This window comes from Shewanella sp. SM55 (genome assembly GCF_025654025.1).
GTDB lineage: Bacteria > Pseudomonadota > Gammaproteobacteria > Enterobacterales > Shewanellaceae > Shewanella > Shewanella oncorhynchi.
Window position 1 is genome coordinate 1 of the sequence record NZ_JAKKRS010000017.1, and the last position, 115343, is coordinate 115343.

A 115343-nucleotide genomic window follows, 5' to 3' on the forward strand; every position below is an offset into this window, starting at 1 on the left:
TCAGTCCCAGTGTGGCTGATCATCCTCTCAGAACAGCTAGGGATCGTCGCCTTGGTGAGCCATTACCTCACCAACTAGCTAATCCCACCTAGGTTCATCCAATCGCGGAAGGCCCGAAGGTCCCCTCCTTTCCCCCGTAGGGCGTATGCGGTATTAGCAGTCGTTTCCAACTGTTATCCCCCTCGACTGGGCAGATCCCTAGGCATTACTCACCCGTCCGCCGCTCGCCACCTCAGAAGTAAACTCCCTCGTGCTGCCGCTCGACTTGCATGTGTTAGGCCTGCCGCCAGCGTTCAATCTGAGCCATGATCAAACTCTTCAATTAAAGTTTTGTTGCTTCCGTCTTGCGACTTCAGCTGCTCAATGAATTCTGTCATTTGTTTCCGCTTTTAAAAAAGCGAAATCAAAATTATGTACATATTGCTATGAACACTCATTGTTACATTGATTTAAATTTTTGACTGCCAACCCGAAGGTTAAGCAGTTTCGATTAACTCAACACCTGTGAGTGTCCACACAGATTTCTTGTTTTATCTTGTTAAAGAGCAACTCAATATTCGTAAGAGAACTTGAGTACCACACTGAGCGTCGAACGCTTCCAGTTGGCTAGGGCTGCGTATTCTACGCATTTCCCGTTTCGCGTCAAGGAGTTTTTGCAAACTTTCTTAACACTCATCAATCAATAAACTCATTGATGAACTGTCACATCAGGCTGCTTAACGCTGTCTGCCGTGTCAGTGGATGCGCATTATAGGCAGCAGAAGATTTTGTGCAAGGGCTTTTTTAACAATCTGCGCCAAGCGAATAAATAACCACCAAACTGCAGAAATATACTGCGATACTGAGCAATATCGCTGTTTGGGTTGATAAGTCTGGCAGAAGGAATAGCCTATTGCTGGAGTTTTAATAGATTGAATGGGCATAAACAGAAGTTGATAGCTATTTTTCGCTATATCTATCAGCAAACCTCTAAAAACGTTATGCCCTGTGTGATGTCTTACTCTTATTTACACCTAGCTAATGATAAGCAATGCTCAAAAGAACGAGCCCTAAGATTTATGCTCTTCTTGTTTCTCTTTCTCGAGATCTGTAACGACTTGAGTTTGTGCAGCGGCTTGGGCCGAGGGAACCGTTTCGACATTCGCCACGACATCATCTCCTATAACATGTGCGACTTTGAGTTTTCTCACAGTTCGAATCGTAATGATTGGGCCTGAAATCGCATATAAGTAAAAGCCGACACATAAGATCAAAGCAGGTTGAACAGACACCACCACAAATACACCGACGACCAGTAAGATCACGATAAAGTTAACCTTGCCACGCCAGTCAATTTCTTTAAAAGAGTGATAGCGGAAATTGCTGACCATCAATAGACCCGTTGCCGCAGTCACAAGGGCTGCAATCCAACTGATATTTTTTCCATCGAGACTGTATTGATTACCCAGCCAAATGCTGCCAGCAATAACTGCTGCAGCGGCTGGACTCGCGAGACCTTGAAAATAACGCTTATCGGCGACCCCCACTTGCGTATTAAATCGAGCGAGTCTTAATGCCGCACCTGCACAATAGATAAATGCTGCCAACCAACCAATTTTACCTAAGTCGGCTAATGCCCAATTGTAGGCGAGTAGTGCTGGTGCCATTCCGAAGGACACCATATCCGCCATACTGTCATATTCGGCACCAAAATCACTTTGGGTATTGGTCAGTCTTGCGACTCGACCATCGAGACCATCACAGATCATGGCTATAAAAATGGCTATTGCAGCAGCTTCAAAGTTAGCATTCATGGAAGCAATCACGGCATAAAAGCCAGAAAATAATCCTGCTGTCGTAAAAAGATTAGGTAGTAAATAGATACCTTTATTCTTTACTGCTTGATTTGAAGAATTTTGCATACACTTATTACGCTAGTTCAGTGAAGAGAAGTTAGCTTTCAAGATAACATATTTTATTATCATGTCGATGAGAGACCAGTTAGGGATAATTTCGATGTTAAAAGTGAACATGTTCAGAACAATACTGTATCGATGGCTCTGGCTCAGTCTTTTCATTGGCCCCGTTTCTGCGGGCGTTATCTATACTTGGGTCGATGAAAATGGGGTAACGCATTACAGTCAACAAGCACCACAACAAGAAAAAATCAAAGCAGAAAAACTCTACAGTGAAGATTTAGAGCAAGCGAAAGTCGGTTTTATCGCGCCGATAAAGAAAGCAGATCCCACTTCTGAAGCCAATGAATTAGAAAAGTCAGCGGCGCTGATTAAAGAAAAAGACGCCAAACAGGCTAAATCCATTTGTGAGAGTGCAAAACACAATTTAGAAATACTCACAACGCATACTAAGCTTATCCGTCAAACTTCAGACTCGGGTGAATCTGTCGCTATGACTGAGGAAGACCGCCAAACCTCGATTGCCCAGCAGCAGGAAAGAATCAAACTCTTCTGTGATAAGAAATAGCCATTAACGAAGAATGATTAATGCTAATGCAATAAAAAGAGCCGAGTTTTTAACTCGGCTCTTTTCGTTTAGTGCTTGAAGCGGGAGCGATACTGACTACTGGTTATTGCTCGAACACTAACTCGCCACCCGCACAGCTGACCTTGATCGGTTTACCCGGCAACAAGTCACCACGCAGTAATTTCTGCGCCAGCGGGTTTTCGACTTCTTGCTGCAATGCCCGTTTCAACGGTCTTGCACCATACACAGGATCGAAACCAATTTCCGCAATCAATGATAATGCCTCGTCGGTGATCTCCAATGTATAGTCCTTTTCAGCCAAACGTTGGCGTAAGGAAGCAATTTGTATCGAAGCAATACGCTTGATATTGGCAGCATCCAATGGATGGAACACCACAGATTCATCGATGCGGTTTAAAAACTCGGGTCTGAAACTGTGAGTCACCACATTCATTACCGCTGCTTTCATCTCTGCATAGGTCACTTGACCAAATCCTTCTTGGATAATGTCGGAGCCTAAGTTCGAGGTCATGATGATCACTGTATTTCTAAAATCGACAGTACGACCTTGACCATCGGTTAAGCGCCCATCATCAAGCACTTGCAGTAAAATGTTAAACACATCGGGATGCGCTTTCTCGACTTCGTCGAGCAATATCACTGAATAAGGTTTACGACGAACGGCTTCCGTTAAGTAACCGCCCTCTTCATAACCTACGTATCCTGGAGGCGCACCCACTAAACGCGATACTGAGTGTTTCTCCATAAACTCAGACATATCGATCCGCACTAAAGCCGATTCGGTATCAAATAAGAACCTCGCCAGTGATTTACAAAGCTCAGTTTTACCTACACCCGTTGGACCTAAGAACAGGAACGAGCCAATCGGGCGATTTGGATCCGCCAGACCCGCGCGGCTACGACGAATCGCATTCGCGACCGCATCGACGGCTTCGTTTTGACCGATCACTCGTTCATGCAGTGCCACTTCCATTTGCAGTAATTTTTCGCGCTCGCCTTCAAGCATTTTCGATACGGGTATTCCCGTCGCTTTCGACAATACTTCGGCGATTTCGAACTCAGTAACCTTGTTACGCAATAACGTCATGTCCTGCATTTCGGCTTGCGATGCCAAATCGAGCTGTTTTTCAAGTTCAGGTATACGACCGTATTGCAGCTCAGACATCCGAGTTAAATCACCCGCACGACGCGCCACTTCTAAGTCCATTCGAGCCTGTTCGAGATCGGCTTTTATGTGCTGAGTGCCCGCTAATGCGGCTTTTTCAGTACGCCAGATTTCGTTCAACTCTGAAGCTTTCGCTTCAACGTCACGTAATTCCTCTTGCAGATGGTCAAGCCTGCGACGACTCGCCTCATCATTTTCTTTGGCTAACGCCTGCTCCTCCAGTTTGAGCTGGATAGCACGACGTTCGAGCCTGTCGAGTGACTCAGGTTTTGAGTCCATTTGCATACGGATACTCGATGCCGCTTCATCGATCAAATCGATCGCTTTATCGGGTAACTTACGGTCCGACACATAGCGGTGCGACATGGTCGCTGCCGCCACAATCGCCGGATCGGTAATTTCCACATGGTGATGCAGCTCATAACGTTCTTTCAGTCCACGCAAAATGGCAATGGTGTCTTCAACGCTTGGCTCATCCACCAGCACTTTTTGGAAACGACGTTCAAGCGCCGCATCTTTTTCAATATACTGACGATACTCATCGAGCGTTGTCGCACCCACACAGTGCAAGTCACCACGTGCTAACGCAGGTTTGAGCATGTTCCCCGCATCCATTGCGCCTTCACCTTTACCGGCGCCGACCATAGTATGCAGTTCGTCGATGAAGAGGATCACTTGACCTTCTTCCTGCGCTAACTCATTCAATACCGCTTTTAAACGTTCTTCGAACTCACCGCGATATTTAGCGCCCGCAATCAATGAGCCCATATCGAGGGATAAGACACGCTTATTTTTAATTCCCTCGGGGACTTCACCATTAACGATACGCTGGGCAAGTCCTTCAACAATCGCCGTTTTACCCACACCCGGTTCACCGATAAGGACGGGGTTGTTTTTACTGCGACGTTGTAACACTTGGATCGTACGGCGAATTTCATCGTCACGGCCGATCACAGGATCTAACTTGCCTTGTTCAGCTCGCTCGGTCAGATCGATAGTAAACTTCTTCAACGCTTGGCGTTGATCTTCAGCGTTCGGATCATCCACTTTTTGGCCGCCACGCATTTGTTCAATGGTTTGCTCCATCAACTCTTTGGTCGCGCCGGCTTTTTTCAACGCTTGCGCAAGGGCATCGGCACCTTCTAACGCAGCTAATACAAATAATTCGCTAGAAATATATTTGTCTTTACGCTTTTGCGCCAATTTATCGCACAGATTTAATAAACGGATTAAACCTTGGGATAATTGCACATCGCCGCCCGTACCTTCGACTTGAGGTAAGCGTTCCAGCTCTTGACTCAAGAGCGATCGCAGCGCACTCACTCGAATGCCAGCTTGGGTCAATAAGGGATGGATTGAACCTGAATCTTGGTTCAACAATGCCATCATCAAATGCAGCGGTTCAATAAACTGATGATCACGCCCAAGTGCGAGTGACTGGGCATCAGAGATGGCAAGCTGAAATTTATTGGTCATACGATCGAGTCGCATACAGCCTCCTAACACTCATATAGTAGAGATATGCCAATCCATAAGACATCTTGCCAATTTAGTGGCTTTAAAATCAGTACCGCTAATGGAGAGATCTAAATAGGATTGGTATTACATTTCGTTAGTTAAAAGATGGGGGCTATTTAGCCAAATTCAAGAGAATAACGCGCAAATAAATACAAACTGTAGGGGAATTAGCTTAAGACTTAAGCCAGATCAATGAAGCCATGCGTCCCGTCACCTTATCGCGACGATAAGAGAAGTAATCCGTGTCGCTGACTGTGCAGATATCTGCGCTATAAATATGGTTTATACCGAGTAAACTCAAGCGTAATTTAGCCAAGCCAATAATATCGGCAAGATACTTGTTACCACTTGGAATAAAACACGCTGCCGACTGCGGATGTAAAGTACAAAAGGCTTGCTGTACTTCAACACCGACTTCAAATTTTTGTGGACCAATAGCCGGGCCGAGGTAGGCAATCAACTCATCCATAGGTGAACTAAACTGCGCCGCGGTGGCCTCAATCACGCCATCACATAAACCACGCCAACCGGCATGGGCTGCAGCCACTTCGGTTCCTGCTTGATTACACAACAACACAGGTAAACAATCGGCAGTCATTATAGCGCAAACTAGGCTCGCGGTTCGGCTGTAACAGGCATCAGCAATCTGTGTATCCACAGCAGGAGCTAAGCTCAGCGCATCTAAATTAAGCACATGAGTACCATGCACTTGCTCGAGCCAGACAGGCTCAGCGGTTAACGCTAATTGTTTGCAGAGTAATTCACGATTAGCCATCACCAGCTCTGACGCATCACCGACATGCAGTCCAAGATTCAAACTGTCATAGGGATGCACGCTCACACCGCCATGACGATTTGTCATAGCGATGCCAACATTAGCGGGAACAGGCCAATCGTGATTAAACACTTACAAATACTCGATAGGATGCTCGACTGTGTCTTGACGCAGTGCTTTCGTCAAAATCACCATGTCTTCAGGAATTGGCGCGTGCCAGCTCATGATTTCACAACTCACAGGGTGCGCTAATTCAAGACGCACAGCGTGCAGAGCTTGGCGCTTGAAGTTTTTCAGAATATCAAAAAACTCTGGGCTGGCCCATTTCGGCGGTTTTGGACGACCACCATACACAGGATCGCCCACTAATACGTGGCCTATGTATTCCATGTGCACACGAATTTGGTGAGTACGACCCGATTCAAGGCGCAATCTTAGACGAGTGTGGTTACGGAATTTTTCCGCCACACGATAATGCGTCACAGCAGGTTTACCTGAGTGATGCACCGCCATATGAGTACGTTTCGTTGGATGACGACCAATCGGCTCATCAACAGTACCGCCACCTGTCATAGTCCCCATCACAATCGCTTCGTATTCACGAGTGATTTCACGGGCCTGCAAGGCGGCAACTAAATGGGTTTGCGCTTCAACGGTTTTGGCTACAACCATTAAACCTGTAGTATCCTTGTCCAGACGGTGCACAATACCAGCACGTGGTACATGCTCAATATCGGGACAATGGTGCAATAGTGCATTCATCAAAGTGCCATCGGCATTGCCAGCACCAGGGTGAACCACGAGTCCCGCTTGCTTGTTGATCACAATAATGTCGTCATCTTCATAGACGATATCCAGATCAATGGCCTGTGCCGCTGCGTGAACTTCTTCTTCAAGAGTGGCATCTATGAGTATCTGTTGCAGCTCATAAACTTTCTCTCGGGGCTTATTAACGACAACGCCGTCAACATGAACTGCATCAGATAGGATCCATTCCTTGATGCGCGTGCGCGAGTAATCTGGGAACAACTCTGCTAGGGCCTGATCTAATCTCAGTCCAGTTTGTGTTGCCGAAATCTCGCTTTTTAGATTAATCTCTTGTGTCATAGGAACCGTATCCCCATTTAGGGGTCAAAAAATGTGTGCTATCTGTTACAATCGGATGTTTTCTATTTTATAGTGAAATGGAAAAATTCTTAACTACAACTTAAAAAGAATTGAATTCAAGTATGTATAAATTTTCCAAAGGCGTTACCTTAGTCCTATTTTCACTAGCGTTATCAGCCTGTAGCAGCAGCCCTGATGATAACGATATTGCCGCCAAAACGTCACCTGATGTACTTTATACTCAGGCAAGAACCTCTATGGAGCTTGGCAATTACTCTAAAGCTGTCCGTTCTTTGGAAGCGTTAGACTCACGCTTCCCCTTCGGACCTCACAAAACTCAAGTCCAGTTAGACCTGATATATGCTTACTATAAAATGGACGATGTCGCTTCTGGTATTGCGAACATAGACAGATTTATCCGTCTTAATCCAACTCATCCAGATGTAGACTATGTGTTCTATATGCGCGGTTTAGTGAACATGCAAGCCGACAATTACATGTTCCACGACATGCTTAATATCGACCGAACCGATCGTGACCCTAAAAATGCTCAAGATGCTTTCAAAGATTTTGATCGTCTAATCAAAACCTACCCTAACAGCAAATATGCCGCCGATGCGCAAAAACGCATGTTAGCGTTGAAGAATCGCTTAGCAAAATATTCAATTCAAGTTGCCGAGTATTATCTCAAGATGAATGCATGGAGCGCCGCAGCAATCCGAGCACAATCTGTAATGGAAACATACCCTGGCACCCCTTCAAATGAACGGGCATTAGAGATAATGATAGAAGCTTATGGCGAATTAGGTCAGAGCAAGCTGAAGCAAAACGTGCTCATGGTAATGCAAGCTAACTTCCCAAACAATGAAATCTTATCAAACTAACCGAGAATGCCCCTTTAATAGGGGCATTTTTTTGCTTGGTGACCCTAGATAAGCCATAAATAGATAACGCTAAGTTCTCAGTGTGGATAGTGGTTTGGCTATTTTTACATTCTCAATACCAACACAAATGACACTTTCGTGTAAATCTTATCCAACTGAGTCACTTTTTCCGTTATTTAGTAAAAATCTATTGACTCAAAACCCGAAAAGCCTTTAAATTGCGCCCGTCGCCCGAATAGCTCAGTCGGTAGAGCAGAGGATTGAAAATCCTCGTGTCCCTGGTTCGATTCCGGGTTCGGGCACCATCTTTAAATGGGTTGCGATAGCGACTTATTTTAGAGAACTGCGATAGGTACAGTGCAGGTGTGGTGGAATTGGTAGACACGCCAGCTTCAGGTGCTGGTGCTCGCAAGGGCGTGGAGGTTCAAGTCCTCTCACCTGTACCAAATTGCAGTTCAAAAGTTAAGATTCACAGTGTTAAGATTGTCAATTCGATGAAATATCGAATAGCCATGCAGATGTGGTGGAATTGGTAGACACGCCAGCTTCAGGTGCTGGTGCTCGCAAGGGCGTGGAGGTTCAAGTCCTCTCATCTGTACCAACATTTAAACCTCGCCAAGCGAGGTTTTTTTGTATCTAAAGCAAAATAAATTTTCTGTAACTCTCCCCTCTTTCCTCAGATTTGCTATACCTATTGTTACAGACTCATCATAGGGATAGATAGAGTTCTGCCTAAAGGACTCTTTAGTTCACTGAGGCTATCCATATGAACGGTTTACAAATAAAACAAAAAATGTTTATCGGCATTCTGGTTCCCCTTGTAATGCTAATGACGATTGGCTTTCTCGCCATTAATATGATGGGTAAAATTGAATCGGGTGTTGAACGTATCTATGGCGATAGAGTTGTGCCACTAGACGATTTAAAAGTGATTGCTGATAAATACGCGGTCGATGTTATCGATGCGGTCAATAAGGCGAACGCGGGTGGTTTCACCGCCTCTCAAGCAGCTGAAGCGCTAGACAGTGCCAAATCTACCATTACCCAGCATTGGCAAAAATACTTAGCCACTGAACTTACCTCAGAAGAATCCCGACTCGTAAAACAAGCCGAAGTGCTGTTCTCACCCGCAAATCAACAGATTGACACTCTGGTCTCACGCTTAAGAGGATTAAATGGTGATGTATCAAGCCAATTATCGGCCAATATCCTGCCGCTTTACCAAGTCATAGACCCCATCAGTAACCAAATATCTGAACTGATTGCACTGCAAATTCGCGTGGCAGGCGAAGAAAAAGATCGTGTGAATGCCATTTACCAATCTTCAATCACTATTTTTGTAGCATTAGCCTGTGCCGCCATGATTATCAGTATTGTGATTGGGCTCTGGGTCAATCGCAGCGTGATGAATCCTATTAATGACATTCTCAGTAAACTTAAGCTGATCCATCAAGACTCTGATCTTACCGTCAAATTCACTACTTTTAATCACGATGAACTAGGACAAATATCCACTAGCCTCACCCAAGTTATTGAACACTTGCGGGGCATTCTTCATTCGATTGCCGAAGCGGCAAATACCGTTAATAGTTCAGCAAATGAGTTAAGTAGCTTCACGCAGGCAACCAATAAACGTATGCAACAGCAGCAAGCCGAAACGGAGCAAACTGCAACGGCCATGAATGAGATGACGGCAACGGTCGCAGAAGTCGCCCAAAGCGCATCTGCAGCGGCAGATTCAGCCAAAGATGCCGATACCTATGCCGCCAATGGCAATAATATTGTGATGCAATCGATTAGCAGTATGTCGCAATTATCTGATCAAATTCAAAAAACGGCACAAGTCATTGGATTTCTGTCTAATGAAAGCCAAAATATCGGCCGCGTACTCGATGTGATAAAAAGCATTGCCGAGCAAACCAATCTATTGGCATTAAATGCCGCCATTGAAGCGGCCCGCGCGGGGGAACAAGGCCGCGGCTTTGCAGTCGTTGCGGATGAAGTGCGGACCCTTGCGCAGCGCACCCAAAAGTCTACCCAAGAAATTGAGGCCATGATTGCCACACTACAACAAGGCGTTAAAGAAGCAGTTAACGCTATGGAAATAGGTATAAATCAAGTAGATGATGCTAATGATAAAGCGAATCAAGCAGGCCAAGCACTGAAAGAAATCGTCTCCTCAGTAGATAGCATCACAGAACTTAATACTCATATTGCGACCGCTGCCGAAGAACAAAGTAGCGTTGCCGAAAGCATTAATCGCAGTATTATTGCCATCAGCGATATTGCCGAACATTCCACCGCATCGGCGGCTGAATTAAGTGAATCTGTGGTTAATTTAACTAAACTCGCCAACAGTATGCGCAATCAAGTGAGTGCATTTAAACTCTAAGTCAAAAAACCACACTATGACTGCAATAAGCTTTGCTGTTGCAGTTAACCTCCCTTAAACCATCTGTAATGTATTGAAATAATACGTTTATTTACCACCCCCTATCTCGTACCCGCTTTGATAAAGCACTTCAAATGACCTTAATCACGCTTATCGGTAGCACAAATTGCGATCATCACTATTGATCCAAATCAAATAGATCTTTAAACTCATTTAACATTCATAATATTTGCACGTTAAGGATTTTCTATGTTGGACAGCCGTACAATCCAAGTTATCAAGAGCACTATCCCCTTACTCGAATCCGCAGGCCCTGCGCTGACGACCCATTTTTATGAACGTATGTTCAAACATAATCCTGAATTAAAAGATGTATTTAACTTGGCACACCAGCATTCTGGTGGCCAGCCTGTTGCCCTGTTCAACGCCGTCGCGGCTTATGCTAAAAATATTGAAAACTTAGCGGTGCTAAGTTCGACTGTCGAGCGCATTGCCCAAAAACATACAGGATTTCTGATCAAGCCTGAGCAATATGCGATCGTCGGCAGCCACTTATTAGCCACCCTTAAAGAGTTAGGCGGTGATGCAGTAACAGAAGAAGTATTAGAAGCTTGGGCGCAGGCCTATGGATTTTTAGCAGATATCTTTATTCAACGAGAAGCTCAAATTTATCAGGCACATGCAGAACAAGATGGCGGTTGGTTGGGTGAGCGTCAGTTTATCATTAGCGCGAAAAAGACTGAGTCCACAGTCATTACCTCCTTCATATTGACGCCCGAAGATGGTAAACCAGTTAAAGATTTCATTCCCGGTCAGTACTTAAGTTTGAAGCTAAAACATCCCAATTTAGCATATGAAGAAATCCGCCAATATTCCCTATCCGATGCACCGAATGGCAACAGCTACCGCATCAGTGTGAAACGTGAATTAGGTGGCCAAGTATCTAATCTGCTACACGATACCATGCATATCGGTGACAAAATTGCAGTTATGCCGCCGGCGGGAGATTTTATCTTAGAAGTTGGGGCGGACATCCCCGTAGTGCTCATTTCGGCAGGAGTGGGTCAAACACCGATGAAAAGCATGTTGAATCAATTGATCAAGTTGCAACATCCAAGTGCTATTACTTGGCTACATGCCTGTGAGCAAGGTGATGTACATGGTTTCAAACAGGCTATTCACACCAAGCGCCAGCAACATCATAATCTGAAGAGCCATGTTTGGTATCGCAAGCCGAGTTCAACCGATGTGGTGGGTACAGATTATGATTTTGAAGGACAAATGGAATTAAGCAAAGTCGCAGAGCAACTGCTTCCCCATGCACGTTACTATTTCTGCGGACCTATTGGATTCATGTCAGCCATCAAGCAACAATTACTCGTTCTGGGTGTCTCAGCTGAAAACATGCACTATGAAGTATTCGGCCCCCACGCCGATCTCTAATCCCATATCACGGGCTTGGGACACCTGATTCTCAAGTCCATTTTTATATTTAGAATACGCAGAATAATGGCTGATAAATTGAATTGCCCTATGTCTCTAAGCTACCGGTTTGCAGCGGATACAAGCCACTTCTGCGGCAGTCAGCACACGACTTTCGCCCGACGCCAGAGCTTCATCCAACACAATATCACCTATTGATAATCTATGTAGACCAACAACTGGGTTTCGAAAGCGGCCAAACATCCGCTTAATTTGATGGTACTTACCTTCCTTTAAAGTCACTTCAGCAACATGGTCAGCAATGATCACCAATTTAGCGGGCTGAGTCATTATATCTTCAAAGCTGAAATACATGCCTTCGGCAAATGCGGCTATATATTCTTCAGTTAATGGATTAGCTAAGGTGACGCGATACACTTTATCGACCTTATGCGTCGGTGACATTAGTGCATCAGACCAGCGGCTGTCATTGGTCAGTAATAACAAACCCGAAGAATTTAAATCTAGCCTACCCGCGATATGTAACTCATCACGGGCTTCGCAATCGAGCAAATCAATCACAGTTTTATGCTGAGTATCTTTAGTCGCGCTCACCACGCCAATCGGCTTATGCAACATCAAGTAAACTGGCGTGTTGGCCTGTAATATTTGCCCATCGAGTTGGATGTGAGAAAACTCATCCACTTGCCTATCCATGTCCTTCACTATCAATCCATCGACACGAACTCGGCCCAAGAGTAACAGTTCACGCACCGCTTTACGGTGAGTGTGTAACTGGGTACAAAGATAACGATCGAGTCGGCCGCGCTTAGACTGCATAACACCACAAATGACGAAATATGAATGGGATAGCCATTCTAGCAGGATGCGAGTTCAGGTCATAGCGAGCCAATACAGTAAGCATCACAGAGGTTATTTAGAGCAAAATTAGATCAAACTAAGCAAAATTTGTTAAGCTAGGCGTTCAATTCATCTTATTGTGAGTGGTTACCGCATCAAAAACTTATCTGCAAGTCCCGTTATGATACGTTCGAACCTGCTATTTTTAGCCTTGTTTTTAGTGATACTCGCGAGCTCATTCTTCACTCAAGCGAGCGATGCAGTAAATCCCCCTGAAGCGCCTCAACCTTTCGCCATCCATGATAAACCGCTGATAGAGCGCTACGTCTTCGATGAACTCAAATCTCTCAGATACGATCAACAGGATCTTGAGCGGCGCCTCACCATAGATATCACAGATCGCGAACTGGCCGTTGCCGACAAGTCGATGAATTACGCCAATGTCACTGTCACTTACTTCTTTTATATGATCGCCGGCGTCGCCTCTTTAGTCGCCTTTATCGGCTGGCAATCCCTACGGGAAATCAAGACACATACCGCCAAACTGGCCGCGAATCAGCTACAGAGTATTGCCGAACAATACGAAGAAAAGTTCAAATTACTCGAGCAAGAACTCAAGCATAAGAGTCGTACTATCACAGACAATAATCGTGAAATAGAAGTGATTAATGAAATTCATAATCTGTGGCTACGTGCCCAAAGTGCCCAGACTCCCGAACAAAAAATTGAAGTCTACGATGAAATCCTCACGATTCGACCTGGAGACTTGGAAGCGCTGACCTATAAGGCCGATGCCGCAATGGAAATGCGCGAATTTAATTGGGCACAAAGCCTATGTAATCGTGTTTTGGAAGTTGACCCAACTAACGCCCATGCTTTTTATCAAAGAGCCTGCGCCTTTGCGTGTTTAGGTGTTGAAGATAGGGCAATTTCTGATTTGGAACGCGCCATCCATAACAGCGCATCCTTCAAAGAGCTAGCGTTGGATGAAGCTGATTTCTCACAACTTAAAGGGCATCCTCGTTTCGAAACCTTATTGGCCTATCACGAACCTGATAAGCCCTAAGCTCCGAGGTTTAAGCCCAGAACGAATGCTTAATATATAGCGTTAGCTTTCAGTGACGTTTTATCCCACAGATAAAACGCCTCAAGCGAACAACTTAAGTGCACTACTAAACTATCGTCGCAACTTTAATTGCCGCAATCTTATATGCACAGCGGCGAGCACCTTCGATGATATGTTCTTCGCGGCTCACCACGGCAATATCAGCGAATAACTGCTGGAAAAGTTGCAACTCAGAGCGGCAAAAGTTCAAACACTTAGTCGCTGCAGCGCAGATTGGACAATGATTTTCGAGTAAAAAATACACGCCATCGATGTGTTCCATGGTCGCCATATAACCTTCGTTCGAGCGTAATTTCGCAAGGATGGCCAAACGTGTCGGAATATCAGTAGCACCTTCCATTGCCGCACGATATTGGACTAACGCACTTTGCTCCCTGTGACCGATAAGCTTATCCAAGCCTTGGTCGCCAAAGATCATTTTTACCGAGTCAATCAGCTGTACCGTCAATTCCTCATGGCGATCGGCAAAGTGAGTACGGCTTTGTTCAGTCAATCCCCAGTAACGTGTTGGGCGACCGCGGCCTTCAACTCGATCCTCAATATCCACATCGCCCATATCTTCCAAAGCTTGCAGATGTTGACGCACCCCCATAGTCGTTAACGCCAATTCCTCCGCTAAGGTTTTAGCAGTAAGCGGGCCATGCAACTTGAGTAATTGAATAATCTTATCAGTAGTTTTCATTGAGTCTCCCCGATTTCAGCCGAAGCATTATCTCCCAATCTCCGCTGCTTTAACAGATTAAATAAACTTTTTTATTTACTTTATCCTTTACAATATTAAATAAAGCAATTACCTTACAAATAATTTATAAACAAATAGGTTTACTTAATGAAATTACTCATCATCAGCACCAGCCAAAGACCCGATTCACAAAGTGCTAAAGTCGGTCGTTATATCGCGGAAAGCAGTTTCTCATCTCCCCACAACATGGGTTACGACACGATACATCACTTAGAACTATGCCTGTTTAATCTGCCCTTTTGGGATGGAGAAGAAGACAACAAAGGTGAACACTGGCCCGAAATAGAACACAGAGTCGATGAAGCCGATGCGCTAGTGCTGATCACCCCGGAATGGGGCGGCATGGCATCACCATTACTGAAGAACTTTTTGTTGATGTGTACTCGCGAAGAAACCGCCCATAAACCCGCCTTATTAGTTTCAATATCGGATGGTATTAGCGGTACCTACCCTATCGTTGAAGTGAAGATGAATGCCCTTAAAAACAATAAATTAGTGCCCATACCCGATCACTTAATCATCCGAAATGTCAGCCATGTACTCAATGCAATCCCTGAGAGTGCCCGCGATATCGCGCTTAGGGAAAGAGTGCAATACAGCTTATATATGCTGCATCAATACGCCCAAGCATTAGCCCCCATTCGTGAACAACATGCCAATCAAGCGTACCCAAAACAGCAGGAGTACTGTTACGGTATGTAAGCGGCTTGAGATTTTAACCACCAGCAACAGACTAAAATCATTACAAGGAACGCATTATGATTCATTTAGAGCATATCAATTTAGTGGTAGACGACATCCCCGCAGCACTGCGCTTTTATCAAGCGGCTTTCCCCCATTGGCGTGTTCGCGGTGGCGATAAAGGCACTTGGTACGGCAAACCCCGTAATTGGATTCATTTTGGTGATGATTATCAATACATTGCTTTTAGTGACAATGGTGAAGGTGAAAACCGCGATTTGGCTGGTCATCAAATTGGACTGGCGCATTTTGCCTTTGTGACCGACAACTTAGATGCTGTGATAGCAAGACTGACCCAAGCAGGTTTCCCTATTGCCAAAGATGGCATGGACGATCCCTATCGACGCAATATTTACTTCTTCGATGCCCATGGTTTTGAAGTGGAATTTGTGGAGTATTTAACTGATATTCCAACGGAACGAAATCGCTATTAGCGTAAATCGTTATTAAAAAGAAGTAGCCAAGAACCGCATGTAGTGAATAGGGTATAGGAGCCAGGTACTATTCGCTTCGCTCGGATTGTTGCTGCGCCACTATGGCCGAATCCTTATGGGCATAAAAGTGGAGTCTAAACTGAGTATCTTCGGTCAGTAGCTCCACTTTATGCCAATATTCAGGATGTGAAATGGCGGTTTCACCTGCGCGAATAATAATTTCTTTATCTAATTCGCCCCTGCTACCCGTATAGCCATAAAACTTTAAGCTGCCCGTTAACACTTGGATCTGCCCATATACGCCAGCCTTAGTATTGTGCATGTGCAGCAACATTTTAGGAACGTTGTCATGGTTGAAAACCGGCGTTGATTTGTAATTTACAAAATCTTTGGGGACTAAGGCCATGATGTTTTGCACTCCTTGTGTCAAATCACGAAAATCGAGTAATGCTTACGGCAAGACTAATATAGCCGTTGCCGTATTTCTGTCCAACTCATATCTTGACCTGTATTAACGAGCGGGTTTGAACGTCGAATTTGAAAACACCAAAGTGCTCATTCATGCTTGCAATAGCAAGGTTAGTTACTTTCATCACTGTAATCGCTACACTAGCCCGCATTAAGTGCCACCTCAATTAGATGACATGATGCCAACGCCCTATTCATATTCCACAACGTATATTTTAGATAAAGCCCATTTCGATGAATGCTATACGCAATCAGTGGTACCAGATCCCACGCTCAAACCTTACTACAAAGCCATTGGATTAACCCTGATAGGTATCGCGCTTATTTTCACCGATATTAGCCTTTATTTAGCTTACTTTTTTGTTGGGTTAGGTGTTATAGAAGCGCTAAATGTGAAGTATCACAAAGCATGGTGGTTGATGCGTCAGATGATGAGTAAAGCGGCCAGCAATGAGGTCACACTCACCATTGATGAGCAAGGGATTCACACTCAATCCATGTCTGTGACCAGCCAAATTTTATGGACCGACATTTACCGGATTAAAGAAACTGAAAAAGGCTTCTTGATCACCCACAAAGCAGGCACGAGTTATGTTTCTCTCCGTAGCTTAGATGAAGCAGCTGTGGCCTATATTAAAACTAAAATCTAGTACAGCTAAAAACACCCATAAAAAAGGCTGATCTTCATCAGCCTTTTTTACAACTCTGCATTGCTGAATCGTTACTTTTTCAATTCACCAACCGGTAAAATCGTACGGCCATACTCATTATTAAGCACCTGCGCCATCGCAAAATAAATCGCACTCGCACCGCAAAGTATCCCTTCAAAGCCCGCAATAGTGCCAATCAAGGCGCTACCCGTAAAATCACGCGCCGCCAGCAGGAAAAATAAGATAGTTAAAGAAGCAAACACAAACTGTTTGGCTCTTGGATAACGCAAAGAACCCACAAACATGAATGCCGTGAATATGCCCCAAAGCGTTAAATACCAGCCCATAAAATACGTTGGACTCGCCGCAATGCCAGCATTAGGCATTAAAATGAGGCCCACTAGCGTTAACCAAAACAAACCGTATGAGGTAAATGCCGTCGTACCGAAAGTATCGCCGCGCATGAAACACATAATCCCCACAATCACTTGACCAATGCCACCGTAAAAAATCCCCATGGCTAAGATCATAGAATCAATAGGGAAATATCCCGCATTATGAATGTTTAACAAAATTGTTGTCATACCAAAGCCCATTAAACCTAATGGCGCTGGATTAGCCAGTTTTGTAGACACAGAGTTCCCCTAGAGAAAAATCAACAATTCAATAAAAATCAATAGCATTTGCCATTAATCTTATGCACGCGCACCTGCGAGAGCGGCGCATTCTAGAGGATAGCTATAATCTTAGCAATGTAATCATCAAAAACAAACGAACACATAAAAATAAACAATAAAAACATAAAGTTAAAATAATAAACTGTAAAATAAAATTTAAACTAAAAAACACATAAAAATTAATTCTTTTTAATTCAATATTCTAGAAAAAAACGGCCTACAACATGCGTCATATCTCATTTTATATGACTTCTTATAACTACCGCATAATTCAGTTAACAGCGGCGATTAAACCTTCATTAAAAATCGACCATAAACAGTGATAATAATGCACTTTATCGCAAATAAGTCCTTAAAGTGATGTAAGCAGCATTTTTGAAAGAAATCCAAGTTCTACTGTACACACAATTAAGCGCATAAGTTAAGCACATAAGTTTATGTGCAGAGTTTCATCAATTAATTTCAAGCACAAGTTCAGAAGAGCCAACTTAGCACGCATGAGTTCAGAGGGGGGGGTGTGAACCTAACTCAAGCAGCAAAAGATGCTGAGAATGAATCAAACTAGAGCAAATAAAGTACACTCAGCCAGCCCATTTACTTGAAGCGAATCAAGGGAAAACAAGGTAAAAAACCTTAATCAAGAAAGGTAAAAATTATTTATATCTAAAACAGAATAGCAGTGATAAATTGCTGATGTTGGCACAGTGGAATTAAGAGAATGCATCTTAATCTGTGGTTAACAATACATAACTAAAGGAAATAAAATGAATAAGTTATCAGCTGTTTTTACTCTATTGGCATTAGTAAGTTTCACTTCCTTTGCTGACGACTCCTCTTTACCGCCTGCACCAGCAGCCGATCTCGCTCAGCTGAAAGAAGTGTGCCAGCAGATGGCCTCTGAAGATCAAGTCGAAAATGCTGAGCTAAAACAATATGTGCTTGATTGTGTAAACGATCAATTGACAGAAATGGGCTACAAGTCAGTTACTGAGGTCAATTAATCTTCATTCTAATCTCTGTGTTATTACCGCAAAGTAGGTTATTCGGCTTCAGTCTGTGCCATTCACACTTGCGAATGGCATTATTATTTCCAAGCAACACAGCTTTTACATCATAATTAACATCATTTCAGTTACACTCGAAACTTATAAAACACAAAATTTAACATCCACAATTAACCGTACGAAAGCTGCCAAGATAAGCTTTTAGCATGACTATCAACATATTGTGCAATCCATAAATTTATTATTTAATTGATAGCTGTATCATTTTGCATCTCCGTGAATGAAACCACTGTTGAATTGAGCATAAAATGCTAATCTGTTTTCCTGTATTGTTAACCTCAGCCCTTAATCGTTAAATCATGTATCGTATTCTTTTTGTCCTCATTACAAGTTTAAGTATTTTGCCTGCAATCGGAATGGCGAAAGAAGCCTGTGCACCAGAAAATCAATGTATTGAGATGAACAACTGGGATCTAGGCATCGCCATAGGCTGGGGACAAAAAAGCAATCCACTCAGGGATTTTGACGATATTCCATTGTTCTTTATTCCAACAGTGGCCTATTACGGCGAACACTGGTTCTTCGACAATGGTAATTTAGGTTATACCTTAGCCGAGCAAGAAAGCTTTACAATTAACTTAGTAACAAGTTATAGCTTAGATAGAGCCTACTTCTATCAATGGGACCCATCAAATATCTTTTTGAATCGTGGCACTCAAGTTGAAGCCAAAGCCATAAATAGTATGTATTTATCGACTGAGCCCGAGCCTGAGTTTAATTCCTTAGAGACTCGGAACTTCACCTTACTTGGCGGTGCCGAAGCATTCATCTATACGCGGCTCGGTATTATTAGATTGGCGTACACTCATGATATGTTTAATGTGCATCAAGGTTCAGAAGCACAAATAAAATGGACCTATGGTTGGGATTACGATCGTTTCATTTTTGAGTTTGCGCTGGTATTTGATTGGAAGAGCCAAGCCGTAGTGGATTATTATTACAGCGTTAGACCCAGTGAAAACGCCTATTGGAGCGAAAAATATCAAGCAAAATCAGGTTGGGATAAAGGTGCGGAAATGACGGCCCGTTACATATTAACTGACAATTGGGATCTACTGTTGGCAGTTCGTTACACTCTAATTGCCGATGAGATTGCCGCCAGTCCCTTGTTAGACCAAGACTATAGCAGCACCTACTTTATCGGCGCTGCCTATAGGTTCTAACGTTAGTGACACTGCCTCAGTTAAGCTTGTTTTGCTTTATAGGTCTAAGCCTCGGCTTGATGGGCCAAAGTTCAGCACAAGCCAAAACTCGCGACTCGGCACTCAAACTCACACCCGAAATTTGCATCACAAGTTCAGAAACTGAGGCCTGTGACGTCTATATAGAACTACAGTGGGAACTCGCTAAAGATGAGCTTATCTGTATCTTGTCCGACAACGCCGCCTATCCCAAATGGTGCAGTGATTCAGTTTCAACCCATACGTTAAGCATGAAAATCCACACTATGACGGATATTCAATTTGTCATGGTGAGTAAAGACAGTAACCAAACTTTGGCTGGTGCCAAACTTAAAATCACTTCTGCATCACAACCTCAGGTTCGCAGACGTTACCGCAACCCTTGGAGTTTATTTTAATGACAAGCCCACAATCGAACCACAGAGTATTATTGGTTGAAGACGACGTTCGCCTAGCAAACTTGATTGTAGATTACCTAAAATCCCATGGTATGCATGTTGAAGTTGAACGCCGTGGCGATACAGTGCTAACACGATTAATCAATTACAAGCCAGATATCATACTGTTAGACATTATGCTACCGGGCATGGATGGTCTCACTCTGTGTGAGAAACTGCCCGATTATTTCGCAGGTCCAATCCTATTGATGAGCGCACTTGGCTCAAGCGAAGATCAAATCAAAGGACTAGAACTCGGTGCCGATGACTACGTGGTCAAGCCCGTCGATCCTGCTCTGTTAGTTGCGCGGATCAACAACTTACTTCGCCGTCAGAATCAGCCACCACAGGCAGAATCACATTGTCTAACCTTCGGTAAATTGAGTATCGACCCGCATACCCATGCGATTCGTCTTAATGAAACTGAAATCGATCTCACCAGCCATGAATTCGAATTGCTGTGGTTACTGGCCTCGCAAGCGGGCCAAGTGCTCAGCCGTCAGTATATTTATCAGTTGTTACTCAATATTGATTTCGATGGTAAAGATCGAAAAATTGACGTGCGGATCTCTAGATTACGTAAAAAACTCAACGATAATATCGAGACACCTTTCAGAATTAAAACCGTTTGGGGACAAGGTTATCTCTTTGCTCCTGAAGCTTGGAATAACTAAGCACAAATACAGTGAAACGTCTCTTTATCAGTTTATATCTGCTACTCAGTCTCAGCGTGCTTGGGATTGGCTGGACACTCGACAGCCTGTGGCAGAAGAATGTTGATGACAATAATGCCCTCGATGCGCCGTTAGTGGCATTGGCGCAATTATTAGCGGAATTACCTCCCGATGCCCGCCAACGGTATCTGAAGGCGATCCCAGCGAACCCTGTGATGCCACTGCAATTACTCAATGCAGATCAAGTCGCGCTGGCAGATAATCAAGCGTTAAGCACAAGCAAGGTGTTCACCACCACGGCCAATGATGATAGCCTGCTGCAATTTATTCGAGTAGACGATCAAGTCTTAATGGCAGGGCCGCTGGACATAGATCCCAGAGCTAACCTTCGCAGCCTGTTCACCCTGTTCTTTTATTTATCGCTCGCCCTCGTTGCGCTAATTTGGGTCGGCCCGCTTTCACGGGATTTGAGCATACTGCGTAAGGCCACCAAAGAATTTGGCGAAGCCAAATGGGACACGCGGATTACCCTGTCAAATCGCTCCCAAGTTAAGCCCTTAGCCAATACGTTTAACGAAATGGCGCGACATATCAGCGCCTTGATTGAGAACCAGAAACACCTATCTAATGCGGTATCCCATGAGATCCGCACGCCACTGGCGAGGCTCAAATTCGCTCTTGCACTTATGCCTATGTATTGTCAGCCAGATTCGGACGAACAGAAGCGACAAGACTTTCTCGATGAAATGCAGCTCGACATCAAAGAAATGGAAGACTTACTTCAAGAACTGCTGACCTACGCCAGCTTAGAGTCACAGCGAGAAGGTATCCAGTTGGATGAGTACGATTTAATTAATCTCATCAATCAAAGTATTAAGCGCCTAGAAACCTTAAGTCCAACGCCTATAACGCTCAAAGCCGAAGTCGAAAAACTGCCCTTATTCGGAGAACCCGCATTAATCGAAAGGGCGCTACAAAATCTACTGACCAATGCACAACGCTTTGCCCGCACTGAAATCATTATTGAAGTTAAGCAGACCCAGCATAGGGTCAATTTAAGTGTAAGTAACGACGGCGAACCTATCCCTGCGGTGGATTTACCGAAAGTGTTCGAGCCATTTTATCGCAGCCAATCGGTACAGAATGGCAATAAAGGACATGGTTTAGGCCTTGCGATCATCAAACGGATTATGCAACGACATCAAGGGAATGTGAGTGTTACAAGTGATGCACAACATACTCGATTTAGTTTAATCTGGCCGAAAAAACGTAAGCTGTAATAGGAATCGAGATGAGACTATTACAAGTCAGTCATGAATCCCACTCGCGAATACAAAAAACGAGTTAAACAAGTCAATTCAACCTATTAGTCTAGCTCGAAGCCACCAAAATCCAGATCGGCTTCAGGCTCAGGCTCAAAATTCAACTGTGGGTTTAACGCTGCTCTTTCTTGCTCTATTTGTGCTTGCCTTGCTTTCATCATCGCTAACTGGCGACGACGTTTACGTTGAGTACACAGGCGAATGACATCATACTTTTGCGCATCTGAAAACGTTAACCAATTGAATCTTTCGTCACGGCTTCGCAGGCAACCATTACAGTAACCGCGCGCATCGGTAACACACACACCGATACAAGGACTCGGGATATCAAAAAAGGCTAACTGTTCCATAACCCGCCGCTATTCCTATCTAAAAATGAACCATACTCAAAACGATCCTTGCTAAAAACAAAGCGTGTGGAATTGCATTCAAAGCGATTCAAATACAACACGCTTATCTAAAGTACTTGCAGAAACAACCTTAATCAAGGCACATTGAGCAGAGTTTGTACAACTTGGAGCACTATCATGGGATACCGTCACTTTGCCAGTCTGCTCGTCGCTGTTGCCTTATTAAGCGCTTGCAGCAGTAAACCGAAAAACGATTATGATCTCAATTACGACTTCACCGCACTACGCAGCTTTACCCAGTTAACACCACAGCCGACGGATGACCCGTTAAGCGCCCAGCGTATTCAAGTAGAAATTAACAACCAATTGACTCAAAAAGGGTTTGTAGAAAATACAGCGTCGCCCGACTTTAACGTCGCCTACGCCTTACTCACCCAAGATAAGCCCAAAGATTCAGGGCTATCCATTGGATTAGGCACAGGCACATTCGGAAGTTCGGGCGGGATTGGCATAGGCACCAGTGTTGGCGTGCCGCTGGGGAGTGATAGCGCTAAAATTCAAACTATTCAAATAGATATTGTCGATCCTAAGACCAAAGCTCTTATTTGGCGTGGCAGCGACAGCTATGATTTTGATGCAGGCGGTAACGAGAAAGCCCAAGATACCGCCAAAGCCGTCAACCGAATTTTGGCGCAATTCCCACCGAAAAAATGATCACGTATAAAAGGGTAAAAATGGGCGTGTCTCGCCCATTTTTATCAATCAAACATTCATATCGCTCAATATGCTTAGAGTAAAAATCTAGGACTCAGGAAAAAAGCCCTGACGAAAGGTAACGATCGCCCCTATCACAGACAATCGCCACGACCACAGAACCCGGATATTGTTTAGCAATCTCCAGCGCAGCAAACACGGCACCGCCCGAACTGACTCCTGCACAAATCCCTTCCTCTCGCGCTAAAGTTCTCGCCATGGCTTTTGCATCTTGCTCTTCTATATCCATAACTAAATCAACCCAAGAAGCATCAAAAATCCCAGGCAAATATGCCTGCGGCCAACGCCGAATCCCAGGAATAGCACTGCCATCGGCAGGCTGAAGGCCGACGATAGTGATGTCGGGATTACAAGTTTTAAGGTATTTAGACACACCCATTATGGTACCTGTCGTCCCCATACTTGACACAAAGTGGGTAATTTTGCCTAGACTCTGTTGCCAGATTTCAGGGCCTGTCGTGAGGAAATGGGCATTAGCGTTATCTTGGTTATTAAATTGATCCAGCACCTTACCTTTGCCTTCGCTTTGTAACTGCAGCGCCAAATCCCGCGCAGTCTCCATGTTATCCACTAGCATGAGCTCTGCGCCATAGGCTTGCATCGCATCCTTACGCTCCTGAGTCGAATTATTCGGCATAATCAGGATCATCTTGTATCCTTTGATTGCCGCCGCCATCGCCAGCGCAATCCCAGTATTGCCACTCGTTGCCTCAATAAGCGTATCACCAGGACTTATTTCTTGGCGAAGTTCGGCCTGAATAATCATATTGAGTGCAGGACGATCTTTTACTGAACCCGCGGGGTTATTGCCTTCCAATTTTAACAGTACAGTGGAAGTACCACAGTTAAGCCGCTGCAAGCGAACCAGCGGAGTTTGCCCGATGCAGGCTTCAATTGTCGGAAAGTCAGACACTAGGATTATCCTTTACTTGATAAAAACAACTAAGCGATAGCCTATTCTAAGTCGGTTACCACTGACAAACACGGTGAATACTGCTTATAACATAAAATAAATCGCTCATAGTTATTCAAAAAAGTTCTATTCAACTGGCTTTTTATAAACAATTAATTCTATTACTCTAGGTGCCATAACGCTGACAAAATTGCCAGATTAAGGAGTTAAAAATGTCCGTAAAATTGATAAAGGCCCTGCTAGGAACCCTCATTCTGGGAACCTCACTCAATGTGACTGCCGCAGATCAAACCCTGCTTAATTCCTCTTATGATATCGCACGGGAATTATTCAATGCCTACAACCCCGTTTTTGCCAAACATTGGGAAGAGAAAACAGGTAAAACCGTCGAAATTAAACAATCCCATGCAGGATCATCTGCACAGGCACGCTCGATTCTGCAGGGATTACCCGCAGATGTGGTAACGTTTAATCAAGTGACAGACGTACAAGTTCTGCACGATCGCGGTAAATTGATCCCAGAAAATTGGCAACAATTACTGCCTAACGCCAGTTCGCCTTACTATTCCACCATTGCATTTTTGGTGCGTAAGGGTAACCCAAAGCAAATCAGCGACTGGGGCGATTTAGCGAGAGATGACGTTAAACTGGTCTTTCCTAACCCAAAAACCTCTGGTAATGCTCGCTACACTTATTTAGCCGCATTAGGTTATGCTCAGAAAAACTATGGTAAGGATAATCAGGCTAAACTGGATCAATTCCTGAAAAAATTCCTCGGTAATGTCGCAGTATTTGATACAGGCGGCCGCGGTGCGACCACCTCCTTTGTTGAACGTGGGATCGGTGATGTATTAATTACCTTTGAATCGGAAGTGAACAATATCCGCCAGCAGTATGGTACGGACGATTACCAAGTGGTTGTACCAAAAACCTCGATTCTGGCAGAGTTCCCCGTCGCTGTGGTTGAGAAAAATGCTAAGCGTAACGGTACACAGGAACTCGCAACTGAGTATTTGAATTATCTCTACAGCGAAGAAGCGCAACGTCTACTGGCAGGATTCAGCTATCGTGTACACAACGAAAAGGTAAAAGCTGAGTTTGCTAAGCAGTTCCCTACCGTTGACCTGCTAACTGTTGAGCAAATCATCGGTGGTTGGGATAATGCCATGAAAACGCAGTTTGCTAACGGTACAAAACTCGATGAGCTATTAAAGCGCTGATATCGTCCTTAATGTAGTAAGATATCAACATTGAACCCGAGCAAAGTCTCGGGTTTATCGCTAATTGGCATTTATCAATCAAGATTGCATCCAACAAATGGCTTGAGCCAACAACGAGCGAACCGTATAAATAGTATTGGTTTAACGCAATTAACCTGATCGGGTGATTATTCTGTGATTTTTAATAACGGGCGTTTACGCCATAAGCGGGTTCTTCCCGGTTTTACCATCAGCTTAGGTGTGTCCCTACTGTTTGTCAGCCTAATCCTATTATTGCCAACCACAGGCCTAATCATGCAGACCAGTTCAATGAGCTGGTCCGAATACTGGGGCGTGATTGCCGATCCCAGAGTGGTTGCCAGTTACCGAGTCACCATACTATCGGCGCTCGCGGCATCATTATTTAACTGCCTTTTCGGATTATTACTCGCATGGGTACTCGTGCGTTATGAATTTCCCGGCAAACGCATTTTAGATGCCTTGGTAGATTTACCCTTTGCCTTGCCGACCGCCGTTGCCGGTATCACCTTAGCCACCCTTTATGCGGAAAACGGCCAAATCGGTAGTCTATTAGCTGAATGGGGCATAAAAGTCGCCTACACCCCGCTAGGCATAGTGGTCGCGATGATTTTCACCAGTATTCCCTTTGTGGTTCGTACGGTACAACCCGTTCTCGAAGAGTTATCCCACGAGGAAGAAGAAGCGGGAATGACACTTGGCGCCTCGGATCGTTCGGTATTCTGGCGGGTTATTTTGCCCTCCCTTTGGCCAGCATTAATGATTGGAACGGCACTGTCTTTTACCCGCAGTCTGGGTGAGTTTGGTGCAGTGATCTTTATCGCTGGCAATATGCCTTATATCAGTGAAATCACTTCGTTAATGATCTTTGTCCGCCTGCAAGAATTTGATTTTGCAGGTGCCAGCGCCATTGCCTCAGTGGTTCTGATGACCTCGTTACTGCTATTACTGCTGATAAACCTGTGGCAGGCGCGTTATCTGCGCCGCATTCATGGACGATAAGGAGCAAATATGAACTCATTTAAACCCTTAAGAGTCGGTGAAGCACCCCTGATCAAATGGAGCCTTATTACCCTCGCCGTGTTCTTAGGCTTGCTCTTGTTGCTATTGCCGCTAGTGAGTATTTTTCAGCAGGCGTTTGTCGGAGGTTGGGAGCGTTATATTGGGCACCTAACTCAACCGGATTCGCTGCATGCGATTGGTTTAACACTGATGGTGGCAGCACTCACAGTACCAATCAATTTAGTGTTCGGAATCATGCTGGCATGGAGCGTGACTCGTTTTGAATTCCCCGGTCGCAAATTACTGATCACGCTAATTGATATTCCATTTGCGGTCTCCCCTGTCGTCGCAGGTTTGCTCTATTTACTGCTCTATGGCAACAGTGGCTGGCTGGGCGAATGGCTATATGAGCACGATCTGCAGATCATGTTTGCTTGGCCGGGAATACTATTAGTGACCATTTTTGTCACTTGCCCCTTTGTAGCCAGAGAACTGATCCCATTGATGCAACAACAGGGCGCATCGGAAGAAGAAGCTGCAGTGATCCTCGGAGCGTCATGGTGGCAACTTTTTCGCCGCGTGACCCTACCCAACATCAAATGGGCACTGATTTACGGTGTAATCCTCACCAATGCCAGAGCCGTAGGAGAATTTGGTGCCGTTGCTGTCGTGTCTGGCAATATTCGCGGCGAAACCAATACCTTACCTTTACATGTGCAATTATTGTACGAAGATTATCAGGCCGAAGCCGCCTTCGCGAGCGCGTCATTACTGGCCCTGATCGCCCTATTTACCCTAATGCTAAAAGCCGTAGTGGAATGGCGGCAACAACGCAGTTTAACCGCCAATGACAATAAAGAGCAGAGCCAACTATGAGTATTCGTCTTACTAATATTTCCAAGAAATTTGGCCAATTTCAGGCGCTTTCCCCACTTAATCTCGATATTCAAGAAGGGGAAATGATTGGTCTGCTAGGACCATCAGGTTCAGGCAAAACCACACTGCTGCGGATTATTGCCGGTCTTGAAGGAGCCGATAGCGGCCAAATTCAATTCGGCAACCGAGATGTCACTCAAGTGCATGTGCGTGAAAGACGCGTAGGTTTTGTGTTTCAAAACTACGCGCTGTTTCGCCATATGACGGTCGCCGATAACGTCGCCTTTGGACTCGAAGTCATGCCGAAAAAACAAAGGCCTTCGGCGGCAGAAATTCATAAGCGAGTGACACAGCTGCTAGAAACAGTACAACTAGGCCATCTAGCACAGCGCTATCCTGAACAACTCTCGGGAGGACAAAAACAGCGCATTGCGTTGGCCCGTGCACTCGCAACCCAACCAGAAGTCTTGCTACTGGATGAACCCTTTGGCGCCTTAGATGCTAAAGTGCGTAAAGAACTACGCCGCTGGCTACGCAGCCTGCATGATGAATTGAAATTCACCAGCGTGTTTGTGACCCACGATCAGGATGAGGCGCTTGAGCTCTCAGATAGAGTGGTAGTGATGAGCAATGGTCATATAGAGCAGATTAATACACCTGCTGAGCTATACTCACACCCCAATAGTCGCTTTGTGTTTGATTTTCTTGGTAACGTCAATGTCTTTGAAGCCAGTTGGCAACAAAAACGTTGGGAAAATGGTCAAGCATTTTTAACACCCCCAGAACAGCAAACACTGCAGCAAGATGGTGTTCTCTATGTACGCAGTCACGAATTAGCGCTGTCAAATAAGCCCAATAGTCAGGCCAATTTGCCGTTCAATATTGTCGCCATGACCCCCATTGGCGCCGAAGTAAGACTGGAATTAGCCCCACACGGCTGGCATAGCGAAGAACTGTGGGAAGCCAAATTTACCCACCATAATCTGCAGGAACTCGGGTTGCAAAAAGGCAGTGTGGTTTACGCCACCCCAAGAACAGCTTACTTCTTTGGTGCGCAGGGTGAGAGTTCACCGACGCGTCTAAGTTGGCCATTCCTGACTCCGGGCAGTCTCGCCTTTGATATCTAACCTGAGCTCGGGATAAGCAGAGCCGCTGAATAGGCATCTTTTCGGGCCTCTCTGCGTTGCTCTGTCTAACCATAGCTAGCTATGGCGTACGACAGAGCGCCTTGATATGCGCAAAAATCTGCGCATTCAGTCAGAAAATAGATTTTTCTTTTCAAACCAATAATTTATATCATTGATTTAATTTGTTAAATTTAGATTTTTCGACACTCATTATCCCGAGTTCAGGTTATCTAATGTCATCATGATAGGAATAAGCAGCATTAGCGGTACCACAGGGAGTGGATACCGCTAAGATTCAAACCAATTGTCACGCCAACACTAAAGCACTCATTAGGCATTGCCGCGACAGCTTTTGGTGATAGCGACAGCTTTGATTTTTGATGCAAGCGGTAACGAGAAATCCCAAGATACCGCCAAAAACGTCAGCTAGATCTTGGTGCTGTCCCCTCCGAAGAAGTGATTAATCATGGATGGCATATACAGCCCATCCATGTTGAATCAATAGAGCTGATAAGCAGATTTACATCTAACAATCAATATATTAGATGTTTATAACAAATAATTATTGCAGAAGTACTCATAAAATCAGCGGGTAAACGAATTAACTAACCGAGGTTAATAATTCCAATTTCAGCCTATACATTTCATCAACTGACACCACTTTCACGCTGCTTATTTCAATAGAACCTTCTTTCGCCCATAAAAATGGATAAAAACTCAGGCATTTATCTGTAGCTATCTGTGAATAGGTTTTTTGAAAGCGCTCTTTACCTAAACTCGCATAAAACTCATTGATTCTCTTTGTAGCTGACCATTGAAAAAAATCTGCGAACCCGATTTCTAACCCTTCCCAATGAATTGAGTCTGGCGACCAATAGTATATATTCCCAACATCTGCGCCTAAACCGCCGCCGTTGATAGCAAAAAATCCACCAACTACGTCATTCGCCACTAAAAGATAATGTGCACTTCTATTCCAATCAGTAAGGTTTCTAGACAATCTTTCATGTCCAGAGCCGAAAAAACGAATCCATCCATTGTCGATCAAAATCCCACCGGTTTCGTAGGCAATTGCCCCTAATACCGAACGAGTCGATACCTGAAGTGATTCAAGTACTTCAACCCGATCCTTTGAAGGCGGCAGTATCTCTACACAATGCTCAGCACCAGCAACCATTTCATTGACTACTTTTATGCCAGAGTCTTCGATATCAATCAGTTCATATATACTTTTCAATCTCTTATCCTTGTATCACTAATATCCAGTAAAACGACTCATCATTCATAACTGTACCTTGGGAATCTCGAAAATAACTAAGCCAATATAGCGTTTAAAAATGCTAGTTAGCACTCATGGAACCAAGCAAAAATCTTACTCATGGGCATTCACGGTTCGGCCTGCAGCCCATTGTCGTAGCGCATTGATTTTATCGCTCATGACCACAGATAAAGGCCGTGTCTTACTAAGTTCTTCAAGTAATAACACTTGGTCGACACTGCACTCGACACTTCTTGCGGTATACATGGCAGCAATAACCGCTTGTTCGATTTCGGCGCCGGAAAATCCTTTGCTGCGAGCCGATAATTGGGCGAGATCTAAGCTCGCCACATCGATTCCACGGCGCTTACAGTGGATTAAGAAGATGGCTTTGCGTATAGCTTCGTCGGGTAAATCGACAAAAAAGATTTCATCCATCCTGCCCTTTCGCATCAACTCTGGCGGCAGAACTTGAATATCATTAGCGGTAGCCACCACAAACACTTCAGATTTACGCTCCGCCATCCAAGTGAGTAAGGTGCCGAGGATCCGCGTCGATGTTCCCTCATCACTGCTACTCCCGCTTAAGCCTTTTTCAATTTCATCTATCCAAAGCACACAGGGCGACATCATGTCAGCCAGATCCAGTGCATTACGCAGGTTCTTCTCAGTTTCACCTATGTATTTGTTATATAAGGCTGCCATATCGAGTCTGAGCAAAGGTCGTTGCCAGACGCCCGCAACTGCCTTAGCCGCGAGGCTCTTACCACTGCCCTGAACGCCGAGCAGCAAAATCCCCTTGGGCGCATCGAGCGCCTTGGTGTGTTGAACAGAAATCGGCTTATCGCCTTGGTCAAGGGTGCTGACAGCCGCTATGGGCGCGCTGCTTGAGCCATTTTTTAAGATTATGCAGGCCAGCGACCTGCGAGAAATCACTGGTGTCGTATTCAAATTGCAACACGCCATTTAAGTCGAGTAACTGAAACTTAGCTTTATTGATAGCATCAATATCTGACAAGGTAACAGCACCATCATCGACTATGGCTTTACGCACCAGACGGCGGGCATCGTCTAAGGTCACGCCCCGCAGATTCTCCGCTAATTTGACCACTGCGATATCATCGACCAGTAACGGCGTGCCTTGTTGACGAATTTTATCGACCTCAAGGTAGATCAGGTTTTGCAATTGCACTGTGCTTGGTAAGGTTAATTGAAAATAGGCGCAATAACGTTTGATTTCGGGCGGGATATCAAAGGCATGGCTCACCAGCACTAATGTGTGTTGCAGCGTCTCGTACTCGAGGGCGATTTCTTTGAGTAAACGGACATTCTTAGGTGCATCAATCACAAAGGGATGGAAGTCGCACAGCACATAAATTCCCTGCTGCGAGGTTGATTTAATTTGCCCGAGCAAATCTGTAGGTTCGCTATTAAACTTTTGCGCCGCCAAGGGCTTATCGACCCGTGCTAGGCCTTGGGTGATGCTCCATGTAAACACAGGTTGATAGAGCACACTGGCGACCCGCTTAAGCAGCTCAACCACGCGATATTCTTCATAGGTTTCAATCACTACGATTGGCGTATTGGAGCGCAGCACTGAGGTTAAATCGTGAATATCTTGCATGCTTTCAAATTCCTTTTTATTCACCCAAAAATGTGTCACAAAAAAGTCCAGCGAACTGGACTTGATACAACAGACAAAAGTTAACCGATTAAGGGTTAATGTCCATCAAAAAACAAGTAATTCAGCCAACCTTGCATCCTCAGCAATACTTTACGCATCACAGCGACATGATGGAAATGTTCAGTATAAATTGCAACCTGCCCAGAAACACCCGCAGGAAATTGCTTACGGATAGCATCATCTTCGATGTCAATCAGCACAATCACGCGACCATTTTGAAATAAACGAGCCGATGACTGCAGCGCGCCGCCCATTTGAACTTCACCTTCAGCCATAGCGGGTAATATTTTCGCCACTTTCCCCTTAAAGATTTGTCCTGGTGCGGCATCCAATATCACTTCAGCTTCATCACCTTCCTGCAAACGCATTAACGAGTTTTGCCAGAATGCCCCCGCAAAGTAGCGCTGCTCGTCGGGAATAAAGCTCATTACGGGACGTAATGGTAAAGGCACTGCCATCGCTCCCGCACGAAGTGCCATTTGCGTCACCACACCATCTGAGGGTGCCCGCACGACGGTCTGTTCTAAATCGTAGAGTGCACTGGCTACATCAGCTTGCAAGCCAGCTACTTTGGTATTAACACCATCAATATTAGATTCATAGGCGAGCCGGACACGCAGTTCTTCAGCATTCGCGACAGTCAGTTGTGCCTCTGAGGCTAAGTACAATTGACGCCTATTATCGAGTTCCAGTTCAGTAAAAGGCGAATTCGCGCCCCCTTTCTTGCGGCCTAACTCATAACGCTCGAAGGCAGATTTATTACGGTCTTTATCGGCCCTAGCGCGCTCTACATTAGCCTTAGCAGACTCCCACGCCGCGGCGAGTTGTGGCACTTGGAGCTCTGCTTCCATCAAAGCAGCGCGTTTACGTTTAACAACGGCCTCGAAGGGAATAGGATCGAGACGAAATAACACATCCCCTTGTTTAACAGGCACATTAGGCTGCACTTCCACCGAAGTCACTAAGCCTTTTACTGCGGGTGTGATAGGGATAGTGACAAAATATTCACGGGCAAAACGAGAATAAGGATGGTTGTAATTCATCACCAGCAATAAGGTACCAATAATGAATACCCCACCCAGCACTGCGGTGGGAACAGTCCATTTATTCATCGGAATTTTAAAGACTTTAAAGATAGCAATACACACGGCCGCATAGGTGAGTATGAGTAATAAATCCATGTTATACCTCAACTTTTTCTTTTTTTATCGCATCCACAGCAGGCGCTATATTCATGGGAGTTATTTGCTCTAACTGTTCAAGCCGAGTCTGAAGCCCTCTGACCGTCTCGCGCAATGAATTCACATCCTCCTCTAAAACTAATTCTCGCTTCATTACAGTATTGAACCCCCAACCGCGATCTTCACGGTATAAAGTCGCCCAGATCCATAAAAATGGCCAAATTGCATGTAGGGTGAATAGACTCACCCACCCGGCGATATGCAATGCATCTTGCTGGGGATGATTACGCTTTTTGGCTATTTCATAGGGGATATCATGAATGGCAATGACACCATAAAACATGATAATGATGACAAAAAACAAAATACCTAACGCAAAGTAATCTAAGAACATCTGCATCTCCTTGTATTAATAATATGTATCCATCCCAAAGATTAGTGGATGGTCCCCAAACATGCTACTAACATTACATTAACATTTGAGTTTACTCTCAACCTCAGCCCCAATATTAACCAAAGATATGCTGTTTCGTTTTTGCCCCCAGTGATCCGGGACACACTTGTCAATTTACTCCATGACCCTAAAGCCTGTTCAGGCTAAACTAACCGCATCATTGCGACATAGAACGCAAGCATAAAACTCATCATCCCTACAATCTCAAAGGTACCCACACATGATAGGCACTCCCTACACTGAGGGCGCACGACGCGCCATGTTGCTCGGCTGCGGTGAACTTGGCAAAGAAGTTGCCATTGAACTACAACGCTTAGGCGTTGAAGTGATTGGCGTTGACCGTTACGCCAACGCCCCCGCCATGCAAGTCGCGCATCGCTCCCATGTGATCAATATGCTCGATGCCAACGCCCTGCGGGCTATTATCGAGTTAGAAAAACCGCACTTAGTCATCCCAGAGATTGAAGCCATCGCCACCCAAACCTTAGTGGACATGGAAGCCGAAGGGGTGAATATTATCCCAACAGCTCGGGCAACGAAGCTCACTATGGACAGGGAAGGTATTCGTCGCCTCGCCGCTGAAACCTTAGGTTTACCAACCTCGCCATATTTTTTCTGTGATACCGAAACCGAATTTAATCAAGCGATTAGTGAAATTGGCGTGCCCTGTGTGGTGAAGCCAGTCATGAGTTCCTCGGGCAAAGGCCAAAGCGTTATTCGCGATATCGCCCTCAGCCATAAAGCATGGCAATACGCCCAAGAAGGCGGACGCGCCGGCGGCGGTCGCGTGATAGTCGAAGGCTTTATTCCCTTCGATTATGAAATCACCCTGTTAACCATCAGCGCAGTCAACGGCATTCATTTTTGTGCGCCCATTGGCCACAGGCAAGAAGATGGCGATTATCGCGAGTCATGGCAGCCACAAGCCATGTCCGATGAAGTGTTAGCAAAATCCCAAGCGATTGCGAGCAAAGTCGTCGAAGCCCTTGGCGGTTATGGATTATTTGGCGTAGAACTGTTTGTTAAAGGCAATGAAGTGTATTTCTCTGAAGTCTCACCAAGACCCCACGACACAGGCTTAGTCACACTCATCAGCCAAGATTTATCTGAATTTGCCCTGCATGTGAGAGCGATTCTCGGCCTACCTATTCCCAATATCCATCAACATGGTCCAAGTGCCTCGGCGGTGATTTTGGCCGAAGGTACCTCAAGCAATATCCGCTATCAAGGGATTGGTGCGGCATTAGAAGCGGTCAACACTCAGCTTAGATTATTCGCCAAACCCGATATTGATGGTCGCCGCCGTTTAGGTGTCGCGCTTGCCCGTGATATCGATATCGACAGCGCAATCAGCAAAGCACTCGATAGCGCCAGTAAAGTGAAAGTCATCTTTTAAGCGGGTTTAGCCGTTTAAAATTGGCTTTAAGCACAAGCGACACATCAAAGGGAAATACGCTTTAATGCCATTTCCCTTTTTCAACACAGAGCCGCACTAATAAAAAGTGACTGCCCAAAATCGACAGTCCCAAATCGACAGAGTAAACTAACGCCCTTTCTTGCTAGCCCTCATCTTAAGTTGCGGCTTAACCCAGATAAGTAAAACCAATAGTAGACCCCAATATGCATCTTCAGCCTTCTTGCTTTACCTCTTTCACACAAGCCATTGATGCCTATGCCCTGCCGCAACGTTTTACCTTTCCTTTCTATTACGAACCGCATCCACTGTGCGTGATCGCTGCCAACGAATTACAACGCCACCTTGAGACTCAAAACGATTGGCAACATAACTTTGGCCTCACGGGGGAGTTAACCGGTGCCATTGGTAAAATGTTTGGTGTACTTTTAGTGCAAGATCCGCAGGGAGATGTGGGCTATTTGTCGGCATTTTCGGGCAAGTTAGCTGAGCAGAACCATTGGCCACGCTTCGTTCCACCTGTGTTTGATATGCTGGCTAAGGACAATTTTTTCCACGCCGAAAATCTGCAAATCAACCAAATTAACGAGCAGCTACTTGCAATAGAAAATCACCCCGATATTCCTCGGCTATCGAGCGAACTCAACGCTGAGCAAGCTCAAGCACAAGCCAAGCTTGCCGCCCACAGGCAAGTGATGATCGACGGCCGTCAATCCCGCAAGACGCAGCGCAATCAACTCGCAGTGCAATGGGCTGCCAATCCAACTGATGAGACTTTACGTGAAAATACTGCAATCGAAGCTAAACTCAGCCAAGAAAGCATTAACGAAAAGAATCAGTTAAGAGATATTAAACGCTATTGGGATGAACGTATCCATGCCATCAGCCAAGCGTTAACTCTGCTCACGGATAAGCGTGACGCGTTAAGACTACAGCGTAAACAGCTCTCGGCGGCGCTGCAGCAAAAGCTGTTTGAGCAGTATCGTTTTTTGAATATTCGCGGCGCAGAAAAAAGCCTTAACGGCATATTTAACGGGACGGTTGAGTTAACACCGCCCGCAGGCTCGGGAGAATGTGCCGCCCCTAAGTTGCTACATTACGCCTTTAAACACGGTCTTAAACCATTGGCGATTGCCGAATTTTGGTGGGGGGCGCCGCCAAAATCAGAAATTCGCCAACATAAGCAGTTTTATCCTGCCTGTCTGCGTAAATGCCAACCTATCTTGGGGCATATGCTCGAAGGGCTTGTTGTCGATGAAAATCCGCTGCTGACGAACCCCGCCGAAGGCAAAACCTTAAGCATCCTCTACCAAGACGAGGCGATGGCGATTGTGAACAAACCCGCCGAATTTTTATCCGTGCCCGGCAAAGAGATTGAAGACTCAGTGTATTCGCGCATGCGGCAAACGTTTCCCAATGCCACTGGACCACTTATCGTCCACAGGCTCGATATGTCGACCTCGGGATTAATGGTGATCGCATTGACAAAAGACGCCCATAAACAACTGCAAAAACAGTTTATCCAGCGCACAGTGACTAAACGTTATGTGGCACTTTTAGCAGGGATCCCTACAGCAATGGCAGATAAGCCGGCAGCGGGACAAATCTCTTTACCCCTACGTGGCGATTTAGACGATAGACCGAGGCAACTCGTTTGCCATGAGTTTGGCAAAGCGGCCCAAACCTATTGGGAATTAAGCCATATCGATGAAATGGCACGTACAGCCCGCGTATATCTATCCCCAAAAACGGGCCGAACCCATCAACTCAGAGTTCACTGCGCCCACTCAGAAGGGCTAAATACGCCCATTGTGGGTGACGATCTGTACGGCACTCGCGCCAATCGCCTGCATCTGCATGCCGATTTATTGATGCTTCAACATCCCGTCACCCGTGAACAGATGCGCTTTCAAGTCGATCCTGATTTTTGAGATCTGAGTTCTGATATTGATTAACAAGGCACCAAAAGGAAAACCAAGCTTAGTGGGCATTATCAGAAGTTTGACCGCGATGTATAAGTGGCATTTTTCGGGCATAGTAATGCCTCACTCAAAACGGAATCGATAGCAGTAGTATGGGCATAGGCAATCTGGTTAAAAACATAAGCCGAAATCAATGGTTCTTATTTGCTTTGTTGAGCGCAGCCGTATTTATGAGCGCCTGCCAGCCAGCATCAAATCCCAACGAAACCACGGCTAGCCCAAATACCAGTGTCGCAGTAAAAGCCGCTACAGAAGCAACAACGCTTCGAGCGCCACTCGCGCAGGAAGTCTATATCTGGCAGCGCCAATGGCGCCCCGCCAATCAAACGGCATTAGTGCAAAGCCAAGGTGCATTCCAAGGATTACGTATTTTAGCACTGCAAGCGCATCCAAAACCCAATGGCGCAGACATTTGGTTTGAAGTTGCGGTCAATCATGCTTGGTTGCAGGCGGATCCTAGGCCAAAAATTGCCGTGATTCGCTTAGATGGTCAGTTCGCGCATTTAAATGATGAACAAGTGATCAATAAAATCAACCAAGTACTAGCAACTTGGCAGGCAAAAGGCACGCACATCGCGGGGGTTGAAATCGACCACGACAGTGCCAACAGTAAACTGCCAGCCTATCGGGATTTTCTTAAAAAGCTTAAAGCGCAGTTACCCGCAGAACTCAAACTCAGCATTACTGCACTGCCCGCTTGGCTCAGTAGTGCCGATTTTCCCGTGTTACTCACCAGTATTGATGAACTGGTGCTACAAATTCACAGCGTAAGCGATCCACGCCTCGGACTATTCGATGCGACTCAAGGTTGGCAGTGGGTGCAGCAACTCTCAAATATCAGCACTGTGCCTTACCTTATTGCGCTCCCCGCCTATGGTTCGGCGGTCATCAGTACAGCTTCAGGTTATAAAGTTGAAAGTGAAACACCGCTGCGCGATCAACTCAAATCAGTCAATGTAGTACAGGAACTGATGGCCGATCCTCTAGTATTACAAGCCTTTGTGCAAAAACTACACACTCAAAAAGATGCCAAACTCAGAGGCATTATCTGGTTTCGGCTGCCGCTGGAAGGGGATAAAAGGGTTTGGCCACTCAACACCTTAATCGCCGTTGCACAGCAAGGTGAACTTGCCGCTAAGATTGAATTAGTGATCTCAAGCGATAACAAGGCCACAACTCAAACGATATTAGCCGCTGAAAATAAGCCAAAAAATCTGGAAATCCACAAGCAACAGCTATTCCAACTGAGCTTAATGAATCACGGTAATATTGCAGGTGAAATTCCTCCTATTTTGTCGCTAGCGGGACAAGCTTGCAGCGGGTATGATGCGCAAAATGGCTATAGCGTAATACAAAAAGATGGGCTGTTAACGTGGCAATGGCGAGCTGAGAATACAGCAGCGTTGACACCAACCAAAACAGTTTCACGCACTGCAATCATGCCTATGCCGCAATCAAACAGAGACATTCAAACACACATGCTCAACCCTGGCGGCCAAAAAGTGATAGGCTGGGCACGTTGTGAGTCATTATATTTACAGGGAATTTATGCGCCATAAGCCAAAACTATCGTTTACCATGGCAACACCCAATCGGGCTTTTATGCTTAAAAAGACCACGCTCATTTGTTTAAGCTTATTTTCCCCTATGCTATTGGCCTGCGGCCCCGATTTTCCTTTGCAACTCACTCAGGATAGGCAGAGCAATCTCAGTTATTTACCGCAAACCTCTTTCAGCCAGCAGCTCACCGCCCTCGCAAAACCTTTGCCTTGGCAGTATCAAGATGCCCCCGCTGCACAGGAATATCTCTGGGATGAAGTGCATAGCCGTTATCTTTCACAAACTCGCGCCTTTGAAAACAGCGAGTTAAGTGACGCCCATTTAGCTTTAGTGAACACTTTGCGGGATGCAACGGGCCCCATTGAAGCCGAGCAAATGGCCGCTAAGTTAGACAAAGATCTACCACAAGCACTAACTTGGTACACCTTAGGTGCCGTAGCGTTTGAAGCAAAAGATTATGAGAGGGCGAGTAACTATTTCAGCAAAATCATTAAATTACCACAAAGTGAACGCGCATCTCGTAGCCTGTGGGCACTCTATTCGCTGTCGCGTATTGAGCTTATCTTAAGCAAGACTTCGGCTGATCCTGAACATTTTAATCGTGCCAATGCTTACCTAACACAATTACAAAGCGAAGTCGCACAAGGCGCCGCCGATCCCCTTCGTTTGAGTTTAGCGAGCTTAGGTGAGCAAGCCTATATCCTGCTACACCAAGGCCAGCCGCTCCCACAATTGACCAATCAAGGGGCAGGTGAAACTGAGTCAGAGCTGCAAATGGCTCTCACCCCTGATGCACTGAATAAAGCTATTGAGCTCTATGCCACGCAATCGGTACAGGGCGATAGCGGCGGTTATGATTCCTTATTGATGTTAAGCCGCACTTTGATGGGTAAAGAGATTGCTGAACTTAAGCCGCTACTGCAACAGGCGAGCGTGCAGCAGTTATTGATTGCCTATTGGCAAAGCAGCACTAATGAATTCGCCTATAATGGCCAGCTTTCGGAAATGGGATTAAAGGTTGCTGAGCTCCTTAAAGTATTTCCAACGGATGGCTTACAGCTCAACCATGGCGATAAATTAGCGGCGATTTATTACCAGTTAGGGGATTATGCCAGTGCTGAGCGCCTATTAACGCTAGCGAAACCGAGCGGCCTCACTTGGTGGCTCAACGCAAAATTAATGCTACAAAAGGGCGATCAAGCAGAAGCTGCCAAGGCCTATGCTCAGGCAGCGCGTCACTTCCCAAAGCAACTCAATAAGATCTCGACCACAGTTGACGCTAAAGAAACTCAGCAACAAGCCATTAATGCCGATGAAGATACAGCCACTTACTGTCGTATTCGTGCAGAGCAAGGGGTGTTGTCACTAGAGCGTGGCGAATATGTCGATGCGCTCAGTCACTTACTCGCCAGCGGTGATGAGTACTGGCAAGACATCGCCTATGTGGCGGAGCGCGTGCTCACCACGGCTGAACTTAAGTTATTTGTCGACGAACATGTGCCATTTATCGCCTTTGAATACCCTAAAGACAGCGACTGGTACGATAATATTGAGCCAATTAACAACCGCTTGCGCTACTTGCTAGGTCGCAGGCTATTACGCGAAGGCGCAATAGCTGAAGCACCGGTTTACTTCCCTAATCCTAAACTGAATGCCAGCGCCCTTGCCTACGGCACAGAGCTGAATGCAGCGAAAAAAACAAAAGGCATTGATAGCGCGAAAGCCTATTGGGCTGTTGCCGAACTTGCTCGCCACCAAGGCATGGAGCTCTTAGGATTTGAATTAGCCCCGGATTACACTATTTACCAAGGTGTGTTCGATCTAAGTGATTGGAATGAGCCGAGCAAACTGGCTGAGAAAGAACAACTGCGGATCAGCGCCAGCCAAGCAATTCCCGATAAACGCTTCCATTATCGCTACACGGCAGCAGAACTAGCCAACAAGGCATCGGATCATGTACCCCACAACAGCCAAGCCTATGCAGCGCTACTCTGCCAAGCCACAGGTTGGGTCTTGTATCGAGATCAAGAACTTGCCCTACGTTACTACAAAAAATACGTCGCCAACGGCCCCTTTGTGCCTTGGGCCGAGAACTTTGGTTTGCAGTGTGAAGCGCCCGATTTTGACGGTGCAGTAAAACGAGCGCAGGCGAATGAAATGGCAGAATGGAACGCCCTGTACCACAAGCTGAAAAAGCCCGTCGTATTTGGCGTATTAGCCCTCACAGGCTTATTGGGTGTGTGGTGGATGCGTAGAAGAAAAACTCAATAATAAATAACCATTTACGTCTTTCTCTCTCAACGTCGATATGATGAAAGAGAGAAAGACGCATACCGCTTTACTTATTCACGCAGTTAATCACTTCCCCCTTCAAATAACCGTTCAAATTCGCCACTGCGATATTGAGTAGACTTTGCCTTGCTTCCTTCGTCGCCCACGCATTATGCGGGCTGATGCTGATATTAGGCGCATGCAGTAAGGGATTATCTGCAGTGGGCGGCTCGGTCGATAACACATCCACGCCGGCAAATAACTTGCCTTGAGCCAGCGCAGCAGCAAGCGCGGCTTCATCAATTAATCCACCGCGCGCTGTATTAATCAGCAGCGCATTAGGCTTCATCAAGGCGAGGGTTTGTTGATTGATAAATTGCTCAGTTTCTGGAGTAAGCGGACAATGGAGCGAAATAATATCTGATTCGCTAAGCACAGTATCACGTTGCGCCCACATCACGCCTTGGGGTAAATCCTTGATGATTGAACGAGTATTGACAAGAACTTTCATCCCGAATGCGAGGGCGAGCGTTCCCACCTGCTGACCGATATCGCCATAACCTATTAAGCCTAAAGTCTTGCCTTTTAAAGATTGCAACGGCATTAAAGTAAAACAAAAATCTTGGCAGTTCACCCACTGGCCATCGACCACAGCTTGATGATGGGCGGCCACGGCTTGGGTGTGATGCAGAATATGGGCAAACACCATTTGCGCAACGGCATCAGGCGCATAAGCGGGCACATTAGTGACCACTATACCTTGCGCTTTAGCTGCCGCGATATCGACAACGTTCGTGCCCGTGGCCAATACGCCTATGTATTTGAGACTAGGAAGTTGCGCTAGCGTCTTTGCATTCAAGGGCGTTTTATTGGTGAGAATGACTTCAGCACCTTGGGCTCGCGCGACAATATCAGCGCCACTTGTGCGGGAAAAACACGCAAACTCGCCTAATTCATTTAAGGATTGCCAGCTGAGATCGCCAGGATTTAAGGTTTCACCATCAAGTACGACTATTTTCATGCCACTAAATCTCCTTTTAAGACGATGCGTTAAATCTAAAAACTGACTTTGAGCCCAAGGTTAGCCTGAGCCTGCCACATCACATCCGACGTAATGTGCCATAGGCATTCATCTTCATTGCAAAACAGCGAAGTGTCACTGTTGATAAAAGTCGCATAACCCCGAATATCCGCAAACAAGCCAAAGTGTGGCGTCACTTGATATTCTACCCCGCCACCAATCCCCATGGAGAAACGCGTTTCGCTCGACCAACCGCTAGGCAGCATGCGGGTGATTCCCGCGCTGGCGGTGACATAGGGCTGGATATCACCACGGGGGAAATATAAAGTGCCACCCAAGTGGATGTAATCTAAATCTAACGAGGTAAGAAAGTCTGGCGTAAACAAGCCGCCACTTTTCAGTTCAGAGGCTTGATGACTATATAAAAGATAAATATTACCGGGATCATTCGTGCCAATACCCACCATCAAACCGTAATGACTCGACTCCTCGACCTTCACATCGGCCTTATCACCCGTTTGATCTGTGTTGACCTCATATTGATTCACATCAAATTGACCGCCCCCCAGACTATAACCGCCAAAAGGAGCGATAAACACCTCGGCCTGCGCGGACATAGCCACAGGTAACAAACTCGCCAACAGCAACAAACGGTAAGTGTTTTTCATAATGAATTCCTTATCTTTTACAAAAACCAATTTTATCAAGGCTAACGCATACCGCGCTCAGACTTGACTCTGTCATAGGCTGCTTGAATATCCTGAGCCTTACGATTAGCGAGCTCCATCATTTCCGGTGGCAACCCTTTCGCCACTAACTTATCGGGATGATGTTCATTCATCAATTTACGGTAAGCCCGTTTAACTTCTTGGTCGCTAGCTTCGTTCGTAATGCCAAGTAAACTGTAGGCATCAGTAATCGATGTTTTATTGCCACTCGATGTTTGATGGAAACGAAACTCCGCCTGCCAGCGTTTAAGTAATTCATCTAACTGCGCTCGGCCATAACCTAACTCTTGAGCAATCGTCATCAAGATAGCGTGCTCAGCAGGATCCAATTCACCATCAGACAGTGCTGTTTGGATCTGGATTTCGATGAACATCTGCACTAACTCTTTGCGTCCCATCGTAATAACACGGAAAGCTTGTAAGCTGCTGCGCAGATCAAAATCCGCCGATTTACCCTCACGAAATGCCTGTTGCGCCTCTTTACGTGCTTCTCCCGTTAAACGCATTTGATCCATTAATAAGGTCGCAATGCGAATATCGGTTTCGGTAACATGTCCTGATGCTTTCGCCACATGCCCCATTACTGCAAATGTGGTATTAAAGAAAATGGCTTGGCGATTCTTAGCCTGCCCTAAAACCTGTCGAAAACCCACGCCCGATGCTGCACGCTTATCGTAAAGATGACCGAGCCACAAACCTAGCAGTGCACCAAAAATACGGCCGAACATAAAGCCAATGACAAATCCAAAAAACTTACCCCAAAGCCGCATCTTATTTCCTGATTTCTATTATGTATTTGATGCACTAGCTTAATCCTATGGATATGCCAGCACCGAAATTTACTTGTTACTTTGTAACCTTAGTTCAAGCGCTTGCAATCGTGCAATGGTACCGACATCACACCAAAATCCATTAAACAAGGCACCACTAACTCTGTCTTGAGCCATTTGCGATCTCAACAACGGGCCTAGTGCAAAGGCGCCCTGCGGCGTGTCATGAAATAGTGTAGGGTGATAAATACCCATGCCCGAAAACGTGTACTTAACATCGCCACGCTCCTGCACTTGATGACCATTCAAAGCAAAATCGCCATTTGGATGCTGCTCAGGATTAGGCACTAACCATAAGTGAGCGAGCCTATCCGCAGCCAGTTGCGTGATTGGCGGTAATGCATCAATAAAAACATCACCATTAATCACTAAAAAAGGTTCGTCGCTTCCGTCCTCACACAATAAAGGCAAAGCGCGTTTAATACCGCCGCCGGTTTCTAACGCGCTCTCTTCAGCGCTATACCGAATGCGCACCCCAAAAGTGCTGCCATCGCCCAGTGCTTCAACTAACTTATGCCCTAGCCAAGCATGGTTGATGACGATATCGACTATGCCTATCGCGGCAAGTTTTTCAATATGATAAACAATCAGTGGCTTACCTAACACTGGCACCATAGGTTTAGGCAAACTGTCCGTTAACGGCCGTAACCTTTCCCCTCGTCCAGCGGCCAAGATCATGGCTTTCATTGCTTAACCTCAGATGAAGACTGACTCACAGTAAACGCAGGTAACACACGACGAGTTAACCAGTGTGCAAATGGCACGAGTTCGGGATACTGCAGCGAGATGTCGACAATATACGTTAATGTCAGTGGAATATCCGCCATATACGCAGGTTTACTATCGCGATAGTTTAACCGTGCAAAAATCCCTACCGCCTTAATGTGACGCTGTAAGCCCATGAGATCAAACCAAGTTTGATATTGCTCAAAAGGAGTCTGTGCAGGAATAAAACCAAGCGCTAATGCTTGCTGATAATGATACCGCATCAAGCCTGCAACTAACGGCTGTGGCCAACGAATATAACAATCGCGTAGTAGTGATACCGCATCGTAAGTCACAGGACCAACGACAGCATCCTGAAAATCAATCACGCACAGCTTGTCCGCTTGCAGCATAAGATTACGGCTATGGAAATCCCTATGCATTCCCACACTAGGTTGAGATAACGCATTGCCGACGAGGCGATCAAAAGTATCATTCAGCAATTGCAACTCTGCCGCGTCCAAAGACAAATTAAGATGTGTTCCTAACAGCCACTCAGTAAAAATGTGTAATTCACGGCGCACAAAGGCTTCATCGTAGTTAGGTAATGCCTGTACTAAACCACTATCAAGATTCTTGCACTCAATTACAGCGGCCACTTGCGGTAATAAATCGAGCGCCTGACGGTAAAACCGTTCAACATTTTGTACCGTCAATACAGATAAGAGTTGAGTATCGCCCAAATCACTCATCAACATAAAACCCAGATCGGCATCGGCGTGGATTACTTTTGGAACTGTCAGCCCCACGGCTGAATAAGCATTCGACAGGGCAATAAAGGGGGCGATAGGCACTAGCTGCGGCGGTGAATCGGCGGCGATAAAGGTAGCATCAGGCATCGAAATCCGAAAGTAACGCCTAAAACTTGCGTCTCCGGAAATCAACACAGGCATCACCTCACAGGAAAAATAAGCATTCAGCCACTGATTAAGGGAAAGAAATCTCGGATCGGATAAAGTCATTTCATGGCTCTTAAAGAAAAATTGCTTTATTATAGCTGGCATAGAATTTGGAAACAGCTAAGAAATTGAGAGATTTATTAAGCGATGTTGCGTTTGTCAATTGCAACTTTCCCCATCCATACTTGTCCAGAATAAGAAATCATAATTACTGACCTAAAGATGCAGATCCGATACCTTCTGGCCCTGAGCCTGTTACCGCAATTAGTCCTGGCAGACGACTCTCTAACCGCTTCGGCATCCCAATGCTTAATCGAACCGCCAGTACCCCGTATCGTATCTCAAACCCAAGGGATGAGTGCGGCTGAACTCAACAAAATTCGTATTGCGTCTGATAACACCAATGCCGAAATGGGGAAGCAGGCGATTTTCCGTGGCGATGTGGTTTTTAGCCAAGGCGATAGGCACATAGCAGCCGATGAGGCGATTTTAGATCAAGCTACTGAACAGTTTGATGCCAATGGTAATTTAGTCTTTCAAGACAGTAACTTCACCGTTACAGCCGAATCCTTACAAGCTCAAATGCGGACAAACCGTGCCACCCTTAAAGGCGCACAATATTGGATCCATGGCCAACAAGTTCACGGTGATGCCGAAAAACTGCAAATTACTATCAATAACAATTTAATTTTAACGAATACCAACTTCACTACTTGCCCTCCTGACAATGTGTCTTGGCTACTCGAGGCCGAAAAGATCAAGATCAACAGTGAAGAAGAATGGGGCGAAATTTGGAATGCCAAACTAAGAATTGGTGGTGTACCTGTATTCTATATCCCCTACATGACAGTCCCCGTTTCAGACAAACGTAAATCTGGCTTTCTCTACCCTAGTTTTAGCACTAGCACTACTGATGGTGTCGAAATTTCCGCACCCTATTATTGGAATATTGCCCCAGAGTACGATTTAACATTTACACCTAGCTATATGTCAAACCGTGGTTTATTCACTAAAACAGAGTTTGGTTATCTGGCGGGTGAGGCCCAAAATGGCCGAGTCAATTTAGAATATCTAGGCAATGACAAATTGATCGATGGTAGCCCGAATCGCTACTTATATAACTGGCAGCATCAAGGAGCGATCGACAAAAATTGGCGCGTATTAGCGAATTTTACCGATGTATCAGATAACAATTATTTCAATGACTTAAAGTCAGATGTTAACCGTGCAACCGATAACCAGTTATCACGCATAGGTGAAATCAGCTACTTCGAAAGTAACTGGGATCTAAGCACCCGAGTACAAGATATTAAAGTACTGGGTGAGGATGAAAAACCATATCAAGTCATGCCTCAGGTTAACTTTAACTATCGCGCTGCTGATTTTTGGAACAATTTAGATTTTGGTTTCAATTCGGAGCTAACGAATTTTGCCCATCAGGACAACAATGTTAATACGGCGACTCGTTTGTACATGTCACCAAGCGTAACTCTGCCAATACATGGGCCTTCAGGCTCGCTCACCAGTCAAGTTAAGTTGATGCAGACCAATTATTGGCAGCATAACGAAGATCCAGACATAGTTGTTGACGACACAGTGAATCGCACCATCCCGCAAGTACGGATTAATGGTCAAATCAACTTCGAACGTTTTACTGAGCTTTTCGATCAAAACTACCGCCAAACGCTCGAGCCACAATTTCAATATCTTTATGTCGGCTACGAAGACCAACGCAACATAGGCATTTATGATACGGCTCAATTACAGGACGACTACTTTGGCCTATTCCGTGATCGTCGCTTCTCGGGTCTGGATCGGATTTCCGATGCAAATCAAGTCACTCTAGGTGTTACCACACGCCTGTTTGATAGTCACAACCAAGAAGCCACTAAATTCAGCCTAGGACAAATTTTTTACCTGCAAGACAGTAAAGTCGGTTACGAAGACAGTATTTTTGAGTCTAATCAATCAACTTCAGTACTTGCTGCAGAGGTAGATACCCGCTTGTCCCATGATTGGTATATGGGGGCTGCGATTCAGTACGATACCAACACCAGTGACAATAAAAAATCCGAAATCACCTTAGATTTCAGACCTGAAGCGAATAAATTGCTGCAATTTAGCTATCGCTATGTCCCAGATTTATTGAACTCAAATACCAATGATACAGTGAACATCTCCCAAGCGGGCGTTCGTGGCGCTTGGCCAATCAGTGATGACCTCTACTTTGTTGGTAATTGGTATTATGACCTTAACGAAAGTCGCAGTATTGAAACTTACACAGGTATCCAGTACGAATCATGCTGTTACGCAGTAAGACTTAGTTATCATTACCGCATTAAAACCAACTATGACGACAATATAGGTTCTGCCACAATTGATCCTCGTGAGCAGTTTGATAGTGGTATCTACCTGAACTTAATCATTAAGGGACTCGGTGGTTCTGGCCCATTAGGCGTATCCGATATGCTCAATGACGGCCTGTTTAACTACAGAAAACCGCTTTATCTGAGGAATTAGCAAAGAATTGTGATAGATTGCTGAACCTCAACAAGGACTCAGAGTCCAAACAGATTAATGAGTGCTTTACCGTTCACCTTTTGCTAAAGCGAATAAAAGCGGATCTTAAGGTCTAACCTTGCACTCAAATGCGTCGCCAAAAAATTACATTAGGGCAACTCACTGTAATTTCGATATAAATGGTAAAGTTATTTCAATTAAGCCGTCGAACCTAACCTTAGAACGTGCCAAGGATTTTGTGGATGAAACCCAGTAAACATCTGATTTTTGCTTTATTTGCACTCGCGATCAGCCAACCTACATTGGCCGCCCCCCAGCCGCTAGACCGCGTTGCAGTCCAAATTAACGACGGCATAGTGCTCGAAAGTGAAATCACTAACATGATTGACACTGTTAAAGCGAATGCCAAAGCAGCAAACCAATCATTACCTTCTGACAGTGCCCTGCGCACTCAGGTGATTGAGCGTTTAATCTTAACTCGCCTACAATTGCAAATGGCCAGTCGTATAGGGCTGAATATTGGTGACTTACAACTAGACCAAGCGATTGAAAACATCGCGCGTGAACAAAAAATGTCTGTCGCGCAGATGCAACAAAAAATTGAAAGCGAAGGTTTAAGTTTCAGCCAATACCGCGAACAATTGCGCGAAGAAATCACTCTAGGTGAAATTCAACGTATTCAGGTACAACGCCGTATTCAAGTATCACCACAGGAAATTACTAGCCTAGTCAAACTCATCCAAGAACAAGGGATGAAAGATGTGGAATACCAAATTGGCCATATCCTGATTGACGTGCCTAATAACCCCACCAGTGAACAACTCGAAGCATCAAGCAAACGCGCCAATATCGTATTAGAACGTTTGAAGAGTGGTGAGGATTTCCGTCGTACCGCTATCGCTTCTTCTTCAGGTCCTAAAGCACTCGAAGGTGGTATTTGGGATTATATGAACATCAACGAAATGCCAACTCTGTTCGCCGAAGTGATCAACGGTGCAAAAATGGGTGACATTATCGGCCCGATTAAGAGTGGTGCAGGTTTCCATATTATTAAGATCATGGATGCTCGCGGCCTACAAACCAAAGAAATCGAAGAAGTTAGAGCGCGCCACATTTTGCTCAAGCCATCGCCGATCCTGTCAGAAGACCGCGCTAAAGCCATGCTTGAGCAATTCCTGAAGCAAATCCGCTCAGGAGAAGCTAAGTTTGAAGACCTAGCGCGTCAGTACTCAGAAGATCCTGGTTCGGCCACAAAAGGTGGTGAATTAGGTTGGGCAGAACCAAGCATTTACGTACCTGAGTTTGCTCAAACGCTCAATAGTTTGAAAAACGACCAAATTAGTGAGCCATTCCGTACGACTCACGGTTGGCATATCACTCAATTAGAAGAACGCAGAAAAACCGACGCCACGGATCAGTTCAATAGCAACCGTGCGCACCAGTTGATCTTCCGTCGCAAATTTAACGAAGAACTGCAAAACTGGCTAGACGAAATGCGTTCAGACGCATACATTGAAATCTTCCAGCCAGAGACCAATCGAGGTTAATTCTAATTGAGCACTAAACGTATTGCCGTTACCCCAGGCGAACCCGCAGGTATTGGCCCCGATTTAGTCGTACAACTCGCTCAGCAGGCTTGGCCTGCTGAGTTAGTCGTTTGTGCGGATCCAGAATTACTTGCGAGCCGTGCGAAACGACTCGGTTTGCAAGTGACTTTCCGCCCTTACCAGCCAAATCAAGCTCCTAAACCGCAAGAAGCTGGCACATTAACCATAGCGCCCTTTAAGTTAGTGAGCGAATCGATTTGTGGTCAGCTCGATGAGCAAAACAGCACTTATGTAGTTGAAACCTTGCGTTATGCGGGCGAAAAAAACATGAGCGGCGAGTTTGATGCTGTCGTGACAGGCCCCGTGCATAAAGGCATTATCAATCAAGCAGGTATTGCCTTTAGTGGCCATACTGAGTTTTTTGCCCATCAAGCAAATTGCCCCGATGTAGTGATGATGCTGGCAACGCCTGGTTTGCAAGTGGCACTCGTGACCACCCATATTCCTCTGGCCTATGTTGCAAAAGCCATAACACGCCAACGCTTACAGCATATTATCAAGATTCTACATGCCGATCTCATCAGCAAATTTGGCATAGTTTCACCGAAAATTTATGTCTGTGGTCTCAATCCACACGCAGGTGAAGACGGCCATTTAGGGCGTGAAGAAATCGACGTGATTATTCCTGCACTCAACGAGTTGCGAGAAGAGTTCCAAATGAATATTGTCGGCCCATTACCGGCCGACACTCTATTCCAACCTAAATATTTACAGGACGCCGATGTCGTCTTGGCCATGTACCATGACCAAGGACTTCCCGTTCTCAAGTCACAAGGATTTGGCAAATCGGTAAACATCACCTTAGGTTTACCTTATATTCGTACCTCGGTTGACCACGGTACGGCGCTCGATCTCGCGGGTACAGGCAAGGCCGATATTGGCAGTTTTGTCTGTGCTCTGAATAAAGCCATTGAGTTATCCTCAAAGAACTAAACGATTACATTATTAATGAGCAACAAAGTACATTTAGGCCACACGGCCAGAAAGCGTTTCGGACAAAACTTCCTTACCGACGGCAATGTGATTGACCGCATTGTGGGTGCAATTGCACCCGATAATCACCATGTGATGGTCGAAATCGGCCCTGGCCTTGGTGCCTTAACAGAACCTGTAGCCGATGCTGTAGATAATCTGACTGTCGTCGAACTCGACCGCGATCTGGTTGAACGCTTACATCAACACCCAGTCCTTAAAAATAAACTGACTATTCACCAAGGTGATGCACTGCAGTTTAATTTTGGCCAACTGAGTGTGCCTGGCAAAAAGATGAAAGTATTTGGTAACTTACCTTACAACATTTCAACGCCGCTGATGTTCCACCTGTTCGAATTTGCCGAACAGATTGAAACCATGCACTTTATGCTACAAAAAGAAGTGGTACTGCGCTTATCGGCAAGCCCAGGCTGTAAAGCCTATGGCCGTTTAACGGTCATGGCACAATACTTCTGCCAAGTGGTCCCGGTTCTCGAAGTGCCGCCCCACAGCTTTACCCCTGCGCCTAAAGTGGACTCAGCAGTCGTACGCTTATTGCCATACGCCGTAAAGCCGTTCCCTTGTAAAGATGTAACCGTACTACGCCACCTTTGTACTACCGCATTCAACATGCGTCGTAAGACTCTGCGTAATAACTTAAAGCACATGTTATCTGACGATGAGTTCGAGCAGTTAGGGATTGACTCAAGTCAACGCCCAGAACAGATTAGCGTGCAGCAGTATGTTGCTATGGCTAACATGGTTTGCGATAAGAAAGCATAAATATGTCAGGGCACTTAGGTGCCCTTAGACCAGAGCCTAGGAACAAGAATGAGCGCATTGGACACCTCCATTCGGGTCGAAGTCAAAACTGAGTATATAGAGCAGCAGTCCTCGCCCGAGGATGAAAAGTACCTCTTCAGTTACACCATCACTATCATCAATTTAGGTGAGCAAGCGGCTAAACTTGAAACTCGTCACTGGATAATCACTGATGCCAATGGCAACACCAGTGAAGTCAAAGGTGCCGGTGTTGTCGGTGAAACGCCAACCATAGCGCCGAATACTGCCTATCAATACACCAGTGGTACTGTGCTCGATACGCCACTTGGCATAATGCACGGCACTTATGGTATGGTCAGCGAATCGGGTGAGCGTTTCCAGGCGACAATCCGTCCCTTCCGTTTAGCGACCCCAGGCTTACTACATTAATATCGTTAGGAAAGGGGTACTGTGGCGCATTATTTTGTTGGTGATATTCAAGGCTGTTTCGCTGAGTTACAAAAATTACTCGCTAAGGTCGATTTTAATCCTTCCCGCGATGAACTCTGGGCTGTAGGTGATCTTGTTGCACGCGGACCTGACTCCTTAGCTACGCTACGGTTTTTTCGCTCCTTAGGTGATTCCGCTAAAACGGTTTTAGGTAACCACGATCTCCATCTAATGGCATTACACGGTAAGCTCAAACGCGCTAAGCCCAGCGATAATCTCACTGAAACTCTAGAATCCCCCGATATCTCAGCCTCAATTGACTGGCTGAGACAACAACCTCTTATGCGTGAATTACCTGAACACCAACTCATTATGAGTCATGCGGGTGTACCACCCCAGTGGTCGCTGGAGGTATTAAGAGAAGAATCCGCACTCGTCAGTCGCGCCCTCAAGCACGATGATTATCTTGAGACATTAATAAGCCAAATGTATTCAGATACCGCCGAACAATGGGATCCAAGTGCAATTGGCATAGAACGCTTACGTTATTGCATCAATGCATTAACACGCATGCGCTATCTTTATGTCGATGGCCGACTTGATTTTGATTGCAAACAACCTCCTGAAAACTGTACTAATCCACAACTCAAACCTTGGTTTGAGTTTGCTTCGCCGCTGCGCCAAAGTCATACCTTAGTATTTGGCCATTGGGCTGCGTTGATGGGCAAGGTCGACGATACTAAATTAAAGGCTTTAGATACAGGCTGTTGTTGGGGTGAGCACTTAACCTTATGGCATCTTGAAAAAGACCAAAAAATTACGCAAAAAAAGTTAAAAAAGAGTTAAACTAAAACAGCTTAAAGTCGATAACAGACTGAGCCGCCTAACCCTGAATATCACCCTGTTTTCATTTGGAAAAATATAATAAAAATCGGAGTATCCTATGAAATTTAATGTAGCCACCAGAGTGATTGGCGGATTTGGTATTGTCACACTTTTACTCGTGTTGCTAGGATTTACATCTTATTTAACCAACAATAGCCTAAAAGCCAGCTCTGCTATGATGCAAGAATTAAGCTTGCCCGCGCTGAAATCGACAAACCACCTTAGTGAAGCATTGAGTGAGCAACAAAGACAAATCCTCATTGCCTATAACACCCCTAGATCGGCAAATATCCCGAATATTCGTAAAGTGTTCGAAGACCATGGGACTCAGTTCAAAAACGAAATTGCCACCCTCACTCAGTTAGTCAAGAGCCAGCAGAATCTATCTTCTTTAATTGCCCAATTAAGCGGCAGCTTTGCCACCTTTGAGCGAGATAGTATTGCCATGATCGCCGAACGTGAGGCCTCATTAAGCAAGCAAGAACAGCTCGTTGAACTAAAGAAAAAGCTCGAAAATGCCGCCGATGATGCCTCATCGGAACTGCTCGATATTGTTGATTTAGAAAGCAGTCAGAATCCCGATGAGCAGAGTCTTGCTGCATCAGCCAGCGCTATTGATACTAGTCTCGGAAATATCATCACCACTATTGCAGATTTAGTAACGAATGACGAAGAGAGTAAGCATGAACTGATCTCAAAGGAACTTGACTACATTATCAGCGAAACCAAGAACAAACTTGAATATGTGAATCGTCACGGTCAAGGTATTGTCGAAGCGGATACCTTAAGCTCAGTCACTAAAGATATTGGAAAAGTATTAGCGCTCGTCACCGGTCCGCAATCTATGTTGCTGCTAAAATCGAGTCAGCTCTCCCACTCCAAAGAAGCTGTGATAAAACTAGGCATTATCGAAAATGATGTGAAAGTCATCAATTCCAACATGAATGATGTCAGCGATAACATCGAACTTGTTGCCGCGAACATGAGCAATGACACCATAGCCAAGATTGACTCTGCCAGCATACAAACCATGATTGTCGTGTTAATAGCAATCGTTGTCGCAGTGATTGTGAGTTTTGCTGTGGTGAATCCGTTAAAACGCTCACTCAGCCAAGTGAACAATGCCCTGAACGTCTTAGCCTCAGGCAACCTTACCCATAAACTAGATGACTCTGGACACGATGAATTTGCCGAACTAGCAAAAAACTGTAATCGTCTCGTCGATAGCTTACGCAGTTTAATCATAGGTATTTTAGATAGGTCAAATCAACTTGCCGCGGCAGCCGAACAAACATCGGCAATCACAGCGCAAACCACCTCAGGCATACAAGAACAAAAAAGCCAAGTTGACCAAGTGGCTACTGCGACAACTGAACTTAGCTCTAGTGCTCAGCAGGTGTCTTTAAGTGCCAATCAAGCCCTTGAGCAAATCAAACAGGCTGATCAAGAAACTCAGCACATGCGTGCCATTGCACAAGAGAACAAACTGACTATTTTGGCTTTAGCCGATGAAGTGGCCAAAGCGGGTGTTGTGATTAATAAAGTGCAGTCGGACAGCGCCTCTATTGGCTCAATTTTGGATGTGATCCGTGGTATTGCAGAACAGACTAACCTACTCGCCCTTAACGCCGCTATTGAAGCCGCCCGTGCGGGTGAACAAGGTCGTGGTTTTGCGGTAGTTGCCGATGAAGTGCGTAGTTTAGCCTCACGCACTCAAGTGTCGACCCGAGAGATCCAACAGATGATCGAAGTGTTGCAGCAAGGTGCAGAGCAAGCCGTTGCCGCCATGGATATGGGGCGTGCTCAAGCCAACGCCTGTGTTGAAAAAACGGAGCAAGCCAACATTGCCCTCGAGACCATTAGCCAATCTGTGCATAAGGCCTATGATTCTGGCACCCATATCGCCCATGCTGCGCAGGAACAGAATTTAGTAAGCCAGCAAGTTTCTGAAAAACTAGAGCATATTGCAGCAATTTCAGAAGAAACCGCTATCGGTGCAGATCAAACGGCTCAGTCTAGCCATCAAGTCGCCAAATTAGCCGAAGAACTCCAAGCTTCGGTCGGTGAATTTAGAGTCTAATGTTTATCACCACTAAAACCTAGGGTCGCTTAGCGGCCCTTTCTTTTGAGACGAATTCACTTGCCTATCTTACTGACGACTCGAACTGTCTGGCCTTTGCACAAATTAAGACCATAAAAAATGCCAAACTTAAGTTTGGCATTTTTATCTAGCTTAATGCTAGATACTTGATATTAGACGTTTAATATAACGTAGCAGCAAATAGGGCTAAAGTGCCGCTAAGTTCAAATCCGCATTACTCTTCTTCACCGCCAGCAGCAGCGCCAAGACGCTCTTTCACTGCAGCGGTAATTGGGCTAGCACCATGACCGTTTGCTTCAGCCCAAGCTTGGATAGTCATCCCATCAGCTTCAGCAACACTCAATTCAGTCGCCGACAAACGCTTAGCCACAAACTCACCGGTATCGTTCGCACTCGCACCGTAAGCGGTGCGCAATAGACTTGCACCATCGCAACTGATACCACTGTAAATCTGACGTAACTTAACGCGGCTTTCTTTTAACTTTTTACGTAAGCGGTTTTTGTCATTAGCTTTTACATAATCACAAAGACTCGCTACGAGTGGATCTTCCCCCGCAACGGCAGAGGTTGGTACAGCAATAGAACTAAATCCAATCAACGCAGCCAAGGCCACAGGCATAAGACGCATCCGATACTCCTTAATACTTTCTTATAGTTTTATTATCAATTCTGTATGGGCTGCATCTATTGTCTAAATGATATTGACCTCTTGGCTTTAGCTCTCGTTCGAAATCTAGGATAACGAAATAGGCTATCTCTTTCCGTGAAAACTAAATGTCCGATATGATGCAATACGTTAGATAAACTGACGCCCCATACACACAGGGTACACAACAGAAGCTGCAATTTAACATTTTTTTACCAAATTGATAAAGCGATATTCCAAACCAGCCGCATTTATACTCGCCAAAGATTCAGTTTCCTTCCAAGTCCCATCGTCCCAGTGGGGGAAAAATGTATCGCCTTCCACCTCAAGATTGATTTGCGTCAAATATAAGATATCGGCGCAGGGCAATAACTCGGCATAAAGCTGGCCACCACCTATCACCACTAACTCTTCACACTCACCAGCAGCTTGTTTGGCTGCATCAAATGAGGTCACACAGGTCACGCCCTCAATCACAAGATCCGTTTGGCGTGAAATAACTATGTTATGTCGACCAGGAAGGGGCCTACCGATTGACTCAAAGGTCTTACGTCCCATCACAACAGGCTTGCCTAGGGTCATCGCTTTAAAGTGACGTAGATCTTCTGGAAGATGCCATGGCATTTTATTATCTTTTCCGATGACTCGATTGTTTGCCATCGCGGCTATCATAGCAATGCGCATGCTCACTCCTGTTTTATAGAAATAGAATTATTGAATGACGGGGCGAGTCCTGAAATACAGCAAACTCGGCATGGCCAAACCCACGGCTAACGCCCCTAGAATAAAGACGGTTTTGAGGCCATTACTAATCACTTGCCCCGTCAGTTCAGGACTGACTTGAGATTGAGCGGTCAATTGCACTAAGGCAATCACAGTATTAAATGCATAAGTGCCAGGGATCATAGGAATAATCGCGGCGACAGCATACATTAAAGGTGGCGCTAAGTGGCGCTTACCAAACCCTATGGTAATAATCCCTACTAATGCCGCGGCGGCGAAGGTTGCCCACTCGATTGGCAGACCAAACTGTAACATTAAAGTACGGGAACTATGGCCAATGGCTCCCGCTAAAGCGCAGTAAGGAAGAAATCGTTTAGGAACATTAAATACCATAGCAAATCCTACGGCGGGGATGGCAGAGAAAAAAGCATCGTGCAAAAGAGCTATCAATAATTCCATCATAGGAAAATTCCGCCGATCTGCATCGCAATTGTAATGCCAATCACAGAAGAAACGGTCAGCAAAGTAGCATGACCCCAGCGGGATATACCGACATTCATGTGCCCTTTTACCATGTCGGAAATCGCATTAATCATCGGAAAACCCGGCACTAACATCAGCACACTCGCGGCCATAGCAGCCTTAGGAGTTTCGCTTAACTCAAACAAATAACCCGTTTGAGCAAGCATACTGGTGACGAAAGCTGTGATGGCAAAATTGACTAATAAATTAAAATGCCGCTTAGCAATTGCTAAACGTACCGACATACCCACTGCCGCGGCAAAAAAAGTAATCACGCATGCAGTGAGATCGCCATTAAATAAATGACAGAAGCTAGCGCACGACAGGCCAATCATGAATACCACTAAGCTAGGAGGATAGGTTTTAGGTTCAATCCGCGCCAAACGTTTACGCACTTCATTTGGGCCATACAGCCCCTTTTCCGCGAGTAAACAGATACGTTGCAATTCACAGACGACTGTCATGTTAATGCCATGCTCACGAATACGACGAGTAGTTGTGATACAGCGACCATGAACCAAACTGGTTAACACGAGGGAATTAGAGGAAATAGAGAGTTCTACGCTAGCAAGACCTAAAGCCTGACCTAGACGCTGGCTGATTTCTTCAACTAAATCAGATTCCGCGCCGTAGGCCAGTAGCAATTGTGCAGCACGCACAACTTGCCGAGTAATATCATTTTGAGTATCAGCGTACACAGAACTCTCAAAACTCAAAGATTACTATTATCTTTGGTAAATAACTTCTACGTCGTAGTCGTCATCATCAAAGTCGTCGTCATCATCTTCATCAACATAATCTTCATTCAATGAATCAAGGTTTGCTTGATGATAATTATCCCACTTGAACTCAACTTCACTATCTGGGTCGACTTCATTGTCTTCAGGTGGAAGACTCGCAATATAATCGAGGAGTTTTAATGCCAACTCACTGGTACCGTCGCGGTTATAGGCGGAGATAGTATAAACATCGCCTTCCCAACCCATTTCTTTAACGATACGATCAACCTTCTCTTGCAGCTCTTCTTCAAGCAGCAGATCGGTTTTGTTAAAGACTAACCAACGCGGCTTACTCGCCAACTTTGGAGAATATTTCTCAAGCTCACCTACGATAGCGCGCGCAGACTCAACCGGATCGGTTCCGTCAATCGGCTCAATATCTATGATGTGCAGCAGAATACGACAACGCTCAAGATGCTTTAAGAAGCGAATACCTAAACCCGCACCATCGGCAGCGCCTTCGATGAGACCAGGAATGTCCGCAATCACAAAGCTTTGACCAGGACGTGGATTAACCACACCTAAGTTAGGCACCAGTGTTGTAAACGGATAATCAGCCACTTTCGGCGTTGCACGGGAAACCGCACGAATGAATGTCGACTTACCCGCGTTAGGCATGCCAAGCAAACCAACGTCAGCCAGCAGTAACAACTCTAATTTAAGGCTACGAACTTCACCAGGTGTCCCTAACGTCTTTTGACGTGGAGCACGGTTAGTACTGCTCTTAAAACGGGTGTTACCTAAACCATGGAAACCACCTTTGGCAACCAATAGCTTTTGACCGTGGGTTGTTAAATCCCCAAGGACTTCTTCAGTATCATGATCGACCGCGCGAGTACCAACAGGAACTTTTAAGATCAGATCTTTACCGCTATGACCAGTACAATCACGGCCACGACCATTTTCGCCACGTTCAGCCATGTGAAAACGTTCAAAACGGAACTCGATCAAAGTGTTGAAGTTTTCGTCAGCTTGCAGGAAAACACTGCCACCGTCGCCACCATCACCACCATCAGGACCACCATCAGGTACATACTTTTCGCGCCTAAAGCTAACACAACCGCTACCGCCGTCGCCTGCTTCGACCCTAATTACTGCCTCATCGACAAACTTCATACTTACTCCTGGCACCACTGAATGAAGCAATTATACCGTCTAACTTCATTGGTCGCCAAAAAACTCGAGATACTTTGCTCCCAATCTTACCTGTCAATGCTCATTCTTGGTAATCATTTACCAACTCAAGCATCTACACGGCGTAAATAGAAGCACAAAAAACAGAAAGCCCCACCAATGGCGGGGCTTTAACAGTATAAGCTAGGTTCGAAAGTTAAGCTTCGATGCTAATAAACTTACGGTTATTAGCGCCTTTAACTTCGAATTTAACTTTACCGTCAGTCAGAGCAAACAGAGTATGGTCACGACCAATACCTACGTTTACACCAGCGTGGAATTTAGTACCACGTTGACGAACAATAATGTTACCAGCTAGAACTGATTCACCGCCAAAGCGCTTAACACCTAGACGTTTACTTTCTGAATCGCGGCCGTTACGAGTAGAACCGCCAGCTTTTTTATGTGCCATGAGTTAGACTCCTATTATGCGTTGATAGCAGTAATTTTAACTTCAGTGAACCACTGACGGTGGCCCATTTTCTTGTCGTGGTGCTTACGACGACGGAACTTAACGATAGTAACTTTATCGCCACGACCGTGACTTACAACTTCAGCAACGACTTTACCGCCAGCTACTAAAGGAGCACCAACATGCACTGTTTCGCCATCAGCGATCAAAAGAACTTGATCGAACTCGATAGTTTCGCCAGTTGCAACTTCTAACTTTTCTAAACGTACTGTGTGGCCTTCAGCTACACGGTGTTGTTTACCACCACTTTGAAAAACAGCGTACATAGCTATTTTACTCCAATTCCTAACACGCGGGCTCATTCTTGGATGAGGCAGGGTGCTACAAAAACTTTATTGACAATGGGCGCGGAGTTTACGCGAAGAATCAAACTCTGGCAAGCCCTAATTAGGAAAGAATAAAAAAAGACCGGATTAACTCTCACATTAGTTGAGCTAGTGCTGTCATATGTCAGAATTTTAGGTAAAATTCATTTCATTATAACACGTGAGCCTAAACAGGGGCCGGGAACGTAATGACCCCACAACCAGAGTCTATTATGGATTTAAACGCTATTCGTCAACTGGCTGACACTGATATGCAAGCAGTCAATCAGCTGATATATAAACAGCTTGAATCAGATGTCGCCCTAATTAATCAATTAGGTTTTTACATTATTAATGGTGGTGGTAAACGTCTTCGTCCTCTGCTGTCGGTTTTAGCCGCACGAGCAGTGAGCTACGAAGGCGAAGCACATCTTAAGCTAGCGGCGATTATTGAGTTTATCCATACAGCCTCATTGCTCCATGATGATGTAGTTGATGAATCGACGTTACGCCGCGGACGAGAAACCGCCAATGCACTGTTTGGCAATAGTGCCAGTGTGCTAGTCGGGGATTTCCTTTATACCCGCTCATTCCAGATGATGACCGAACTTGACAACATGAAAGTGCTCAGAGTGTTAGCTGATACGACTAACGTGTTGGCCGAGGGCGAAGTCTTACAGCTAATGAATTGCAATGACCCTGACACCACTGAAGAAAGCTATATGCGGGTCATTTATTGCAAAACAGCCAAGTTATTTGAAGCCGCGACGCTACTCGCGGGCGTGCTAGCAGGTGCAACGCCTGAGCAAGAAACCGCCTTAGGCAACTATGGTAAGTATCTCGGCACCGCCTTTCAGCTTACCGACGACTTACTCGACTATACCGCCGACAGTGACGAGCTAGGTAAGAATATCGGTGATGACCTTGCCGAAGGTAAACCGACTCTGCCACTCATCTATGCCATTGCCCATGGCACAGACGAAGAGAAACAGCTCATACGTCAAGCAATTGAACAAGGTGATGGTACTCAGGCCATAGATAAAATCGTAGCAGCACTGCACCATTGCGGCGCGTTAAACTACACCCAACAAAAAGCAATTGAAGAATCAGAGAAAGCGATCGCGGCATTATCTGCTTTACCCGATAGCGACTATAAGCAAGCCTTAGTAACGCTAGCTAAGATTTCGGTCGACAGAAACCACTGATTGCTAACTAATGTAATTTCGCCCCAAAAATAAGGTCTTACTCAGTAAGACCTTTTTTATTGCTTTAACCGCAATCCTAAAATCAAACCTGCCAAAGGATCGGCGTTTCGCCTCGCTCAAGCAATAATTGATTCACTTGAGAGAAATGCCCACAACCAAAAAAACCGCGATAAGCCGATAAAGGTGAAGGATGTGGTCCTGTGAGCACTTGATGTTGCGGTGCGTTAACGACTTGGCCCTTTTTAATGGCATGACTACCCCAAAGCACGAAAATAATCGGCTGAGTCTGCCGATTTAATAATTCCAGCACCGCAGTCGTAAAGACTTCCCACCCGGCTTTGGCATGGGAATGCGCCTTGCCTTGCTCAACGGTCAGCACCGTATTGAGCATCAATATCCCCTGCTCCGCCCATGCGGATAAATCGCCATGGGATGGCACAACAAAACCGTCAATATCCGTCGCTAATTCTTTGTACATATTGGCTAAAGATGGCGGTGGTTTTATCCCGCATTTAACCGAAAAACATAAACCATGGGCTTGATCTGGGCCGTGATAGGGATCTTGGCCAATCAAAACCACTCTGACTTGTTCAAGGGGCGTCATACTAAAAGCATTGAAAACATCAACTTCGGGTGGATAAACCACTTTCCCAGCCCTGCGTTCATTGTCAACAAATGCGCTTAGTTGCTGAAAATAAGGCAAAGCTCTTTGCTCATCGATAAATGTTTGCCATGTCGCCTGAGTCACTATTTTACTTCCTCAATTCTATAATCGGGTTAGCTTAAAAGTCCTGTAGTAGTATGGCAAGTTTGCAGACCTTACCTGCCGCTAAGTAATACCACTAAACTTGCTAGGTCTCACGTTAAGACTTTCAATTTAAAACATTCGAAATTAAGTGATATAGTGCGCCCATTCTCGCACACTCTGATACGTAATGATGATCCAACATTCTGATAAATCAATTCAAAGACATCAAACGGGTTTCACCTTAATTGAACTTGTGGTGGTCATCATAGTGCTCGGTATTTTAGCCGTAGTGGCCCTGCCAAAATTTATCAATGTGCAACAAGATGCTCAAATTGCAACAGTTAAAGCGGCAGGCGGAGGCTTTAAATCAGCCATCAATCTGGCACGTTCCGTATGGGCTGTAAAAGTGGGCTCAGGTCCAAAAGAGGATTTACCCGTATTTGGTACGGCACAATCCGAACAAATAGATTTCAACGCCTTCGGTTGGCCAGCACAACACTATATCCATGGCAATGAGGCCTCTCCGGCACTCGATAATGTTGAAGACTGTATATCGGTATGGGAAGTATTATTTCAAAATGCCCAGCCAAGTGTCTCGCGCTTGAATATTGATGCGACTGAAACCGACTATAAAGCCAGTTATACCGATCCTGGCCAGTGCACTTATTTGTATCGAACAAACGATAAACTGTCGATTAATTATGACTCCCATACAGGAGTCGTCATTACCGACACAGATCCCAATAGTTAATGCCTGACGATTCCTTCTTACACCAATTAAGTTAGAATCGAACTTTAATCTGTTACTTTTTTAGAGTGAACGCCATGACCGACACGAGCACCACCACCATTTACGAACTTGCCGATCAGTTTATTGCCTTAGCCAATCAGCTAAGCCAACAAGAAGCAGATGTAGGTAAAGTTGGCACAGCACTCCGTTTTGCCGCAGCACGTTTTAATGCCTTCGAAGCCGCGATTAAATCAGCGGATCTCGGTGCTGAAAAAGAGAGCGCATTAGAATGGTTTAGCAGTGAATTCAAAGAAATGCTGAGTGACAACTTAGACGACCACATTGCCAATCCACCCATTATCCAAGAAAGTGTGGCAGAAGAAGCTGATAATTCTGTGCAAATGTTTAAAGGCTAATCACGCCTTGATTTAAATGCATAGCCATAAACAAACACGCCATCGATTGATGGCGTGTTTGTTATTTAAAACCAATGATTTTAGATAGATCACTAAAGCGTGTACACCACACGGATCGCCAGCAATATCAATACTACGCCGGACAACTTATCAATTAACCCCGCTTTTTCTCTCAACTTAGGCAACACACTCGAGTGGGATAGCAATAAGGCTATCAAGGTGTACCAAAGACCATCGACCACTAACGGTGTAAAAACAATTAATGCTTTAGCCGTCATGCTGTCGGCGACCATCACAAATTGGCTGAATAACGCAAGAAAAAATAGCATTATCTTAGGGTTGAATAAAGAAATAGCAATACCATCACGGGCTGCGGTTAAGGTATCTGTCGCCTCCCCTGCAGCCAATTTAGCTTGCATACCGCCATTGGAACGCAGCGCTTGAACTCCCATCCAAGCAAGGTATAAGGCACCGAGAATCGCAATGCCATTAAAGACTAAGGGCGCCTTTTTAAGGACTACGGCTAAGCCCAGTAACGTCACCAGCGCATAGATCCCAATCCCTATCGAGTGTGCCCAAGCACAAACGATACCCTTTCCCCGCCCACCACCTAAAGTATGACGTACTACCATAGTCAAACTTGGGCCCGGCGACATAGCCCCCAAACAACAAATAGCCAATAAACCTAACCAAGTACTCCAACTCATTGATGACACCTTTCGCCGAATAAAAAAGCCCACTGCTGGGCCTTAAACTTGCTTGCTATTCTAACATCGCGTCATCAAGGCGTTAACGCTAATAAATCCATTTTCAATAAATGAACAGTCATTTAAGAGAACCCCAAACGCGATAATCCCATAAATTCACACTGATTTAAGCCGTTAACCGCTAAGATTAGCGTTAACCTAAGTCTTTATAGCCAAACCTTAATACCTAAGCCTTCATCGCTATTATCACAAAGGCGATTCTCAATCAGGAAATTTTATGAACACTATAACGCTGATCAGTATTTTTATTCTTTGCCTATTAATAGGTGCGATCTTATTACTGCTTTGGCAAAGACAAAAAGGTAAAACCATACCGCTGACGGTGATTTTTGTGCTGGGATTTTTCGCCTTAGGACTCAGTGCTATTATTGGATTTGTGCACAAAAGCGAGGATTACCAAGCCTATCAAAAACTACAATGGCACACCTTAGCCCCAGAGAAAATCGCGCCTCTGGTTGCCCAAGGCTATACCGTCTTTGTCGATATTACCTCTGATTGGTGCACCATCTGCCAAACGAATAAAGCGGAAGTCACCCACAGGGAGCAAATTGTAAATGCCTTGATGGCCGACAATATCATCCTGATGCAAGGTAACTGGAGTGAGGCGAATAAAACGATTGAAACCTATATGCGCCATGAAGGAGTGCCCGGCACGCCCTACAATAAAATTTATGGTCCAAGCGCCCCTAATGGGATTCTCTTGCCGTCAAAACTCAGTATGAGTGATGTGTTAAATGGTTTAGTTGCCGCGCAAACGAATCGTAACTAAGCCCTAAACCATATTTAGGACGAGTCAAATACGAATAAAAAAGGCTGCATTGCAGCCTTTTTGCTTACTTCACTTCTATTTATAAAAGCCAAATTTCTTGAAAGGTGGGTTAGAAATCGCTTCTATAAATTGGCTTACTCATTAAAAACGGTAATTCACTCGACCATAGTAGAAACCGCCGTTGTAATCGAATGGCCCACTTTCATAATAAACGCCACCGAGTTCACCCAAGGTCCCTTCTTTCAGCTTTTGCGCTTCTTGATCAAATAGATTATTAGCCCCCACCGCCAGGGTTAAGCCATCAAGTAATTGATAGCTCATTTCAAGATCGACGGTCACTGCAGCATCAGCCATTTCAGAGCCCCAGTCAGAGGTATCATCAGCGTGAGTCGCATAGTACTCACCAAAATAGTTACCACGTAGTGACAGGGTTACCTTGTCCCATGACTGTGCCCAAGTTAAGGTGGCACGGTGCGCTGGGATACCATCTTCTAATCGACGAACTTTACCCGCATCGGTCGTTTTAAGATCAAACTTATCAACGCTGGTATCGGTCCAACCATAGGCAAGACTGAATTTAGCATTACCCGACAGGATTTCTGCATCATAGGAGGCGACGATGTCGATACCTTGAGTCGTAGTATCAAAGTCATTGGTGTAATAGCTCACACCTTGGATTAACTCAGGGAACTCAACCCCAGCGGCACGTAAGGCATCATAATCTTTAGCCTCAACATCAATCTTACTCGACTGTGCAATACGGCCCTCTACGCCAATGTTGTAGTAATCGACCGTTAAGAAGAAGCTTTCGTACTCATATACAGCCCCAATCGCATAACTAATCGACTCTTCTGGCTTTAACACTTCACCACCATAAAATGCCGCAAGCGGATCGGTTGGGGGGGCAATAAAGGTCTGGATCAATTCACCATCGATGATCGATGTCTGCGTGTTGACGACGTTTTCTTGGCCAACCGTTGGAGCACGAAAGCCGGTGCTGTGTGAGGCGCGGAACGACAATTCATCCGTTGCAGAATACTGCAACGTCAATTTGTAATTTAACGTATCACCAAAGGTTGAAAAGTCTTCGTAGCGCAGTGCTAAACCGAGTAACCAGTCATCACTTAAATAAGCTTCTAAATCAGTATAAATACCTATGTTATGACGTGAGTTTTTACCCGCAGATTCTGGGCCAAAGCCTTTAAAACCGTGCGCACCAATGTTGAAACCTTGGCTAGCATAAGGGCCTGCAATCCACGAGGCTTCATCACCTTGAGAAATCTCAAACGACTCATTTCGCCATTCAAAACCAGAAGCAAAACTAATGTCTTCAATGCCTCCTAAGGTTATGAAGCGCGAGAAATCGAGGTTAACGGTAGTTTCAACTTGCTCATAAGCCCCCGTATCAAAATCGGTCGGAGTGTCTAATCCTAGTGATGGATTCAACGAATTTTTAAGACCAAAACTGGCTTTGTTCGCCCCAGTACCAGCACTGAAATCATAATTCCATTCACCGATATCGCCTTTTACACCTGCGAAGAAGGACATATCTTCAATGGTGCCGGTGAACTGTGGCGTATAGCCACCTGGAAATATCTGGTTCATAGCAAAGCAATTTGGGTCGGCAACCATCGCCTTGTATGCATCAGTGTCGAGTACGTTGCCGTCACTTCCATCAGCATTTTTAGGGATCGGTACGAGTCCACATGTTGATGGATCACCATTTACAGCGCCCACAAGTAAATTCTGACCACCATCATTGGAATACACATTGCTACGATTTTGCGGGTAACGATAATAGAAGCCTCCCACGGCATCGCGGGAAGACAGATTACCAAAGGCATAGGCATGCATATTGGCATTAATGTCTAAGCCTGAGTTGATGAACACTGAATAGTCATCATTAATCTCAGGATTACCCCACACTTGTGCGGGGTCATTAATCGCGGTATTACCCTGCTCGGCTAAGTTAGCCGCATCAGGACGCTGCACACTACGGCTAGTGGAGTCAGCATTTTTATACTGGAAGCTTAAATTGACGAAGCCATTTTCAGTCACAGGTAAACCGACATCACCTTCGACCGTAGTTGTAGCACCATCACCCTCGTAATATTCTCCTTGGGTCACAGTGATGGAACCACCCTCGGAATTATCTTTTAAAACAAAGTTCATGACTCCGGCAATCGCATCCGACCCATACTGCGCCGCAGCGCCGTCGCGCAATACTTCAACTTGCTTTAATGCAGAACCAGGAATAACTGAGATATCAGGACCTTGAGCGCCATCGTTAATACCACCACCTTGGAACGCAATCACAGATGCACGGTGACGACGCTTACCGTTGACTAGCACTAGCGTACTGTCTGATGGCAAACCCCGTAAATTAACGGGACGAACTAAGGTTGCTGCATCACTAATGGGTTGAGCGCGTGAGTTAAACGATGGCACCGAAGTCACTAACATATCAATCATGTCAGTCGAACCATTTTTTTTAAGGTCGTCACTACTAATAATATCAATAGGAACGGGGGAATCGCCGATTGAGCGTGGCGCAGCACGGGACCCTACAACTGCAATTTTTTCAACGTTCTCATTTTTAACAGCCGTCTCATCTTCTTCTGCTATTGCCTGCGGACTGATTAAACTACCAGACAAGGCTAGAGTAATCGCCAAACTCACTGCACTTAATCCAAACTTCTGCTTCTTTGAGGTCATCATATTCATCCCAACTGCTTATTATTTTTAGAATACCTGACCTGCTTTGTGCGATTCTCGTCCCTAAACCTTGCTACCACGGCCAACACAAAATCACATTACACGAACATTTTTATAACACAAATTAAACAATATCCAATGTTAAATCAGACTTTTGAATGAATATTAGTCATTTATCTTTTATATCAATTTCTTAGATGAAAATATTTTTTAGAGTATGGCACCAAGTAAAATGTACTCGAACGGCAAAAAGTGTGAGCAGAAAAATCACCAAAGAAAAAATGCTTAAAGGGCATAATCAAAAACACGATATATCGCGTCACAGTACTTAAGGTATACTCAGAAAATACCGCCAAAACCAGAGTAAGACAGATGACCAATAAGATTTCAGTCAATAATGAAAAATCGATAGATAAGCATTTCTTACCGGAAAACCAGTTATTGCTCAACGCTGTCGGCGAAGGTATTTATGGATTTGATTTAAGCGGTAATGCGGTGTTTATCAATCCGGCAGCCGAACGCATGACGGGTTGGAAGAATGAAGAGCTACTCGGTAAAAACATCCATAACTGCCATCATCACAGCCATGCAGATGGCAGTCATTATCCCCAAGAGGATTGTCCAATTTACAACACCTTAAAGGATGGGATCACCCGAGAAATCACCCACGATGTATTTTGGCGTAAAGATGGCAGTAGCTTCCCCGTTCATTACAGTTCCACCCCTGTTTACCGTGACAATCAACTGATTGGCGTAGTCGCGATATTTCGTGACATTAGTATTCAAAAACAAACAGAGCAGTCATTACGCCAAGCCCTAGCCCAAGTACAAGCACTCTCGGAGCGACTCGCCTCTGAAAATCATTATCTACAGGCAGAGTTGGCAGACAAAACGGGTGATGTGGATATTTCGGGTGCCAGTACAGTGATCCGCCATATGATCCAGCAATTGCACATGGTGGCCAATACCGACAGTACTGTGCTCATTTGTGGTGAAAATGGCACAGGAAAAGAACTCGTTGCCCGTAACTTACATCAGCTCAGTCGCCGCAAAGATAAACCTATGATCAGTGTCAACTGTGCCGCGTTTTCGGCATCTTTACTAGAAAGTGAACTCTTTGGTCACGAGAAGGGGGCATTTACTGGCGCCACAAGCCGCCGTAAAGGTCGCTTCGAACTTGCTCATCAAGGCACACTGTTCCTCGACGAAGTCGCTGAACTCAGTTTAGAAGCCCAATCAAAGCTACTGCGAGTCATCCAAGAACAATCCTTCGAACGTCTCGGTGGCAGCGAAACCATTCAAGTGGATATTCGCTTAGTCGCCGCCAGTCACCACGATTTACTCAAGCGAGTCGAACAGGGATTATTTAGGATGGATCTCTATTACCGTTTGAATGTATTCCCTATTCAAGTACCACCACTGCGCGCAAGAATCGAAGATATTCCCGAACTCGTCAGCCATATTCTGCACAACTTGAATCGTAAGCTAGGTAAAAAAATTCGTGGAGTGAGCCAAAAAGGGCTACAAAAACTCATGGCTTATACTTGGCCGGGCAATGTGCGCGAACTGCAAAATATCCTCGAACGCGAAGCCATTCTATCCCAAGGAGATATTCTGCAGATCCACGCTATGCCGAGCAATAATCCCTTAGCTCAAACCCAAGGGCAAACCTTAGCAGAAGCGGAAGCGCTGCATATAGAACAAACCCTTAAGCGCTTAAACTGGCGCATATCCGGCCCACTCGGCGCAGCGAATGTCCTCGGTGTGCCCGCAAGTACACTGAGATCGCGAATGAAAAAACTGGGGATCCAGCGTCAATCGAGTGAAATCTAATTCAAAACGAGCACACTAAAAACGCGATATATCGCCAATGTGTGATATATCGTGTTCTCCATCTAGTTCCAATCAAAAAATAATTATAAATATCATGATGTTGAGCCAATTAAAACTTGGCCTAGCGCTTGCTATAGGGAGGCGAATCTTATTTAAGCCGTTAGGACCCTTTATGCCCAAGAGCGAAGTTACCCCAAATTCTCCAAGTGTAAATAAGAGTGTGGGCGCGAAACCTGCCTCAGTAGAGCTACACATTCCGGTTAAAAACCTCTCTACTGAAACCGCAGCAAAAAGCCGTCTCCCCTCTGGCAATATCCATTTTCGTGAGCAAAAAGGTGATTTTCAGCGCCTGCGAACTATGATGAATAGCCTATTGATCGTGATGTTTTTCGCCCTGCCGTTTATCTCTATTGATGGCCGCCAAGCAATACTGTTAGATATCAGCCAACAACAGTTTTTTTTCTTTGGTATCACGCTCTGGCCACAGGACTTTACCTTGCTGGCATGGATTTTTATCGCCGCCGCCTTCGGTCTGTTTTTCATTACCGTATTTTGGGGGCGTGTTTGGTGCGGTTACCTTTGCCCACAAACAGCTTGGACCTTTATCTATGTGTGGATAGAAACGCGCATCGAAGGCAGCAGTAATAAACGTAAGCAGCTCGATAAAGCCCCTTGGACTAGCAGTAAAATCGGTAAAAGAAGTGCAAAACACCTACTTTGGGGTCTAACAGCTCTGCTCACTGGCTGTGGTTTTATCGGTTATTTTATTCCCGCCCGCGAACTTTATGTGGACATCTTGACGAGTAATGCCAGCTTCTGGGTGACAAGCTGGGTGTGGTTTTTCGCCATTTGTACTTATCTCAATGCGGGCTGGATGCGCGAGCAAATGTGCTTACATTGCTGCCCCTATTCACGTTTCCAAGCTGTGATGTTCGATGCCAACACTAAAACCGTGACCTATGATGCACAGCGCGGTGAAGCCCGTGGCCCTCGCAAACGTAAACAAGAGAACAATCAAGATGACCATACTTTAGGTGACTGTGTTGACTGTAATTTGTGTGTCGAAGTTTGCCCAACAGGGATAGATATTCGTAACGGCTTGCAATATGAGTGCATCAACTGCGGCGCCTGTGTCGATGCCTGTAATGAGACTATGTTGAAGTTCGATTACAAGCAGAATCTTATCGGCTATATGAGTGAAAATGATCTTAAGGGAGTAAATTACTCCTATTGGCGCTCGCCGCGTTTCTTAGGCTACGGTGCAGCGGTCATTATCATGTTTATCGTCATAGGGTTAGACTTAAATAGCCGCAGCGAGATCCAGCTTAACGTGATCCGTGATCGCCAAAGCTTGTACCGTGAAACCTTGGATAATAAAGTTGAAAATACCTATCAGCTGAAGATCCGCAACAAGACACAAGATACTAAGCAATATCAACTCGCCGTCGACAGTGAAATGCCCTTTAGCTTGATTGCCGATCCTATTATTACCTTGGCAGCGGGTGAACAAGTCGACTATCCCGTCACTGTATTAGCCGATAAGGATGCTATCCCCTCGGGGCGCAAAATTATCCAATTCTCGGTGACGGATGTTAAACAACCAACACAACAAGTGAGCCAAGAAACCGGATTCTTCAGTCCTTAGCACTGGGCTTTTAGCGCTTAATATGAGTTACCGTAACATTGGTCATCATCAGATTAACTACCCAATCGGCGCTTGAGGAATCAACTCAAGCGCCGGTTAAAGGCAGGAATTCATCCCCAAAGACAACCATATCTTTAACGTCTCATACATCAGAATAAAACCTTAAACACCTACAAATCTGAAAATTTCCCCGTTAAACGGCGCATAGACAAAGCAAATTGAGCACATTCAATCTCAATCCTTAGAAACATAACGGTTACAAATTTTAAATTGTCTTTCCTTCAACTCTTATTTAGGTTTTGTGTTTCATTAGATAACTAAGCTTCTAAGATAACTAAGCTATAGTTAAGCACTCAGCTTTAGAGTAAAAATACTATTTGTTACATAAAGATACCGTTATTGGCATAAAGATGTTTTTCGCGATAAGCATTGACCTCTGGTGCTAACACCCTCTAATCTAAACACCTGTTTAACTCCAAAATAATAACAACTAATAAACATCATCTTTGAGGTAGTTCAGCATGGCATACGATCAAGACTCTCAACTCAAACTAAACTACTCATCACTGGTCGATCTGATCGAGAAAACCAGCTTGCGTTACGGTGATAAACCCGCCTATGCCTGTCTCGGTAAAACCAGCAGTTTTAACGAGATAGAACGCGATTCTCGTTACTTTGCCGCCTATTTACAAAATAAGACCACACTCAAACCTGGCGATCGCATCGCCATTCAATTGCCTAATATCACCCAATTTGTCATCGCGGCCTACGGCGCAATCAGGGCTGGGCTTATTTTAGTTAACACTAATCCCCTATATACCGAGCGTGAGCTCATCCATCAGTTCAATGATTCTGGTGCCAAAGCGATCGTGGTTTTATCCGATCTATTACCGACCTTAGCCAAAGTCATCGACAGCACCAAAATAGAATATGTCATTTCAACCCACCCATTAGATTTGATCGATCCGCACGTACAGCCTAAGACAGGCCTGAAGAATGTGGAGTTTTGCCAAATTTTAAAACAAGGCGCAGAACTCCCCTTTAGCCGATTTATCTCAAATCTCGACGACCTCTCGGCGTTGCAATATACGGGCGGCACCACTGGATTATCTAAAGGTGCCATGTTGACCCACGGCAATATGCTCGCTAATGCGGCGCAGGTAAAATCCCGCATCGCGAGCGTGATCACCGAAGGGGAAGATATCTTCGTTGCACCGCTACCGATTTACCATATTTATGCGTTTATGGTGAACTTAGTGCTGTATTTCGAGTGTGGCGGCTGCTCGGTATTAATTCCAAATCCACGGGATATTAGCGGCTTAATTAAGACACTCGCCAAATATCCCTTCACTGGATTTGCAGGACTCAATACTCTGTTTGTCGCCCTATGCCATCAACCTGAGTTTAAAGCACTCGACTTTAGCCATTTAAAAATCACTATCTCGGGCGGCACAGCACTGACGGCCGCGGCGGCCAACATTTGGCAACAGACGACAGGCAACATGATCAGTGAAGGTTATGGGCTATCTGAAACTTCGCCGGTGATTTCACTCAATGCACCCGGTTATCAAAAACTAGGCACAATTGGTAAACCTGTGATTGGCACTGAGGTTAAACTCTTAGATGAAAACGACATTGAAGTGCCCTTAGGTACGGCCGGAGAATTAGCCGCACGCGGCCCACAAGTCATGCGGGGATATTGGAATAATCCGCAGGAAACCGCCAATGCTATGACTCAAGATGGCTTCTTCAAAACTGGGGATATTGCCATAGCAACAGCGGAAGGTTTCCACCAAATAGTTGATCGTAAAAAAGATATGATCATAGTCTCAGGTTTTAATGTCTATCCCAACGAAGTGGAAAACGTCCTAGCGAGCCACCCTAATGTGATCGAATGCGCCGTGGTGGGAGTAAAAGATGAGCACTCGGGCGAAGCGGTTAAAGCCTTTATCGTGCTTAAGGATGATAGCCAAGATCATCAACAGGCTAAAGAGGCCATTCTAACCTATTGCCGCGAGCAGTTAACCGCCTATAAATTGCCAAAAGTGATTGAATTTATGGCGCAATTACCTAAAAGTACCGTAGGCAAAATTCTGCGCCGCGAGCTAAAAGATAAAGCTTAGAGACCGCACTTAAAGTGCCGTACTTAAAGACAAAGCTGAGTAACAGAGCTTAGCAACAAAAGCACAATAAAAGACCCAGTGACCGAGCTTAAGTGTTTAAGCTAGCAACTGGGTTTTATTTTACCTAAATGGTCTCATTCAAGGCGCTGGCATTGGCCTCTTCGGTTAACAATTGCAGACTGGCAAATTCACGATATAACGCATTGGATTGCATCAACTCTTGGTGGCGACCGCAGGCAACAATCTCACCCTTATCAAACACAAAAATCCTATCGGCATTGATTACTGTCGATAGACGGTGAGCAATAATCAAAGTCGTTTTACCCGCCATCAATACATCCAGCGCTTGCTTCACTTTCTGCTCGCTCACCGCATCTAAGGCACTGGTCGCTTCATCGAGTAGCAATATCGGTCTGTCGGCTAAAATCGCCCGCGCAATGGCAATACGTTGTTTTTGTCCACCAGAAAGCCGCACGCCACGCTCGCCTAAATAGGTTTGATAACCTTCAGTAAACTCGCTAATAAACTCGTGGGCACGTGCTGCAATACAGGCATCTATCACTTCTTGTTCGGTGGCATCGACTCGACCATAACGCACGTTTTCAAGTACGCTAGTCGCAAAAATCACCGAGTCCTGCGGCACTAGAGCAAACTGCGACCGCAACTCCTGTGGCAGAAGATTGGCAATATCAATACCTTCCAGTCGAATACTGCCAGCGCTAGGCACATAAAAGCGTTGCAACAACTGGAACAAGGTACTTTTACCTGCGCCACTTGGCCCCACTAAGGCGACCCGCTCACCCGCAGCAATGCTCATATTGAGCTGTTTTAGCACTAAGGCATCATGCTCTGGATAGGCAAAATTGAGCCCTTCAATCATTAACTCGCCACTGACCTTGGCGGGCAAACTCACAGGATGAGTTGCAACGGGAATATCCACTTGTGTTTCAGCCAGTTCGATTAAACGTTCGGCGGCGCCAGAAGCCCGCTGAATTTCGCCTATCACTTCGCTAATGGTCGCTACTGCGCCCGCGACCATAACAGCATAAAACATAAAGGCAGATAACTCACCGCCGGTCATCTTAGCCGCCATCACATCGTGGGCACCGACCCAAGTCACCATAGCGATGGCGGCGATACTTAAAAACATCACAGTCGAGATCAGCAAGGCACGATAACGGATACGGCCACTTGCCGCAGACATCACATCTTCGACGCGGCGATTGAACAAGCTACGGTCTTGATCTTCATGCCCATAGGCTTGTACCGTATGAATTTCATGAAGTGTTTCATCAACATAAGCGCCGAGATCCGCAACCCTATCTTGGCTTTCCCGTGCTAACACACGTACTTTGCGACCAAAAAAGATCACCGGCCCTAACACTAAGGGCACCGCCAACAACACCAGCAATGTCATCTTAACGCTAGTGATACCCATCATGACTAAACCACCAAGCACAGTTACGCTAGAGCGCAGCGCCATGGAAAGACTCGAACCCACCACAGTTTGTAGCAAAGTAGAATCGGCGGTAAAACGGGAGATCACTTCACCGGTGCGCACCTTAGCGTAAAAGGCGGGAGAAAGTTTAAGCAGTTGATTGTAAACAGTGAGACGAATATCGGCGCTGACCCGCTCACCAAGCCAAGTCATCAAATAGAAGCGGCAAAACACCGCTGTGCCACTGACGGCGGTAATTCCGAGCACTAACAGTATGATTTCATTCAGCCGCTGCGCATTGTCCCTTACAAAGCCTTCATCGACCATCAAGCGCACACCTTGGCCCAATGATAACCAAGCGAGCGACCCTATAATCAAGCAGATAATCGCCGCGACAACTTTCAGTTTGTAGGGTTTAAGAAAACCCATAATCCAAGGCAATACCGATCTTTGCTGCGCCGAGGTCCATTTAGCCTTTGATGCATCAGCGCTTGTTGTAGGCATGACTGGAATTAACTTTTCGGGCAATGGCTCAGCCCCCGCTTTAATGGGTTCAGATGATTTGGCTAGTTCGGCTGTCGGCTCGGTCACGGGTGGCATCCTTGAGGTAGGTAAGGCAATTCAAATATAACATCAGCATGAATGGGATCATCTGCAGCCGTTAACCGCGCAGCATTACTTAAAGCATATAAGTGAGATGCTACCTCTTGCAGTGGAATTCAAGGGCTGTGTGGTTTTACTCAAAAGAAAAGCATAAAACAAACCCGCAGCGAGTGCGGGTTTGTTTTATTACAATAGCTTGACGCGGCTTAAGCGACTTGCTTGTTTTCCGGCGTTTTTGGCGTGCCGTGGTGGCCATCGCGCTTCCAATCCACATCTAACAACTCTGCGCCGCTCAGGCTAAATGCTTGGCCAAAACCTTTGACGTAAAGACCCTGATGGGGCGCGAGCTTATATAAGTTAAAATCGGTTAACGCCGCAAGGTTATCGGACATTTCGCCAAAACGTGCCGATAACACACCAACACCTTTGCTGAAGGCGGGCGTATCGCGGGGCACTGCCTCGGCAATCGCATCGAAGGTTAAACGCTTGCGGGCAAAAACCGATTTGGCCGCAGTTTCGTCTTCAACTAACATCACAGAGATCTTAGATGAGTGCTTTAAATTATGACCGTGACGGGCTAAGTCACTCACCAAAATATAAAAACCATCATCAGCCAGAGCAAAGGGCGCATAGCTCGCATTCGGCTGGCCATCTGTGCCAATGGTGGCCAGTTGCAAGGTCTCGCGCTGCTGTTTAAAGGCTTCGATTTCGGGTAAGAGTTTGTCTCTTAAACGTTGTTCTTGTTCGGTAATTTCAGGTTTCATTTACTGTTTTCCTTAATACTTTTGTTAATGCTCAATTCAGAGGTGTGATTGCACCGAGGCAAAGGCAGTCGCGAGCGCTTTAAATTGGCGAACTTGCTCAGGAAACAGTGCTCTTTGTTTATCACGGCCTAAATACACTTTGAACACTACCTCACCTTCACTGCCGAAAAAGTTAATCGAATGGCTCTCGCTGCCTCTAAAAGGTCTGCTGATCAAGGCGATACCACTCATGTCATCTAATTTGAGATGACCATGCAAACCGTCCCCCTTGCTGTAGAGGTTGTAATAACCGTGGGCGTATTTTCCCTCGGGGAAATCCCCTTTAAATTCAAATACGCTGCCAGATAACATCACAATAGTGGTTAACTTTCCCCATTTGGGTAAGGCTTGCAGTAAGGTATCGAGCTGAGTTAACGGAACAAACACCACTTGTTCGGGCGGCAGCGCTGCAACCACTTCAAGCTCGGCAATGCCTAATTCACTGGCGAGCTGTGCTGGCATTAAATCAGCTTGTTGTTCAAATCGTTGTCGCAATTGCGCCTGTAGCTCACTTAGCTGACGTTGCTCAGAGCTTAAATCTGGCGCGACATCGAGCTCGGTATCGAGTGTCATCTTCATTTTACTGTCTCCAGCGGTAGTGACTATTGAGTGGCTTAGAACATATATCGCGCCGATAACTTCATATTACGACCCGGTTGATACAAGGTTTGCCACGCTTGTTGATACTTCTCATCACCGATATTTTCGATTGCGAAATCCACTCTCACACCCGCCATCGCGCCCATAGTCGGCTCCCACGCAACATACACATCCCATAGGGTGTAATCGTCGTATTTCGCCACTTTAAAGCCGTCAGGCGTATTCGACTGAGTCGCCACATAAGTGACGCGAGTGCCGAGTTTCATGTCACCTTCCATAATGCCTTGGGATAAATCGACATTGAACTTATTGGCGGGTATACCTTCTATATCATCGCCCGTTTGACGATCTTCGCCATGGGTTTGGCCGTAATTCATCGCTAAGCGAGTTTGGCCAATACGGTAACGACCGCTAATTTCAAAACCTGTTAAACGTGCATCTTCAACGTTATTCCATGAGGTCGTTTGCTCGAATCCAGGAATGCCACGCCAAGGATTAGATACTTGCTGCACGATAAAATCGTCCACATCGTTACGGAAAACGTTAAACGTTAGCGCCAGTTCATCATCACCCGCTAACTCACTGAAACGTAAGTCCGCTTTAATTTCTTTATTGCGCGCAGTCTCTGCTTTTAGATCCGAATTCACCGCGAAGGTGTTACATAAACCTTGGGGTAAAAATCCGGGGATTGGCGGGATGCAATAGTGGGTGCCGCTGGAGAACATTTCCTCTACCGTAGGTGCGCGGAAGGCTTGATCGTAACGGGCACTTAAGGTCAACCAAGGCTGAGTCTGCCACACCAAGCCAAGCGATGGTGATAACTCATTGTCATCTGAGGATAAGTTGAGATTATGGCTGTCATTTTTAAAGCTGTCATAACGCAGACCCGCATCAAGATTTAACGTCTTAGTCAGCTCGATATCCGCACGCGTAAAAGCGCCCCATACTGTGGTTTCGCCATCGATATTCTCTGGACGCTGGCCCACTTGGCCCGAATCATCACGCGTCGTTTCTATGGTATCGCGAAAACCATCGACCCCGTAGGTCAACAGAGTATTGCCTAAACGCGAACTGTTATTAAGGTTAATCCCCACAGTGCGGAACTCAGTACTGTCTTGCTGACCTTTCGTAATACGGTCTTCATCGTAGTCGGTACTGTTCCAATACACTTGCATCTTAGTATCCAGATACGGGTTATTAGCAGGATTGAGACTGTAGTTTAGGGTGAGGTTTTGATCGTCAGTCTTGCGGCGCACCAAAGGCACTGAACTACTCACAGCAGCAGAAGTATTGCTCGGTACTAATTCATTGTTTTTGCTGGCTCTTGCAGATAACTCTAACCGTGATGCCTCGTCGGCTTGCCAACCGAATTTAGCTAAACCACTGCTGCCTTGGGATGCACTGTTGTTTAGAGTTTCATCATTACCGGTTTTTATATTGTTTGAATCGTAATAGGAACCATTGAGTAACCAATCGATGCTGTCTTGTTGACCATAGATAGCACCACTGGTTTTAGTGCGGGAGCCATTGGTCTCATAACCTTGTTTGAAATAGCCACCAAAGGTCTCATCTTGCGCTAAAAAATCTTGTGCCGACTTAGTATTCTGCGCTACGACGCCACCGAGGGCACCACTGCCCCACAAGCTACTGGCAGGGCCGCGCAGCACTTCGATGGATTTGAGCAACTCTGGGTCCATAAAGTAGGTACCTCTGTGACCAGAGCTGGTATTTTGTCTTGCACCGTCAATTGTTTGCAACACACGATCGCCACTTAAACCACGGATTTCAACCCCTTGAGATGAAGCTCTTGGGCCATTAGTCAACGTAATATTCGCCTCATTTTTAAGGGCATTAGCAACTGATGATGCTTGGGCGACCGTAAGTTGCTCTTCATCCACCACTGCCACGCTACGGCTGGTTTCGGAGGCTTTTTCACTGATGCGTGTTGCACTCACCAATACTTCATCAAATTCAGTCGTGACCAGTTTTTTATTCGCATCCTGTTGAACAACGGGCTTAACACTTTCCTCTGCCGCTAACGTAAAACTTAGGGCCGTACCACTCAGTGCTATCGCCATGGCGATCACTAACGGCTTTTTTTTCATCTCTTCATCCTCAAGTGATATTCAGGTGTTTCCGTGCAATTTAATACTGAGCCTAGACTCTCTTTCCTGACGCCAATCCTTTCGAGATTGAGTCTGTTACAGATGTTCCATTCCAGATTTGGCTCTTTCGAGATTGAGCCCCTTCCAGATCGAGCCCAAGGCAATCAGTACCCATAAAGTAGGATAAATTGTCGGTTTAGCTGCTTTTTTAAGCGCTCATTCGAGCTATTGCAGGCACTCTACCTGAGATAATAAAATGGATCAAATGCAAATCATTATCATTTGCGATCTTGTTTATATTGAGATATCTTAATTAGGAAAATGGCTTTCATTGGAAAAAGAGGTTGCTGTGACACCAAAACGATATCTTGCCTTTGGCGCGTTAACGGTTGCCATCCAGACGGGTGTTATCGCCTCACAACCCGCTATGACTATGCAGCCAAGCGCCCAATCATCGAGCGTAAATCAAGCATCGCTCACTCCCAGCGCGAATACTGTCACCCTTAATTTTTCTACCGCGACTAGCGCTACAAGCAACACGATTGCAGAGCCCATCAAGCAAATAGACGCCAAAGTAGCCACTGTGAACAGTACAGTGCAAAAAAACAGTGCAGCGCAAAAAGTATCAACTGTAGGATCTGTCGATAAGGCGGTTATCCCGAAAACTAAAGCTGATCAACGAATTGACCGCCAACTCGCCAAAAAATCTTCAGCAACAAAACCCACGGCTAACAATCATCCGGATACTGATCCTTTAACGACGAACGCTTTAGAACCAAGTGCTTTAGCACATAAGCGACTTGAACAAGTTGAACAACAAACAGAACCAAAAACAGCACAAATGGATTTAATCGCTAACGCAGCCAAAGTTGATGCAAAAGCGACCCCAAATGTAGCCAGTGCAACAACTGACAGTGCCCAAACTAACATAGTGGAATTAGCCAAACCGCTGTTCGCTGCAGCACCACCGCAACCGACTTATCCAAAGATAGCGCGTAAAAAAGGGCTAGAAGGCACCGCAACCATAGAAGTGATGTTTAACGAACTTGGTGAGCAACTGGCACTGACGTTAGTAAAAAGCTCAGGGTTCAGTCTGTTAGATCAAGCCGCGTTAGATGCAGTTGAAAACTGGCAATTTGCGGCGCCAGCGCAAAGGCTAGCGAGTCATTATAAGGTCAGAGTGCCTATTCGCTTCGCGCTCAACTAACAGGCCCAATGTTGCCACTGAAAAGTTAGCTCGTGGGAAGTTAGCTCGTGGAGTATTAGCCACCGCACAACTAGCCTGATTTTTGTTTTACTAACTTACATATAAAACTACTTTTTCAATCGATTGGAGAGGCTTAATGCCCGTAACTGATTTTTCAACCCTACAGACTCAGCTTGGCGTGCTCACTTGGCCCTTGTTGTTATGTGCTTTTTTAGCTTTGATGATCTGCCTTGAACGTAGCGCCTTGTTTTTGCATCAAACTCTGCTGTCAATCTGGCCCCAAAAACAGGCCTGGGTAAAAGCATTGCGTCAATCAAGCTCAGCGGCGACCACTGAAAACGTCAGCGCCCTGCTAGCGCAAACCAGCGCACAGCAAGATTTACTCGCCCGTGGCGCGACCTTGTTACTCAAACAAGTCCACCAGCCAAAAGTGCTAAGGGAAGAATTACTCAGTCTGTGGCTCAATAAGCAACAACGCGACTTGCAAGCCGGACTCAAGGTTTTACAAGTGATTGGCATCATTAGTCCACTGCTCGGTCTGCTCGGCACAGTATTAGGACTCATCGAAATGTTTGCCCAACTCGGGCAATCACAAGGCCCCGTCACGCCAGCACAACTCAGTGCTGGACTGGGCCTTGCGATGAACACCACAGCTGCCGGACTCATGATCGCCGTGCCCGCCATTACCGCCGCCCATCTTTTTGGGATCTGGGCTCAAGGTCAATGCCTGCGCGCTGGGCATGTGCTCAATCAACTCAATCTCTGGTTAGCGGGTATCGAAGATATTTCAATTGATGCCAATCATTACCAAGCATTCACCCGAGTCAGTAAAACCAGCGTCGAGCAAAAATTAGCATCCAAGCCCCATTCTCAAATTGAGCCACAGACATGATAAGTGCAGAGAAACCATTCTTATCGCAGGCTGGCATTGCTTCGCCTGAGCAACTTCCGAGCCTAGATTTAACAGCGTTAATCGACATTATTTTTATCGTGCTGGTGTTTTTACTGCTGACGGCAAATAGCCAATTATTGAGTTTGCCGGTAGATGTGCCACAAAGCCCAAGCTCGGCAATCACGGCAATCGACAACAAACAAACAATTGCCATCAATATCATGGCAACAGCGCCTTATTGGGCTATTGATGGCAAAGAGTTTGATGACTTAGCCACTTTTACCACTGCATTTACTGCACATTTTCAGACTATGCCGAAGGCGACGGTTGTCATTGCCGCCGACAAAGCCGCGCCAGTGGAACCTTTGATGCAACTGCTGGCACTGTTACAGACGCAGTCCATCAGTCAGACCCAAATTTTGATGGAGCATTAGCGTATCCGAACCCGCCATTTAAACGAGAAAGCAAAAGTCTGACATCAAAAACGGCATCTAAGCCTGTCGCGAACAAGTTGTATTAGGAGTTTAACCATGTTGTTTCAAGCAACTAAAATACCAGTAAAAAAAGGTTCCAGTGCTCAGCGTTATCAACATAAGCGCACATATAAGACATTAAAAAATTTGATGTTTTTCACATCAGCACTTACGGCCTTACTATCCTCAAGCGTTTTTAGCGCTGAACTGAGTGCCGAGCCAGAGATAAGACTCGTGAGTGCGGGTACAGGAGTCACAGAGCTCGTGCTCGCCCTCGATGCAGGCAATGAGCTAGTCGCCATCGACTCCACCAGCTATGTGCCTGAAAGTTTGAGCCATGTGGCTAAGCTTGGTTATCACAGAATGCTCTCCGCCGAAGGCATTATTGCCCTCTCCCCAACGCTGGTTGTCGGTTCAGATGTGATGGGACCAGAAACCACACTTAAGGTATTAAAACAGGCGAATATCCAAGTCGTGCAATTACCCGCAACAAATGATGAACCACAACTGATGAACAATGTGGATACCTTAGGTCACTTACTCAATCGCCAAGAACATGCGGTTAAATTAAAACAAGATTTACATCAACAACTGCAAAGCTTAGCGGGTAAAAAACAACAAGTGCGCGATGCGGGCTCTCAGCCAAAAATTCTCTTCATGCTGTTACAAGAAGGCCGCGGTGCACGGGTTGGCGGTAAAGGCACAGCCGCAGATACTATTATCGAGCTGTCTGGGGCACAAAATATCGCCGAGTTTGATGGCTACAAAAGCATGTCTCAAGAAGGGATTCTGTCCTTGCAGCCCGACATTATTTTGCTGTCAAAGCGTAGCGATAAACCCACAGATCAAACTAATGCACAAATTGCTCAAGAACTGTTGAAAGAGATGCCACTACTCGCCCATACCCCAGCAGGTGAAAACGGCCATATTCAAACACTGGCACCGCAAGCCCTTCTCGGTGGTTTAGGCATCAGTGCCATAAGCGCCGCGGATACGCTCGCCAGCACATTGCTCAAGCAAAACCATTAACAGACGCAGCGATGAGCACAGTTAGCACTAATTAGCCCCAGATAAAAATAGAAAGGATATTTGAGATGTTCCTCAACCGCTGGCTCTGGCCGAGTCTAGTCACACTGTTAGCCCTCAGCGGCTTACTCTCGGTCAGCACTGGCCCCGTTAGCATCAGCTTTATCGACGCCCTAAATGCAGTGTTCAATTGGGCTACCCAGCAAAATATCGGCAATATTGCGCCCCACGAGCAACTGGTAATCAACAATGTGCGCTTACCACGGACATTACTGGCGTTAGCAGTAGGCGCTACGCTCGCACAGTGCGGCGCGGTAATGCAGGGGCTTTTTCGCAATCCCTTAGCGGATCCCGGTATTATCGGAGTGTCATCCGGCGCTGCACTTGGCGCAGCCATCTGTATCGTGCTGCTACCCAACGCGAATCCGTTGATGATCCCCATCAGTGCGTTTGCATCGGGATTAGTGACCACCCTTATCGTCTACCGACTCGCCAGCAGCCCAACAGGTACATCGGTCGTATTATTACTTTTGTCGGGTGTTGCCATAGCTGCGCTGGCAGGCGCAGGAATAGGTGTTCTCACATATCTTGCCAACGACATGGCGCTACGTGACTTAACCCTATGGCAAATGGGATCGATTGCAGGTGCGCAGTGGCTATATGTCAGCCTTTGTCTTGTGACCTTAGCGCTACTGAGTTGGCGATTTCACCAAGATGCGGCGGCACTCAATGCCTTGCTGCTTGGCGAATCCGAAGCACGCCACTTAGGGATAGATGTCGATAGGCTCAAACTTAGGCTTATTTTGCTTTGCGCCTTAGGGGTTGGCGTAAGTGTAGCTGCAACAGGAATTATCGGCTTTATCGGCCTCGTCGTGCCGCATTTAGTGCGCATGATGTTAGGGCCAGATCATCGCCAACTGCTGCCCATCAGCGCACTTTTAGGTGCAGCCCTATTGGCATTGGCCGATATCGGCGCGCGCGCTTTTTTACCGCCTGCCGAGTTACCCGTTGGACTCGTCACCGCGCTCATCGGTGCGCCTTTCTTCATCTTTTTACTACTGCAACAGCGCAGTAAGCTAATCTAAGCGAGTTTTTATGGCTGCAACATCCTTTGCAAATCAACCATCACAATCGACAACTTATTCAGCTAAGGCGCAATTTGATCGCACCGAGCTCAGCATTTGTCAGCTCGATGTCAGCATCGGTCCAAAAACCGTGCTCAGTGATATTAATGTACAGTTTCAATCGGGTGCGGTAACCGCCCTACTCGGCCCAAATGGTGCGGGTAAATCCACCCTGCTTAAAGCCCTTTGCCAAGAAATCAGCACACCAAGGCAAAGTATACGACTAGGCCATAGCCAGCTGGCGGATTGGCCTAGGAGCGAGCTGGCAAAATCCTTAGCTGTACTGCCGCAACACGCCAGCCTCACCTTTCCTTTCACTGTGTCAGAAGTCGTAGCAATGGGCTTATATCCCTTAACCATCAGTAAGATAGAAGGTGATGCGTTAGTTACCGAGCAACTGGCGCAAGTGGGCTTAACCCATCTGGCTAAGCGCAGCTATCCAACCCTCTCTGGCGGCGAGAAACAGCGAGTCCAACTCGCCAGAGTCTTAACTCAACTCAGGCAATCGCCGTTTCCGCCCGTACTATTACTGGATGAACCAACATCGGCGTTAGATCTTGCCCAGCAGCACAGAGTACTTGAATTAGCCCAAAACTTAGCTCACCAACAAGGCTACACTGTAATAGTGGTACTGCATGACTTAAACCAAGCCGCGCGCTATAGCGATCAATTAATTGTGTTAAAACAAGGGCGAATCGTCAGTGAAGGCACGCCATCCGATGCTTTGTCGGTTGATACCATTAGGGAAGTATGGGACTACGAGCCTGTATATATCCCCGCCCCACAGGGTGGACATCCACTGATTTTTTAATGGAAAGAAGATATTCATCTTACGTTTTTGAGGTCTAATGTGGGTATAATCGCTGCGTTTACACTTTAGCTATCACCTTTTAGCCACAGCCGCATTAATTTAGGCAGAGCCCAGATGAAACCCACTATCTCGACAGAAACTCAACAAGAAGCACTGGTCGCAGCCAAAGCCACCAAAAAGCCGGGCCAAACCAAAGAGCAAACTAAACTCATTGCCCAAGGGATAGAAAAAGGCATAGCTGAATATAAAAAGCTGCAAAAAGCCAAAGCTCGCGAACGGGATAAAGCACGTAAACAACAGTTGAGAGCAAAATCTCGCACAGTTAATGACACTGATGAACTAGAGGATTCAGACGCATTATTCGAATCTCAACGTCAGTTCACCACCGCGACTTGGATTGCCATAACGCTTTTACTATTAAGTTGGGTAGGGTTTGCCGCATATATCTTTGCAGATTAAAGGCTATGATTTATATATAAAAATTAAAAAATCCATATATCACTTGTTAGGCAATATCCTCTAATACCTTACACACATCATTAATTGAAAAAATATTACCGTTAAGGCTTGCTCGGTCTTTTGATATATTCAGAACGAGCCTAAATACATTGTTCGCATCAGGATAACGGGCAAGCTTTAAAATGATGTCATCACCACTTTCTTCTGCAGACCGAAAATCCCAGCCCTTCCCTGATAAATCAAAAAGCACTTCCGCCGTTTCAGTATTGATTAACACTGGCGCATAAACCCAATGCGACATTCGCATCTCACTGGGGTTGATATCCAGTGTTAACTTACCATTTTGAAAAAACAACTTAGTGTCCATAAACAGTCCCTGAGTAACAAGTATCACAAGCGATAGGCCGATAGCTTGTATATTGAACCCCATATCCATTTATTGTCCATACCACATCACTTCTAACACGAACCGTTTACGCTCATTACATCAGGCAAAACCGTTAAATACTTAAGCGAAAAAAAGACAAAAAAAAGCCTGCTCAATGAGCAGGCAAAGACATATTTCAAGCGTCCCTTTCGGGGAAGTACATTACCGCGCTAGCGGGAAAAACCTGGCATATCCATGCAAAAACATCAATATGCTACTTGAGTCTAAACACGCCAAAAAAGGCGATACAAAGGTTGATGGATGATGGAAACTAAAACTTTAAGGAGGGTTAGGCCTTAAAGCTCATGGCGAATAAACCGCCACGCAAAACATCAGTGTTAAACCAAGTGTTTTGCCAATAAATATGGTTGTTGCCTGTATAAGACATAGTCAATACTCCTAAATTAGTTGTGATTAAGTACTCTAGTGAAGCTTGGCTCGGTTCCTTGGAACTAGAGATTCTCATATCCGTTGAGACGACTTGTCACTCAGGTCCTTGGAGAAAAATATCCATCCTGGATAGACTAGAGAGGAAAGGCGTAGTGCCTAATCCACGAAAGTAATTATATGTATTTGTAGTTTTATTACAACCTTTATTTGTATTTTTTTTGATTAAGGCTTTTTAATGTAATTAAATTACACAATTATAGTGAGGTTAATGGCGATCTGTTTCACAGAAAAACAGAAATAACCCTGTAAATATCTAATAAATAAGATATTACAGAATTATTTCTATTTGTTACCACAAATCGTTAGCGATTGATCAGATATTGATACAAGCCCACCAGCGGACTCGCTGTGGGTTTGCCGTAGAGCGGATCACCTTCTGTTGCACTTCCTGCAATATCTAAGTGTGTGTAAGCCAAGGGAATAGGGGCATTAACCCCATGATCAAATAGTCCAGAGGCTTTCAGTAAAAACGCCGCGGGATATTGATGTCCACGGGCGGTAATCGATGATGGTGCATTATTGGAAGATAATATTTCAGCAGCGCCTGACACATCGCGGATCTTAGCGAAGTCTTCAGGGCGTAATGTAGACACTTCAAAGGGTTCACCCCATTGAGTCGCCTGCTGTTGTAAAGTGACAGCGCATTGCTGTGAACTCGCCACTGAGTTTTCAACCGCCGCAGGATAACTGCCATAACAACGTACGACATGACCTGTGAGTGTTGCTACCGAAAACATCTCAGGCTTCACCGCCGACACGGCTTTGATACGTAAATGGCTCAGTAAATCCGCCAGCACTAAGCGCCCTTCAGCATCCGTATTACCAATTCGTACCCGCACACCCGCATGGCTCGTAATAATTTCATCGGTCACGAAGGCTTCGCTGCCTATGCTGTTACGCACTAAACCTAACTCGGCAATGACTCGAATACCTTTAGGCTTTAGCATTGACAGAGTTTTAAATAAACCCGCCACGGCAGAAGCGCCGCCTTTATCACGACTCATACCCGCCATAGCGCCGCCGACTTTCAGATCGGCGCCGCCGGTATCGTAAATCACGCCCTTACCCGCAAACAGGAAAGTGCGAGTCACTTGACCCTCAGGCAGATACTCTAGCTTCACCACGCGAGGCTGATGACGACCGACGGCAAAAGAAGAACGCGCCACAGCACTGAGCAGCGGATAATCACGCTCTAAAATATCTCTGTCTTCTACCACTGCGGTTTTGATCACGCTGCCCGCAAACGATTGTAAACAATAGTCCGCAAAGGCTTTAGCCGACATGCGCTCAGGTTCAGTACCACACAAATCCCGCGCTAATAGGCGGCCAGCTTCTAAGGCATTGAGCAAATTGCTGTTATGGGTTGATGAAGATAATAACCCTATGGCCTCAAATGCAGGTGTTAAGCCCGTCGCTTCACGCAGCTCTAAGGTTTGCCACAGTTCTTGACCGCAGGCTAATGCTGCAACTTCAGAGGCAAAACTAAAACGTGAGTCCTTCGATGGCACTACATATAACAATGGACGTTTTGCGCCTGCGTCTTTTGCAATGGCAATCGCCGCCCTTGCAGCATTGGCATAGACTCGCACGTCCACATACTCGTCATTCACTTGGGTGACAGGGGCAATGATCAAACGCCCTCCCGCAAGCCCTGGGGCAAACAGTAATGTCGGGCTCTTACCCACGCGCTTATCCACGTGGGCACCGTGCTGAGCCAATAAACCTATCTCATCAAAACCGATAGAATCCAGATCGGGCGTCACCACCACAACCGCATCCCAGCCTTCACCATCAAAAATAGCATTTTCTGCTTTTACATCAACGAAGTTAACTTGAAACATGACCCATCCTTTTTCATTATTGTGCCTGCATTATTCCCGCTCTATCGCTTAATTACCAATCTAAAAGTGGTACCGACACTCCCAGAAAAAATCGAACTGGAAACTTTGGCTGCCAGCTCACCAAAAGCCTGTGACGCTGAGATTATTTGGCTGCACAGAATGTGGTAGAATGGCCGCAAATTTGCCCTATACCCACAAGACCTTATGAGGGACACTCAAGTGACAGCCTTAAGTCAGTTATATCCGCAGCCATTATGGCAATGGTTCGAACAAATTTGTGCGATTCCCCATCCATCTAAGCATGAGCAAGCCTTAAGCCAGCACATTCAAGCGTGGGCTAAAAGCAAACAACTTGCCGTCGTTGAGGATGCCGTTGGCAACTTGATCATCCGTAAACCTGCGACGCCGGGTATGGAAGATCGTAAAATCGTGGTTATTCAAGCCCATATCGATATGGTGCCACAAAAAAATGCCGATAAAGTGCATGATTTTACTAAAGATCCTATCGAAGCTTATGTCGATGGCGATTGGGTTAAAGCCAAGGGTACAACCTTAGGTTCAGATAACGGTATTGGCATGGCATCGGCTTTAGCCATTTTAGGCTCTGATGATATCAAGCACGGCCCATTAGAAGTGCTGCTGACGATAGATGAAGAAGCGGGCATGACAGGCGCCTTCGGTTTACAGGCTGGCATGTTAGACGCAGACATTCTGATCAATACTGACTCAGAGCAAGAAGGTGAAATCTACATGGGCTGCGCCGGCGGTGTCGATGCTCAAATCACCCTGCCTATGGTGTGGCAAGCGTCTGAGCAAAGTTACTCAGCCTTTAGCCTGCACTTATCAGGCTTAAAAGGGGGTCACTCTGGGGTGAACATTCACTTAGGTCGCGGCAACGCCAACAAGTTATTGGCGCGTTTCCTCTTTGAAAACGCAGATGATTTAACGTTGGAGTTGACCCAATTTAGCGGCGGTTCACTGCGTAATGCGATTCCACGGGAAGCCAACATCAGCTTTATGTTGCCAGAAGAAAACGTCAGCGCCTTAAACGAAAAAGTCGCTGAGTTTGAAGCGCTTATCCGCACCGAACTCGCCATTGCCGATCCCGATATGCGTTTAGTGTTAAACACTATCCCAACGCCAAAACGTGTGATGAGCGAAAACAGCCAAAATACCCTGATCGATTTGCTGCATGTGTGCCCGAACGGCGTGATCCGCATGAGTGATGAAGTCGAAGGTGTGACTGAAACCTCGCTCAACGTTGGCGTTATCAGCACTAACGATGAAGAAGTCACTATCCTGTGCCTTATCCGCTCGCTGATCGATTCTGGCCGTACTCAAGTCGAAGGCATGTTAACTGCGCTGACCAACTTAGCCGGAGCCGATATCGATTTAAGCGGTGCTTACCCAGGCTGGAAGCCAGATAACAACTCACCTGTAATGGCAATAGTGCGCGAAACCTATCAAGACATTTACCACAAAGAGCCAGTGATCATGGTGATCCATGCAGGTCTCGAGTGTGGCCTATTCAAGAAACCCTATCCAGACATGGACATGGTCTCGATTGGTCCCACCATTCGATATCCACACGGTCCAGACGAAATGGTAAACATCACCACAGTCGGCCAATATTGGACCTTATTATTAGCCGTACTCGAGCGTATTCCAGTCAAGGCTTAATATTCTAACCTTACCCTAGCTCACTCAATTCAAGGCCATATCTGCTCAAGTCAGATGTGGCCTTATTTTTTACCGCGGATTCTATTTGTGTAGAAATGCCATCGATAAAATTTTTATGAAAGAACTGAATAACTTGAATTTTCTACTATAGTTGTTCTGTCTGACCCTAACGTATTTTTGCTTATCGCGCTTTTAGAGATAACCGCTTTCCCCTTCAATACTGTGACCTTAAGGAATAGAGATCATGAAATTTGGTAAAATCTTGTCAGCCGCTGCACTACTGCTCAGCAGTAACCTCAGTTTCGCCGAAGAAGTCCCCAAAGCCGTTATAGACCTAGCCGATTCACTGATGCCATTAGGCAGAGAAGTGGTACTGGTGAATGCTGTTAAAGCGCAAAATGCCCAAGGCAAAAGCTTAGATTCAATCAAAACATTAGATGAAAAATGGATTGCCACCGCAGGTATTGATGACTTTATGTCATCCCTGATGAACAACGAAGCGGCCAAGTTTCTCACGACCTTCGAAGCCAGCAAACCTTACTACCAAGAAATTTTCCTCATGGACAATCAAGGCGCGAACGTCGCCATGATCAGTAAAACTTCAGATTATTGGCAGGGTGATGAGGATAAATGGCAAAAATCATTCGCCAATGGCAAAGGCGATAAACACATAGGTCCGGTCAAATTTGACGAGAGCTCCCAAGCCTATCTAGTACAAATTTCTATTCCAGTGATGGATGGCGATGCTGCAATTGGTGCTATCACGATTGGGATCAACCTAGATCAATTTGGACTCTAATTACCAGAGAACGCCAGTGATGGGCTGCATCCTCTTACCACAGAGGTTATTGCGGCTCTCACCTTTTCAGTGCATCAATCAAGGAGGGCGTGACTATGGAATGGTATAAAGATCTATCCGTTAATCAGAAACTGACTTATCCGAGTCTGCTACTCGCTGGCGTAGTCATCTTCGCCTCTTCAACTGGTATTTTAGGACTCAAAGCCTTAAATCACAGCGCGAATACACTCGCGCTTGAATACTTACCTAGCCAATCTGAACTCCTACAGGCCGATAAAGAGCTTTATCAAGCTCAAGTGGCCGAGCGCAGCCTGATGTTTGTTAACGTGGGCACAGACTCTTACAACGACCTTTTAAAGCAGCACACTAATAGTATCTCTCTGGTTAAAGAACATATTGATAAGTTTGCCGATGTGACCACAAGTCCCCTCGCTAAAGATAAGCTCAATGAATTAAATCACAGTTTCGATAATTGGCGAGCGACAACCACAGAAATCAGTAATCAACGCACCCAAAATGGCCGTAACGGTAGAACGACGGCGATTGATCTTAGTTTCGGTCAAGCAGCAACGCAATTCGAGCAACTACACCAGAACATTAATCATTTAATCAATGATTTAAATAGTAATACTACCGCAGCGATAGCCCAAGTAGATGATGATGCCAATCATGGACAACAGATGCAGTTAATTGCCTTAGCCATCAGTCTCTTGATCTGCATACTCTTTATCGTTGCACTGCCTAAACTCATCAGCAAACCGCTGGCGGTTTTACTCGCAAAAATCCACGACATTACCGATGGTGATGGCGATTTGACCGAACGAGTCCACTTAACCTCTAAAGACGAGCTTGGTGATCTCGCCAAGGCATTCAATCATTTTCTCGATAACTTACACGGTATTATCTCGCAATTTAAACAGTCTACATCAGAGCTCAACACCGCTGCCGAAGGTCTAGCCAAAACCAGCGCATCAGCAAAACATAACTTGATGGATCAACAAGCTGCCACCCACAGAATCGCCGATGCCAGCGATCATATTGCCGCATCCGTGCAAGAAGTATCAGTCAGTGCCAGTCATGCCGCCGATGCCGCTAAACAAGCCGACGTATTTACCGCCGACGGTCAGGCAAGAGTGAAAAAAACCATCAATGTGATTCGTGAACTTGCGGGAGATGTAGGCACGGCAGAAATGCAGATCAATAAACTCGAACAGGAAGGCCAACATATTGGCCGCGTGCTTGAGGTGATTCAAGCCATTGCCGAACAGACGAATCTATTAGCCCTTAATGCTGCAATTGAAGCGGCGCGCGCGGGCGAACAAGGACGCGGCTTTGCAGTGGTTGCCGATGAAGTGCGCTCCCTTGCCTCTAAGACTCACCAATCAACCGAAGAAATTAAATTGATGATCGCCAATGTGCAAAATGGCACTCAAAGCGCTGTGGCAGCGATTAATATCGGTAATGAAAAGGCTATCTCAAGCGTAGAAGCCGCCAGTAATGCCGGTGAAGCCTTAGCGCATATTGCAGAAATGGTGAGCCAAATTAGTGAGATGAACAATCAAATCGCCCTCGCAGCCAAAGCGCAAACCACTATGGTCAATGAGAGCCATCAAAATATTCAACACATTGCCGAACAGTCGGAGGAGAGTCTACGAACCACTGATGAAATCTACGCAGCAAGCGTACAACTCTCGTCAATGGCGAGTAATCTCACTGCGCTGGTCAGCCGCTTTAAACTGTAATTTGTTGAGAGTGAAAGCTTTTATATAAGTTACCTTTTGTAAATCAGTGATGTTTGAAAGGTCCCCTCAAACGAATAAGGGAGCATAAACCTGTCGCAGTGATTATCTGAATTCAGGTGCTCCCTTATATTTAAACAGCAAAGCTAGCACCGATTAGCAGCGCTTAACCACTAAGCCTCTTGCCGCGCGTAGGTTGACTAACATAGGTAACATCAACGCAAGGATCACTATCAGCATCCCTACCAACTGAATTTCCGTCACCGCCTGCCCCATGGCTAACGCCGTTAATGCTGCAAAAACGGGCACGAGATTAAAAAAAATCGATGCCTTAGCGGGGCCAAGCGCCTTAACACCGTTAATCCAAAACAGATAACCGAGCACAGTGGCGAACAAACCTATGTAGAGCACGCTAGAAAAAGCCGTTGCCGACAGTTCCATCAACTCCAGCCAAGGGTGAAATTCACCTCGGCCAAGCCCAACCACGGACATAGACACACTGGCAGCTATCATACTCAGCAAGGTAAAGGGCAACACAGGCAACCAATGGCCGACCCGTTGCGAACAAATGGTATAACCACTCCACGCCAACATGCCGGCGGCAATCATCACATCACCTTGGTTAAAACTAAAGTTGAGCAACTGCTGCACACTACCGTTGGTGATCACTAGCAGTACGCCCGCCAATCCCCCCACTAAGCTAAACACTTGTTGTCTGCTGAGCCATTCACGCTGTAATAGCGCATTGACGATTGAAGTCACCAGCGGGCTGAGCGCCATAATCAAGGCACCATTGGCAGCAGAGGTATGCTGCAGGCCATTAAATAACGCCAGATTTAAGCCGCCTACACCAATCACACCCACTAACGCTATGACAATATATTGCACCAAACTCAATTTGGGCCAAGCCTGACGAGTAAAAACGATATATAACGCTAGAGTCACAGCCGCAATGGTAAAACGCCAGAAGACGAGGGACTCTCCTGACATCTCCTCCAGCACTCGCTTAGCAATCGGAAACACACTGCCCCAGCTAAAAACGCAAATCAGTAGACAAACGAATGTCATGTAAGGTGTATGGGATTTCATATCGGCCTCTAGGGAGGTAATTGGGATTGAGCTTAGTTTATAAGTTTCATATATTATTAAAACCAACAAGATTGAGAGCTTAAATTCCAAATATGAAACTTAATTATTCCTTAGACGATATGCGCTTATTTTGGGTGGTGGCACAGCAAGGGAGTTTTAAGCTCGCGGCGCAGCACTTAGGCATTCCACCTTCAACCTTAAGCCGTCGAATCAATCTGTTAGAACAATCCTTAGGTCTGCGTTTACTGCACAGAGACGCCCATAGAGTCAACCTTACCGCCACAGGTCAGCGGTATCTCGAACGCTGCGGCCCGCTATTTATCGAGTTAAACCAGGTATCTGGTGAGTTGCATGCGGATAAACATCAAGCGGTTGGCAAATTGCGGATCTCGGCGCCCATCAATACAACCTATCGCTGGCTGGGTGAATCACTCAACGCCTTCCAACGGCATTATCCCAATATTGATATCGATTTAAGTCTGTCGAACATGAATATCGATGTCAGTGAAAACGCCATCGATATCGCCTTTCGAGTGGGCGAACCTAAAGATCCCGATTGGATTGCAAGGCCACTTACCACAATTAGCTTTGTACTTTGCGCCAGCACATCGGCAACGCAGTGGCATGCGCTGCAATCCATTGAAGCGCTGGATCAGCATCCGGTTATCATCGCCAAGCCCACAAAAACGTGGCGTTTACAGCACAATAGCACAGGGCAAAATGTCGAGTTTGAACCAAGGGGGAATATCAAACTAGCCGTCGATGATATGGCGATTGCCTGTCAGGCCGTGGTGGCGGGGCTTGGGATTGGACTCATACCCATCAGCATGGCGAGTGAACAGATACGAAGTGGCAAACTCATTCAAATACTGCCCGAGTGGCAAGGTATTCCGCGCACCGCCTACTTGATGTATCGCGATCGGGACAACCTGCCCTTACGGGTCAGACTGTTAATTGATTTTATGCTGGCAAATCCACCCGAGGCTTATTGAGCCAATATAGGCTATTGTGCTCCACCCACTAGAGAGCTAAATCCAGCTGAGTCTGGCCGTTTAAGCTTGTGGCGACGACAAGAGTAGAATCGGCGAGGCCGACCGAAATACCCAATAGACGAATGCCACGGCCTTCTTGCCTTTCCATAGCCTGTGCGAGTAGCTCATAGAACATTACAATCGAGACTTCATCGCTGCGGTGCTCAATTGTAGTCTGCTTGAAATCGTTAAACTTAAGTTTGACCACCTGTTTATGTATTTTGCGTTCCTTAGCACTGCGACTTAAACGCAACGACAGTTCTTGGATCAAACTCGGCATCACCTGCTGGCACTGCTCTAAGCTATAAATATCCTTTGCTAACGTGGTTTCAACACCCACTGATTTGCGCTCTCTGTCGGCAGAAATACCCCGTTCATCTATGCCTTGGGAACGCTCAATCAACACGCCACCAAACTTACCGAATCGCGCTAAGAGCTCAGGTTTAGAATAAGCTTGCACATCACCACAGGTATTGAGCCCGAGCGAAGAGAGCTTTTCTGCGGTGACTTTACCAACACCGGGAATTTTACGCAGCGATAAGGTCTTAACAAACTCAGAAAGCGTCTCTGGCGTAATGATATATTGGCCGTTTGGCTTGTTCAGATCCGAGGCGATCTTAGCTAAAAATTTTACTGGCGCGATACCCGCCGATGCGGTTAAACCCGTTTCGGCTAAGATATCGCGACGAATCGCTTGGGCAATCAAGGTCGCAGAGCCCTTATGTTGTTGGCACTCACTCACATCCAAATAAGCTTCATCTAAGGAAAGCGGCTCAATTAATTGGGTATAGCGAGAAAATATTTCACGAATTTGTAGCGACACTTCTTTGTAAACCTGCATCCGACCCGGAACTAAAATCAGCTCAGGGCACAACTTAAAGGCATAAGCCGTTGCCATTGCTGAACGTACACCGAATTTACGTGCCTCGTAACTGCAAGTACTGATAACACCGCGACGGTCGCTACTGCCCCCCACAGCTAAAGGTTTGCCACGGTACTCAGGAAAGTCGCGCATTTCCACTGCAGCAAAATAGCAGTCCATATCGATATGAATAATTTTTCGCACGTTGAATTCCTCCAACGCCAAAATACTGTATATAAAAACAGTAATCAAGTATTCCTGATAGATTTGGGCCAATAAGATGTGGCCTAGCGCTAGAAAAGAGAACAAGACAAGTGTGAGGAACAACAGACATGCTTAATAACTGAGTTTCCTAGGCCATTACACTCAGTGGCCTAGGTATTTACTCAACCTAACAATCTAAGGCTCACATCTTAGTTTGCAGGTAGTTTTGCAATCCAACACGGTCAATAAGCCCAAGTTGTTTTTCGAGCCAATACATATGGTCAGACTCTGTATCGTCGAGTAATACTTCGAGGATTTCACGTGTCTGGTAATCTTGCTTCTGCTCACACAGTGCAATCACTTTGCGCAAATCGTCCGCGACCTTGTATTCATAGGCAAGATCATTACGTAGCATCTCTTCTACATCTTTACCTATGTTCAATGCCTCACGGGCGGCAACATTGGGTGTACCTTCGAGGAATAAAATGCGCTGCACTAATTTGGCTGCATGGGCTTTCTCATCATCTGACTCATGGGCGATACGCTCATAGAGTTCATTCAGGCCCCAATCTTCGTACATATGGGCATGGACAAAATACTGATCCATTGCCGAGAGTTCTCCCGTTAGGAGTCGATTTAACGCATCAATAACGTCTTTATCGCCTTTCATATCTTGCTCCTATTGGTCGCTAATTTGCGATTGTAGATAATTTTGAATACCGGTTAGCGTAATGAGCTCTTGCTGCGACTCGAGCCAATCTAAGTGCTCTTCTTCGTCTTCGAGAATATCTTCCAGCAGATCGCGGCTCACATAGTCCTGTTCGGCTTCACACAAGCTGATCGCATCACGCAACAATGTAAGCTGCTCTTGCACCATGGCCAGATCGCAGTCGAGCATCTCTTGGCTATGTTCACCAATGCGAAGTTTTTCGAGTTGTTGCAGATTAGGCAGACCTTCCAAAAACAGCACTCGCTCGATGAGCTTATCGGCGTGCTTCATATCTTGGATGGATTTTTTGTATTCGACGTGGTTTAACTTCTCTAAGCCCCAATGTTTAAACATGCGGGCATGGAGGAAATATTGATTGATGGCGGTCAACTCACAGGTAAGCACCCGATTCAGTTGCCCAACCACTTTAGGATGACCTTTCATAAGTTACTATCCTTGGTAAGCGTGAAAAGATTGATCTAAATCAAGCTTCTAGCCTAGTACAATTTATCGACCAACTCAAATTATCTTTATATTTCACTCACTTAATGATGAAAAGCATTCTCATTCCTGCTTAGATTAACTTGCTATCCCACTCTAATCCCAAGGATAAATCTCAAATGATTAACCCGTGTAAGAAAATACGAGGCAAAAAATAGCCCCCTAAATGGGGGGCTATGATCGAATCAAGACTATTTAGATAATGCGGTCTTTCGTTAACTTCTCACGACGCGCTTCTTCAGCGGCCATACGACGTTTACGTTTGTCACAAGGGTCATCACAATCACACGCTTTTTCAATCCCTAGAACACCTAAACCGCCACAACTTCCTTCAACGGCTTTGCGCTTGATGAGATAACCAATCGACATGAGTAAAAAGAAGACTAACAAGATCACAAATGCCGCGATAAAAGAGGTCATGGTTTACTCCAAAAACTAAATAAGGAAAGGCTTGAAGGCGTCGCTGTAATAGACCTTAAATCCGTCGCCTTGCTTTTCGATTAGCATTATCGCCAAGTGTTCCTTCTTGGCAAGCTCCAATGATGCTTCTGTGCCCAAAACCATCATGGCCGTCGCAAAACCGTCGGCCGTCATACAATTTTGATGCAATACAGTCACGGATGCTAACTTATGATTTATCGGCAAACCAGTACGCGGATCGATTATATGCGTAAAACGTTGGCCATCTTCTTCATAATAATTACGATAGTCACCAGAGGTCGCCATCGCCATAGTACCAGGTGCAATAACCTGCTGTACGGCTTCAGAGCCATCATTGGTCGGTTGCTCTATAGCAACACGCCAAGAGCTTCCATCACCTTTGGCACCTTTGATACTCAGTTCGCCACCGATTTCAACTAAATACCCTGTCGCGTGGTATTTATCAAGAATGGAAGCGATCTTATCAACCCCAAATCCCTTCGCGATTGATGATAAGTCTACATATAAATGGGTGTTGTGCTTACTTAGACGGTTGCCTTCAATGGAAAGTTCACTAATCCCTGTTTTGGCTTTAGCCGCATCAATATCAGCCTGTGTCGGAACTTTCGTTGGACGCTTATCAGGTCCAAAACCCCACAGATTAACTAAAGGACCTAAGGTAATATCAAGTCCCTTATCAGTCACTTGATATAAACGTATTCCCTCTTGCACCACTTTTATGGTATCCGGTGAGACTTCAACGCTTTGCTCCAATGGCAATTGGTTGAAACGGGATAATTCTGAATTAGGCCGATACGTCGACATCTGGTCATTGACTAGCTCAAGGGCTAAATCAATCTCCGCTTGAAGTAACTGCGCCGTCGGCATCTGCTCATTCGGGACGACTTTAATGTGATAAGTCGTGCCCATAGTGCTGCCGGCCAACGAAATGACTTCGTTTTGCTTTGAACAGGCTGAAACAAAAAAGGCCAGTCCCACGAGGACTAGCCAGTTAAATGAATGCTTTAGTGCTGAGGTATTGATCTTTAAGGTCTGAAACATAGTGACCTACTACTCTTATTTGGGCCCTTAAATGCAAAAGTTGCAGATGAAAGGTTAACCTCAACATCTGCAACTTTTCTATCTAGGACTAATGAACATTAGCCGCCGAAGTCATCCAACAGGATGTTTTCGTCTTCGACACCAAGATTTTTCAACATACCAATGACGGCAGCGTTCATCATTGGAGGTCCACACATGTAGAACTCACAATCTTCTGGAGCATCATGGTTTTTCAGATAGTTTTCATACAATACGTTATGAATAAAACCTGTGTAACCATCCCAGTTGTCCTCTGGTTGAGGATCTGAAAGTGCCACATGCCATACGAAGTTATCATTCTCAGCCGCTAGGCCGTCGAAATCTTCTACGTAGAACATTTCACGCTTAGAACGTGCACCGTACCAGAAGCTCATCTTACGTTTAGACTGAAGACGCTTCAGTTGATCGAAGATATGTGAACGCATTGGCGCCATACCCGCACCACCGCCGATAAACACCATTTCTGCATCGGTATCTTTCGCGAAGAATTCACCGAATGGGCCAGAAATTGTCACTTTATCGCCAGCTTTTAAGCTCCAAATGTAAGATGACATCTTACCGCAAGGCAGAGTCAAGTTACGTGGTGGAGGCGTAGCAATACGCACGTTCAGCATAATAATGCCGAACTCTTCTGGGTAGTTAGCCATTGAGTATGCACGGATAGTTTCTTCATCAACCTTAGATTCAAGATTGAAGAAACCGAAGTGTTCCCAGTCGCCACGGTATTGTGCAGGTACATCAAAATCTGCATATTTAATATGATGAGCAGGTGCTTCGATTTGAATATAACCGCCAGCACGGAATGGTACAGACTCGCCATCAGGAATTTGCAGCTTCAGTTCTTTAATGAAAGTGGCTTTGTTATCGTTAGAGATAACTTCACATTCCCATTTCTTGATACCGAAGATTTCTTCGTCAAGCTCGATTTCCATATCGTTCTTAACGTTAACCTGACAAGAAAGACGACAACCTTTACGGGCATCACCTTTGCTGATGTGGTCAAGTTCCGTTGGCAGAATATCGCCGCCGCCAGACTTAATCACCACGCGACATTGGCCACATGAGCCACCGCCACCACACGCACTCGATACGAAGATACCGCTGTTAGCCAAAACGCCTAACAACTTACCGCCCGCACCGGTTGTAATCGCTTTTTCAGGATCGTCATTAATGCCGATCGTGATGTCACCACTAGCCACTAACTTAGACTTAGCGAATAAAATCACTAATACCAAGATGAGGACGATAGCAGTAAACATACTCACACCGAGGTAAACCTCGAGCGGAGTAGATTTAAAAATACCAAGAATATCCATTAACTTATCCTTAGAAGGTCCAATTCAAGAAGCCGTTATGTGTCTCTTACAGAGACACACCTGAAAACGACATGAAACCTAAGGCCATCAAACCAGCGGTGATAAAGGTAATCCCTAAACCACGTAGGCCGTTAGGCACGTCGGCATACTTCAGCTTCTCACGGATACCGGCCATCAATACGATAGCTAATGCCCAACCCACTCCTGAGCCGAAACCAAACACCACACTCTCGCCTAGCTTGTAGTCACGCTCAACCATGAATGATACCGCACCGAAAATCGCGCAGTTCACTGTGATCAAAGGTAAGAAAATACCTAATGCGTTGTACAAAGGTGGAAAGTACTTGTCCAGTGCCATTTCCAGAATTTGAACCAAAGCCGCAATCACACCGATAAAGGTAATGAATTTCAAGAAGCTTAAGTCAGCTTCAGGTGCGCCAGCCCAAGCAAGTGCACCAGGAGCTAGCAGCCCTTGATAGATAACTTGGTTTGCTGGGACAGAGATAGTTAACACTACAACTACCGCAATCCCTAGGCCCATGGCGGTAGTGACTTTCTTAGACACAGCCAAGAAAGTACACATACCTAGGAAGAAGGCCAGTGCCATGTTTTCAATGAAAACAGAGCGAATTAACAGGCTAATATAATGTTCCATCGCACTTACCCTTTTGCTTCAACTTGCTCTGGCTTATAGGTACGAATAATCCAAATCAAAACACCGATCAGGAAGAACGCACTCGGAGGCAGTAGTAGCAGACCGTTTGGTTGGTACCAGCCGCCATCAGAGATCTTGTGCAGGATTTCAACACCGAACAGAGAACCGTTACCAAACAGTTCACGTACGAAGCCAACAGCTAACAGAATCGCACCGTAACCTAAACCGTTACCGATACCATCCATAAAGCTCATCATTGGCGGTGTTTTCATCGCGTAGGCTTCGGCACGACCCATTACGATACAGTTCGTAATAATCAGACCGACGAATACCGACAGCTGCTTAGAGATCTGATAAGCATAAGCCTGCAGCAATTGGTCAACCACGATTACCAAAGAGGCAATAATGGTCATCTGTACGATAATACGCACACTGCTTGGAATATGATTACGGATCATTGAGATAAACAGGTTCGAAAACGCAGTTACCGCAGTTAACGCCAACGCCATTACCAGTGCAGTTTCGAGCTTGCTCGTTACCGCTAATGCACTACATACACCAAGTACTTGTAAAGCAATCGGGTTGTTGTTGACTATAGGTCCGGTCAGAACCTGTTTCAGTTCTTTAGCGTCAGACATTAGTTGAGACCTCCATTGCGTGCTTTTTCAATGAAACTCGCAAAACCTTCTTTACCCAACCAGAATGTCAGTGAATGTTGTACACCGTTACTCGTTAAGGTTGCGCCAGATAATGCATCTACACCGTACTCAGTGCTAGCAACAGTTGGGTTTTTCGTTACGCTGATAGCGAGTTTACCTTGCTCATCAAATAACTTTTTGCCATGCCATTTCGCTTTCCACTGAGCATTTTGCACTTCGCCACCTAAGCCCGGCGTTTCGCCGTGCTCGTAGTAGACTAAGCTTTGCACTGTGTTTAGGTCAGCATCCATAGCAAGGAAGGCATACATAGTAGACCATAGGCCATAACCATGGATTGGCAGAATGACACTGGTTAATTTACCTTGGCCGTCACGAACAAGATAAACCACAGCCTTATCAGCAACACGTTTCACTGAAGCGATGTCATTCTCAGGTACAAATGAGGTTTTCACATCACGAGAAGCTTTACGTTGATCATAAGTGTCAGCATCAACACCCTCAACCCAAGCACCCGTTTTCAAATCGACCAGTTTAGCTTCGATGTGTTTGCCGTATGTATCTAGAATTTGCGCTTTGGTCACTTTGCCAGCTTTAGTATCGATAAGACCAGCGGCTTCCAGAATGTACTTTTGCTTATCAAGCAGTTTATTTTCTGCTTGAGTCGGTCTCAGTAACACTGCTGCAGTAGACACAAATATCGCACAAATTAGACACAGGCCAACGACGATAAATAAGGTTCTGCCGAACGAATCTTTATTACTAGCCACGGGCAATCCTCCGCTTGATATTTGCCTGAACCACGAAGTGGTCGAACAATGGCGCGAACAAGTTAGCAAACAAAATTGCCAACATCATGCCTTCAGGGAATGCAGGGTTAATCACGCGGATAAACACAGCCATTGCACCGATCAAGATACCGTATGCCCATTTAGCTTGGTTAGTAAATGACGCTGACACTGGGTCTGTCGCCATAAACATCATGCCAAACGCAAAACCACCTAACACTAAGTGCCAGTACCAAGGCATTGCAAACATTGGATTAGTGTCACTACCGACAACGTTAAGCAGCGTAGAAATGGCAATCATGCCCACCATTACACCGCCAACGATACGCCATGAAGCGATACGCGTGTAGATGATGACCAAACCACCTAACAGAATCGCTAATGTAGACACTTCACCCACTGAACCTGGAATGAAACCGAAGAACGCATCCCACCAGTTTTGGTTAATTGCGTAATCTAAAGTGCCAGACGCCGCTTGACTCAGTGCAGTTGCACCTGAGTAACCGTCAGCCACAACCCATGAGGTATCACCTGACATATTCAACGGATAAGCGAAGAACAAGAAGGCACGACCCGCTAGTGCTGGGTTTAAGAAGTTACGCCCTGTACCACCGAACACTTCTTTCGCCACGACCACACCGAAGGTGATACCCAGCGCCACCATCCATAATGGGATAGTTGCTGGCAGCGTTAAAGCAAACAGGATAGAGGTAACGAAGAAACCTTCGTTGACTTCATGACCACGGATAGAGGCGAACAGCACTTCCCAGATACCACCGACGGCAAAGGTCACCGCGTAGATAGGTAGGAAGAAACAGGCGCCATACCACATCAGCGCAGGCCAGCCAGAGTTTGCCGTAAGTTCGGTACCGAACATGCTGAACAAGCTCACTTGCCATACGTCAGGGGTAGCAAAACCAGCCACTAAAGCTAATTGAGCTTGTAAACCTACGTTGTACATACCCACGAACATCGCTGGGAAAGCACAAGCCCAAACCGTAATCATCATACGTTTTAGGTCGAGGTTATCGCGAACATGGGTTTTGCCCTTGTTCACTTTACCTGGGGTATAAAAAATCGTGTATGCCGCTTCGAATAGGGCATAAAACTTTTCGTATTTACCGCCTTTTTCAAAGTCGGGTTCAATACGTTCGAAAAAATCTTTCAAGCTCATTAGCCTTCCCTCTCGATCGTATCTAGACAGTCACGCAGATATGAACCGTAGTCATACTTGCCTGGACATACGAACGTACACAGTGCGAGATCTTCTTCATCTAACTCTAACGCGCCTAAAGTAGCAGCACCGTCAAAGTCACCTGAAATCAAGTCACGCAACAACATAGTAGGAAGAATGTCCAATGGCATTACACGCTCATAGTTACCAATTGGCACCATAGCGCGGTCTGAACCACCTGTACTGGTCGTCATGCTGAACAGACGAGAAGGAGCAAGATGTCCTAAGAATGCACGAGTGATAGAATATTTGTCTGAGCCTGGTAATACCCAGCCTAAAAATTCTTTCTCTGTACCTTCTTCTAACAGACTTACTTGAACATGGTAACGACCTAAATACCCTTGTGGGCCAACGGCTGTACGACCATTCAGAACAGAGCCTGAAATTAGACGAACATTGCCATCTAAGGCTTCACCTGCGGTTAATTCAGTCATGCTCGCGCCCACAACAGTGCGTACGAGTCTTGGCTTAGCCGCTTTAGGGCCTGCGATCGCAATAACACGTTCGGTATTGAGTTCACCCGTCGTAAATAGCTGACCAATTGCTATTACATCTTGGTAACCAATATGCCAAACGGTACGTTTTGCAGAGGCAGACAATAAGAAGTGAATGTGAGTACCGACTAATCCTGCAGGGTGCACACCGGCAAATTCTTCAACTTGGGCGTTTGCGGCAGGAATATCAGCGCCAGGCGCTTTACAAAGGTAAACTTTACCGTCAGTAAGTCTTGCTAAGACCTTAAGACCATTAGCAAAATCTTCTTTATGCTCACGGATCACCACAACGGGATCAGCGGCAAGAGGTTGAGTATCTATTGCGGTTACAAAAATACCAGCAGCAGAAGAGTCTACAGCAGGAACTTTGCTAAAAGGACGAGTACGCAAAGCAGTCCATAAACCTGATTCAATCAGATTGTCACGGACTAACTGCGAGTCGAGCGTATCGAGTGCAGTGGCATCATATTTAGCAAAGGCAACGCTGTCGTTTCCTTCCACTTCAATGACAACAGACTGCAGAACACGCTGGGCGCCCCGGTTAATGTCTAATATAGTACCACTGGCTAAAGCCGTATATTTAACGCCTAAATTCTTCTTATCTTCAAAAAGAACTTGGCCTTTTTGTACTTTATCGCCCACTTTGATCTTCATCGTTGGACGTAAGCCAATATACTCTTCACCCAAAGTAGCTACATGTTTAATGGCTGGGCCATTATGGATAACTTGCTCTGGTCCGCCTGCTATAGGCAGTTCCAATCCTTTCTTAATTGTAATCATATCCACAAGCACTACGTTTGAAGGAAAGACAATGCGCCGCGTTCCTGCTAAATACTTAGGTTTTAAACAAAACCTACTGCATTGAGCTAGCGCAGATTTATCACAGAAATGCGATCGCAATCACGCTGGTCGCGCGCATTTTACCCCAATTGACTTGGCATCGCCACGAAAATTATAGGTGATTTCAAACCTAAAATACGGATTGAAAAGAATCATGCGCTACGGCGTTCACCTTCCGACCTAGTGACTGATCAGAAAGAGAGAATATTACGGCCACTGGGTACTATAGCATTAATAATTAAAGATTTAATTTAGCAAAAAGTCGAAACGTCCACTAAACGCAGCCGAAATCGATCTTATTTGTTTCAATTGATTTAAATTCAAACAAAATAAAACTCAATTTAAAAGCGCCATTGATAACCTAAATAGCTAATACGTCCATTTTCCGATCGAATTCCGCTATTTGATGCTGTTGTGACTAATGTCTCATCTAAGAGGTTTTCTACCCTAAAATAAATCTCATGGTGACGGTTAAAATGATAATTCGCCGCCAAATCTACTCGCCATTGTACTGCGATAGGCTGTAATTCAGCGCCAAATTGGCCCATTTCCCGCTCGGATTGATAAAAGACATTTGCATTCAATTCATATTCGGCATATTTCATTCCAGCACTAAAATGCAATTGCTGCTCAGGTAACCAAGCCACTCTATCACCAGCCACAACGCAACCTTGGATTTCGTTACAGCTATTGGTTTGATACTCCGAATTCGAATATTGATAATTTAAGACTAATGGTAACTGTACACTACCGATATCCCACTGGTAGCCAAGACTCAGCTCAACTCCTTTGGTCAGTACATCCACAACATTACCTTGAACCCACAAACGACTGTCGGCACATTGGGTATACGCATCACAATTGACATGCAGGTTATCAAAATCTTGAACGTAGGTTTTGATGTCAGCACTAAAATGCTCACTGGCATATTGGGCGCTGACTTGATATTGCAATGATACTTGTGCCTCTTGCTCAAGATTCCCCGCACTTGCGGCGGTCCATGAGCGGCGAATATCCGTACTAAAGCGCCAATCTCCAGCATCATATAAAACACCGAGTTGTGGCATCCAATCGCTGTCGGAGAAATCAGCCGCATCCAGTCCTACATAAGCTAAATCGACCTTGCGATTGACGCTCACTTGTTCATAGGCAAGCGCGAGCTTTATCTGTAATTCGTCCCAATTAAACAAGGAATCGATTGCCGAAGTAAATGCTGTTGCATCGTCGGTATAGGCCAATAACGGATTTTGTGCATCACTCACTAAACTCAAGTCCTGCTGCCATAGACTCTGTTGATCGCCAAGGTGCATCTCGGCTTTATCCGTATGATAACGGGCACTATAGATAATTTGATGGGCACCATACTGATTCACTGATTCAGTTTGTGCCCCAAAGGAGCTGAAATCATTGTCTTGCTGTAAAGAAGCCAGTTCGACGCCATCGACTGTCGGCTGACGTTCAAATGCGGCCAACGCAGCAAGACTCTGGGCATCGAGCATTTGCCCATCAAATTGATTGAGTTGGTTTAATTGCTGCGAATAGGACTGGTAGTAAAAGTCTGTGGTGACCTTATGCCCACCATTGAGCGTAACTTGGTGAGACAGTTGGTACTTATGATGTCGCCCCTGATGTTTATCCGCCGCAGTGGCCGAATACAAACTCATAGGATCTTGTTGCCAATCGGCCTGTGTTAACCCAAGCTGAGAGCGATAACTATCATCATCGAGAAACTGGTAAGTAAACTCAGTCACCTGTGGACTTCTAGCGCCGAGTAAACTCGCGGCGTTGATTTTAAATAAGATGTCTGTCGTTTGGTGGTCTGTGTCTTGACCATTGAGCAAGTGATCGGCGCCGCTATTATCTGCATAATTAACCGCGAGTATCATGCCATACTCTTTTTGCTTCACTCCCCAATTCATATCGACACTGTAGTCTGAATCGGTATTGCCCTCGAGAGTCGCCTTACTATTCTCGGTCTGCTCAGCAACAGGTAAGGTTTGATAACTCACCACCCCAAACGCACCTTGCCCACCGACAGCCATATTTGCCATCGGGGTAGCAGTAACACTCTGTTGTTGCAGCAGATTAGGTAAGAGTTGTAATTGCGGTGCCGAATACGGCGCAGGGGAGAAATACACTCTATCTTGTAATACCGCAATACCTTGAGTCGCGCTGCGCATACTGATGCTCGCGGGATTTCCACTAAGATCCGCAGGCAAAACCGTCAAAGCCGTCAATTGACCTAACGCTAAACGATTAGACGTTGAATGAAATGTGTCATTGAGCTTGTTCAATTCAAGCATTTGACTGTGAAGATCATCGGCGAACGTTGTGCTAGAACAGACAAGAGAAACAGAAATTGCACAAAGTGATACAGTGAAGTAACGACTAGGCATACCAAGCTCCCAAAAACTTTGTTAGCGTACGGTGTTTTTGTTATTGACTTGTAAAATAGCTGAGTTTACTTGAAAAAAAAAGCGACTCTCGTCGCTTTCTCTTATTTACTTCAGGAAACTGAATTTACTAAAGAAGCACTCTCATACTATAAGAGTGCGAACAATTACAGGTTACCTAGAATTTCATCGCTTAATTTTAGATCGTCATTACGATTAACACTTACGCCTGCAGCAATAATATTACGGGCGATATCTTGTGCTTGCTCTAATGAATGCATCTCATACGTACCACATTGGTATTCGTTCAGCTCAGGGATTTCAGACTGCTCAACCACTTTAAGCACATCTTCCATCGCGGCTAACCACGCATCGGCCACTTGGCGCTCTGTGGGTTCACCAATCAAACTCATATAAAAACCGGTACGACATCCCATTGGCGAAATATCAATGATCTCAACATCGCTGCCATTTAAATGGTCACGCATAAAACCCGCGAACAAATGCTCTAGAGTATGAATTCCACGCTCACTGAGGATCTCTTTATTCGGTGCGCAAAAACGTAAATCAAATACAGTAATGGCATCGCCCTTTGGCGTGCTCATATGCTTAGCGATACGAACCGCAGGGGCATTCATCCGAGTATGGTCGACGGTAAAGCTATCAAGTAATGGCATAGGGATCTCCAAATTCTCAGGGCGACATCAACGCCACTGTAACTGTCTATTTATGGCTTGCAAGCATAACACCAAATGAATTACGCCGATAACAAGATAATCTAAGATGAAATCATCTCATATAAATCAGATGCTAATGTGACAGTTTGCAGTAAAAAAAACCATCATTTAGTGTTGACGCTGTTGACTGTAAGCATCCTCAGATATTTTATGGTACTGGCGCACACCTTGCTCATACGTGTGATAGGCATCGTATACCTTTCGCATTAAGGGATCTTGATTCGCTTGGTCTTCAATCACTTGTTTGGAGATTTTCTCAAGCTCCAACAACACGTTCGGTGGAAACGCTTTAAGTTCCACACCTTCGTCCTTCACTAACGTTTCAAGAGCGGTCACGTTACGGGTCGTGTATTCATCGAGCATATCTTGGTTAATGGCTCTCGCAGCAACTCTGACTATGGCCTGTAAATCCTCAGGTAAACTCTCGAAGGCTGCGGTATTAATCAAGAATTCCATATTTGAACCTGGCTCATGCCAACCAGGGTAATAGTAGTACTTAGCCACTTTATGTAAACCGAAGGCAAGATCATTCACTGGCCCTACCCACTCTGCGGCATCAATCGCCCCCGTTTGCAATGCACCATAAAGTTCACGCCCCGCCATGTTTACAGGTACAGCACCAACGCGTTTCAACACTTCACCACCTAAGCCCGGCATGCGGACCTTCAATCCCTTAAAATCAGCAATGGTATTGATGGGTTTATTAAACCAGCCACCCATTTGCATCCCAGTATTGCCACCCGCGAGGGGGATTATCCCAAAGGGTTGATACACTTCAGTCCACAGCTCCATACCACCACCATAGTGAAGCCAGCCATTTATTTCCTGCGCGGTCATACCAAAGGGGATCGATGAAAAAAACTGCGCTGCGGGCGCTTTTCCTCTCCAGTAGAAAGAAGCGGAGTGGGCCATTTGAATTTTACCCTGACTCACACCATCAAATACGGCAAAAGCGGGCATCAACTCACCCGCACCATAAACGCTAATCTTTAACCGACCGTTAGACATTTCATCGACTAAATGCGCAAAACGCTCAGGAGCCATGCCTAAACCTGGGAAGTTTTTCGGCCAAGAGGTTGCAAGACGCCATTCAATAGCAGGTAAAGCGTGGGGAACATCAGTTGCGGCATGGGAAGCGGCCACGCTTTGCGCATCACTGGAGACGGGGTTACAACCGCTCAGTCCCATCAGCAGCACTGAGATAAACAAACTCCCTAACTTACGCATTTTTAATAGTCTCCCTGATGTCAAACGAGCACATGGATCCAACTGACATGGAAATACACTCAAGATGGGTATCGACAATCACATCGCCCAACCTCTTAAAATAAAACATATTGTTAACACAGAAACTAAGGTAGGGAAACTAGAAACTAAGGTCGGCAAACTCAAAAATAGTCTTAAGTTGGCCTAAAACAAAAAGCCACTCTATGAAGAGTGGCCTTGAAATCTAAGCTAAACAATATTGCTGAACGATTAATTAACCGCGACAATTTGGCGTATTAGGTATTTGTGCATTCGCATCCCACTCATTTTGAGTGAAAGTATGAATAGACAAAGCATGCACGCCATTGGCTAACTCATGGGCTAAGTGAGTGTTGACCAATCGATGACGGGCTAATAAACGTAAGCCATCAAACTGCTCGCTCACCAGCACAACTTTAAAGTGGGTTTCTGAATTCGGTGGTACATGGTGACGATTACTTTCGTTAATCACTTCTAAATGGGTCGGCGAAAAGCATTCGGTTAATTTCTGCGAAATAGTGTTAGCCACAGTGCCCTGCACATGAGTATTGGACATATTCGAGTCTCAGAATGGGAAAATCCAGTTGCCGCAGAGTACTGCTTCAAATTGAAAAGATCAAATTCACGCTTTCAATTTGTTGATGCCCCACCACTTTATATCAGCCATATTTCGCAGTGCTTCACCATAGACAGTTAGCGGGAGGCAATTAACCATGGAAATTAACGATCAGTTGTCTAAAGGTATAGTTCCAACGCGGCTCTTTTACTTTCAAACGTTTAGGTAAGCTGTGTAACCAGTCACTTTGCATAGGCCAATGCATGATCAGTAGATCGCCACTGTTCAAACTTATGCTGTACTTGGTTTGGCTGTGCTTATGCTTAAGCACAAAATCCCGCGTGGCGCCTAAGGTAATAGAAGCAATATGACTCCCCTGAGCAATTTCAGGTTCATCATCACTGTGGGCGCCCATACAATCTTTACCATCGGCGTAGCGATTCACTAATACCCCATTGCTCTCCAAACCATAATCCCGCGCTAGCTTATCCCTCAACTTGTGAGCATATTTAGGCCAAGGTAAGGCGCGGATAAACAGTCCTGAATATAAATAGTCGCAGCCCAAATCGCCAAACCACACTTGCTGGCGAGGAATCGCGTGAAACTGACCAAAGACTTGGATTTCAGGGCGATTTAAGGGATAGGTCAGCGCTTCTTTCATTAGCGCCGCTTGCTGCTCAGCATTAAGATAACCCCGCACTAAGGTGATGGGCGGTTTAATTTGAGCCTCACCCTCTGTATCAAACCCTAACTTACCTTGCTGCATTGACGTCCTCCATGTGAGCCGTCGCACTGCGCCATGAAATCTGCGATAATCTGCGCCTTAAATTTATTGGCGCAGTGTGGCACATGACAACACAATTTTCAGTAGCGGGTGTTGAACTCGAACTCTTACGGTATCCAGCTCAGCAGGAATCTAATCTTCAAGCTTGGGATGCCGCCGATGAACACTTACTCAAAAGCCTTATTGAGTCAGAGCAAGCCGCCGTGCCAACCGCCATTATCAACGACAGTTTCGGCGCCTTAAGCTGCGGTTTATCTAAATTGAATCCATGTTGGCCACTGCGTGTTGAAACCGATGCCAGAACCAGCTTTTTAGGCACAGAACAAAACCATGGCCGCAATCAGTTGCCTATGGATAATCTGCAATGGTTTACCAGCCGCGATACCTTGCCAGAAAACTTAGCCTTAGTATTGATGAAGTTGCCTAAGAACTTAAGCTACTTTGCTCACCAGCTAACGCGCTTGTCGCAAGTGTTACCCGCAGGCACTCGTGTATTAGTGGCCGCCAAATCCAAATCGATTAATGGCGCCTTACTCGACATCTTTGCTAAGCATTTAGGCCCCGCAAGCGCCAGTTTAGCGTGGAAAAACACGCGAGTGATCACCTGTGTCAGTGATGGCAAACCAAGACCATTAGCCAAAGAAGTGACTTGGGCCGTACCCGAATATCAACTTGAGATCAGCAATTTAAGTAATGTGTTTGCCGCCAACAAACTCGATATTGGCGCACGCATCATGCTAGAGAATCTGCCCAAAGGGGATTTTAAGTCGATTGTTGATCTCGGCTGTGGCAATGGCGTGCTGGGGTTACGCACCGCCCAGTTATTCCCAGAGGCTGACATTCACTTTATCGACGATTCTGAAATGGCAGTCGCATCAGCCAAGGCAAACTGGGCACGCAACCAATTGCCCGCAGACAAAGGCCACTTTTATTGGGACGATTGCATGACGCATCTGCCAGAAGAAGTGCAACCGGATCTGGTACTGTGTAATCCGCCCTTCCATCAAGGTGAAGCCATTACCGATCATATTGCCTGGCAAATGTTTTTAGATGCCCGCCGCCGCTTAAAAGAGGGGGGGATCTTACATATCGTCGGTAACCGTCATCTGGCTTACCATGTAAAATTACAGCGCTTATTTAAGAACTGCACCACAGTCGCCTCCAACGGTAAATTTGTGATCCTGCAGGCACAGAAAAAATAACCTCATCGAAATTGACACGTTAAATGAGAGCCAGCAATGTTTGGCTCTTTTTTATACAGGGCTCTTTTTATGCTGAGCAATGACATGTTGGAAACAATCGCAGTCGGAGATTTCCTAAAAATCAACAACAACTAGCCGAAAAATACACATACAAGTACACTTCTTGCCGACAAAGGTTTATGAGTTAAGCACTTAAACACTTAGGAATGAGATATGCCGTTAAAGGATGACGTTGCCCAACTAAAAGCTGAGCTGGCACAGTTACAATCGCTGCATTTATCGCAGCAATCTTCGCTCGGTCGTCAATTAGCAGCATTCTCCACTAAGCTCGAGACCTTAAGTCAGCAAATTGCGGCTGAAGACACGCTCCCATTAACCTATGCGGCACAAACACCAACACTTGAGCCAGCTTCCGTAGAACCAGCCCCAGCAGAACCCAACCCATGGCAGCAAGGCCCTATACCAGCAGAATCTTGGCAAGAAGACCCTTGGCAAAGAAAAACGAAAAATACCCCGACGGAACAAACCGCTAAAACCGAACACCTTTCTCAAGCGCAAAATCAACAGCTGAGTGATGAAGTCAAATTGCAGGCAAGCGTGCAAGCAGCGAGTCAATTTGATGAGTTGTTATCCCAAGGACTCGCGGCCGTCATGGCCCCCTTTGCGGCAGTCAACGAGCAAGTCAAATCTTTCTACCATCATTATCAGGCTAAGGGATTAGGACCTGTCTTTTTAATGACTGTCGCAGGGATCATCACCCTGACCTTAGGCTTTGGTTATTTACTGCAATATTCAATCAACCATTGGTTTTCAGAACTTGGCAAAGCGCTACTCGGGTTTGCCAGCGCGAACGCTATCATAGCCGGCGGGATTTTTATTCGCCAAAAACGCGCGGGTATGGCGGATTTTGGCTCAGGTATTGTCGGACTCGGACTCATACTTAATTATCTCTGCGCGTACTTTATTGGGCCGTATTTTGAGTTAATTCCCAATAGCGCGAGTTTTATCTTACTGTTATTGATCACTTTGGCGGGTTATGGCCTGTCGATGCGCTTAGATGCCAAAGTGATCGCCGTGATCGCCTTAGTCGGTGGCTCGACCGCGCCTATGATGCTGTTATCCCAAAGCTATGCGCCGCTATTGTATCTGCCTTATTTACTGCTTATTGGTGCCGGCGCCCTTGCCCAGAGTCGCAAACTTAAGTGGCCGCTGCTACTGGAAATCACCGCCCTGCTGCACATAGGCTGCATCGAAGCTTTTAGCCATTTCATTGAATTGCCACTCAGTGACGTTGGCGGCGTCAGTCTGCTCGCGCTTATCAGTATTAATGCGTTCTTTTATCTCTACGGCATCACAGGCCTACTATTTACCAAACCGTTTACCCATCATGATGAAAAACATAATGCTCTGAGCCATCGCATACTCGCCCTACCGATAGCATTGCTCGCCTTTGTGTTATTAGAGTTGACGCAATTTACTGAGTTCGCAGGGGAAATCTTTGCGGCCAACGCACTGATTTGCGCAGCCCTCTATTGGAAGCGCACAGGCAACCTAGAAAAAGCCCGCAACGGCTTATTGTTAGTCTTTGCAGGGAGTTTTGCGGGATTTGCCGCACTGTATTTACTCAGCCACGATTTCCTTGGATTAGTATTACTGCTCGAAGCCTTATTACTCTTGTGGATTGGCACCAAAGAAGAACTGATTTCCGTTCGCGCCGAAGCCTATGTATTGCTGCTGATGGGATTAGGGCTCAATGCGTCTAGTGTACTGACGGGCATGAGCCTTTTAGAATCAAGCTTTACCGATGGGGCGCCAATTTCTCCCTTGTCAGCTTTTGGCTTTCCACTGTTAGCACTGGCCTTAAGTTGCGCCGCCTTAGTCTTAGTGATTCGGCTATTAACACTCCATCATACGTTACTTTCGACCCTAGAAAGTCAGCTAAACAGAGTGTTAAAAGAGCTATTAAGCGGTTTTTATGTAGGGACAATTATCCTCGCGGCTTATCTTCTGAGCAGCGATTACTACCTCGCCATCTTGCCACTGGTCAGCCTATTACTGCTGTATTTGAGCGCAAAGGACAGACTCGTTCTCAGCGAGTTTGCTGCTTGGCTCTTACTATTGCCGCTGCTGTTTAAGGTTGTTGAAGGCATAACGCTCACAGGCAGTTTTAGCTTTAGTGCCCAACCGCTTATGGCAAAACTGGCACGGTTTGAGTTATTTATCGCCCTACTCTTGGCCCATTATTGGTATCGTCACCACTATAAAGATGCCTTATTTGCCAAAGCCGCTTATACGATGCAAATCTTCTGCTATTTGCTGCTGCCGCTTATTCTGCTGCCCAAAGTCATCCGCAACCATTGGGAATATACCGCTATTGCACTCTGGCTGAGCACCTTTATGAGCCTAGGTTTAGCCTACTTTGTTAAACATAAGAGTTTGAATATAGAAGCCAAAATCCTCACTTGGCTAGCGGTTCTGATGACAGCCTCGCTATGCCTTATTCACGCTTGGCAAGGACTCGCGGCGCTAGCCGTTGGCGCCCTCTTTATGGGCTTCACACTGCTTCGTTATCACCAATTACCCGAGCATTGGCGCCCCTTACTGCAACTACAATGGCAATTGAGCACTTATTACTTTGCACTGGTATTGGCCGTGATCGTTTATGGCTTTAATCATTCTGAGCTAGTAGGAATAGCCATGACAGCATTAGCCTTAAGTGGTTATTTTGCATTGCTAATCCAAAGAGGTTTAAGCCTGAGAGGTGTAAGTCAGGCATCTGTAGGCCAAACCTCATATAGCGCAAAATTCCCCCTCGCAGCCGAAATCCAAGCCGCAATAAAGGAAAGCTATCATCTCGCCTATGGCCTAACGTTAGGCTTAGCCCTGCTGCCCATCATGTTGCATTTTGAGCTAACACTCGGGCTTAATCGTGATAATGCCTCGTTTATGTTAATCGAGTTTTTATCACTGGCGCTCCTAGCAAGGCTTATCTTGCAGCACGGTGCAGCAATACGCTTACATAGACGCATCTTACCTTTACAAGGACTTAAGTGGGGTTGGCATCTGTTACTCGCCTTAAGTTACTTCATGTGGAGTTATAGCTTCGATAACATTATTGCCGCCCCACTCAGCGCGATTTTATTGGTTATCCATGGCAGTGTGTTGATGTTTATCAGCTTAAAACCACAAAATGCCGATATGATCCGCCTCGCTGCTGGGCTATTTACCTTATCGACGCTCAAGGTGCTATTACTGGATATGGCGTCCTTCGAGCTAGTGCAAAAGGTGATTGCCTTTATGCTGATCGGGGTTATTTTGCTGACTGTTTCTTACTTCTATCAGAAGGCGAGAAATCGACTGCAGCAAGATTAACATCGTTTTTAAAGCACTAAAAAAGCCGCTATCGAATTGAATCGATGGCGGCTTTTTACTGTTAACGATTTAATAAAGCGATGAGGTATCGGCTATTTAATATGAACTATTCGATACGAGCTATTTGCTCACCAGTGCCTTATCGAGCGCCTGCGCCACATCGTTAATGATGTCGTCGATATGCTCAATCCCAACCGAGATACGGATAAGATCCTCAGACACGCCCGCCCTTGCCAGTTCATCGGCATCGAGCTGTCTGTGCGTGGTACTCGCAGGGTGACAGGCCAAGGATTTAGCATCCCCAATGTTCACTAAACGCAGGATCATCTGCAGTGCATCGATAAAACGTCCGCCAGCACGCTTACCTTCTTCTGCTGTGGCCGCTTTAATCCCAAAGCTGATGATTCCAGAAGCTTTTCCGCCAGTGATCTTGTGGCAATTATCCTGATAAGGGCTGCTTGGCAAGGCGCCGTAGTTCACCCAACTGACCGCCGGATGCAGCACCAGATATTCCGCTAATGCCAAGGCATTTGAGCAATGGCGCTCCATTCTAAGGCTTAAGGTTTCAAGGCCTTGCAACAGTAAAAATGCGCTGTGCGGTGACAGTGCGGCGCCGGTATTACGCAGCGGTACTACACGGCAACGACCAATAAATGCAGCAGGACCAAAGGCTTCGGTATAAACCACGCCGTGGTAGGAAGGATCGGCTTGGTTAAGTAAGGCAAATCTTTCCTTATTCGCCACCCAATCGAACTTGCCTGAATCGATAATCACCCCACCAATCGTTGTTCCATGGCCACCAATGTATTTAGTTAAAGAGTGGATAACGATATCGGCGCCATGCTCAAAGGGGCGACATAACACTGGAGTCGCGACCGTATTATCGACAATCAAAGGCACGCCATGTTTATGGGCAATCTCGGCTAAACGCTGTAAATCGACAATATTGCCAGCCGGATTACCAATCGATTCGCAGAACAAGGCTTTAGTTTTGTCATCGATCAGCTCATCGAGGCCTTCAAAATCATCGAAGGCCGCCATGCGCACTTCAACGCCTTGGCGCGGCAGCGTATGGGCAAACAGATTATAGGTGCCGCCATAGAGCTGACTGGTACTGACGATGTTATCGCCAACTTGAGTCAAGGCTTGAATCGCATAGGTAATCGCCGCCATACCCGATGCCACGGCCAGCGCACCTATGCCGCCTTCAATGGCCGCCAGACGTTGCTCTAGCACGCTAGTGGTAGGATTCATGATGCGCGTATAAATATTGCCAGCGACTTTTAAGTCAAATAAATCAGCACCATGCTGGGTATCATCGAAAGTATAAGAGGTGGTTTGATAGATAGGTACTGCGGCCGCCTTCGTGGTCGCTTCTGACTCATAACCATGGTGTAATGCCAGTGACTCTAATTTCATTTTCCCTTCCTTATCCGTAGCAGCCCAGTATTCAATCGACATAGAGAATTGCACAAGATTTGTGCATGTTCAACAAGCTAACAGATAGACATCTAGAAGTCTAAAACTTTTTAACCACAGCCTTTAACTTCGGCGCAAATTGTTGTGGATAAGTTCGGCCAGCACCACGACCGCAGAGACTATCTCTGGCGAGCACTCGTATGAGGCATTCAAACGCATAAAATGGCAGAATTCGACCTGATTACTAAAGAGATTTCCGGGTGCAATACTGATCCCACGCTCAATCGCCTGATAATAAATTTGTGTAGCGTCCATGTGTGATGGCAGCGCTAACCAGAGAAAATAGCCGCCCTGCGCGAAGTTGACCCCCACAGATTCGGGCAAATGCGCGCACAATAATTGATACATGGCCAATTTACGGCTGGCTAACTTTTTACGTAACTGTTTCAAATGCCGTTCATATTGCGTCGACTGAATAAAATCGGCGATGGCGAGCTGCATCGGCGCACTAGTCGATAACGTCGACATGACTTGTAAGCGTTGTAACTGCGGTGCATGGCATCCCGCCGCAACCCAGCCGACACGATAACCAGCAATCAAAGACTTAGAAAATGAGCCGCAGTGCAACACCCGTCCTTCGGTATCGAAGGCTTTTACTGGCCTTGGCGCGCTGGAATCAACATAGAGTTCTTGATAAACATCATCCTCAATCAGACTGACCTTATGCTCGTTTAGTAACTGATAAAGCGCCTGTTTTTTAGCATCCGATAAGCTGCAACCTAAGGGATTTTGATGTTGGCTCATCAACCAGCAGGCTTTCACTGGATAGGTATTTAACACTTCAGCCAGCGCCTCAAGATCAATCCCCTGTTGTGGATCGGTAGCAACCGCAATCGCTCTGAGTTTAAGCCGTTCAATCGCTTGCATCGCACCATAAAAGGTCGGTGATTCAATGACAACCCAATCACCCGCTTGAGTCAGGGTCGCTAAACTCAAATTCAGCGCCTCCATGGCACCCGAGGTAATGATGATTTCGTCGGGCGAAATGCTCATGCCTAATTTGGCATAACGTTGGGAAATAGCCTTACGCAGTCCCGCATTTCCTGGCGGTAAATTATCGGCGGCAAAAGAAGGTGACATGTGCCGAGTCACCTTAACCAAAGATCGCGCCAGTGCTTGTTGCGGGAATAAACTAGGATCGGGAAATCCTGAGCCAAAGGGCACTATGTCCGCCTGCTTTGAAGCCTGCAGAACATTGAAGACAAACTCATTAATATCCACACTATCGGAAAGATAAATCGGCTTTTGTCGCTCGGGATAACGAAAGGCTTCTCCCTGCCGCGCGATTAATTCCGGCTTTGGCGCCACTAAATAGCCAGACTTAGCCTGCGCCGAGATCACACCTTGGCTTTCCAATAACTGATAGGCATTGAGCACTGTCATCAGACTCAAGCCTGAATCGGCCACAGTTTGACGCAGCGACGGCAACTTGTCCCCCGCCTGCCAAACACCTTGGGCTATTCGTGTCTTTAATTCCTGCGCTAACTGCTCGTACTTCGTCATCTGTTATAGCTCAATCAAGATATTCTGTGCCTGTTATAGCCAGCATATCCCATGGTCTAATAGCACACAAGCTTTCACCGCCGAGCCAATATAGGGTTCAGTGAACGCGACTAGATCAATGCCTTTGTAACGAGAAATGCCTATCGCTCGAGGAAATTATGTTTGATTTTGATGCCACAGTACTCGCTAGGATCCAATTTGCTTTTACCATCTCTTTTCACATTATTTTCCCTGCCATCACTATCGGCCTCGCCACCTATCTGGCGGTATTAGAAGGTTTATGGCTGAAAACGGCGAATGAGGTTTACCAACAACTCTATCAATTTTGGTCGAAGATTTTTGCCATTAACTTCGGCATGGGAGTGGTCTCAGGCAT

At 45.7% G+C, this 115343-nt stretch carries 104 protein-coding genes, 3 tRNA genes, 1 rRNA gene and 1 pseudogene (1 of these 109 running past the window's edge); 54 read left to right on the plus strand and 55 right to left on the minus strand.

What is annotated here, in order from left to right; all coding sequences use genetic code 11:
- Together L5L91_RS18430 and pssA are read right to left on the minus strand one after the other, a co-directional pair.
- A 16S ribosomal RNA gene (locus L5L91_RS18430) occupies positions 1–325 on the minus strand; the annotation flags it as partial.
- A gap of 724 nt (positions 326–1049) precedes the next feature.
- On the minus strand, positions 1050–1901 hold the full coding sequence (gene pssA / locus L5L91_RS18435; RefSeq protein ID WP_263237399.1) for a CDP-diacylglycerol--serine O-phosphatidyltransferase: 852 nt from the start codon (positions 1899–1901) through the stop codon (positions 1050–1052).
- A 94-nt stretch (positions 1902–1995) separates the two neighbouring features.
- Between pssA and L5L91_RS18440 the strand changes: the two genes are divergently transcribed.
- Positions 1996–2463 (plus strand): DUF4124 domain-containing protein, encoded by a 468-nt coding sequence (locus L5L91_RS18440; RefSeq protein ID WP_263237401.1) that lies wholly within the window; start codon positions 1996–1998, stop codon positions 2461–2463.
- Positions 2464–2566: 103 nt separating this feature from the next.
- Here the strand turns inward: L5L91_RS18440 and clpB are convergent, their stop codons facing one another.
- From clpB to rluD, 3 genes are all read right to left on the minus strand, one after another.
- Positions 2567–5140: an ATP-dependent chaperone ClpB gene (clpB, locus tag L5L91_RS18445; RefSeq protein ID WP_263237403.1), complete on the minus strand. Its 2574-nt coding sequence runs from the start codon at positions 5138–5140 to the stop codon at positions 2567–2569.
- Positions 5141–5339: 199 nt separating this feature from the next.
- A complete protein-coding gene (pgeF, locus tag L5L91_RS18450; protein WP_263237404.1) occupies positions 5340–6074 on the minus strand; it encodes a peptidoglycan editing factor PgeF in 735 nt (244 codons plus the stop codon).
- On the minus strand, positions 6075–7049 hold the full coding sequence (rluD, locus tag L5L91_RS18455) for a 23S rRNA pseudouridine(1911/1915/1917) synthase RluD (RefSeq protein WP_212601714.1): 975 nt from the start codon (positions 7047–7049) through the stop codon (positions 6075–6077).
- A 122-nt stretch (positions 7050–7171) separates the two neighbouring features.
- On the opposite strand from rluD, the gene L5L91_RS18460 reads away from it, so the two are divergent.
- The 6 genes from L5L91_RS18460 to hmpA all read left to right on the plus strand — a co-directional run bounded on the left by L5L91_RS18460 (position 7172) and on the right by hmpA (position 11768).
- The gene (locus tag L5L91_RS18460) at positions 7172–7933 is read left to right on the plus strand and encodes an outer membrane protein assembly factor BamD (RefSeq protein WP_105249967.1); all 762 of its coding nucleotides are present in this window, start codon (positions 7172–7174) and stop codon (positions 7931–7933) included.
- Between the two features lie 229 nt (positions 7934–8162).
- Positions 8163–8238 (plus strand) — tRNA-Phe (locus L5L91_RS18465).
- 54 nt (positions 8239–8292) lie between these two features.
- A tRNA-Leu gene (locus L5L91_RS18470) sits at positions 8293–8379 on the plus strand.
- A gap of 68 nt (positions 8380–8447) precedes the next feature.
- Positions 8448–8534: transfer RNA gene (locus tag L5L91_RS18475), tRNA-Leu, on the plus strand.
- 165 nt (positions 8535–8699) lie between these two features.
- Positions 8700–10325 (plus strand): methyl-accepting chemotaxis protein, encoded by a 1626-nt coding sequence (locus L5L91_RS18480; RefSeq protein ID WP_173496965.1) that lies wholly within the window; start codon positions 8700–8702, stop codon positions 10323–10325.
- 249 nt (positions 10326–10574) lie between these two features.
- Positions 10575–11768 carry an NO-inducible flavohemoprotein gene (gene hmpA, locus L5L91_RS18485; RefSeq protein WP_263164168.1) on the plus strand — a complete coding sequence of 398 codons (1194 nt, stop codon included), beginning with the start codon at positions 10575–10577 and terminating at the stop codon, positions 11766–11768.
- Between the two features lie 96 nt (positions 11769–11864).
- On the opposite strand, the gene L5L91_RS18490 is transcribed toward hmpA, so the two are convergent.
- Positions 11865–12587: a pseudouridine synthase gene (locus tag L5L91_RS18490; RefSeq protein ID WP_263164169.1), complete on the minus strand. Its 723-nt coding sequence runs from the start codon at positions 12585–12587 to the stop codon at positions 11865–11867.
- A 160-nt stretch (positions 12588–12747) separates the two neighbouring features.
- On the opposite strand from L5L91_RS18490, the gene L5L91_RS18495 reads away from it, so the two are divergent.
- The gene (locus tag L5L91_RS18495; protein WP_212601711.1) at positions 12748–13674 is read left to right on the plus strand and encodes a TPR end-of-group domain-containing protein; all 927 of its coding nucleotides are present in this window, start codon (positions 12748–12750) and stop codon (positions 13672–13674) included.
- Positions 13675–13780: 106 nt separating this feature from the next.
- Here the strand turns inward: L5L91_RS18495 and L5L91_RS18500 are convergent, their stop codons facing one another.
- The gene (locus L5L91_RS18500; RefSeq protein ID WP_113939922.1) at positions 13781–14416 is read right to left on the minus strand and encodes a helix-turn-helix transcriptional regulator; all 636 of its coding nucleotides are present in this window, start codon (positions 14414–14416) and stop codon (positions 13781–13783) included.
- Between the two features lie 147 nt (positions 14417–14563).
- On the opposite strand from L5L91_RS18500, the gene L5L91_RS18505 reads away from it, so the two are divergent.
- The gene (locus tag L5L91_RS18505) at positions 14564–15178 is read left to right on the plus strand and encodes an NADPH-dependent FMN reductase (protein WP_028759265.1); all 615 of its coding nucleotides are present in this window, start codon (positions 14564–14566) and stop codon (positions 15176–15178) included.
- 56 nt (positions 15179–15234) lie between these two features.
- Positions 15235–15651 carry a VOC family protein gene (locus L5L91_RS18510; protein ID WP_113939921.1) on the plus strand — a complete coding sequence of 139 codons (417 nt, stop codon included), beginning with the start codon at positions 15235–15237 and terminating at the stop codon, positions 15649–15651.
- Between the two features lie 67 nt (positions 15652–15718).
- Here L5L91_RS18510 and L5L91_RS18515 read toward each other — a convergent pair whose 3' ends face one another.
- Complete coding sequence (locus L5L91_RS18515) at positions 15719–16057, minus strand: DUF1971 domain-containing protein (protein ID WP_168825047.1); 339 nt, start codon at positions 16055–16057, stop codon at positions 15719–15721.
- Positions 16058–16298: 241 nt separating this feature from the next.
- Between L5L91_RS18515 and L5L91_RS18520 the strand changes: the two genes are divergently transcribed.
- On the plus strand, positions 16299–16769 hold the full coding sequence (locus L5L91_RS18520) for a YcxB family protein (protein ID WP_219250433.1): 471 nt from the start codon (positions 16299–16301) through the stop codon (positions 16767–16769).
- Between the two features lie 71 nt (positions 16770–16840).
- Here the strand turns inward: L5L91_RS18520 and L5L91_RS18525 are convergent, their stop codons facing one another.
- Entirely contained in the window at positions 16841–17404 is a 564-nt protein-coding gene (locus L5L91_RS18525; RefSeq protein WP_113939919.1) for an acetate uptake transporter, read from the minus strand.
- 806 nt (positions 17405–18210) lie between these two features.
- Here L5L91_RS18525 and L5L91_RS18530 point away from each other — a divergent pair.
- From L5L91_RS18530 to L5L91_RS18550, 5 genes are all read left to right on the plus strand, one after another.
- Positions 18211–18447: a hypothetical protein gene (locus L5L91_RS18530; protein WP_028759260.1), complete on the plus strand. Its 237-nt coding sequence runs from the start codon at positions 18211–18213 to the stop codon at positions 18445–18447.
- Positions 18448–18809: 362 nt separating this feature from the next.
- Positions 18810–19673, plus strand: a complete 864-nt coding sequence (locus L5L91_RS18535; protein ID WP_263164172.1) for a MipA/OmpV family protein — start codon at positions 18810–18812, stop codon at positions 19671–19673.
- Positions 19674–19678: 5 nt separating this feature from the next.
- Positions 19679–20089: a DUF3019 domain-containing protein gene (locus L5L91_RS18540; RefSeq protein WP_263164174.1), complete on the plus strand. Its 411-nt coding sequence runs from the start codon at positions 19679–19681 to the stop codon at positions 20087–20089.
- A complete protein-coding gene (locus L5L91_RS18545) occupies positions 20089–20802 on the plus strand; it encodes a response regulator (protein ID WP_006080570.1) in 714 nt (237 codons plus the stop codon). The genes L5L91_RS18540 and L5L91_RS18545 overlap by 1 nt, the downstream gene beginning before the upstream one ends.
- A gap of 11 nt (positions 20803–20813) precedes the next feature.
- On the plus strand, positions 20814–22082 hold the full coding sequence (locus tag L5L91_RS18550; protein WP_263237406.1) for an ATP-binding protein: 1269 nt from the start codon (positions 20814–20816) through the stop codon (positions 22080–22082).
- 86 nt (positions 22083–22168) lie between these two features.
- On the opposite strand, the gene L5L91_RS18555 is transcribed toward L5L91_RS18550, so the two are convergent.
- Positions 22169–22474, minus strand: a complete 306-nt coding sequence (locus tag L5L91_RS18555; RefSeq protein ID WP_028759256.1) for a DUF1289 domain-containing protein — start codon at positions 22472–22474, stop codon at positions 22169–22171.
- Between the two features lie 177 nt (positions 22475–22651).
- Here L5L91_RS18555 and L5L91_RS18560 point away from each other — a divergent pair, with 177 nt between their 5' ends.
- Positions 22652–23188, plus strand: a complete 537-nt coding sequence (locus L5L91_RS18560) for a DUF4136 domain-containing protein (RefSeq protein ID WP_263237407.1) — start codon at positions 22652–22654, stop codon at positions 23186–23188.
- A gap of 94 nt (positions 23189–23282) precedes the next feature.
- Here L5L91_RS18560 and cysM read toward each other — a convergent pair whose 3' ends face one another.
- Entirely contained in the window at positions 23283–24161 is an 879-nt protein-coding gene (gene cysM, locus L5L91_RS18565) for a cysteine synthase CysM (RefSeq protein ID WP_263164178.1), read from the minus strand.
- A 212-nt stretch (positions 24162–24373) separates the two neighbouring features.
- Here cysM and cysP point away from each other — a divergent pair, with 212 nt between their 5' ends.
- From cysP to L5L91_RS18585, 4 genes are all read left to right on the plus strand, one after another.
- Entirely contained in the window at positions 24374–25381 is a 1008-nt protein-coding gene (gene cysP, locus L5L91_RS18570; protein WP_263164180.1) for a thiosulfate ABC transporter substrate-binding protein CysP, read from the plus strand.
- Positions 25382–25555: 174 nt separating this feature from the next.
- Positions 25556–26401, plus strand: a complete 846-nt coding sequence (gene cysT / locus L5L91_RS18575; protein WP_105249982.1) for a sulfate/thiosulfate ABC transporter permease CysT — start codon at positions 25556–25558, stop codon at positions 26399–26401.
- Between the two features lie 9 nt (positions 26402–26410).
- Positions 26411–27277, plus strand: coding sequence for a sulfate ABC transporter permease subunit CysW (gene cysW, locus L5L91_RS18580; protein ID WP_263164181.1), 867 nt, complete (start codon positions 26411–26413; stop codon positions 27275–27277).
- Entirely contained in the window at positions 27274–28404 is a 1131-nt protein-coding gene (locus tag L5L91_RS18585) for a sulfate/molybdate ABC transporter ATP-binding protein (RefSeq protein ID WP_131523841.1), read from the plus strand. Before cysW ends, L5L91_RS18585 begins: the two co-directional genes overlap by 4 nt.
- Positions 28405–29005: 601 nt before the next feature.
- Here the strand turns inward: L5L91_RS18585 and L5L91_RS18590 are convergent.
- From L5L91_RS18590 to L5L91_RS18610, 4 genes and pseudogenes are all read right to left on the minus strand, one after another.
- Positions 29006–29641 carry a DUF2625 domain-containing protein gene (locus L5L91_RS18590; RefSeq protein WP_263141545.1) on the minus strand — a complete coding sequence of 212 codons (636 nt, stop codon included), beginning with the start codon at positions 29639–29641 and terminating at the stop codon, positions 29006–29008.
- Between the two features lie 135 nt (positions 29642–29776).
- Positions 29777–31286: pseudogene (locus L5L91_RS22700) on the minus strand (AAA family ATPase).
- A 95-nt stretch (positions 31287–31381) separates the two neighbouring features.
- Positions 31382–32527, minus strand: coding sequence for an HlyD family secretion protein (locus L5L91_RS18605; RefSeq protein WP_263237411.1), 1146 nt, complete (start codon positions 32525–32527; stop codon positions 31382–31384).
- 1 nt (position 32528) lies between these two features.
- Entirely contained in the window at positions 32529–32921 is a 393-nt protein-coding gene (locus L5L91_RS18610; protein ID WP_263141553.1) for a DUF3302 domain-containing protein, read from the minus strand.
- A gap of 280 nt (positions 32922–33201) precedes the next feature.
- On the opposite strand from L5L91_RS18610, the gene purT reads away from it, so the two are divergent.
- The 4 genes from purT to L5L91_RS18630 all read left to right on the plus strand — a co-directional run bounded on the left by purT (position 33202) and on the right by L5L91_RS18630 (position 40208).
- Positions 33202–34377 (plus strand): formate-dependent phosphoribosylglycinamide formyltransferase, encoded by a 1176-nt coding sequence (purT, locus tag L5L91_RS18615; RefSeq protein WP_131523845.1) that lies wholly within the window; start codon positions 33202–33204, stop codon positions 34375–34377.
- Between the two features lie 224 nt (positions 34378–34601).
- The gene (locus tag L5L91_RS18620) at positions 34602–36326 is read left to right on the plus strand and encodes an RluA family pseudouridine synthase (RefSeq protein ID WP_263237413.1); all 1725 of its coding nucleotides are present in this window, start codon (positions 34602–34604) and stop codon (positions 36324–36326) included.
- A 143-nt stretch (positions 36327–36469) separates the two neighbouring features.
- Entirely contained in the window at positions 36470–37936 is a 1467-nt protein-coding gene (locus tag L5L91_RS18625) for a DUF3142 domain-containing protein (RefSeq protein ID WP_263237414.1), read from the plus strand.
- The gene (locus L5L91_RS18630; RefSeq protein ID WP_263237416.1) at positions 37926–40208 is read left to right on the plus strand and encodes a hypothetical protein; all 2283 of its coding nucleotides are present in this window, start codon (positions 37926–37928) and stop codon (positions 40206–40208) included. Before L5L91_RS18625 ends, L5L91_RS18630 begins: the two co-directional genes overlap by 11 nt.
- 67 nt (positions 40209–40275) lie before the next feature.
- Here the strand turns inward: L5L91_RS18630 and L5L91_RS18635 are convergent, their stop codons facing one another.
- From L5L91_RS18635 to L5L91_RS18655, 5 genes are all read right to left on the minus strand, one after another.
- On the minus strand, positions 40276–41229 hold the full coding sequence (locus tag L5L91_RS18635; RefSeq protein WP_263237417.1) for a D-2-hydroxyacid dehydrogenase: 954 nt from the start codon (positions 41227–41229) through the stop codon (positions 40276–40278).
- Positions 41230–41264: 35 nt separating this feature from the next.
- Positions 41265–41897, minus strand: coding sequence for a porin family protein (locus tag L5L91_RS18640; protein WP_263237419.1), 633 nt, complete (start codon positions 41895–41897; stop codon positions 41265–41267).
- A gap of 41 nt (positions 41898–41938) precedes the next feature.
- The gene (gene djlA, locus L5L91_RS18645) at positions 41939–42727 is read right to left on the minus strand and encodes a co-chaperone DjlA (RefSeq protein ID WP_107402465.1); all 789 of its coding nucleotides are present in this window, start codon (positions 42725–42727) and stop codon (positions 41939–41941) included.
- Positions 42728–42796: 69 nt separating this feature from the next.
- Entirely contained in the window at positions 42797–43474 is a 678-nt protein-coding gene (gene murU / locus L5L91_RS18650) for an N-acetylmuramate alpha-1-phosphate uridylyltransferase MurU (RefSeq protein ID WP_263237420.1), read from the minus strand.
- Complete coding sequence (locus L5L91_RS18655; RefSeq protein ID WP_263164196.1) at positions 43471–44556, minus strand: aminoglycoside phosphotransferase family protein; 1086 nt, start codon at positions 44554–44556, stop codon at positions 43471–43473. Before L5L91_RS18655 ends, murU begins: the two co-directional genes overlap by 4 nt.
- Positions 44557–44673: 117 nt before the next feature.
- On the opposite strand from L5L91_RS18655, the gene lptD reads away from it, so the two are divergent.
- The 7 genes from lptD to L5L91_RS18690 all read left to right on the plus strand — a co-directional run bounded on the left by lptD (position 44674) and on the right by L5L91_RS18690 (position 53727).
- Complete coding sequence (gene lptD / locus L5L91_RS18660; RefSeq protein ID WP_263164198.1) at positions 44674–46971, plus strand: LPS assembly protein LptD; 2298 nt, start codon at positions 44674–44676, stop codon at positions 46969–46971.
- 242 nt (positions 46972–47213) lie between these two features.
- Positions 47214–48518 carry a peptidylprolyl isomerase SurA gene (gene surA / locus L5L91_RS18665; protein ID WP_105249993.1) on the plus strand — a complete coding sequence of 435 codons (1305 nt, stop codon included), beginning with the start codon at positions 47214–47216 and terminating at the stop codon, positions 48516–48518.
- A gap of 6 nt (positions 48519–48524) precedes the next feature.
- Complete coding sequence (pdxA, locus tag L5L91_RS18670; protein WP_263237421.1) at positions 48525–49511, plus strand: 4-hydroxythreonine-4-phosphate dehydrogenase PdxA; 987 nt, start codon at positions 48525–48527, stop codon at positions 49509–49511.
- A gap of 15 nt (positions 49512–49526) precedes the next feature.
- Positions 49527–50333 carry a 16S rRNA (adenine(1518)-N(6)/adenine(1519)-N(6))-dimethyltransferase RsmA gene (gene rsmA, locus L5L91_RS18675; protein WP_263164199.1) on the plus strand — a complete coding sequence of 269 codons (807 nt, stop codon included), beginning with the start codon at positions 49527–49529 and terminating at the stop codon, positions 50331–50333.
- 48 nt (positions 50334–50381) lie between these two features.
- Complete coding sequence (apaG, locus tag L5L91_RS18680; protein WP_263164201.1) at positions 50382–50762, plus strand: Co2+/Mg2+ efflux protein ApaG; 381 nt, start codon at positions 50382–50384, stop codon at positions 50760–50762.
- 21 nt (positions 50763–50783) lie between these two features.
- Positions 50784–51608 carry a symmetrical bis(5'-nucleosyl)-tetraphosphatase gene (locus tag L5L91_RS18685; RefSeq protein WP_263164203.1) on the plus strand — a complete coding sequence of 275 codons (825 nt, stop codon included), beginning with the start codon at positions 50784–50786 and terminating at the stop codon, positions 51606–51608.
- A 97-nt stretch (positions 51609–51705) separates the two neighbouring features.
- Positions 51706–53727 carry a methyl-accepting chemotaxis protein gene (locus L5L91_RS18690; RefSeq protein WP_263164205.1) on the plus strand — a complete coding sequence of 674 codons (2022 nt, stop codon included), beginning with the start codon at positions 51706–51708 and terminating at the stop codon, positions 53725–53727.
- A 235-nt stretch (positions 53728–53962) separates the two neighbouring features.
- On the opposite strand, the gene L5L91_RS18695 is transcribed toward L5L91_RS18690, so the two are convergent.
- The 7 genes from L5L91_RS18695 to rplU all read right to left on the minus strand — a co-directional run bounded on the left by L5L91_RS18695 (position 53963) and on the right by rplU (position 58329).
- A complete protein-coding gene (locus L5L91_RS18695) occupies positions 53963–54376 on the minus strand; it encodes a DUF3718 domain-containing protein (protein ID WP_105249997.1) in 414 nt (137 codons plus the stop codon).
- Positions 54377–54595: 219 nt separating this feature from the next.
- A complete protein-coding gene (gene folA, locus L5L91_RS18700; protein ID WP_028761532.1) occupies positions 54596–55078 on the minus strand; it encodes a type 3 dihydrofolate reductase in 483 nt (160 codons plus the stop codon).
- A 27-nt stretch (positions 55079–55105) separates the two neighbouring features.
- The gene (locus L5L91_RS18705; protein ID WP_028761533.1) at positions 55106–55579 is read right to left on the minus strand and encodes a threonine/serine exporter family protein; all 474 of its coding nucleotides are present in this window, start codon (positions 55577–55579) and stop codon (positions 55106–55108) included.
- Positions 55576–56337 carry a threonine/serine exporter family protein gene (locus L5L91_RS18710; RefSeq protein WP_113939893.1) on the minus strand — a complete coding sequence of 254 codons (762 nt, stop codon included), beginning with the start codon at positions 56335–56337 and terminating at the stop codon, positions 55576–55578. The genes L5L91_RS18705 and L5L91_RS18710 overlap by 4 nt, the downstream gene beginning before the upstream one ends.
- 27 nt (positions 56338–56364) lie before the next feature.
- Positions 56365–57534, minus strand: a complete 1170-nt coding sequence (cgtA, locus tag L5L91_RS18715; RefSeq protein WP_105250000.1) for an Obg family GTPase CgtA — start codon at positions 57532–57534, stop codon at positions 56365–56367.
- 214 nt (positions 57535–57748) lie between these two features.
- Positions 57749–58003, minus strand: coding sequence for a 50S ribosomal protein L27 (gene rpmA / locus L5L91_RS18720; protein ID WP_006080527.1), 255 nt, complete (start codon positions 58001–58003; stop codon positions 57749–57751).
- 14 nt (positions 58004–58017) lie between these two features.
- Positions 58018–58329, minus strand: a complete 312-nt coding sequence (gene rplU / locus L5L91_RS18725) for a 50S ribosomal protein L21 (RefSeq protein ID WP_006080526.1) — start codon at positions 58327–58329, stop codon at positions 58018–58020.
- Positions 58330–58601: 272 nt separating this feature from the next.
- Between rplU and ispB the strand changes: the two genes are divergently transcribed.
- Complete coding sequence (gene ispB / locus L5L91_RS18730; RefSeq protein ID WP_049821790.1) at positions 58602–59573, plus strand: octaprenyl diphosphate synthase; 972 nt, start codon at positions 58602–58604, stop codon at positions 59571–59573.
- Between the two features lie 82 nt (positions 59574–59655).
- On the opposite strand, the gene ung is transcribed toward ispB, so the two are convergent.
- The gene (gene ung / locus L5L91_RS18735) at positions 59656–60321 is read right to left on the minus strand and encodes a uracil-DNA glycosylase (RefSeq protein WP_028761537.1); all 666 of its coding nucleotides are present in this window, start codon (positions 60319–60321) and stop codon (positions 59656–59658) included.
- A gap of 187 nt (positions 60322–60508) precedes the next feature.
- Between ung and L5L91_RS18740 the strand changes: the two genes are divergently transcribed.
- Positions 60509–61072: a Tfp pilus assembly protein FimT/FimU gene (locus tag L5L91_RS18740; protein WP_028761538.1), complete on the plus strand. Its 564-nt coding sequence runs from the start codon at positions 60509–60511 to the stop codon at positions 61070–61072.
- Positions 61073–61146: 74 nt separating this feature from the next.
- A complete protein-coding gene (locus L5L91_RS18745) occupies positions 61147–61467 on the plus strand; it encodes a DUF3144 domain-containing protein (protein WP_263164208.1) in 321 nt (106 codons plus the stop codon).
- A gap of 92 nt (positions 61468–61559) precedes the next feature.
- Here L5L91_RS18745 and L5L91_RS18750 read toward each other — a convergent pair whose 3' ends face one another.
- Positions 61560–62174: a LysE family translocator gene (locus L5L91_RS18750; protein ID WP_105250002.1), complete on the minus strand. Its 615-nt coding sequence runs from the start codon at positions 62172–62174 to the stop codon at positions 61560–61562.
- Between the two features lie 277 nt (positions 62175–62451).
- Here L5L91_RS18750 and L5L91_RS18755 point away from each other — a divergent pair, with 277 nt between their 5' ends.
- A complete protein-coding gene (locus L5L91_RS18755; RefSeq protein WP_113939891.1) occupies positions 62452–63003 on the plus strand; it encodes a thioredoxin family protein in 552 nt (183 codons plus the stop codon).
- A 141-nt stretch (positions 63004–63144) separates the two neighbouring features.
- On the opposite strand, the gene L5L91_RS18760 is transcribed toward L5L91_RS18755, so the two are convergent.
- Positions 63145–65721: a TonB-dependent receptor plug domain-containing protein gene (locus L5L91_RS18760; protein ID WP_173248678.1), complete on the minus strand. Its 2577-nt coding sequence runs from the start codon at positions 65719–65721 to the stop codon at positions 63145–63147.
- Between the two features lie 369 nt (positions 65722–66090).
- Between L5L91_RS18760 and L5L91_RS18765 the strand changes: the two genes are divergently transcribed.
- The 3 genes from L5L91_RS18765 (at position 66091) to L5L91_RS18775 (ending at position 71319) form a co-directional block, all read left to right on the plus strand.
- The gene (locus L5L91_RS18765) at positions 66091–67551 is read left to right on the plus strand and encodes a sigma-54 interaction domain-containing protein (RefSeq protein ID WP_105250005.1); all 1461 of its coding nucleotides are present in this window, start codon (positions 66091–66093) and stop codon (positions 67549–67551) included.
- Positions 67552–67723: 172 nt separating this feature from the next.
- Positions 67724–69196 (plus strand): cytochrome c oxidase accessory protein CcoG, encoded by a 1473-nt coding sequence (ccoG, locus tag L5L91_RS18770; protein WP_263237422.1) that lies wholly within the window; start codon positions 67724–67726, stop codon positions 69194–69196.
- A gap of 521 nt (positions 69197–69717) precedes the next feature.
- Positions 69718–71319 carry an AMP-binding protein gene (locus tag L5L91_RS18775; protein WP_263148345.1) on the plus strand — a complete coding sequence of 534 codons (1602 nt, stop codon included), beginning with the start codon at positions 69718–69720 and terminating at the stop codon, positions 71317–71319.
- 124 nt (positions 71320–71443) lie between these two features.
- Here L5L91_RS18775 and L5L91_RS18780 read toward each other — a convergent pair whose 3' ends face one another.
- The 4 genes from L5L91_RS18780 to L5L91_RS18795 form a co-directional block, all read right to left on the minus strand.
- Complete coding sequence (locus tag L5L91_RS18780) at positions 71444–73348, minus strand: ABC transporter transmembrane domain-containing protein (RefSeq protein WP_263182771.1); 1905 nt, start codon at positions 73346–73348, stop codon at positions 71444–71446.
- A gap of 218 nt (positions 73349–73566) precedes the next feature.
- The gene (hutZ, locus tag L5L91_RS18785) at positions 73567–74124 is read right to left on the minus strand and encodes a heme utilization protein HutZ (RefSeq protein ID WP_263164215.1); all 558 of its coding nucleotides are present in this window, start codon (positions 74122–74124) and stop codon (positions 73567–73569) included.
- A gap of 36 nt (positions 74125–74160) precedes the next feature.
- Positions 74161–74742 (minus strand): heme utilization cystosolic carrier protein HutX, encoded by a 582-nt coding sequence (gene hutX, locus L5L91_RS18790; protein ID WP_263164217.1) that lies wholly within the window; start codon positions 74740–74742, stop codon positions 74161–74163.
- Between the two features lie 35 nt (positions 74743–74777).
- Positions 74778–76868, minus strand: a complete 2091-nt coding sequence (locus tag L5L91_RS18795; protein ID WP_263237423.1) for a TonB-dependent hemoglobin/transferrin/lactoferrin family receptor — start codon at positions 76866–76868, stop codon at positions 74778–74780.
- Positions 76869–77217: 349 nt separating this feature from the next.
- Between L5L91_RS18795 and L5L91_RS18800 the strand changes: the two genes are divergently transcribed.
- The 7 genes from L5L91_RS18800 (at position 77218) to L5L91_RS18830 (ending at position 82860) form a co-directional block, all read left to right on the plus strand.
- The gene (locus tag L5L91_RS18800) at positions 77218–78075 is read left to right on the plus strand and encodes an energy transducer TonB (protein ID WP_263164220.1); all 858 of its coding nucleotides are present in this window, start codon (positions 77218–77220) and stop codon (positions 78073–78075) included.
- A gap of 136 nt (positions 78076–78211) precedes the next feature.
- A complete protein-coding gene (locus L5L91_RS18805; protein ID WP_113939886.1) occupies positions 78212–78967 on the plus strand; it encodes a MotA/TolQ/ExbB proton channel family protein in 756 nt (251 codons plus the stop codon).
- Positions 78964–79401 carry an ExbD/TolR family protein gene (locus L5L91_RS18810; RefSeq protein WP_263164221.1) on the plus strand — a complete coding sequence of 146 codons (438 nt, stop codon included), beginning with the start codon at positions 78964–78966 and terminating at the stop codon, positions 79399–79401. The genes L5L91_RS18805 and L5L91_RS18810 overlap by 4 nt, the downstream gene beginning before the upstream one ends.
- A 96-nt stretch (positions 79402–79497) precedes the next feature.
- Positions 79498–80469, plus strand: coding sequence for a hemin ABC transporter substrate-binding protein (locus L5L91_RS18815; protein WP_263237424.1), 972 nt, complete (start codon positions 79498–79500; stop codon positions 80467–80469).
- 65 nt (positions 80470–80534) lie between these two features.
- Positions 80535–81551, plus strand: coding sequence for a FecCD family ABC transporter permease (locus L5L91_RS18820; protein WP_219235177.1), 1017 nt, complete (start codon positions 80535–80537; stop codon positions 81549–81551).
- 10 nt (positions 81552–81561) lie between these two features.
- Positions 81562–82401, plus strand: a complete 840-nt coding sequence (locus tag L5L91_RS18825) for a heme ABC transporter ATP-binding protein (protein WP_263164224.1) — start codon at positions 81562–81564, stop codon at positions 82399–82401.
- Between the two features lie 114 nt (positions 82402–82515).
- Positions 82516–82860 carry a DUF2956 domain-containing protein gene (locus L5L91_RS18830; RefSeq protein ID WP_263164226.1) on the plus strand — a complete coding sequence of 115 codons (345 nt, stop codon included), beginning with the start codon at positions 82516–82518 and terminating at the stop codon, positions 82858–82860.
- A gap of 46 nt (positions 82861–82906) precedes the next feature.
- Here L5L91_RS18830 and L5L91_RS18835 read toward each other — a convergent pair whose 3' ends face one another.
- Together L5L91_RS18835 and L5L91_RS18840 are read right to left on the minus strand one after the other, a co-directional pair.
- The gene (locus L5L91_RS18835; RefSeq protein ID WP_251071146.1) at positions 82907–83296 is read right to left on the minus strand and encodes a hypothetical protein; all 390 of its coding nucleotides are present in this window, start codon (positions 83294–83296) and stop codon (positions 82907–82909) included.
- A gap of 743 nt (positions 83297–84039) precedes the next feature.
- On the minus strand, positions 84040–85578 hold the full coding sequence (locus L5L91_RS18840) for a leucyl aminopeptidase family protein (protein ID WP_263164228.1): 1539 nt from the start codon (positions 85576–85578) through the stop codon (positions 84040–84042).
- Between L5L91_RS18840 and L5L91_RS18845 the strand changes: the two genes are divergently transcribed.
- The 4 genes from L5L91_RS18845 (at position 85570) to L5L91_RS18860 (ending at position 89799) form a co-directional block, all read left to right on the plus strand.
- Positions 85570–85746 carry a hypothetical protein gene (locus L5L91_RS18845; protein WP_158682986.1) on the plus strand — a complete coding sequence of 59 codons (177 nt, stop codon included), beginning with the start codon at positions 85570–85572 and terminating at the stop codon, positions 85744–85746. The genes L5L91_RS18840 and L5L91_RS18845 overlap by 9 nt on opposite strands.
- 51 nt (positions 85747–85797) lie before the next feature.
- Entirely contained in the window at positions 85798–87258 is a 1461-nt protein-coding gene (locus tag L5L91_RS18850) for an aminoacyl-histidine dipeptidase (RefSeq protein ID WP_263237425.1), read from the plus strand.
- 244 nt (positions 87259–87502) lie between these two features.
- Complete coding sequence (locus L5L91_RS18855) at positions 87503–88057, plus strand: cache domain-containing protein (protein WP_028761558.1); 555 nt, start codon at positions 87503–87505, stop codon at positions 88055–88057.
- Between the two features lie 95 nt (positions 88058–88152).
- Complete coding sequence (locus L5L91_RS18860; protein ID WP_263237426.1) at positions 88153–89799, plus strand: methyl-accepting chemotaxis protein; 1647 nt, start codon at positions 88153–88155, stop codon at positions 89797–89799.
- A gap of 153 nt (positions 89800–89952) precedes the next feature.
- Here the strand turns inward: L5L91_RS18860 and L5L91_RS18865 are convergent, their stop codons facing one another.
- Entirely contained in the window at positions 89953–90885 is a 933-nt protein-coding gene (locus L5L91_RS18865) for a DMT family transporter (RefSeq protein WP_212600395.1), read from the minus strand.
- A 92-nt stretch (positions 90886–90977) separates the two neighbouring features.
- Here L5L91_RS18865 and L5L91_RS18870 point away from each other — a divergent pair, with 92 nt between their 5' ends.
- A complete protein-coding gene (locus tag L5L91_RS18870; protein ID WP_263164234.1) occupies positions 90978–91877 on the plus strand; it encodes a LysR family transcriptional regulator in 900 nt (299 codons plus the stop codon).
- A 28-nt stretch (positions 91878–91905) separates the two neighbouring features.
- Here L5L91_RS18870 and dinB read toward each other — a convergent pair whose 3' ends face one another.
- The 16 genes from dinB to L5L91_RS18950 form a co-directional block, all read right to left on the minus strand.
- Positions 91906–92982: a DNA polymerase IV gene (dinB, locus tag L5L91_RS18875; RefSeq protein WP_263164235.1), complete on the minus strand. Its 1077-nt coding sequence runs from the start codon at positions 92980–92982 to the stop codon at positions 91906–91908.
- Positions 92983–93184: 202 nt separating this feature from the next.
- Positions 93185–93652, minus strand: coding sequence for a bacterioferritin (gene bfr / locus L5L91_RS18880; RefSeq protein ID WP_011918791.1), 468 nt, complete (start codon positions 93650–93652; stop codon positions 93185–93187).
- 9 nt (positions 93653–93661) lie between these two features.
- A complete protein-coding gene (bfr, locus tag L5L91_RS18885; RefSeq protein WP_006080475.1) occupies positions 93662–94135 on the minus strand; it encodes a bacterioferritin in 474 nt (157 codons plus the stop codon).
- A gap of 252 nt (positions 94136–94387) precedes the next feature.
- Entirely contained in the window at positions 94388–94612 is a 225-nt protein-coding gene (gene nqrM, locus L5L91_RS18890) for a (Na+)-NQR maturation NqrM (protein ID WP_105250019.1), read from the minus strand.
- Between the two features lie 15 nt (positions 94613–94627).
- Positions 94628–95674 carry an FAD:protein FMN transferase gene (locus L5L91_RS18895; RefSeq protein ID WP_263237427.1) on the minus strand — a complete coding sequence of 349 codons (1047 nt, stop codon included), beginning with the start codon at positions 95672–95674 and terminating at the stop codon, positions 94628–94630.
- Positions 95675–95772: 98 nt separating this feature from the next.
- Positions 95773–97029: an NADH:ubiquinone reductase (Na(+)-transporting) subunit F gene (nqrF, locus tag L5L91_RS18900; RefSeq protein ID WP_028761565.1), complete on the minus strand. Its 1257-nt coding sequence runs from the start codon at positions 97027–97029 to the stop codon at positions 95773–95775.
- 46 nt (positions 97030–97075) lie between these two features.
- Entirely contained in the window at positions 97076–97684 is a 609-nt protein-coding gene (gene nqrE, locus L5L91_RS18905) for an NADH:ubiquinone reductase (Na(+)-transporting) subunit E (RefSeq protein ID WP_006080469.1), read from the minus strand.
- Positions 97685–97689: 5 nt separating this feature from the next.
- Positions 97690–98322, minus strand: coding sequence for an NADH:ubiquinone reductase (Na(+)-transporting) subunit D (locus tag L5L91_RS18910; RefSeq protein ID WP_006080467.1), 633 nt, complete (start codon positions 98320–98322; stop codon positions 97690–97692).
- A complete protein-coding gene (locus L5L91_RS18915) occupies positions 98322–99110 on the minus strand; it encodes a Na(+)-translocating NADH-quinone reductase subunit C (protein ID WP_028761566.1) in 789 nt (262 codons plus the stop codon). Before L5L91_RS18915 ends, L5L91_RS18910 begins: the two co-directional genes overlap by 1 nt.
- A complete protein-coding gene (locus L5L91_RS18920) occupies positions 99103–100302 on the minus strand; it encodes an NADH:ubiquinone reductase (Na(+)-transporting) subunit B (protein ID WP_105250021.1) in 1200 nt (399 codons plus the stop codon). The genes L5L91_RS18915 and L5L91_RS18920 overlap by 8 nt, the downstream gene beginning before the upstream one ends.
- A complete protein-coding gene (locus L5L91_RS18925; protein ID WP_028761568.1) occupies positions 100302–101636 on the minus strand; it encodes a Na(+)-translocating NADH-quinone reductase subunit A in 1335 nt (444 codons plus the stop codon). The genes L5L91_RS18920 and L5L91_RS18925 overlap by 1 nt, the downstream gene beginning before the upstream one ends.
- Positions 101637–102037: 401 nt before the next feature.
- Complete coding sequence (locus tag L5L91_RS18930) at positions 102038–104092, minus strand: TonB-dependent receptor domain-containing protein (protein ID WP_263237428.1); 2055 nt, start codon at positions 104090–104092, stop codon at positions 102038–102040.
- 164 nt (positions 104093–104256) lie between these two features.
- Complete coding sequence (gene luxS / locus L5L91_RS18935; protein WP_028761570.1) at positions 104257–104766, minus strand: S-ribosylhomocysteine lyase; 510 nt, start codon at positions 104764–104766, stop codon at positions 104257–104259.
- A 168-nt stretch (positions 104767–104934) separates the two neighbouring features.
- Positions 104935–106053, minus strand: coding sequence for a TRAP transporter substrate-binding protein (locus L5L91_RS18940; protein WP_263200414.1), 1119 nt, complete (start codon positions 106051–106053; stop codon positions 104935–104937).
- Between the two features lie 253 nt (positions 106054–106306).
- The gene (locus tag L5L91_RS18945; protein WP_263237430.1) at positions 106307–106627 is read right to left on the minus strand and encodes a BolA family protein; all 321 of its coding nucleotides are present in this window, start codon (positions 106625–106627) and stop codon (positions 106307–106309) included.
- Positions 106628–106778: 151 nt separating this feature from the next.
- On the minus strand, positions 106779–107393 hold the full coding sequence (locus L5L91_RS18950) for an alpha-ketoglutarate-dependent dioxygenase AlkB family protein (RefSeq protein ID WP_168824961.1): 615 nt from the start codon (positions 107391–107393) through the stop codon (positions 106779–106781).
- An 83-nt stretch (positions 107394–107476) separates the two neighbouring features.
- Here L5L91_RS18950 and L5L91_RS18955 point away from each other — a divergent pair, with 83 nt between their 5' ends.
- Together L5L91_RS18955 and L5L91_RS18960 are read left to right on the plus strand one after the other, a co-directional pair.
- Entirely contained in the window at positions 107477–108613 is a 1137-nt protein-coding gene (locus L5L91_RS18955; protein ID WP_263237431.1) for a methyltransferase, read from the plus strand.
- Positions 108614–108826: 213 nt separating this feature from the next.
- Positions 108827–111985, plus strand: coding sequence for a DUF2339 domain-containing protein (locus tag L5L91_RS18960; protein ID WP_263237432.1), 3159 nt, complete (start codon positions 108827–108829; stop codon positions 111983–111985).
- Between the two features lie 120 nt (positions 111986–112105).
- Here L5L91_RS18960 and L5L91_RS18965 read toward each other — a convergent pair whose 3' ends face one another.
- A complete protein-coding gene (locus tag L5L91_RS18965) occupies positions 112106–113404 on the minus strand; it encodes an O-acetylhomoserine aminocarboxypropyltransferase/cysteine synthase family protein (RefSeq protein WP_263164244.1) in 1299 nt (432 codons plus the stop codon).
- A 123-nt stretch (positions 113405–113527) separates the two neighbouring features.
- Complete coding sequence (locus tag L5L91_RS18970; protein ID WP_263164246.1) at positions 113528–114967, minus strand: PLP-dependent aminotransferase family protein; 1440 nt, start codon at positions 114965–114967, stop codon at positions 113528–113530.
- A 158-nt stretch (positions 114968–115125) separates the two neighbouring features.
- On the opposite strand from L5L91_RS18970, the gene L5L91_RS18975 reads away from it, so the two are divergent.
- Positions 115126–115343 carry the 5' end (the start) of a cytochrome ubiquinol oxidase subunit I gene (locus tag L5L91_RS18975; RefSeq protein WP_011790509.1) on the plus strand. It continues 1117 nt past the right edge of the window, so only the first 218 of its 1335 coding nucleotides appear in the window; its start codon is at positions 115126–115128; its stop codon lies beyond the right edge, outside the window.

Excerpts from the sequence above, each read along its gene's own strand:
- L5L91_RS18820 (WP_219235177.1), top strand. The coding sequence starts at position 80,535 with ATGTTCCTCAACCGCTGGCTCTGGCCGAGTCTAGTCACACTGTTAGCC.
- murU (WP_263237420.1), bottom strand. The coding sequence starts at position 43,474 with ATGAAAGCCATGATCTTGGCCGCTGGACGAGGGGAAAGGTTACGGCCG.
- pssA (WP_263237399.1), bottom strand. The coding sequence starts at position 1,901 with ATGCAAAATTCTTCAAATCAAGCAGTAAAGAATAAAGGTATCTATTTA.
- L5L91_RS18940 (WP_263200414.1), bottom strand. The coding sequence starts at position 106,053 with ATGCGTAAGTTAGGGAGTTTGTTTATCTCAGTGCTGCTGATGGGACTG.
- rplU (WP_006080526.1), bottom strand. The coding sequence starts at position 58,329 with ATGTACGCTGTTTTTCAAAGTGGTGGTAAACAACACCGTGTAGCTGAA.
- L5L91_RS18560 (WP_263237407.1), top strand. The coding sequence starts at position 22,652 with ATGGGATACCGTCACTTTGCCAGTCTGCTCGTCGCTGTTGCCTTATTA.
- L5L91_RS18895 (WP_263237427.1), bottom strand. The coding sequence starts at position 95,674 with ATGTTTCAGACCTTAAAGATCAATACCTCAGCACTAAAGCATTCATTT.
- hutZ (WP_263164215.1), bottom strand. The coding sequence starts at position 74,124 with ATGAAACCTGAAATTACCGAACAAGAACAACGTTTAAGAGACAAACTC.
- L5L91_RS18970 (WP_263164246.1), bottom strand. The coding sequence starts at position 114,967 with ATGACGAAGTACGAGCAGTTAGCGCAGGAATTAAAGACACGAATAGCC.
- nqrE (WP_006080469.1), bottom strand. The coding sequence starts at position 97,684 with ATGGAACATTATATTAGCCTGTTAATTCGCTCTGTTTTCATTGAAAAC.
- L5L91_RS18515 (WP_168825047.1), bottom strand. The coding sequence starts at position 16,057 with ATGGCCTTAGTCCCCAAAGATTTTGTAAATTACAAATCAACGCCGGTT.
- L5L91_RS18530 (WP_028759260.1), top strand. The coding sequence starts at position 18,211 with ATGAATAAGTTATCAGCTGTTTTTACTCTATTGGCATTAGTAAGTTTC.
- L5L91_RS18755 (WP_113939891.1), top strand. The coding sequence starts at position 62,452 with ATGAACACTATAACGCTGATCAGTATTTTTATTCTTTGCCTATTAATA.
- L5L91_RS18965 (WP_263164244.1), bottom strand. The coding sequence starts at position 113,404 with ATGAAATTAGAGTCACTGGCATTACACCATGGTTATGAGTCAGAAGCG.
- L5L91_RS18750 (WP_105250002.1), bottom strand. The coding sequence starts at position 62,174 with ATGAGTTGGAGTACTTGGTTAGGTTTATTGGCTATTTGTTGTTTGGGG.
- hutX (WP_263164217.1), bottom strand. The coding sequence starts at position 74,742 with ATGAAGATGACACTCGATACCGAGCTCGATGTCGCGCCAGATTTAAGC.
- L5L91_RS18955 (WP_263237431.1), top strand. The coding sequence starts at position 107,477 with ATGACAACACAATTTTCAGTAGCGGGTGTTGAACTCGAACTCTTACGG.
- bfr (WP_011918791.1), bottom strand. The coding sequence starts at position 93,652 with ATGAAAGGCGATAAAGACGTTATTGATGCGTTAAATCGACTCCTAACG.
- L5L91_RS18945 (WP_263237430.1), bottom strand. The coding sequence starts at position 106,627 with ATGTCCAATACTCATGTGCAGGGCACTGTGGCTAACACTATTTCGCAG.
- L5L91_RS18620 (WP_263237413.1), top strand. The coding sequence starts at position 34,602 with ATGCATCTTCAGCCTTCTTGCTTTACCTCTTTCACACAAGCCATTGAT.
- L5L91_RS18950 (WP_168824961.1), bottom strand. The coding sequence starts at position 107,393 with ATGCAGCAAGGTAAGTTAGGGTTTGATACAGAGGGTGAGGCTCAAATT.
- L5L91_RS18835 (WP_251071146.1), bottom strand. The coding sequence starts at position 83,296 with ATGGATATGGGGTTCAATATACAAGCTATCGGCCTATCGCTTGTGATA.
- L5L91_RS18625 (WP_263237414.1), top strand. The coding sequence starts at position 36,470 with ATGGGCATAGGCAATCTGGTTAAAAACATAAGCCGAAATCAATGGTTC.
- L5L91_RS18520 (WP_219250433.1), top strand. The coding sequence starts at position 16,299 with ATGCCAACGCCCTATTCATATTCCACAACGTATATTTTAGATAAAGCC.
- L5L91_RS18865 (WP_212600395.1), bottom strand. The coding sequence starts at position 90,885 with ATGAAATCCCATACACCTTACATGACATTCGTTTGTCTACTGATTTGC.
- L5L91_RS18605 (WP_263237411.1), bottom strand. The coding sequence starts at position 32,527 with ATGGATTTATTACTCATACTCACCTATGCGGCCGTGTGTATTGCTATC.
- hmpA (WP_263164168.1), top strand. The coding sequence starts at position 10,575 with ATGTTGGACAGCCGTACAATCCAAGTTATCAAGAGCACTATCCCCTTA.
- L5L91_RS18635 (WP_263237417.1), bottom strand. The coding sequence starts at position 41,229 with ATGAAAATAGTCGTACTTGATGGTGAAACCTTAAATCCTGGCGATCTC.
- luxS (WP_028761570.1), bottom strand. The coding sequence starts at position 104,766 with ATGCCATTACTTGATAGCTTTACCGTCGACCATACTCGGATGAATGCC.
- L5L91_RS18440 (WP_263237401.1), top strand. The coding sequence starts at position 1,996 with ATGTTAAAAGTGAACATGTTCAGAACAATACTGTATCGATGGCTCTGG.
- L5L91_RS18535 (WP_263164172.1), top strand. The coding sequence starts at position 18,810 with ATGTATCGTATTCTTTTTGTCCTCATTACAAGTTTAAGTATTTTGCCT.
- L5L91_RS18630 (WP_263237416.1), top strand. The coding sequence starts at position 37,926 with ATGCGCCATAAGCCAAAACTATCGTTTACCATGGCAACACCCAATCGG.
- L5L91_RS18925 (WP_028761568.1), bottom strand. The coding sequence starts at position 101,636 with ATGATTACAATTAAGAAAGGATTGGAACTGCCTATAGCAGGCGGACCA.
- ispB (WP_049821790.1), top strand. The coding sequence starts at position 58,602 with ATGGATTTAAACGCTATTCGTCAACTGGCTGACACTGATATGCAAGCA.
- L5L91_RS18775 (WP_263148345.1), top strand. The coding sequence starts at position 69,718 with ATGGCATACGATCAAGACTCTCAACTCAAACTAAACTACTCATCACTG.
- rsmA (WP_263164199.1), top strand. The coding sequence starts at position 49,527 with ATGAGCAACAAAGTACATTTAGGCCACACGGCCAGAAAGCGTTTCGGA.
- rpmA (WP_006080527.1), bottom strand. The coding sequence starts at position 58,003 with ATGGCACATAAAAAAGCTGGCGGTTCTACTCGTAACGGCCGCGATTCA.
- L5L91_RS18860 (WP_263237426.1), top strand. The coding sequence starts at position 88,153 with ATGGAATGGTATAAAGATCTATCCGTTAATCAGAAACTGACTTATCCG.
- L5L91_RS18760 (WP_173248678.1), bottom strand. The coding sequence starts at position 65,721 with ATGATGACCTCAAAGAAGCAGAAGTTTGGATTAAGTGCAGTGAGTTTG.
- L5L91_RS18765 (WP_105250005.1), top strand. The coding sequence starts at position 66,091 with ATGACCAATAAGATTTCAGTCAATAATGAAAAATCGATAGATAAGCAT.
- L5L91_RS18695 (WP_105249997.1), bottom strand. The coding sequence starts at position 54,376 with ATGCGTCTTATGCCTGTGGCCTTGGCTGCGTTGATTGGATTTAGTTCT.
- folA (WP_028761532.1), bottom strand. The coding sequence starts at position 55,078 with ATGCGCATTGCTATGATAGCCGCGATGGCAAACAATCGAGTCATCGGA.
- L5L91_RS18545 (WP_006080570.1), top strand. The coding sequence starts at position 20,089 with ATGACAAGCCCACAATCGAACCACAGAGTATTATTGGTTGAAGACGAC.
- L5L91_RS18930 (WP_263237428.1), bottom strand. The coding sequence starts at position 104,092 with ATGCCTAGTCGTTACTTCACTGTATCACTTTGTGCAATTTCTGTTTCT.
- L5L91_RS18825 (WP_263164224.1), top strand. The coding sequence starts at position 81,562 with ATGGCTGCAACATCCTTTGCAAATCAACCATCACAATCGACAACTTAT.
- L5L91_RS18815 (WP_263237424.1), top strand. The coding sequence starts at position 79,498 with ATGTTGTTTCAAGCAACTAAAATACCAGTAAAAAAAGGTTCCAGTGCT.
- L5L91_RS18640 (WP_263237419.1), bottom strand. The coding sequence starts at position 41,897 with ATGAAAAACACTTACCGTTTGTTGCTGTTGGCGAGTTTGTTACCTGTG.
- L5L91_RS18510 (WP_113939921.1), top strand. The coding sequence starts at position 15,235 with ATGATTCATTTAGAGCATATCAATTTAGTGGTAGACGACATCCCCGCA.
- L5L91_RS18910 (WP_006080467.1), bottom strand. The coding sequence starts at position 98,322 with ATGTCTGACGCTAAAGAACTGAAACAGGTTCTGACCGGACCTATAGTC.
- cgtA (WP_105250000.1), bottom strand. The coding sequence starts at position 57,534 with ATGAAGTTTGTCGATGAGGCAGTAATTAGGGTCGAAGCAGGCGACGGC.
- L5L91_RS18740 (WP_028761538.1), top strand. The coding sequence starts at position 60,509 with ATGATGATCCAACATTCTGATAAATCAATTCAAAGACATCAAACGGGT.
- L5L91_RS18490 (WP_263164169.1), bottom strand. The coding sequence starts at position 12,587 with ATGCAGTCTAAGCGCGGCCGACTCGATCGTTATCTTTGTACCCAGTTA.
- L5L91_RS18610 (WP_263141553.1), bottom strand. The coding sequence starts at position 32,921 with ATGTTCTTAGATTACTTTGCGTTAGGTATTTTGTTTTTTGTCATCATT.
- L5L91_RS18920 (WP_105250021.1), bottom strand. The coding sequence starts at position 100,302 with ATGAGCTTGAAAGATTTTTTCGAACGTATTGAACCCGACTTTGAAAAA.
- cysW (WP_263164181.1), top strand. The coding sequence starts at position 26,411 with ATGAACTCATTTAAACCCTTAAGAGTCGGTGAAGCACCCCTGATCAAA.
- L5L91_RS18555 (WP_028759256.1), bottom strand. The coding sequence starts at position 22,474 with ATGGAACAGTTAGCCTTTTTTGATATCCCGAGTCCTTGTATCGGTGTG.
- L5L91_RS18690 (WP_263164205.1), top strand. The coding sequence starts at position 51,706 with ATGAAATTTAATGTAGCCACCAGAGTGATTGGCGGATTTGGTATTGTC.
- L5L91_RS18840 (WP_263164228.1), bottom strand. The coding sequence starts at position 85,578 with ATGTTTCAAGTTAACTTCGTTGATGTAAAAGCAGAAAATGCTATTTTT.
- cysP (WP_263164180.1), top strand. The coding sequence starts at position 24,374 with ATGTCCGTAAAATTGATAAAGGCCCTGCTAGGAACCCTCATTCTGGGA.
- L5L91_RS18585 (WP_131523841.1), top strand. The coding sequence starts at position 27,274 with ATGAGTATTCGTCTTACTAATATTTCCAAGAAATTTGGCCAATTTCAG.
- ccoG (WP_263237422.1), top strand. The coding sequence starts at position 67,724 with ATGCCCAAGAGCGAAGTTACCCCAAATTCTCCAAGTGTAAATAAGAGT.
- L5L91_RS18795 (WP_263237423.1), bottom strand. The coding sequence starts at position 76,868 with ATGAAAAAAAAGCCGTTAGTGATCGCCATGGCGATAGCACTGAGTGGT.
- L5L91_RS18855 (WP_028761558.1), top strand. The coding sequence starts at position 87,503 with ATGAAATTTGGTAAAATCTTGTCAGCCGCTGCACTACTGCTCAGCAGT.
- L5L91_RS18745 (WP_263164208.1), top strand. The coding sequence starts at position 61,147 with ATGACCGACACGAGCACCACCACCATTTACGAACTTGCCGATCAGTTT.
- clpB (WP_263237403.1), bottom strand. The coding sequence starts at position 5,140 with ATGCGACTCGATCGTATGACCAATAAATTTCAGCTTGCCATCTCTGAT.
- L5L91_RS18960 (WP_263237432.1), top strand. The coding sequence starts at position 108,827 with ATGCCGTTAAAGGATGACGTTGCCCAACTAAAAGCTGAGCTGGCACAG.
- L5L91_RS18870 (WP_263164234.1), top strand. The coding sequence starts at position 90,978 with ATGAAACTTAATTATTCCTTAGACGATATGCGCTTATTTTGGGTGGTG.
- L5L91_RS18480 (WP_173496965.1), top strand. The coding sequence starts at position 8,700 with ATGAACGGTTTACAAATAAAACAAAAAATGTTTATCGGCATTCTGGTT.
- surA (WP_105249993.1), top strand. The coding sequence starts at position 47,214 with ATGAAACCCAGTAAACATCTGATTTTTGCTTTATTTGCACTCGCGATC.
- purT (WP_131523845.1), top strand. The coding sequence starts at position 33,202 with ATGATAGGCACTCCCTACACTGAGGGCGCACGACGCGCCATGTTGCTC.
- bfr (WP_006080475.1), bottom strand. The coding sequence starts at position 94,135 with ATGAAAGGTCATCCTAAAGTGGTTGGGCAACTGAATCGGGTGCTTACC.
- lptD (WP_263164198.1), top strand. The coding sequence starts at position 44,674 with ATGCAGATCCGATACCTTCTGGCCCTGAGCCTGTTACCGCAATTAGTC.
- L5L91_RS18505 (WP_028759265.1), top strand. The coding sequence starts at position 14,564 with ATGAAATTACTCATCATCAGCACCAGCCAAAGACCCGATTCACAAAGT.
- djlA (WP_107402465.1), bottom strand. The coding sequence starts at position 42,727 with ATGCGGCTTTGGGGTAAGTTTTTTGGATTTGTCATTGGCTTTATGTTC.
- nqrM (WP_105250019.1), bottom strand. The coding sequence starts at position 94,612 with ATGACCTCTTTTATCGCGGCATTTGTGATCTTGTTAGTCTTCTTTTTA.
- apaG (WP_263164201.1), top strand. The coding sequence starts at position 50,382 with ATGAGCGCATTGGACACCTCCATTCGGGTCGAAGTCAAAACTGAGTAT.
- nqrF (WP_028761565.1), bottom strand. The coding sequence starts at position 97,029 with ATGGATATTCTTGGTATTTTTAAATCTACTCCGCTCGAGGTTTACCTC.
- L5L91_RS18655 (WP_263164196.1), bottom strand. The coding sequence starts at position 44,556 with ATGCCAGCTATAATAAAGCAATTTTTCTTTAAGAGCCATGAAATGACT.
- rluD (WP_212601714.1), bottom strand. The coding sequence starts at position 7,049 with ATGACACAAGAGATTAATCTAAAAAGCGAGATTTCGGCAACACAAACT.
- L5L91_RS18810 (WP_263164221.1), top strand. The coding sequence starts at position 78,964 with ATGATAAGTGCAGAGAAACCATTCTTATCGCAGGCTGGCATTGCTTCG.
- L5L91_RS18500 (WP_113939922.1), bottom strand. The coding sequence starts at position 14,416 with ATGAAAACTACTGATAAGATTATTCAATTACTCAAGTTGCATGGCCCG.
- L5L91_RS18705 (WP_028761533.1), bottom strand. The coding sequence starts at position 55,579 with ATGATGGAATTATTGATAGCTCTTTTGCACGATGCTTTTTTCTCTGCC.
- L5L91_RS18805 (WP_113939886.1), top strand. The coding sequence starts at position 78,212 with ATGCCCGTAACTGATTTTTCAACCCTACAGACTCAGCTTGGCGTGCTC.
- L5L91_RS18830 (WP_263164226.1), top strand. The coding sequence starts at position 82,516 with ATGAAACCCACTATCTCGACAGAAACTCAACAAGAAGCACTGGTCGCA.
- L5L91_RS18460 (WP_105249967.1), top strand. The coding sequence starts at position 7,172 with ATGTATAAATTTTCCAAAGGCGTTACCTTAGTCCTATTTTCACTAGCG.